This is a genomic window from Rhodococcus sp. T9N, assembly GCF_024436645.1.
In the GTDB taxonomy this organism is placed as follows: Bacteria; Actinomycetota; Actinomycetes; order Mycobacteriales; family Mycobacteriaceae; genus Rhodococcus_F; species Rhodococcus_F qingshengii.
Genome location: NZ_JAMSKS010000005.1, coordinates 1 through 113,786, shown reverse-complemented (window position 1 = coordinate 113,786; position 113,786 = coordinate 1). Strand labels below are relative to the sequence as shown.

Genomic DNA, 113,786 nt, shown 5'->3' with positions numbered 1-113,786 from the left:
AGGTCCGCCGTGCGTGAGGTCCTCGCGTGACGGGCACCCTCAGGCCGTAATCAGATCCATCCGAAGGTACTCGGTGATGCGGAGCAGCCTCGGGGGTTGGGACACGTCTGAGGAAAGTGCTTGAAATGCTTCGTCTTTCGCGACGAGGCGTGGGGTGCCGAGTCTCACCTCCGTCTCGTCGACCGACAGTCGAGCGCTTCCCGCTTCCAGGACGTTCTGCACCCAGTCCGAGCCTGATCCGTACACCAGAATGAAGACGTAGCCACCCTCGACCGGATAGGCGTCGAGGGGCGTCCGGTAGGTCGTGCCGGATGTGCGTCCGACGTGAGTCAGTACCGGCCATTTACCGCTCGAAATTGCACGCGGGTTGAACACTCGCTTGTTGACATGTCCCCACCATCTCGGCATCGGCATTGCGATCTCCCTTCGCGAGCGCCTTACGAACGTAAGGCTGGCTTACACCTGTAAGGGTGACTTACGTATGTAAGGTTGTCAACGTATTCGTTCCTCGGAGGGGAGTCTGTGTGTCACGGCAACCGCGACAGTCGCTGAACAGGACTCGCGTAATCGAGGGTGCGATCCGCGTTGCCGACGCGGGTGGTGTCGAGGCCGTCACGATGCGACGGGTGGCCCAGGAGCTGGGCATCGAGGCGATGTCGCTCTACCACCACGTGCCCAACAAAGATGCGATTCTCGACGGCCTCGTAGATGCGGTCTTCGAGGCGATCGACCTGCCCGACAGTGAGTGTGCGGATTGGCGAGATGCAATCCGTGGACGCGCCTTTTCCGCTCGCGCAGTCCTGTCGCAGCACCGTTGGGCTCTCGGTCTGCTGGATTCGCGACGCAGCCCTGGCTCGGCGACCCTGCGTCATCTCGACGCTGTGCTCGGAGTGCTCCGGAAGGCCGGGTTCACACTCCCGATGGCCGCCCACGGAGCCTCGCTGATCGACAGCTACATCGGCGGATATGTTCTCCAGGAGGCGAATCTGCCGATCAGCGGGCCCGTCGACGTCGAAGAAGTTGCGAGTGACATCCTCGAGCGCCTTCCGGCTGAAGAGTTGCCCTTCCTTCACGAGATGATCGTCGATCACGGTCTGAGTCCGGCTTACGACCACACGAGTGAGTTCGCCTACGGTCTCGATCTCATCCTCGATGCGCTCGAGGCGCGTCGCGCATCGGCGGCACCGGTCCTCGAATAGCGACGATTCGTGTCCAGTTGCTCACCCTTACTGGGGTGACGCAAGGTTGTGTGCACGCGGGTGAGCTGCAGTGTCCCTATTGACGGGTGGCTGTATATACAGGACTATACATTCATCAAAAGTGACCCAAGGCACATTGCGTAGATGATGTGATGCACGCCCGCGGTGGCCGAGTCCTTCGATCGATGGAGTTCTGATGACTGAACGTCTTCCTGGAGAAGACCGGACGGAAGACGACAATGTCCTGCTCGACGGGAAAGGGTTGTCGGTTCACCGGGTGAACGAAATCGCGCGAGAGCCGGCCGTGATTCGACCTGCCGACGCGGCTCTCGAGCTCACACGGCGGTCATGGGAGACCGCGGTTAGGGTTTCCTCCCGTCAAGCGGTGTACGGGCGCACTACCGGGGTAGGCGGGAATCGCGAAACATCCGTCTCCGACGGTGTGCAGCAGGATCTGAGGCTTCTGAGAAGTCACGCAACGGGATCGGGCCCCAGGCTCCCTGACCGGTTGGTGCGCGCCGCGATCGTCATCCGCACCAACCAGATCCTCAACGGCGGCTCAGGTATGCATCCCGACATCATCGACGGTCTGGTTGCTGCTGTTGCTTCACAGAACCTGCCGACAGTGCACGCACGCGGTGCGATCGGAACGGGCGACCTGAGTGCGTTCTCCGAAATCGCCATGGGGCTGATCGGCGAGAGCCCGCTTCGCGACGGACGCACCGGAATCGGTTGGACTCCGCACCACGGTGATGCACTTCCGTTCATTTCCACCAATGCGATGACGGTGGCGATCGCCGGCGACACCAGTATCGAAGTCGCGGGGTGGCTTCAGCACTGCTTGGTTGTCAGTGTTCTTTCCGTGCTTGCGTCGCGTAGTTCTGTCGAACCGTTTGCTGCACAAGTACAGTCGGCAAGAATGCACTTCGGTCAAGCGGAAGTCGCAGAGCGGGTTCGCGATCTGCTGGCACCACACGACATCACACCCGTGAGAGTTCAGGACTCGTTCGGGTTTCGCGCCCTACCGCAAATCTTGGGTGCCACCTGGCAAGCGGTGCATCGACTGCAGAACACGCTGAGTATCGAGATGAATTCGTCTTCGGAGAATCCGCTGGTGTCGGTCGAAGACGACATGGTGTTCCACAACGGAAATTTCCACGCAATGCCAATAGCCCTTGCAGTCGACGAGGCGAAGTTGGCGGTCGCCAGTGCTGCCCTGCTCTCGCAATGTCGGCTCGCCAACCTCTCCGACCCCGCAGTCACCGGCCTTCGTGCGTTCCTTGCAGACGGTCCCGACGGCAGCAGCGGAACCATGCTTCTCGAATACACGACTTCTGCTGCCATTGCCGAGATCCGCTCGTCGGCGGCACCGGGGTCGTTGGGCCACACGGTAATTTCGCGCGGCACCGAGGATCACGCAAGTTTCGCATCCCAAGCTGCAACTCAATTGGCGGACATTCTTGCCCAATCTCGATTGGTGCTGGCGTGTGAACTGATCTCGGCAGTTCGCGCACTCTCGCAACAACAGCGTGAGCTGGATCCGGCGACCGAGCTCGGCGCGTACCTCGCGCGTGCGCGTTTGGTGCTGGACACGAGGACCGAAGACCGGCCACTCAGTGCAGATCTGAGTGCCGCCGTGAACTTTCTTTCTCAACCGCTCGACCAGTAAGCAGGTGGACCGAATCACAAGTAGGTGTGTGCTCGAACGGAACTCGACCATTTCTCCTGGGTGCGTCCGGACTCAGGTCGACACGAAAGTAGTTCGTAGATGATCAAATTCGACAAGGTCACCAAGGCGTATCCAGACGGAACCATTGCCGTCGATGCTCTCGATCTGGAGTGCCCGACGGGAAAGATCACCGCGTTGGTGGGTCCTTCCGGCTGCGGCAAGACGACCTCACTCCGCATGATCAACAGGCTGATCGAACCGACGTCAGGCACGATTTCGCTCGACGGCGAGTCCACGGCGGGAATGGATCCGGCCCTTCTGCGTCGACGCATCGGGTACGTGATCCAGCACGCGGGTCTCTTTCCCCATCGCACCATCGTCGACAACATAGCGACCATGCCTCGATTGCTCGGTGCGAGTAAAAAGGAATCTCGCACTCGCGCTATGGAATTGCTCGAAACGGTTGGTCTGACGACCAACTTCGCCGACCGCTATCCGTGGCAGCTCTCCGGAGGGCAGCAGCAACGAGTCGGTGTTGCGCGAGCATTGGCTGCGGATCCGTCATTCATGCTGATGGACGAACCGTTCAGCGCCGTTGATCCGGTTGTTCGCGGCCAGCTGCAAGACGAGTTTCTCCGTCTGCAGAAGGAAATCGGAAAAACGATCATCATCGTCACCCACGACATCGACGAAGCGCTGAAACTCGGGGATCAAGTGGTGGTTCTGCGTACCGGCGGCATTCTTGCGCAGGCGGCGACGCCCCTCGAATTGCTGACTCAACCTGCCGACGAATTTGTTGCCGACTTCGTCGGACGTGACCGTGGGTACCGATCGTTGGGGTTCACGACATTGGACGGCGACCTACCGACGGTGTCAGAACCCGTTGCGCATCTGGGCGATTCCGCTGCGGCGGCCCGCGCACTCACCGGCGATACGTGGCTGTTGGTAGTGGATCCCGCGAACAAGCCGCTCGGATGGGTGAGGCCGGACGCGCTCACGGATTGTATCCGCCCGGATGACTTGAATCTCAGTGGAACACTTGCTGATTCCACCGGGACGATGCGCGCTCTGCTGGATGCGGCGCTGTCAGCGCCGAGCAAGCGGGGCGTTGTCGTGGACGACGCCGGACGCCTGGTGGGAACCGTCACTGCGCATGCTGCAGTGGAAGCCATCGAGGCTGCCGATCTGGCTGACGCGGGGAGGGCGCTCCGATGAACTTCGAATGGCTCGGACGTCAGTCCGACCGGATCATGGACTTGGTGGGATGGCATGTTCTGCTGTCGTTGATTCCCTTGGTGATCGGCTTGGTGGTCGCGTTGCCGATCGGCTGGGTCGCCTATCGCAGTCGTCGGTTGCATCCCTACGTGGTGGGGACGGCCGGATTGCTCTACACGATCCCTTCGCTCGCGCTCTTCGTGCTCCTGCCTCCAATTCTGGGTACCAAGATTCTGGATCCGATGAACATCATCGTGGCGCTCACCGTGTACACCGTTGCTCTGCTCGTGCGGGTAGTGGCCGACGCGCTCGATTCGGTTCCGCCGGAGACGGTTCTGGCAGCGACGGCGATGGGTTACCGGCCGTATCAGACGCTGTTGAAAGTACAGTTGCCAGTAGGAGTTCCGGTGATCTGTGCAGGTTTGCGCGTCGCAGTCGTCTCGAACGTCAGTCTTGTCTCACTCGGCGCACTCCTGGGTATTCCGCAGATAGGTTCCTTGTTCACCCAGGGATTTCAGTTGCGTTTCTACACGCCCATCATCGCGGGTATCGCTCTGTGTCTGGTGCTGGCGTTGATCCTTGATCTCCTCATCATGTTGGCGAATCGGCTGTTGACGCCGTGGACCCCGAAAGTGACTACATCATGATCAGCTTCCTTCTCGACGGATCCCACTGGACCGGGCCGGACGGCATCCCCACCCTTCTCGTTCAGCATTTGATGTACACATTCGCCGCGCTGGCGGTGGCTGCGGTTATCGCGATCCCGCTCGGTCTCTACATCGGACATACGGGCCGTGGCTCCGTTGTTGTTGCTGGACTGGCCAACTCGCTACGAGCGCTGCCGACCATCGGTCTGCTGATCCTACTGGTTCTCATCATCGCGCCGTCATTCCCGAACAAACTCGCGTATCTGATCCCCAGCCTCATCGTCCTGGTGCTTCTCGCGATCCCTCCCATTCTCACCAACACGTACGCCGGAGTTCGAGCGGTCGATCAGGCTGCAGTCGACGCCGCGCGGGGGATGGGATTTCGGTCGATGCGGATCTTGACCGAGGTCGAGATTCCATGTGCCCTACCACTCATGTTGTCCGGCATCAGAAGTGCCGTGCTTCAGATCGTCTCCACTGCGACTGTCGCCGCTTACATTTCTTTGGGCGGACTCGGCCGGTTGTTGATCGACGGAAAAGCTCAGAGCGATTACGGCCAGATGGCGGCCGGAGCCGTACTGGTATCGCTGATTGCCCTGGTTTTCGATCTCGGAATCGGAGCACTGACTGCGCGGGTCGTTTCGCCTGGCCTGACCAGGCGCGATCGGAAGAAGAAGACCGAGAAGACCGCCGCCCCCTCACAGCGCACCGCTGTGCCTGAGCCCGCACCGATCTGAGGACGTTCGACATGAAGAAGGTATTGATCGCCGCGTTGGTCGGCGTAACAGCGGTTGCGTTGTCCAGCTGCGGAATCGGCAAGGACCCCTTGGCTACGGACGGCGGCGGTAGCGCTGAGGGCGCCATCGTGATCGGTTCCGCCGATTTTCCCGAGAGCCAACTGATTGCGACCATTTACGCCGAAGCGCTTCGTGCCAACGGTATCGACGTTACCGAGAAGTTGAACATCGGTAGCCGAGAACTCTATGTACCGGCACTGCGCGACGGTTCCATCGATCTGATCCCCGAGTATTCCGGCGCCTTGTTGCAATATCTGGACAGCAAGACAACGGCGACGGCTTCAGATGAAGTATCCGCTGAAATCGATGCGAAATTGCCCAAGGGTCTGGTGGCTCTCGAGCCCTCGCCCGCAGAGGACAAGGATGTACTTGCCGTCAAACAGGAGACGGCGGAAAAGTATTCGCTGGAGACCGTCGAGGATCTGGTGCAGCATGCCGACGAGTTGACTCTCGGCGGACCGCCGGAATGGAAGACGCGCGAAAACGGCGTCGCCGGCTTGAAGACCAAATACGGCCTGACATTCCGGGAGTTCCTGGCACTCGATGCAGGTGGACCCCTCACGCTCAATGCGCTTCTGAGCGGGCAGATACAGGTTGCCGATGTCTTCAGTACCGATCCTGCGATGCGCTCGGAGAACTTGGTTGCACTCGAGGATACGAAGCACCTCTTCCTCGCGGAGAACATCACACCGATCATCAACGAGTTGAAGGCTCGCGATGACGTCCGCTCAGTGCTCGCGGGGGTTTCGGCGGCGCTGACCACCGAAGATCTCATCGAGATGAACCAGCGCGTTGCCGATCTCGACGACATGAGTGACATCGCTCAGGACTGGTTGCAGGAGAACTCCCTGGTGCCATGATCGAAGGCCGGGGTGGCGTCCTTGTCGTCGGCCGAACAGACGATATCGATTCGACCCCGCTCGGGGTAGCGTCGCGAAGTCAGGCATGCCTCGACCTCGCGGCGAGCCGTTCCGACCAAGGATGCCGACATGCCGAGAAGCCGACCGCGCACACCCATTGGACGAGTTCGGAACGGCGCAGCCACTACAACCACGGTTGTAGTGGCCGGCGTGTGTCTGGCATCAGGCTGGAACGCCCATGCAGTTTCCGAGTTGCGCTGTAGTTCCGTTCACGACGCCTGGTGGCACCGGACGGGCAATTCTCACCAGCGAGGGCGTCACCGTCATCGAATCACCGCCGGGAACGCTGACTGACCGCGGCGTCGGTGACGGCTCACCGTGGCTCAAATCGAATCGGCCTACGGCAACGATCATTCGACACGGACGATTCAGACTGAGTCAGGCCAATCGATCTTCGTCACCACCGGTGATCCGGGGCAAGTCGGTAATGGCGACCCCGGAGGGTTGATCGGCTTTTCGATTCACGACGGTACGGTCGGGCCTCCTGTGATCGGTGGTGTCCCCGGCTTCGAGTACTGCTCGGGCAATTCGTCGACTTCGACTTCACGATTGCCGACGGCATCCACATCCGAGGGGTGCGGAACGATCACGTACCCCGAGACAGGCGTTGTCGCCGCCATCGGCAATCTGCAAGGCGGCATCACTTGTGAGGTGGCAAAGGACATAGTTTGGAGTGCTCGAACAGAACTCGTGGAATCAGTTTTCAGGCAGTCCCGTAGATCTACTGGAGGCGCGCCGAGGCTAGCGCTGAACCGGCACGTGCTTCGTGACTATCCGGTGGATCAGACGAGCAGCCGTTCGGGCAGTGCGATTGTCGACGTCGAGGCTCGGGTTCAGTTCGGCGACATCGAGAACCGCGAGCTTTCCGCTGGACGTGACTCGGTCACATACGTATTGGATGGTTTCCAGGCTGACACCGTAGGCCGCAGGTGCGCTGACGCCCGGCGCCACAGCTGCAGGCAGGACATCGAGGTCGATGGTCAGGTAGACCAGATCGACGTCGTCGAGGAAGTCTGCGAGGAACTGATCCACGACGCCTCGGCCGATCGCTCCGCATTCTTCGTCGAGCAGATAGCGAACACCGAGGCGGTGAGCCGTGTCGAACAGTGCCGTGGTGTTGCTCGGTTGGCTGATTCCGATCACGCTGTACTGATGCGAGGTGCCTGCCGCGGCTTCGTCCTCGGCGATCTGACGAAAGGGTGTGCCGGAGCTGGGTATCGGATCGCCCCGCAGGTCGAAGTGCGCATCCAAGTTGAGGATTCCGAGTTTGGCTCCAGCGGTTCGCAACTCGGAGCCCGCGACGCCGAGATACGTGCCGTAGGCGATTTCGTGTCCTCCCCCGAGAACCACGGGGAAGTGTCCCGAATCAAGCGCAGCGCTGACGGCGTTCCCGAGTGCGGCTTGACCGGCCTCGAGTTCTTCACCCGACACGGCAACGGTTCCGGCGTCCTGAATCTGCAGTGGTTCGGCCAGCGCCATGGAAGCCAACCCGGCTCGCAACGCGTCCGGGCCATCCGCGGCGCCGCGGCGGCCCTTGTTGCGGCGGACTCCTTCGTCGCTGGAGAATCCGATCAGAACACAGTCGCCGGGAGCTGTTTCGGCTGAATACGGTTGCACGGCATGATGCCACCGCAGATGCTCGGCAGTGGTGCCGTCGGAGCGCCCGGTCCACGGCTTGGGTTCGATGTCGACTGCGATCTGATGAGCCACGACGGCCTCCCGGTGAGTGTATTTCAGTAGCTTGTGGCGAGTGCGCCGTTTTTCCAGACCTCGCGCACCAGAGGGACGCCCGGGCGGTAGGCGAGGTGGAGGTACGACGGTGCATCGAGCGCGATGGCGTCGGCACGTGTTCCGAGAGAAAGGGTTCCGACGTCGGTGCGCTGCAGCGCCCGGGCGCCTCCTGCAGTGGCTGCCCAGACTGCCTCGGCGGGTGTCATGTGCATGTCTCGCACCGCAATTGCTATGCAGAACGGGAGGCTGGTGGTGTAGCAGGTGCCGGGATTGCAGTCGGCGCCGAGAGCTACGGTGACGCCGGCGTCCAGCAGTGCGCGGGCGTCGGGGTACTTGTTGCGGGTGGAGAAGTCGGCACCCGGCAACAGTGTTGCGACGGTGGAACTCTGAGCCAGGGCGTCGATGTCCTCGGCGGTGACGTAGGTGACGTGATCGACGGATGCGGCTCCCATCTCGACGGCGAGTTGAACTCCTGGCCCTTCGCCGAGTTGATTGCCGTGGACGCGGGGGATCAGTCCAGCGGCGACGCCTGCGCTCAGGACTGCATGTGCCTGTTCGCGGTTGAACGCGCCTCGCTCGCAGAAGACATCGATCCACTTCGCGTGTGGCGCACAGGCAGGGATCATCTCGTCGCACGCCATGGCGACGTAGTCATCGACGCGACCGGCATATTCGGGTGGTGGAACGTGGGCGGCCAGCAGTGTGACCTCGTCGGTGAACTGTCCGGCGATCAGTGCGCTGCGTAGTTCGCTCTCGGTGTTCTGCCCGTATCCGGTCTTGCATTCGACGGTTGTGCTGCCCGAGCGCAGGGATTCGTCGAGTAGGCGTCGAACATTGGCCTGCAATTGTTCGTCGGTGGCCGAGCGCGTCGCTTCGATGGTGTTGCGAATGCCGCCGGCGGCGTACTTCTCGCCCGCCATGCGAGCTGCGAATTCCTCGGCCCGCTCGCCACCGAACACCAGGTGCGAGTGACTCTCCACGAAACCGGGGAGCAGGGCCCGACCGCCGATATCCTGACCGATATCGGCAGCCGGGGCGTCGGCGGAATCACCGACCCAAGCAACAACGCCGTCGTCGAAAACGATTGCCGCGTCGTGTCGTACGCCGAGCTTGCCCTCACCCAGAGTCGGGTCATTGGTGACGAGGGTTCCGATGTTGGTCAGAACAGTGGTTCGAGAACCATTCGTGGTCAATGTAATTCCTAACTCAGGGTGAGGTGGTGAAGCTGTTTCAGTTCTCGGTCATCGGGATTCGGACGCCGCGGGTGGCTGCCGTGTCGATGGCGTGGTCGTATCCTGCATCCGCATGCCGGATGACGCCCATCCCGGGATCGTTGGTGAGAACTGCTTCGAGCTTCTTGGCTGCGAGTTCGGTGCCGTCGGCGATGCACACCTGTCCCGCGTGGATGGAGCGTCCCATACCGACGCCGCCGCCTTGGTGGAGTGAAACCCACGAAGCGCCGGACGCGGTGTTGACCAGGGCGTTGAGCAGCGGCCAGTCGGCGATCGCGTCGGACCCGTCGATCATCGATTCGGTTTCGCGGTACGGCGAGGCGACTGATCCGGAGTCGAGGTGATCGCGGCCGATGGCGATCGGTGCGGAGAGCTCGCCCGAGGCCACCATCTCGTTGAACTTGAGGCCGGCGAGGTGGCGCTCACCGTATCCGAGCCAGCAGATGCGAGCCGGAAGGCCTTCGAAGGCAACCTTTTCGCCGGCCATGGTGATCCAGCGGCGCAGGTGCTCGTTCTCGGGGAAGAGTTCGAGGATGGCCTTGTCGGTGGCCTCGATGTCCTTGGGATCACCCGAGAGCGCCGCCCAGCGGAAGGGGCCGAGGCCTTCTTCGAAGAGCGGACGGATGTAGGCGGGAACGAATCCGGGGAAGTCGAATGCACGGTCGTAGCCGGCCTTGCGGGCCTCGTCGCGGATGGAGTTGCCGTAGTCGAATACCTCGGCGCCGGCGTCCATGAATCCGACCATGGCCTTGACGTGTGCGGCCATCGCGTTGCGGGAATCTTCGGTGAACTTCTGCGGATCCTTCTCCGACATGGTCTTCATGTCGCCGAAGTCGATGCCGATCGGCAGGTAGGCGAGGGGATCGTGCGCCGAGGTCTGGTCGGTCACGATGTCGATGGGGGCCTTCATCTCCAGCAGCGCCGGGAAGATCTCTGCCGCATTGCCTTCGAGGCCGATGGAGAGCGGCTTCTTGGCATCGCGTGCCGCGGTCGCCAGTTCGAGCGCGTGCTCGATGCTGTCTGCCTTGGTGTCGAGGTACTTGTGGGCGATACGACGGTCGATGCGGGTGATGTCGCAGTCGACGCAGATCGCGACGCCGTCGTTCATAGTGACGGCGAGAGGCTGAGCGCCGCCCATGCCGCCGAGACCCGCAGTGAGGGTGATCGTTCCGGCGAGTGAGCCGTTGTAGCGCTTCTTCGCGATGGCGCCGAAGGTCTCGTACGTACCCTGCAGGATTCCCTGGGTGCCGATGTAAATCCAGGAGCCTGCGGTCATCTGGCCGTACATGGTCAGGCCGAGGTCTTCGAGACGGCGGAACTCTTCCCAGTTCGCCCAGTCACCGACCAGGTTGGAGTTGGCGATCAGCACTCGCGGTGCCCACTCGTTGGTGCGGAAGACACCGACCGGCTTGCCGGACTGCACCAGCATGGTCTCGTCGTTCTTCAGCGTCTTCAGCGTGGCGACCATGGCGTCGAAGGCAGCCCAACTACGCGCTGCGCGACCGGTTCCGCCGTAGACGACGAGGCTGTCCGGGTGCTCGGCAACATCGGGGTCGAGGTTGTTCATGAGCATGCGCAGGGCACCCTCCTGCTGCCAACCGAGCGTCGTGAGCTCGGGGCCGCGGGGAGCACGGACGGGGCGCGGCTCGTGGCCGGGGGTGCTGATTTCCATTGTGTTCTCCTAGCTTGCTGAAGTTCGAAAGACGTTGGGGGATCAGACGCGAGAGTCGGTCATCGCGGTGTGATCGGGGTAGATCATCGACGAAGGGGGATTGCTCGTGCGCTTGGCGAGTGGGTAATAGATCAGCCCGGTGAACACGATGCCGACCAGCCACGAGATGTCGGCGCCGCCGAGCATGTCCGTGACGGGGCCGGTGTACATCTTCTGGGCGAGGAACGGGATCTGGGCGAGAACGCCGGCGGCGTAGCAAGCCAATGCGGTGAAGTTCCATGCTCCGTATCGACCGTTGACGTCGTACAGCGCCGGAATGTCGATGCGTTCCTTGGAGATCAGGTAGTAGTCGATCAGATTGATCGCACTCCACGGCGTGAACACCATCAGCAACACCAGGACGAAGTTCTTGAAGTTGTCCAGGAAGTCGGCGCTGGCGGCGATGGCGATCAAGACCGAGACCGCAGTGAAACCGAGGATGTAGAGGGTGCGCGCGGTGCTCGAGATTCGCGACTGTCCGTTGAAGGCGGTGACGGTGGTCAGGATCGACATGAATCCGCCGTAGGCGTTGAGCACGTTCACCGTCAGCTTGCCGACCAGGATGACGAAGTAGATCAGGAAGGCGATGGCAGCGGGTCCGGCCAGATCTCCCATGAAGCCGACCTGGTTACCCAGGAACGCGTCGCCGGCGCAGGCCGCGACGAGAGCGCCGAAGGTCATGGACCACTGCGATCCGATGACACTACCGAGGAACGTCGACCAGAACGTGGTGCTCTCGGAAGTGCTGCGCGGCAGGTAACGCGAGTAGTCGGCGACGTACGGGCCGAAGGTGAGCTGCCAACCGGCACCCAGCGAGATCGCGAGCAGGAAGGTGACTATGTCGAAGCCCTTGATGCCGACGTACGAGGCGACGTCGTACTCGAGGAACAGTCGAACGGCCAGGTAGGAGAATCCGACGATGCCCACGACGGTGGCGATCCTGCCGACGATGTGGATCAGCTTGTAGCCGGTGACCGCGACGAATGCGGTGAGGAGACCGAAGACGACGATGCCGACGGTGGGGCTGTTGATGTGCAGGATCTTGTTGACGGCCTGTCCGGCCAACACGGTGCCGGTGGCAGCGAAGCCGAGGTACATCAGGATGACGAGAACAAGCGGTACGACTGCTCCCTTGACGCCGAACTGGGCGCGACTCGAGATCATCTGGGGGAGACCCATACGCGGGCCCTGTGCGGAGTGAAGCGCCATGACAGCGCCACCGAAGATGTTGCCGATCAGAAGTCCGACGATCGCCCAGATGGCGTCCGCGCCGAATACGACGGCGAGAGCGCCGTCGACGATTGCAGTGATCTGCATGTTGGCGCCGAACCAGAGAGTGAACTGGCTGCGCGGGGTGCCGTGTCGTTCTGCATCCGGGACGACGTCGATAGTGCGTCGTTCCGGAGTGAGGATGACCTCGGCCGGTCCATCGTGAGTCATAGGCCTGTCTTTCTGCTGCGAGCCCGTCGAGCGACGGAATCGACGTCGGGGTATTGCCCACCTTCTTCGTGCTTGGTGCTTTGCGCCTTGTGCTTTGTGCGCTGGGTCACTGTCACTGCGGATAAATGTATATGCCTGTATATACAGGCGTCAATACCCGGGACCCGTTTTCGCGTAAATGCTGTGTAACACCGCGCGAGAAATCAGAAACCCTTACCCGGGTTGAGGATTCCGAGCGGGTCGAAGGCAGCCTTGATCGATCGGTGCAGTTGCATGCTGTCCTCGCCGAGCTCGAGAGAGAGCCAGCGACGCTTCAGAACGCCGACGCCGTGCTCTCCGGTCAGAGTTCCGCCGAGTTCGAGAGCACGCCGGAAGACCTCGTCCGCGGCGGTCCACACGGCTTCGGGGACCGAGCCGTCGGCAGTGCGGTCGAAGACGAAGGTCGGATGGACGTTGCCGTCACCAGCATGCGCGACGGTCATGATCTTGACCATGTGCTCGGCGGCGGCTCGGTCGATACTCTCGAGCATGTCGGGCAGTTTCGACCGCGGGACCCCGACGTCTTCCACGAGACATTGCCCGAGTCGTTCGGAAGCCGGATAGGCGAGTCGGCGAATCTCGAGTAGCTGTGCGGCTTCTGCCGCGTCCTGCGAGACGGCGACAAAATCTGCGCCCGCCCTCTCGAAGTGTTTCTGCATCGCCGCGGCTGCTGCGTCGGCATCGACCCCGTCGGCCTGTGCGATCAGCATCGCGGCGGTGTTGTCTTCCAACCCGATTCGTTTCCAGTCGTCGACGGCGCGCAGCGTTGCTCGATCGATCAGCTCCAGCAGGCTCGGTCCGATCCCGTCGCGAACGACCGCGGTAACTGCGTCCGCTGCGGAGCGGAGAGAATCGAAACTGCCGACGACGGTGACCGGTGCTCTCTTGGGCTTGGGCTGCAACTTCAGCGTGGCACTCGTGACGACTCCGAGTGTTCCCTCCGAACCGACGAGAAGACTGGTCAAGTCGTATCCCGCAACACCTTTGACGGTCCTTCGGCCTGTCCGCACGATCCGACCGTCGGCGAGCACAACCTCGAGACCCAGGACTGAATCGCGGGTGACGCCGTACTTCACGCAACGCAGTCCACCGGCGTTGGTGGCGATGTTTCCGCCGATCGTGGAGATCTCGAAACTGCTCGGATCAGGGGCGTACATCAGCCCGTACTCGTCTGCTGCTCGACTGATGTCGGCGTTGATCACCCCGGCTTCCACGACAGCGAGTTGATCGTCCGGATTGACCTCGAGAATCGAGCGCATGCGAGTGGTCGAGATGACCAGGCAGCCCTCGACGGCTGCCCCGCCGCCCGCCAAACCGGTTCCCGCACCGCGGGTTACCACCGGGACACGGTGAGCAGTAGCCCATTTCAGCGCCTCGGAAATGTCGGCCGCAGTTTCGGCGAGCATGACGGCTGCCGGATGGCCGGGTTCGGCGAGATGGGCCTCGTCACGGCGGTACGAGTCCATTACCGCAGGGTCGGTGATCAGGCGACTCGAACCGATCGACCGAGCAAGTTCGTGGACGGACATTCTTTTCTCCAGTCGGTCAAAGGTTGTATGCGAGTGCATCCACAGCGGAGATCACGGCGTCTTCTGCTGCCCGCTCACCTACGGTCACCCGCACTCCCTCGCCGGGGAACATCCGGACCGAGACACCCTGCGCGACGCAGGCCGCTTCGAGTGCAGAAGCTCTCTTGCCGAGAGGGATCCACACGAAGTTGGCACCGCTCGGGACCGTCTCGACGCCGCGCAGAGCCAATTGCTCACGTAGGTGAGAACGACCCTCGGTCACCGTTTCGACTATCGAATCGGTGTGTGCCGGATCGGTCAGGGCCGCGCAGGCCGCGGCCTCGGCAACGGCGCTGAGCCCGAAGGGCGGTGCAGCGCTGCGAAGATCCGCTGCGATCGCCGAGTTGGTGACGGCATAGCCGGCACGAAGTCCGGCCAATCCGTAAGCCTTGGAGAAGGTTCGGAAGACGACGATGTTGGGAAAGGCTCGAAGCAGGTCGACGCCGTCGACGTCGCTGGTCGCGAACTCCCGGTAGGCCTCGTCCAGGAGGATGAGGACGTCGCTCGGGATTGCACGGGCGAACGCGACGAACTCGGCGGTCGAGAACTCGCTACCGGTCGGATTGTTGGGGTTGCAGACGAGTACCGCGCGGGTTTGCGGGGTCACCGCCGCCGCCATTGCACTCAGATCGTGCCGATGTTCGGAATCGAGTGCGACGGGGACACCGCTCGCCCCGGCGATTCCGATCAGTATCGGGTACGCCTCGTAGCTGCGCCACGGGTAGACGACCTCGGTGCCCGGACCCGTGTACGCAGTCAATACCTGCTGGAGCAGTGCCAACGAACCGGCGCCGACCAATACCTGGTCGTCGCCGACGCCCAGGCGGCCGCTCAACCGAGCGATCAGCGTGTCGCCGAACAGCGACGGATACAAGTGCGAGTGTGAGGCCGCGAGATTGACGGCCTCGAGAATGGCCGCCGAGGGTGCAACCGTCGACTCGTTGCTCGACGCCCGCCACCGAACCTGCTCGAGGCCGGCGGCTTTGGAGTATCGAGGAAGCGCTTCGATTTCGGGTCGGGGGCGAGGCCTCAGCGCACCGGGCGCGCTCATGCCAGGGCGCCGATCGCGTTCTCCGCGGCCGCAACAAGTGCACCCGATGCCGCCAAGTCCACCGCGGCCTCGATCTCGGGGGACAGGAAGCGATCGGTACCCGGCCCCTGCACCTTCTCGCGCAGGGTCCGAAGGACGGCTCCGGTGGCGGGGGAGGGCTCGAGTGGGGAGCGCAAATCGATTCCTCGTGCTGCAGTCAGTATCTCGATCGCGAGAACTCGGGTGAGACCGTCGATGGACCGGCGGAGCTTGCGTGCACCCGACCATCCCATGGAGACGTGATCTTCCTGCATGGCCGAGGAGGGAATCGAATCGACACTGGCCGGGCTCGCGAGTCGCTTGAGTTCGGACACGATGGCAGCTTGTGTGTACTGCGCGATCATCAGTCCGCTGTCGACACCGGGGTCGTCGGCGAGGAAGGGGGTCAGACCGTGATTGCGTGCTACGTCGAGGAAGCGGTCGGTTCGGCGTTCGCTGATCCCCGCGACATCCGCGGTCACGATGGCGAGAAAGTCCAAGACGTAGGCCACGGGAGCTCCGTGGAAGTTACCGTTCGACCGAACCCTTCCGTCGAGAGTGACGACGGGATTGTCGACAGCACTGGCCAATTCGCGCCCGGCAACCAGTCGGGCGTGATCGACGGTGTCGCGTGCGCCGCCGGCAACCTGCGGTGCGCACCGCAGTGAGTACGCGTCCTGAACTCTGGTGCAGTCAGGGCCCGCATGGCTGGCGACGATCGGGGAGTCGGCAAGCAAGCGCACCATGTTCGAGGCGGCCGCGCCCTGTCCGGGGTGGGGGCGAAGCGCCTGAAGATCGGCGGCGAACACTTGATCGGTGCCGAGCAAGCCCTCGACGCTCATAGCGGCAGCGATGTCGGCCAACTTGAGCAGATGATCGAGATCGGTGATCGCAAGGGCCAGTTGACCGAGCATCCCGTCGGTACCGTTGATCAGTGCGAGGCCTTCCTTCTCGGCCAGAACCACCGGTTCGAGACCATGGGCAGCCAATGCCGTTGCCGCATCGGTGAGTTCACCGTCGGCGGTGCGGACGAAACCTTCACCGATGATTGCCATCGCCACATGCGCCAGTGGTGCCAGATCTCCCGAGCATCCGAGGCTGCCGTATTCGTGCACCACCGGGGTGATGCCTGCGGTGAGTAGGTCGGCGTACGCCTGTGCGACTACAGGGCGCACTCCGGTCCGCCCGGTGGCGAGCGTCGACAGACGCAGAAGCATCAAGGCCCGGATCACTTCGCGTTCGACTTCCGGTCCCGAACCTGCCGCATGTGAGCGGATCAGGCTGCGCTGCAACTGTGTCCGCAGATGCGCCGGAATGTGCCGGGTGGCAAGTGCGCCGAATCCGGTGGAAACTCCGTAGACCGGTGTGGGGTCTGCGGCCAGGGCTTCGATGCGTGCACGACTTTCGGCGATCGCGGCCAGTGATTCCGCGGTCAATGCAACGCCGTATCCGTTGCGCGCGACGTCGACGACGTCGGCGATGGTGACAGCGCCGATTCCGACCTCGATGGTTCGGGTGGCTGTCTGGGTGGCAGGGGTGGCGTTCATGGGACTCCAATGATGATGCGTGGCTATCTAATAAAGTCTTGTATACGAGACTCTAGTCTTGAATATGAGACGAAAACAAGGCCCGCAAAGTACGGAACGGAGAAATTGGCTACATGTCTGCGGTCGGGGTCTCCACCATTCGATCTCCGAGATCGGCGGAGAACTCGGCGCTGACGGCGCGCACTCGGTCGGCGATCAGGGCACTCTCCTCGGCCGATTTGGTGCCGGAGAGGAAGGTGACGCCGAGAGCTGCGACCGGACGACCGTCCCGTGTGATCACGGGGCTGGCGATGCAGTTGATCCCGGATGTCGTCGCATTCTCTTCGACCGCATATCCGCTCTCACGTGCTGCGGCGAGCAGTTCTCGCAGTTCGGCGAGCGTCGACGGACCCGTTCCGGTCCGCGTCGGCCAGGTGTACCCCTCGTAGAGCGCGCTGATCTGTTCCGCATCCAGACGGCTCAGAATCGCCCGCCCGACTGCGGTGAGATGCGCCGGAAGGCGGGTCCCGATCTCGGTCACCAACCGAACGCCGGGCTTCAGAGGTTCACGTTTGTCGAGGTAGATGACGTCAGAACCCTGAAGTACCGCCAGATGGGAGGTCTCGTCGGTCGACTGAGTGAGTGCCAGCATGAATCGTTGGCCCTCACGGTGAAGTGGGCCGGACCGCATGTACGACGCACCGACTTCGAACGCCGAGACACCCAGGGTCCAGGCGCGTTGATCAGCCCAGTACGAGACGAACCGTCGATCCCGCATGACATTGAGGAGGTGATGCGTCGTACTCTTCGGCAGCTCGAGGGCGCTGGAGATTTCTGCCGTCGCCAGCGGCACACCCCGGCGGGCCAGGAGATCGAGCACGTCGAGCACGCGCTCAGCAGATTTCACGCGGCTCGTCGTCATGTGGGGTGTGTCCTTACGGGTAGGGCTGAGGTGGGAGCGGGGACCCACATTGTCTCGGATACGAGACTGAATCGCCAAGTGCTCGGGGTGGTCAGGGAGTCTGGTTGCCGAGTTCCGCGGACAACCGGGCGCAGTGCTCCACCAAGACGCGGCCGTGGCTGGCGCAGACCTCGTCCGTCAGACGGAAGGTCGGGCCCACGACGCTGAGCGCTCCGGCTATCTGACCGACCGCGTTGTAGATCGGCGCGGCAACTCCGGTCGAGTGATCCTCGATGGTGTCGTGCGCAATGGCGTACCCGCTCTCGCCTACCTTGCCGCTCAACGCTGCGCCGACGGCGGTGCCGTCCAGGGGAACGCTCTGGCCCACCCACCCCATGTGGCGGATCGCGTGCGTGCCCTCGATCTGATCGAGATACAGCGCAGTGTCTTTCGGTCCCTTCGTCGACAGGTAGGTCGACTCTCTCGTGGTTTCGGCGATGGCCTTCATCGCGGGCCGCGCTCTCGGCAACAGTTGATTGTCACCGAGTGCGCGAGCCCCGATCTGTAGTAGCCGCGGGCCGACGCGATAGACGTTGTCCTCGCCGCGGACGACGAACTCGGTTTGTTCGAGGCTTCTGATCAGGCGAAGCGCGGTACTGGTTGCCAGATCGGTTGCCTTGGCGGCGTCGCCGAGCGTCAACCCGCCGTGCTCGACGATCGCACCGAGAAGTTCGAACGTGCGATTCGCGCTGCGGGTCACGTCGCCGGGGGCCATGTCCTACTCCAAGTGCCGAGGGATGTCTGCGCTGAATCTATCGCGAGCCCGGCAGTACCTCACCGTGGTGCTCGTCCAGCAGGGGACTGCGGCGGACATCGGGGCGTCGGCTATCACCGAACACGACGGGTTGTCGTACGTAGGAGATTTTTCCTGCTACCGGGTGCTCGAACGATTCGACGACTCCGCGATACTCGGCCTGCGCGGAGGTGAGTGCCTGCTGGACGTCCCAGATTTCCGAGCCGGCGAGGCCCGCGTCGCCGAGAATACCGACCACGTCGGTGACGGTCTTTCCGGCAGCCCAGTTTTCGATCTCCTTGCGCAGTGCCGGTTCGTTCTCGGTCCGGGCGGTGTCGTCGGCAAATCGGGGATCTGCGATCAGGTCGACGCGATTCATCGTCTGCGCCAGCTTCTCGAAACCCGACTGGCTCGCAACTGCGAGGACGAAGAGTCCGTCGTCGGCCTTGTAGGTGTCGAACGGTGTTGACACCGGATGACGGTTGCCGACGCGTGGGGGAGTGAGCCCGGTGGATTGCAGTTGGCTGTGTGCTGTCGGCAGCATGGCGAGCATGCTGTCGAACATCGCGACGTCAAGGTGCTGCCCGAGTCCGCTCGCCCGTGCACTCAGCAGGGCGGTACTGATTCCCCAGGCGGCGAACAGCCCGGCGACCAGGTCTCCGAACGACTCACCCAACCGTGTCGGCCCGGATTCCTCCGAACCGGTGATGCTCATGATTCCCGAAAGAGCCTGGACTACAAGGTCGTAGGCGGCGGCTCCGGACATGGGCCCGTCCTGTCCGAAACCGGAGATGGACGCGTACACGATGCGCGGATTGCGAGCCCGCGCAGCCTCGTAGTCGATTCCCAGGCGCTTGGTGACGCCGGGGCGAAAGTTTTCGACGACGACGTCGGCGGTCTCGATGAGCGTCAGCAGCGCCTCACGGTCCTCGTCGTTCTTGAGGTTGAGTGCCACCGAACGCTTGCCACGATTGAGCACGTTGAAGTAGATGCTCTCGCCGTCGCGGAACGGGCCGAGGTGCCGAGAGTCTTCACCGTGTTCGGATTCGATCTTGACGACGTCCGCACCGGCGTCGGAAAGCAGTGCGGTGCAGTAGGGTCCGGCAAGGACGCGCGAGAGGTCGATGACCCGGATGCCGTCGAGTGGGGGAAGTGCAGTCATGTCCGCGCCTTTCAGAACTCGGTGGAACGCGGCGACGGAGCATTGCCGGCAATGGTGAGCAACTGGATCTGCGAGGTGCCCTCGAAGATGCGGAGAATGCGGCAATCGCGGTACAGGCGTTCGATTTCCGATTCGCGCATGAAACCTGCGCCACCGTGGATCTGTACGGTTTGATCGACGATCGAGAAGCAGGCTTCGGTGGCGACGTACTTCGAAATCGATGCGGCGCGGCGGATGTCCTGACCGGCGTCCTTGACGTCGGCGGCCCAGTCTGCGGTGACGCGTGATGCGACAAGTTGCGCGTCGCAGCCACCGAGGAGTAGCTGGATTGCCTGGAAGTCGAAGATCGGCGTGCCGAACTGCTTTCGCTCCGTTGCGTACTCGCGTCCCAGTTCCCAAGCGCGCAGAGCGATGCCGTTTGCCATTGCCGCTACGTCGATGCGTGCTCGGTTCAGGGCGGTCAAGGCAATGTTGCCGCCGCGACCTTCGGTGCCGATCACGGAGTCGAGCGGCAGAACGACGTCGTCGAGGTAGACGGTGTACGTCGGGGCCGAACGAATTCCCATCTTGTCCTGCGGCTCCGAGTAGCTGATTCCCGGAGTTCCCTTGGGGACGACGAAGGCGGTGATGCCTCGGAATCCTGCGCTCGGGTCCGTCTTGGCGAAGAGCACGACCAGGTCGGCTTCCTTTGCGTTGGAGATGTACGTCTTCGATCCGGAGAGATGCCAGCCGTCGTCCTCGCGTCGGGCGACGGTACGCATCGAGGCGATGTCGGAGCCGGCATCGGGTTCTGTGAGTGCAAAGCCGGCCAGTAGTTCGCCCGACGCGAGCTGGGGCAACCAGCGATGCTTCTGCTCTTCGGAGCCGCCGACGAGAATCGGCTCGAGGCCCAGGTAGTGGGCGGTGTAGATCGATGCCAGCGCGGCGTCGGTGCGTGCAACTTCTTCGATGGCGACCAGTTGGGTTCGTGTCGACAGACCCAGGCCGCCGAATTCCTCGGGCACGGAAATGCCCATGAGGTCCTGCTGCCCGAGGCGCTTGACCAGCTGCGCCGGGAACTCCTTGGACTCGTCGCGTGCGGCTGCTCCTGGGTGGATCTCGGCGTTGGCGAAGGCTCGGACAGTGCTGCGGAACTCTGCGAGATCGACGCTGTCGGTGTCGGGCGCGGTCTGGGTAGTCACGGGGGCTCCTTCGAGGCGGAATAGTTACGAATTTCATCTAATGAAATCTAATTGCCACTAGTTGGCATGGACTGACTATGGCCGAGGGTGGCGAATTTGTCCAGGGGTGAATTTGTTGTGTCGCGGCTCACGTTCTGCAATGATCAACTTGTCTAAGCCTGTATAGACAAGTTGATTGCGGATCGAACCCACTACAAGTCGGAAGCAGCGTGGCTTTCGACGGAAGGTGCTGACATGAGCCTCGTTTCAGTCGACACGACACCGGACTCCGAGAATGTGAGGAGGGTGTCCAGTACGTATTTCGAGGGCTTGTCGGCGGATCGATACGCTGCGCTCGCCGAAGACCGCAAGCTGGCGATTGTCGCCGCGCACATGGACCTTTCGCGTCGACGAGGACACAACTCGTCGATCTCGCGACTCGCGCCGGCCGGGGAGTTAGGGGATGGCCCCGCGATTCAATACGTCGGCGACGACATGCCGCAGCTCGTCGAAGCGGTCTTGGCGACACTTGCCCGTGCCCGCGTGGAACCTGAATTCGTGGTGCACCCCGTGCTTCGCACAGCCGTACAACCGGCGCACAGCACCGAAGACGCCCGGGCCGGGGAGCGCACCGAATCATGGATCCACATAGGACTACCCGCACACTGTTCGGACGCGCAGGCGCAGGTGATCGCGGACGACGTCGCCGGAATTCTCGACCGTATCGCGCGTGCCTTCCGCGATTCCGTGCCCCTGCGGGACCTCGTCGACGAGGCGCGCGAGCAACTGGACTCGAACGGCTACGCCGAAGAAGCTGACTTTCTCCGGTGGTGCAGCGCCGGAAACTTCAGTGTCATCGGTGGTGCGCGAACTGTCGACAGTGACGAGCCGTACGCCATCGGCGTGCTCCCCGATCCAACCGGCTCTTCGGATTCGAAAGCGGCGCCCCTCGCGATTGCAGTGGTGTACCTCCGGCAAGGGTTCGGTGGATCCGAATACGCCACCGAGATCGACGTGTCCGTCGGCGACCGTGCGTACCGATTCGTCGGGTTCTTCACCGCGACCGGTATCGTCGCCGACGTCAGGCTAACCCCGCTCGTGCGAGGACGCGTCGCAGACATCTTCGAGGCCTCAGGATCCACCGTCGATTCGTTTGTCGGACAATCGATGCTGGCAGTGATTCAGTCGATTCCGGTCACAGTGCTCCTGGCGGCCGAGCCGGCCCGAATCGCGGACGCGCTGGACGAACTCACTTCCGTGGACGGCCGCACATCGATCCATCTGTTCTTGCAACCGGTGGGAAGTTCCCCGGCGACAGGGCGAGATCAAGAGTTGTCGGCTTTGCTCTTCGTTCCGCGCGAGAAATTCAGTACGACGATCAGAACAACGGCCGAGTCGGTACTCGCCGACGCACTCGGTGCCCACAATATCGAGTTCTCCAGTCGAGTCTCGGAATCCCCCTTGGCCGTCGTACATTTCACGGCCACAGTCGGCGGCGGCGCGAACTTCGCGTCGGCGCGACAAGCACGGGAGATTCGGGACCTCGTCGTCGACGCGTGCCTGACGTGGGACGAACGATTCGTTCTGGATGCTTCGCACTACGACGAGCGGCGCAGGCGTGCTCGGTTCGCCGAGCGAGTTCCGGTGGCATACAAGCAGGATTTCGACGCTGTCCGAGCCGCCGAGGACATGGCGGTGTTCGAGGGCCTCGCGCCCGGAGAAGTAAGTCCACGGTTGGCCCGATCTGTCGACGGACCGGGTACTCACCGTCTCGGGCTGTACGTCTCGGGTGATCCGCTCTCTCTGGGCGAGGTGCTGCCCGTATTGCAGAGCCTGGGCGTCGAAGTGGTCGACGAACGTCCGTACGAGATCGCACCGGTGGGAACCGAACAGTCCAGGATCTACGAGTTCACGCTCTACTACCCGAGTGCTCCGGTCGAAGGCTTCGACAACTTTGCTGCGCGATTCGGGGCGACGTTTGCCGCGGTTCGAAACGGTGACGCCGAGCCGGACTCGTTCAACGAATTGGTCGCGATCGCGGGACTCGGCTGGAAACAGGTAGTGGTGCTGCGGGCGTACGCGGAGTTCTTGCAGCAAGCGGGATTTCCTTACAGCACCGGTCGCGTCGCCGAGGTACTTGCCGATCATCCCGAGATCGCCGGCAGATTGTGCGAATTGTTCGAGAGCCGTTTCGATCCTGACGTCGTCGACGGAGATCGAGGTGCACGTGCAGCAGCGGACGTGGAAACGGCCGTGGCGCAGGTGCAAGGACTCGACGCCGATCGGATCCTGCGCGCGTTGTCCGAACTGGTCCGTAACACGTTGCGTACCAACTATTTCGTGTATCCCACTGAATCGCTCGGCGCGCTCTCGTTGAAGTTCGATTCGGAGAAGCTGTCCGTATTGCCTTTCCCTCGACCGAAGTTCGAGATATTCGTGTACTCACCCGATGTAGCAGGTGTGCACCTTCGTTTCGGTACGGTGGCTCGCGGCGGCTTGCGCTGGTCGGATCGGAAAGAGGACTTTCGCACCGAGGTACTGGGATTGGTGAAGGCGCAGGCAGTCAAGAACGCAGTCATCGTGCCTGTCGGAGCGAAGGGCGGATTTGTCGTCAAACGCCCACCGGTTCCAGGGCTGGGCGCAGACGCAGACCGAGAAGCTGCGTTGGCGGCCGGGATCGATTGCTACCGATCCTTCATTCGCGGACTACTCGATCTGACCGACAACGTCGACAAGCAGAGCGGGGCCGTTGTCGCGGCGCGGCGGGTCGTTCGCCACGACGGAGACGACACGTATCTTGTTGTCGCCGCGGACAAGGGAACTGCGAAGTTCTCCGACATCGCGAACGAGGTTGCCGCGGAGTACGGATTCTGGCTCGGCGACGCCTTCGCGTCCGGCGGGTCGGTCGGCTACGACCACAAAGCCATGGGTATCACGGCGAAGGGCGCCTGGGAAAGTGTCAAGCGGCACTTCCGTGAGCTCGGCGTCGATACCCAGCACGATGACTTCACCGCGGTGGGGATCGGAGACATGAGTGGCGACGTCTTCGGCAACGGTATGTTGTGCAGCAAGCACATTCGCCTGATCGCGGCGTTCGATCATCGGCACGTGTTCGTCGATCCGAACCCGTCGCCTGAGCGCTCGTACGACGAGCGATCACGTCTCTTTGCGCTCCCCCGATCCTCGTGGGCCGACTACGACCCGACCTTGATCAGTGCCGGCGGCGGAGTGTGGGAACGCTCGGCGAAGCGCGTTCCGATCAGTGACGAGATACGAGAGGCGCTGGGCCTGGAGGACGACGTCACCGAACTGACTCCACCGCAACTGGTTCGGGCGATTTTGCGGTCCCCGGCAGATCTGTTGTGGAACGGCGGCATCGGAACGTACGTCAAGGCCTCCGGTGAGTCCGACCTCGAAGTCGGCGACAAGAGCAACGACGCCGTTCGGGTGAACGGCAACGAAGTGCGTGCCCGAGTGATCGGTGAAGGAGGCAATCTCGGCCTCACCCAGGCCGGACGGATCGAATACGCACGCGGCGGTGGACGGATCAACACAGACGCCCTCGACAATTCGGCCGGAGTCGATTGTTCCGACCACGAGGTGAACATCAAAATCCTTCTCGACTCCCTGATCAGCTCAGGCGTCGTCACGGACTCACGTCGTGACGCACTACTCGAATCGCTGACCGACCAGGTCGCAGAACTCGTTCTCGCAGACAACCGTTCGCAGAACGAACTGATGGGTACCACGCGGGCGGATGCGGGGGCGATGATCGGTGTGCACGGCAGAGTGATTTCCAACCTCGAATCGCGCGGGATCGTCGACCGTGTCATCGAAGGGTTTCCGACCAAGAAGCAGTTCGCCGCGGCCGAGAAGTCGGGAACGGGGCTGACGTCGCCGGAACTCGCCACACTGATGGCCCACGTCAAGCTCGATCTGAAATCCACGCTGTTGGCGGGAAGCTCGATCGACAACCAGATCTACCGCCAGGTGCTGGCGAACTATTTTCCGGAGGGCGTTCGAGTTGCAGGGGGTGACGCCCTCGACCGGCACCCACTTCGTCGCGAGATCGTCGCGACAGTGCTGACGAACAACGCCATCGATCGAGGCGGCATCACCTATGCCTATCGGCTCGGTGAAGAAGTCGGCGCTGATCCGGAAGACGCAGTACGTGCCTTCACTGTGGTCTCCGAGGTGTTCGGACTGTGGAGGTTGTGGCACGACATCAGCGAAGCCTCGGTCTCGACCGCAGTGTCCGACGAGTTGATCCTGCTCACCAGGCGACTGCTCGACCGGGCGTCACGGTGGATGCTGACACGTCGTCCGCAACCGCTGGCCGTCGGGGCCGAGATCAGCAGATTCGGTGATCGCATCGCGGAGGCGTCGGCAGAGCTCGATGGCTGGCTGGTAGGCGCAGATCAGCGGAACCTGGCTGCGCGAACGGTCCTCATCACGGACAAAGGCGCGCCGGAGAACCTGGTCAGGCGAGTGGAGATATTGCTCGATCAGTTCGGACTGCTCGACGTGGTGGAGATCGCGGACCTTGCCGATCGGACGATCTCGGAGACCGGCGAACTCTATTTCCGGCTCGGTGAGCATGTTGGGCTCGTCCCGATGCTCAATCGAGTGTCGGCATTGAGCAAGGACGGAAAATGGAACGCGTTGGCGAGGTTGTCGTTGCGGGACGAGTTGTACTCGACGGTGCGGGCCCTGACCCTCGACGTCTTGGCCGACGCGGAAGCGGGTGACACGACAGCGGAAAAACTCTCGAGGTGGGAAGAAAGGAATGCGTCGAGAATCGAGAGGTCCACTCTCGCGCTCGCAGAGATCGAGGCATCCGGGCAACACGATCTTGCTGCGCTTTCGGTTGCGACGAGCCAATTGCGGCGCATGGTGGGTTAGGTCCGGCGCGGACGCTCTCGGATGGATCGGAAAGGTGCACGAGGCGGATAGACTTCGGAGGCCGAACGGGAGAACCGACTCGGTGGTTTTCGACGAACGGGTGGTGGCGATGGCGATTGCCGAAGTGGACGCAGAACTCGCCGTGCTGTTCAACGAGGCAGGCGGCGAGTCCGCCCCTGCCTACGAACGGGTCAAGAACCTCGTGGTCTCGCAGATCAACTCGGGTCGGTGGACCGAAGGCGATCAGCTGCCTTCGGAGAATCAACTGGTCAGTGCGCTGGGGTTGTCACGAATGACGATCAATCGAGCGCTTCGCGAACTCACCAGCGACGGTCTGATCGTGCGGATGATGGGGGTCGGTACTTTTGTCGCCGCCACGAAGACCGCGTCCCCGCTGTTCGAAGTCAAGAACATCGCCGACGAGATTCAGCGCCGCGGCCACCGTCATCGAACCGAGGTCGTCTTCGTTCGTGAGGAAGAAACCGACCACGGGCAGACGTTCCTTCGTGAATCGGTGGGCAAACGGGTGTTCCATTCGCTGATGGTGCACTTCGAGGACGAAACTCCGATTCAGGTGGAAGACCGATTCGTGAATCCGAACGAGGCGCCAGACTATCTGCGCCAGGACTTCACCGCGATCACCCCCAACAACTACTTGAGTGACGTTGCGCCTCTGGTTCGCGGCGAGCATGTCGTGGAAGCGGTGTTGGGTAGCCCGGACGAATGCGAGCTGTTACGCATCGATCGCGGGGAACCGTGCCTGCTGATTCGCCGCCGCACCTGGTCGGCTAACGGATTGGTCAGCGCGGCGCGCTTGATCCATCCGGGTTCACGCAATCGCTTGGAAGGAACCTTCGAGCGCTGATCGTTTCGAATGGCGAATCCTGAACACACGCTCGTCCGATTGCACCATTTTCGGGGTCGACTTCGGTGCAATCGACCAGGACGTGACTGCGAGCACACTGAGATCATGGGTGGACGGTTATTGCTTCCGCAACCTCACTTCCCGACGAGTGAGACCTGAGCGGATCCCAGCAACGCCGTCTACGCCGCTCGCTTCCATGATCGAAGGAGTTCGACCTGTGACCGACTTGCCCAAGGACCTACTTGTCGCCCCGAAGTGGCAGGAACGCCTCGACGAACTGGCAGCCAAGCATTCGGTACCGGGCGCGCAGGTCGGTGTGATCGCGCTGGGCGAAGACGGCGCAGCGGACATCCGTGTCATCACCACCGGAGTGACGAGCCTGAACACGCGCGTCGACGTCGACGCAGACACCCTGTTCCAGTACGGATCCGCGAGCAAGATCTGGACGACGACGCTGATCATGCAGCTCGTCGACGAGGGCAAGCTGACGCTGGACACCCTGGTGGTGGAGGTGCTTCCGGAGTTCACGATCGCGGATCCTTCCAACACGAAGGAAATCACGATCCGCCAGTTGCTTACGCACACAAGCGGTATCGACGGAGACCTGTTCAACGACACCGGTGACGGTGACGACTGCGTCGAGAAGTACGTAGACGAACTCGCGACCGCGATCAGCGTCACCGAGCCCGGCGGGCATCTGAGTTACAGCAACGCGGGTTTTGCCGTTGCCGGCCGCATCGTCGAGGTCCTTCGTGAGATGACGTGGGACGAGGCGTTGGTCGAATATCTCTGGAAGCCACTCGGATTGACGCACATCATCACCAAGGCCAAGGACGCGCCGCTGTTCCGCACGGCCGTCGGCCACGTGGCCAACCCGGATCGGACGTCGCCGGACAAGGTGATTCCGACCAAGCAGTGGCTGCTTCCGCGCGGTATCGGTCCGGCCGGGATCATCACCGGATCGGTCAGCTCGCTCCTGACCTTCGGTGCTGCACACATGCGTGACGGACTCGCATTGACGGGTGAACGCATTCTGTCCGAAGAATCCGCGCGCCTGATGCGCACTCCGCAATTCGACCTGACCGCGGTCTCGAGCGTCGATCAGGCCTGGGGTCTCGGCTGGATCCTGTCCGACTGGGGTGGCGTGACGTCCGCGCAGCACGGTGGTGCGACGATCGGCCAGATCACTCGTTTTCACACCTTCCCCGAGCTCGGTCTCGCCATGGCCGTGGTGACCAACTCGCGTGGCGGCGGCGCCCTGGCCCACGACATCGAGAAGGAGATCGCCCAGGAGCTCGATCTCGTTCTGCCGGAGCCGAAGTCCGAGCCGAATGCGGAAGACATAGACCTGTCGCACATTCTCGGAACCTATGAATCGACAACCGTGCGAATCGAACTCACGCGCGGCGAGGACGGCGGATTCCAGGTGCAGAACTTCGCCAAGGTCGAGATCGACGGCGAGCCGCCGGCTCCGCCCACCAAGGTCGTACCTCTGTCCGCCTCCCGGTTCTTGATCAGTAACGAGAGCGCTTCGGGTGAGATGGCTCATCTCACGATCGATGGCGAGCAATATCTCTACATGACAAGGCTTTTCAAGAAGATTTCCGACTAGTCGCGGCGAGATGATTCTCTCCGCTGAATGAAATCTCGGGCAGGTCGAAGGCGATGAGGGCCCTCGACCTGCCCGCACTACTTTTCGAGGAAAACTCATGATGAAACCTCTCGCTCCTTTTCCGGACGTGAATCACCCCGCGGCACTGGATGCTTACGGCCTTGCGCCGGTCATCGACGGTCACAACGATCTGGCCTGGACGGCTCGCGAAACTGCCGCATACTCGGTGGAGAATCTCGAGAAGGATTCCATCTTCCAAACCGACATCGACAAACTCGGTCGCGGCGGCGTCGGTGCGCAGTTCTGGTCGGTCTACACCCCGTGTGACCGGACGGAGCCAGAGGCGGTTCAGTACACACTCGAACAGATCGACTACGTGTACCGGATGATCGAGCGATATCCGGATACTTTCGAATTCGCGCGTACAGGTGACGACGTGCGTCGCATCTGGAGCGAGGGCAAGGTCGCGTCCTTGTTGGGCGCGGAGGGCGGTCACAGCATCGGCAGCTCGCTCGGTGTCCTGAGAATGATGGCGCGCCTTGGTCTTCGGTACATGACGCTGACGCACAACGACAACACCGGGTGGGCGGACTCCGCGACGGACACTCGAGTACACGGCGGGCTGACCGACTTCGGTCGCGAGATCGTGCGCGAAATGAATCGGCTCGGCGTACTCGTCGACCTGTCGCACGTCTCGGTGGAAACGATGAGAGATGCCATCGAGACGTCGTCGGCGCCGGTGATTTTCAGCCATTCGTCGTGCTCTCAGCTATGCGGTCACCCCCGTAATGTTCCCGACGACGTCATGCGACTGCTCGCGGACAACGGCGGGGTCATCATGATCGCCTTTGTACCCATGTTCCTTTCTGCCGAGTACAACGAATGGTTCAAAGGCGGGCGAGTCGGCCCACGACCGGCGATGACAGTGGACCATCTCGCCGACCACGTCGAGCATGCCCGAGACGTCGCGGGCATCGACCACATCGGTTTGGGCAGTGACTACGATGGGTTCGACGACTTTCCGGACGGTATGCAGGACGTATCCGGTTTCGCGGTGTTGATAGACCGTCTGGCGGAACGCGGTTGGTCCGCGGAGGACTTGGCAAAGCTGATGGGCAACAACGTGTTGCGTGTGCTCGACGAGACCAGTGCGGCCTCGATGTCGAGCCTTTCCTAGCCGTATCGACGCCCGAGAAGATGAGGATGAGAATGAAGAAGATTCGTACCGTTGCACTGAAGCTGGTTGCTTCGGTGTCCGTAGTTCTGGTTGTGCTGGTATCGATAGCGCTCGTATTCAATGTCGGCTCCAGCAAAGCGAGCGTTCCGGCCGGGGAGACGGGCAACCAGTTCGTGTCCGTCGACGGAAAGAACATGAGCTACTCGATCCGCGGCAACGGCGATCAGACCATAGTGCTGTTACCCGGGTTCGGAACGTCCGCACCGATTCTCGACTTCACACCGCTTGTCAACGAGCTCGCACCTGACTACCGCGTCGTCACGATCGAGCCCTTCGGTTACGGCTACAGTGACGGAACGGACAAGGACCGCACGACTGCGAACATCGTCGAAGAGATTCATACGGCAGTACAGTCGCTGGGAATTGACGAATACATCCTCATGGGGCACTCGATCACTGGTCTCTATGCGCTGGACTACACCGCGAAGTACCGTGACGAGGTCACCGCATTCGTGGGTATCGACAGCAGTGTTCCAGGGCAGCCGAACATGGATACCAAATTCCCGATCGACGCACTCCGAGTTGGAAGGCAATTGGGCTTGGCGGAATTGCTGTCCAAGGTCGTCGGTGGTGAAGCCTCGGACGAGTACCTCGATCCCGCCGCAAAGGACGAGATGCGACAGTTGACTGCGAAGAACAACTTCAGCGATACCTATCTCAACGAGATGGATCATCTTTCGAGTAACTTTGCTGAAGCAATCGGCAAGACGTTCCCAGCCGATCTTCCGATTCTGTTGTTCGCCGTGAACAATTCAGAAGTTCAGGGCTGGACAGAGCTGCACGAGGGGCAGGCAGCCTCCGTCGATCACGGAGAGGTGATCTTGCTGGACGGAGACCACTACCTGCACCACACCAGGTCGAAGGAGATCGCCGAGAACCTCGGAAGGTTCTTGGGTGAGCTGAACTGAATCCGGGAGGACGTTAAAGTTGGAGGCGGGGCCATCGAGTCGAGATGGTCCCGCTTCTTTCTTCTCCACTGATCGTTCGGAGGCATTGTGGCGCAGACCTGGTCACGCGAAGAACTGGTGAGCGAGCTGGACTCGGCGTATTCGAAACTCGAAGCGTTACTCGACGGCGTCGCCGAGGCCGATGCGTTCGACGCCGTTGCCGTCGACGCGTGGACGGTGCACGACGTACTCGCTGTGCGTGTCTGGTGGGCAGAGGCCGTCGCAGAGTGGATAGGTGCCGGGCTGCGAGACGAGGCTCCGCAGACGCCGGCGGCGGGTTACAAGTGGACGCAAACACCCGCACTGAACCAGTCGGTTGTCGACGCGAGCATCGACATTCCGGCTCAGGAGCTTCGTGACCGCTTGGGAGTGCGCAACTACATCGAGACCCTTGACGACGATCAACTGCTGTCGGTCGGGGTTTTCTCGTGGACCCGGACGTGGCCGGTCTCGAGGTGGATCGCCGTCAACACGATCACCCAATACGCGTCGTTGTCGAAAATGATTCGGCGAGTGCTGAAGTCGAACAATCAGCCCTGAAGTCGATGCATCCGCCATACGTCCGGTCTGTCGGGGAGCGAGGTCTGGCCGACGATCGTGAAACCGAACCGTTGGTACAGCGGTAGATTTCGTTCGGTCGACGTATCGAGCCAGCAATTCTGTTCGGTTCGATCCAGTTCCGCCAAAGCATGTTTCAGTAGCGCAGAACCCAATCCGGTTCCGCGTGAGCGCGGCGTCGTACCGATCGTTGCCAACGACCACGCGTTGTCGGGGACGGGAAGCGCAGACAGTTGTTCGTCAGCCTGAAGAACGCGCTCGAACCGATCTCCGTGCAGTTCGACGATCTTCTCGACGGTCGTTTCATCAGGCTCTGGAGTGTCCGGCGGCAGGACTGCGATGACGCCGTTGCCGGAATCGTCGATGTAGGAACGCCCGAACGGTAGTGCCAGGTGTTCGAGGTAGATCCGTTGCAGAGTCGCGACGCGTTCCACGTGGGAGTCTTCGGCGACGCACCAGTTCGTCCAGGGGTAGTCGGCAAACGCCTCGCCGAGAACCTCGGCGGCACGGTCGAGGTCGTCGATGGACAGCGGTCGAACAGAATTCTGCATAGTGCCACTTCAGCACAGGGAGGTCTTCCGTCGCCACTCGATTTCGGCGGTGTAGCAGGTGCGCGGGTCGTGGTCACGTACTTGTGAGTTCATTCAAGAAAGTTGGACGAGGCTGTCGATCCTGCGTTGACTGGTAGTGATCGGGCAATCGCCGAGCTGTCAACTCCGGGCACGTGAGATCCGGGTATGGCGATTCTCCGCGAAAGGAACAGATATGAACAGGCTCGAAGGCAAGAATGTAGTGATCACAGGCGCCGCCAGTGGAATCGGGCGTGCAGCAGCACAACTCATGGCGGCAGAGGGCGCCAAGGTGTTGGTCGCCGACCTCGATCCTGCGCGTGCAGAGGAATCGGCGGTGGCGATTCGCGAGACGGGTGGCAATGCAGTGGGTTTCGGCGTCGATGTCATGAACGAGGACTCTCTGGCAGCGATGATCGAAAAGGCGGTCGCCGAATTCGGCGGCATCAACGTCCTGTGTAATCACGTGGGCGGTAGTAACCCGCGCAAGGATCTCGACCTGCTCCGGATGGACTTGGACGAGTGGGATCGCGTGATGTCGCTCAACGTCCGCAGCACTGTCGTCGCTTCACGACTTGCCATTCCGCACATGAACAGTGCCGGTGGAGGATCGATCGTCAACACGGCCTCGGTAGGTGGATTGATCGGGGATTCCCTGCAGTCTGCCTACGGATCCGCCAAAGCGGCAGTCATTCGTCTGACGCAGTACATCGCAGTCCAGTACGGAGCAAACGGTGTTCGGTGCAATGCCGTAGCGCCGGGCGCGATCATGACACCCGCTCTCGTGGACAACATCCCCGCTGATGTCATCGACGGCATGAAGCAGGCAAACGCCCTGCCTTACCTCGGCGAACCCGAAGACATCGCGCATGCCATGGTCTACCTGGCTTCGGACGAATCTCGCTACATGACGGGGCAGACCCTGGTGGTCGACGGCGGACTCACCAGCAAGAGTCCGCTCGCGACCGGCCGTTCGTCGATGTTGAGCTGAATCAGCTCCGCCAACCGCTGGGGCCGGCGCCCAGAACCTCGATGGATCCCTGACTGGCGTGTGAATGCTTGGTGCGGTGCGTCATTCGCCACTTTCCGTCGATCCGCGCCCATGAGTCGTGGTAGTCGCCGAGGGTGAAGAAGTTCAGGTGAGCCTTGCTCCCGGTGCCCACATGCATGTCGCTGACATAGGAGCGGCTGGTGGCGAGATCGCCGACCACCTCGACCAGCACGTTACCGATCAGATGTTGGGTGGGACCGCACTCGTCGAGGAACGAGCGGATGGACGCCACTACCTCGGCGGGTCCGCGCAGAGTTCCGGTGCCCAATTCTGCCGTAGCGTCCGGCGTCATGATCCGGTGGAGTTCATCCCACGCTCGCGCATCCATGGCTCGGGCGAACTCGAAGATGGAGCGGGTGATCTCGCGTTCGTCGAGAAGAGTGGTGATGTCGATGCTCATGCTGTGCGCCTTTCTTAACGTCGGGGGGTTAATAAAGGCGCACAGCAGATGTCAGCGGTTGAGCAGCTTGCGCATCGCTTCGGCAGCGCCCTTGACCATCTTGTCTCGGGGGAAGCCACTGCGCTTCTTGGCGCCTTCGTAGTTTCCTGCAGCCACCCAGATCGGGCCGTCGGCAAGGTGTTCGAGACCTTCACGTGCAACATCTTCGGGCTCTGCGACGTTCATGCCCGGGATGTCGAAGTTCAGTCCCGCGCGAATCATAGCGGGTGTGCGAGTGACACCGAGAATGAACTCGACGACGTGAACGCCGTACGGCTGGAGTTCGAGCCACAGGCTTTCGGCGAAGATGCGCCCGAATGCCTTGGACGCCGCGTAGATGCTCTGGTGCTCGGAGCCCATGAATCCGGCCAGCGAACCGAGCAGCATGATGCCGCCGCGTCCGCGATCCTTCATCAATCCGCCGAAGTGGTGCGAGAGTTCGAGCTGCTTGTTGATGTTCAGCTCGATGACTCCGGCAAATCCCGTCAGATCACCGGTCACGAACTCGTGGCCGTAGCTGTTGGCGCCGGCGTTGAAGATGAGCAGGCCGACCTCGACGTCGTCGGTGACCGCCTTGATCTGATCGAGCGCGTCCGGAACGAGCAGATCCAATGCGAGAGTGCGTACTTCGACGCCGTTGGCGCGTGCCTTGGCCGCGGTCTCCTCGAGCGGGCCCGGCTTGCGGGCGATGAGAACGAGGTTGATGCCGATCTTGCTGAGCTCGTCGGCGAACCCTGCGCCGACACCTTCTGAACCGCCGGCGATGACTGCCCACGGGCCGTAGTACTGAGGATCGATCATTACTACCTTCTTCGAAAGATGTTGGCTTGACTAGTGAAACGGAGTCGGTACGGGTTCGCTGTCGTCGACGATCGGCTGAGGCACCGGCTCGTCGTTGAGGATCTCGAGTTCGCCCGCTGTTGCAGCGTTCACGATGGACGCGATCAAGGCGCCGCACTGCTTGCGAGGGGCACCGGGTCGTCCCTCTCGCTGCCCGAATTCACGGTCGTCGGCGATTTCGAGGCACTGGGCGCGGGCCTGGTCACTCCACTGAACGGTGGTGTGTTCCCAACTGTTCTTCTGGACCAGGACCTGAGCCTTGCACTCAGCGCACTGAAGAGGCTGCATCTTCGTCTGCCTTCTTTGCAGCGAGGTTGTCTTCGACTTCCTTCTGCCAGGCTGCGACGGGTCGCGCGGTGTCGAGTTCGAATTCGAAGCGCTCGGTCATCTCGGGAGCGATGTCCGCGACATCGACGTAGAACTGTTCGTACCAGCGACGGAGCTGGTAGACCGGGCCGTCTTCTTCGCACAGGAGCGGGTTCTCGATGCGAGTCTTGTTCTTCCAGATCTCGACGTCCTGCTCGAAGCCCTTGGCGATGAACGTGCCGAAGTTCGCGGCCATCGCGTCGGCGGCTTCACCCTGGAAGCGATCCGACTTCTTGACGATGATGCCGTACTGGAGCACGAACTTGTCCGCACTGACCGGGTAGTGGCAGTTGATGAGCACAGAGTCGACGTTGTAGTCCTCGTACTCGTAGGTCAGGTCGTCGACCATGAAGGAGGGGCCGAAGTACGTCGCAACCGAGTTGCTGCCGACCATCTTCGGGGTGCCAGCTGCGTGGGGACGCATGTCCGAGCGAGCGACGCCGCGCATGTACTGCGTTGCGGCGTGGCCTTCGAAGACGTTCTTGAAGTACGTCGGGAAGGAGTAGTGCACGTAGAAGAAGTGCGCCATGTCGACGATGTTGTCGACGATTTCGCGGCAGTTGGTGTCGACGGTCGTGGTGTACCAGACCCAGTCGCTCCACTCGTCGCTGAGCGCGCCTTCGATGCGGGGGATAGCCACGTCGTCGGTCGGCGGGTTGCCCTCGGGGTCGTGCCAGACGAAGAGCATGCCGTCCTGGTCGAGGGTTTGCCAGGCGCGCGTCTTGGCCAGCGGGGGGACGCGGCGTGCGTACGGAATTTTCTGGCACTTGCCGTTGCCGCCCCAGCGCCAATCGTGGAACGGACAGGCAATGGCGTCGCCCTTGATGGTGCCCTGGCTCAAGTCGCCACCCATGTGACGGCAGTACGCGTCGAGGATCTTGACGTTGCCTTCACTGTCGGCGAAGACGACCAGTTTGGTGCCGAACGCCTCGATGGAGTGCGGCTGGCCGTCCTTGAAGGACTCCGTGAGTCCAATGCAGTGCCATCCACGCGCAAAGCGTGTAGGCGCGGTTCCAGCTTGGATCTCGCGAACCTCGTCGTTGTCGGACTGAGTGATCGTCACGATGAGTCCCGTCCTTTCCAGGGGCAGTGTCGACGCCCGACGCTAGGGGAGCGTGAATTGCCTCTGGGGTCTCGTCTCACTGGCCGGGACCAGCGGCGAGCGCGAGGATCCGGCGGCTGATCCCGGCCTCCGGGACTTCCGATCACCGGAACGCGTGACCGACATATCGTGACGGGGCAGCCGTTATGTCTATCTGCCGATCCGCTCCCTCACGGTTCGGTGCGAGGAGTGTCTCCCATGGTCAACAAGGTCCTGAGTTCAGTCCGTGATCTGCTTCCGAAGATCGCGGCCCGCGCTCAGAAGGTCGACGATTCGCGCAAGATCTCCGAACGGACCATCCGGGAGCTGTCCGAAGCCGGCGTCTTCTCCATGCTGGCGCCGAAAAGATACGGAGGTGCCGAGAGCGACCCGGTTCAGTTCTACGAAGTGGTCAGGGCCATCTCGGCTGCCTGCGGCTCGACCGGTTGGGTCGCGTCGGTGGTGGGGGTGCACCCGTGGCATCTTGCACTTTTCGACGACCGAGCGCAGGCCGACGTGTGGGGAGAGGATCAGACGACGCTCATTTCGTCCGCCTATGCGCCGGTCGGTCGACTGACGGCGGTGGACGGAGGCTACGAGCTATCGGGCCAGTGGGGTTTCTCCTCCGGTTGCGACCACGCGAGTTGGGCGTTGCTGGGAGCGATGGTGGTCGGCATGGATGGTCGTCCCGTCGATTTCATGACGGTGTTGGTGCCGCGCACCGATTACGAAATCCGTGACGTGTGGGATGTCGTGGGGATGCGCGGCACCGCGAGCAACGAGATCGTGGTCGACAAGGCCTTCGTTCCCGAGCACCGATTGAAGCGCAACTACGAGACCGCACAACTGCGTGGTCCTGGCCAAGCGGTCAATCCTGGCCCGCTGTACAAACTTCCGTTCGGGAGCATCTTCACCTCGACGGTTGCCGCTCCGTGTGTGGGCATCGTCGCCGGTTGTTACGAGGGGTACCTGGACGTGATGCGTGAGCGCGTCCGTCTGAGTTTGGGTGGTGGACGGTTCAGTGAGGATCAGTTCGCTCAGGTCGCCGTCGCACGTGCGTCGTCGGAGATCGATGCTGCGATTCTGCAGATGGATCGCAATATCCGGGAGATGTACGAACTTGCTGTGGCCGGTCAGGAGCTCCCACTCTCGATGAGGCTGCGTGCGCGTCGTGATCAGGTTCGTGCGACGGAACGCTCGGTGGAAGCGATCGACATGCTTTTCAAGACGGCAGGCGGGAACTCCCTCTCTCGCGGAAACCCGATCGAGCGTGCGTGGCGTGACGTTCATGCGGGCAGCGTTCACGTTGCCAACGAACCCGAGCGCGCGTTGGCGCTCTACGGCCGGGCGGCGTTCGGACTGCCGGTGGAGGACAACCTGATCTGACGGGTTGGCGCGTCACCGGGTGGGGTATTTGCCTTTGGATGAGGGAAGTACCGGCTCTGACCATCGGCTCGATCGTCGACATGGCGGGTGTCGCGCGCGCGAAGGTGATGCCGGCCGGCCGAACCGGTGTCTTCGAGAAAGCCGGTGCGGGAGTCTCACCGAGCTGGAACGTCTTCTGTAGCGACGATCGGATTGCCTTCACCGATTCCTTTTCCGTCGTGGGTGATCTCCGGTTGCGTATCGACCGCTCCGACCTCCGTGATCTCGGCGGGGGCGTGTCGTGGGCGCCGGCGACGTTGCACGAGCAAGACGGTGCGACGGCTGCCGTGTGTACTCGGTCCGCACTCACTGCCGTCGTGGCGCGGCTTGCCGCCGACGGACTGGAAGCTCGGGTGGGTCACGAGATCGAGTTCACTCTTTTCGGTGATGCGTGCAACGGAGCGTGGTCGGCGTACGGGTTAGGTGCAGTCCTGCTCCGCGAGGACTTCCTCAAGGACCTTCTGCGCAATGCCGAACGCGCACAACTTCATATCGAGCAAGTGCATGCAGAGTACGGACCGGATCAATTCGAGATCTCCATCGCTCCGGCAACTCCTGTTCAGGCTGCCGACCTGGTGATACTGGCCCGGATCTTGATCAGCCGCACTGCCAGAGCCCACGGATTGGCGGCCTCGTTTTCACCGATACCTACGGTCGGAGGTGCAGGGAACGGTGCACACCAGCACTTTTCGTTGAACTCAGGTGGGCGGCCCGTCTTCTCCGGTGGCGGGCAGGAGTACGGGATGACCGACAAAGGATCGTCAGCTTTGGGTGGAATCCTCTCTCACCTCGCGGAATTCACGGCCGTCTTTGCGTCCTCACCGCTCTCCGGGGTCAGGCTGCGACCGGACAATTGGTCGGGGGCCTACGTCTGTTGGGGGCTCGAGAACCGGGAAGCGGCACTGAGGTTCTGCGCAGAGTCACCGTCGAATCCACACGGCGCCAACGCCGAAGTGAAAATCGTCGATCCATCGGCCAACCCGTATCTGGCGACCGCTGCGATACTTGGCCTTTCGCATATCGGTATCGGCAATGCCTCGCCATTGCCGCCGGAAATTGTGGTGAACCCGTCGACTCTCACGGAGGCGGAACGTGATGAGCGCGGGGTGACCCGAGTCCCCACCGATCTGCGCGAGATAGTGCAGAAGTTCAACTCCTCCTCGGTGGCGAAGGAAATCTTCGGGGAGTCGATCATCGAAGCGATGGTGTCAGTGAAGGGAGTTGAGCGCGAGACTTTCTCCCAGATGGACGAGGCGACAACCGTCGAGCGGCTTCGATATACCTGGAGCTGAAAGGGTTGACGCGCAAGATGTCGAGTCCTATGTTTAAGCTATTCCTTAATTAAGGAGTTGCTTACATGGACGAGCGAAGTGGCCGACTCGATGCAGTGTTCAGCGCATTGGCCGACCCGACGAGGCGTGAAATGCTCTCTCGCCTCACTGATGGTTCGATGACCGTCGGTGAGTTGGCCGAGCCGTTCGAAATGAGTCGACCCGCCATCTCTCAGCATTTGAAGGTGCTCGAGCGAGCCGGTCTCATCGAACGAACCGCCACCGCGCAATGGCGCACGTGCACCCTTCGCGCAGAGGGTCTCGACGACGCCAGCGCCTGGGTCGACGAACACCGGCGAGGCTGGAACGAACGCTTCGACCTCCTCGACGAGCGTCTACGTGAGCTGAAGCAACGTCGACCGAAGAAGGAGAAGGACAATGAGTGACCAGAACGTCGATGCCACTGCAGAATTCACCATCACCCGGATCTTCGATGCGCCGCGCGACCTTGTCTGGCAGGCGTGGACCGACCCCGACGAGGCGGCGCGCTGGTGGCATCCGAAGGGTGTCAGCAGTCCTCGGGAGTACGTCACGATCGACCCCCGGGTTGGCGGAACGTACCGCTACCTGATGATCAACGACGAGAACGGAGCCGAGTACCCCACCGGCGGAACCTATCTCGAGGTCGACGAGCCGAAGAGGCTGGTCTTCACCTGGGGAAATCCGAGTGATCCGGTGGATGCCGCACCTCGGATAACGGTCACGCTCGCAGAACGGGGTGACAAAACCGAGATGACCTTCCACCTGGTAGGAATTCCGGGATTCAAGGGTGACGGGAATGTGTACGACGGATGGGAATCCGCTTTCGACGTGTTGGACGAAGTTCGCGCCGGCGACTAGTCGGGAATCGGACACCGCGACAGCGGTGCCGGTGATTGAATGGGGCTGATAGACCATTCGTCACCGACGCAGGAGAGCCTGATGGCACCAGAAGTTGCGGTAGTTCTCGAGGGATACACCTACTTCGAATGCCCGCGCTGGCACGAGAACCGGATCTGGGTATCGGACTTCTACACCTACCAGGTGATTTCGGCCTGCGAGGACGGGACAGACATACGCGTCGAGGCGGAGGTTCCAGGGCAGCCGTCCGGGCTGGGGTGGCTTCCGGACGGCAGATTACTGGTCGTCTCCATGCGGGACCAGAAGATTCTGCGGCGAGAATCCGATGGCGAGTTGGTGGTGCACGCAGACTTGTCCGGGTACGTCAGTGCCAACGTCAACGACATGCTGGTCGACGCACAGGGACGAGCGTACGTGGGCAACTTCGGGTTCGATCTGATGAACCTGGCCCCCGTCGAGACGGCAGATCTCCTCCGCGTCGACCCGGACGGATCGGTGCACGTCGTCGCGCGAGATCTCCACTTCCCCAACGGAATGGCTCTGACGTCGACCGGAGATCTGCTCGTGGACGAAACGCTGGGAAATCGAATCAGTGCGTTTGCCGTCCAGGCCGACGGCTCTCTGGGTGAACGCCGCGACTGGGCGTCGTTCGGGCCGGTGCCTGGTGGACCCGAGATGGAGACCACCCTCGCTCAGATCGTCGTTGCGGCGGACGGGTGTTGTATCGACGGAGACGATTCGATGTGGGTGGCCGATGCCCTCGGAAGCCGTGTTCTTCATGTGGGCGCCAGCGGGGAGATAGTCGACGAAATTGCCTTCGACAGCGGTGTCTTCGCTTGCGGACTCGGCGGTTCCGACGGTCGTACCCTGTTCGTTTGTGCCGCCCCGGATTTCAACGAACACGCTCGCAAGGTGGCTACCGAAGGAAAGCTGCTGTCGATTCGCCTGGAGCCTTTGAGCTGATATGGAATTGGTGACCTCGCTACCTGCCGACACTCCGCTGCGGCAGGTAGCTCAGCACGTCCGACGCATCGAGAACCTTGGTTTCGACACGGTGCACATCTCCGAAACCATTCGTGATCCGTTTGCGGTGGCGGCCCTGGCCGTCGAGCACAGCAGTACTCTCACTGTCCGGACGTCGATGGTTGTCGCGTTTGCGCGCAGTCCCATGGTGACGGCTTTGGCTGCCTGGGATCTTGCGGGTTTCTCGGGTGGGCGATTTCAACTGGGGCTTGCGACGCAGGTGCGTGGGAACATCGTCGGGCGGTACTCGATGCCGTGGACGGATCCTGTTGCGCAACTGCGTGATTACGTCAGCGCTGTACGCGAGATCTTCCGAGTTTTTCAGGAGGGCGGTGAACTCGACCATGCCGGAACGCACTACACCTTCGACCGGCTGCAGCCCTACTTCAATCCGGGGCCGCTCGATGTTCCGGCTCCGGAGATCTGGACCGGGGGAGTGAACTCGCGCATGTGCTCACTGGCGGGAGCCGTCGCCGACGGTTTTGTTTCTCACCCCACCAGCTCCCATCCGAAGGTGCTCGCGGAGAGGATCATTCCATCGTTGACGGCAGGAGGAAGGAAGCCGCGACTGATTGCCGTTCCGAAGATGATCACCGGCAAAGATCCTGCCGCGATACTTGCTCAACGAGAAGCGGTGCGCAGTGAACTTGCCTTTCTCTACTCCACTCCGGCGTACCGAGTCGCGCTGGAGGTCCTCGGATTATCCGAGGTCGGGGAAGAACTGACAGTGATGGCGCGGGCAGGTGATTGGGCTCGACTACCTGCCGTCCTCACCGACGATGTTCTCGACAGGCTGGTCACGCAATGCACCTACGCCGAACTCCCCGAGGTGCTGAGTTCGAAATACGCGAGTCTCTGCGACGGCATTGCACTGGCGGTGCCGGCGAATCCCGCCGACGACCGCGTCTTCGCAGCGATGTGTGAGGAGATTCGAGCCGCCGCAGCGTCTGCCCCGTGACGTCCAGTCGGCGCGAACTACACTCTCGACATGGGGCGCGTCTACGAAGGCATCGATGAAAAGCTCACCACGTGGTTGCAGGCTCAACCGCTGTTCGTCGTTGCCACCGCACCGTTGTCTGCTGACGGGTTGGTCAATTGCTCACCCAAAGGGGGAGTCGGATCGTTTGTGGTGCTGACATCCAACCGGGTGGCGTACCTCGACCTCACCGGCAGCGGTGTGGAAACCATCGCGCACGTGCGCGAGAACTCCCGAATAACACTGATGTTCATGGCGTTTGACGGACCACCGAAGATCGTACGACTGCACGGTCACGGACACGTTCTGCTTGCAGGGTCGGAACCGTTCAACGAGCTTGTCGGTAGGTTCCCTGAGCACCCGGGGCTGCGGTCGATCGTCGTGGTCGATCTGACGCGCATTTCGGATTCGTGCGGATACGCAGTACCGCTGATGGACTACCAATCCGATCGTGACGTGCTCGACCGCGTAGCGGAGAAGAGGGGGCCGGAGCGGCTCATCGCCTATCGCGCCGAGAAGAACGCGAAGAGTGTGGACGGGTTGCCCGGTATCGACCTGGAGTGATACAAAATCGCGTCGCCGTGCGAAAGAGTGTGGGGCAGGTGATTCTGACATTGCCTGCCCCACGTCCTCGTTGTGCTGGTTACTTCGCCATGTCCTGGGCTGCTCGGTACGAGAAGACCATGGCCGTGCCGAGCGGAACGCCAGGACCGGGGTAGAAGCGGCCGCTCAGTGACGCGCTCGTATTGCCGGCGGCGTACAGGCCGTCGATGGCGCTGCCGTCGGCACGCAGGACTCGACCGTTGACGTCGGTGACCAATCCGCCCTTGGTGCCGAGGTCACTGAGGACGATGCGGGCCGCGTAGAACGGACCGTTCTCGATCGCCGTCAGTGCCGCATTCGCGCCGCCGTTGGGTGGGCAGAAGAATGCGTCGTACGGGTCTTCGCCGCGATGGAACTCTTCGTCGACTCCCAGCTTTGCGGCGTCGTTGAACTTTTCGACAGTGCTGCGCAATGCGTCGGCCGGCAGTCCGGTCTTGGCGGCGAGTTCTTCGAGAGTGTCGGCGGCGACCCAGGTTCCGGCCTCGAGGTGCTTGGCGGGCGCCGTGTTCGGGATGCAGATGGCAGGTAGTCCGCCACCCTCGCGCGAGTCGAAGATCATGAACGACGGCACTGCAGAACCGTTGTCGTCGTGCGCATCCATGGCCCGGCCGAACTGGTCGTACGGGAGAGACTCGTTGAGGTAACGCTCGCCCGCGTTGTCGACGACGAGTCCGCCGCGAACGCCGACCATGAATGCGGCGCTGCCGTCCGGCTGCTCGACGCCGGGGCAGAACCACGCCTGATCGAGCAAAGCGGTTGCGCCACCGACAGCAATTCCGGCGGAGATCGCGTCACCGGTGTTGGCGCCGAAGGGACCCATACTCCAGATCGCTTTGCCGGGGGTGCCGGCCTGCTCACGCATCTCGGCGTTGCCTTCGATGCCGCCCGCTGCCATCAGCACACCGCGGTTCGCCTTGATTCGCTGGGTTTCGCCGCCGGATTCGACCTCGGCGCCGACAACCCGACCGCCTTCCACGATCAGGGAGGTGAGGATGGATTCGGTACGAAGTTCTGCGTTACCGGTGCTCTGGACTGCGGCCAGCAGTCGGCCGATCAGTGCGCGCCCACCGATCATCGGGCCGGGAGCATGATCCTGACCGGTGCGGTCTTGGTCGAGTTCCGGACGCACCTTGCCGGCGAGGTCACCGATGTCGGCAGGATCGAGATCGAGAGGGTTGATGGAGCGTCCCGTGTCCATCCGGCCTTCGGCCTTGTAGTAGTCGGGGAACGCACGGAACTCGAATTCGATGTGCGGGTTCTGCTCGAGTAGTGCGACGACATCGGGAGCGGTCTCGACATAGGCATCCTGGCGCTCGGACTCGGCGTCGCCGAGCAATGCGCGCAGATAGGTGCGTGCGTTCTCCGTCGAGTCGGGGAGTCCCGCACGTTCCTGTACTTGGGTTCCCGGCAGCCAGATGGATGCGCCCGAGTACGCGGAAGTTCCGCCGAAGCGATCGGTTTTCTCGAGGACGATCGTCGTCAATCCTCGAGCTGCCGCGGTGTATGCGCCGGTCAGCGCGCCGCCGCCGGAGCCGACTACCAACACGTCGCACTCGGTGGTCCAGTCCTGCATCATTGCGTCCTAACTCCAAGAGGGTGGGGTGTCCACGGAATACCGCACGGGGAGAGAAGGCCATGCCAGGTCCCACTGAGCGGGCAATATGCCGAGATGGGTGGTCGAGATGAGAGAATTGGCGAGGTCGTTCGCGACCGGGACACAGAATCGATGATGGGGGCGACGTTGCCGAGAATTGCCGAGGTCAGGGACGCTGCAGAGCCCAGTTCGGACGAGCAGCGGGCGCGCCATGTGCGGATGCTGGAAGCGGCAGCCGAATTGGGGACCGAGAAGGAACTCTCACGGGTACAGATGCACGAGGTCGCCAAGCGGGCGGGCGTGGCCATCGGCACTCTTTATCGCTATTTCCCCTCGAAGACGCACCTCTTCGTCGCTGTGATGGTCGAGCAGATCGACCAGATCGGTGCCAGCTTTGTCAGGCATCAGGTTCAGTCGGACAATCCGCAGGATGCGGTGTACGAGGTATTGGTTCGCGCGACTCGCGGGTTACTGCGTCGGCCGGCTCTCTCGACTGCGATGCTGCAGTCGTCCAGTACCGCCAACGTCGCGACGGTGCCGGACGTGGGAAAGATCGATCGCGGCTTCCGGCAGATCATCCTCGACGCGGCCGGGATCGAGAACCCCACCGAGGAAGACAACACCGGGTTGCGTCTGCTGATGCAGCTGTGGTTCGGGGTCATCCAATCGTGCCTCAACGGTCGAATCTCCATCCCCGATGCGGAGTACGACATCCGCAAGGGATGCGACCTGCTTCTGGTGAATCTCTCACGGCACTGACGTGACTTCGCCCCTCTCTGGGGTGGGTTCGTCATGTTCGCAAAATTGAAATCAATTCTATTTTCGAATCCGCATCGGTTGGGAGTTGATGTCAATCCGGACATTGCCCTGACATCATTAATAGAATAAATTACAGAAAAATAGACGGTGAGCCAGCTCGCCGACCGAAAACTCCACGAAGGAGCGAACATCATGGGTCATGCAGTCATCGTCGAGGCCGCTCGGACACCGATCGGCCGTCGTCGCGGCGCCCTGGCGGGACTGCACCCCGCCGAGATTCTGGGAGCAGCGCAGCTCGGCGTTCTCGAACGGGCAGGCGTCGCACCGGAAGACATCGGACAGATCATCGGCGGCTGTGTCACCCAGGCAGGTGAGCAGTCCAACAACGTCACGCGGCAGGCGTGGCTGCACGCCGGATTGCCGTACAGCACCGCGGCAACCACTATCGATTGCGCCTGTGGATCCGCCCAGCAGGCAGTGCATTTGATTTCCGGCCTGATTTCGTCTGGTCAGATCTCGGCCGGTATCGGCTGCGGCGTCGAGGCTATGAGCCGTGTGTTCCTGGGTCAGGCAAACGCACCGGGAACGGGAAACCCGTACCCGGACGACTGGACCATCGACATGGGTGACCAGTTCACCTCCGCGCAGCGAATTGCCGAGAAGCGTGGGATCACGCGCGCCGACGTCGACGCGTTCGGTCTGGAATCGCAGCGCCGCGCAGCTCAGGCTTGGGCAGAAGGACGCTTCGACCGCGAGATCGTGCCCGTCAAGGCTCCCGTGGTGGACAAGGAAGGCGTGCCTACCGGTGAGATCGCCACTGTCACTCGCGACGGGGGACTGCGTGAGACGACGGCAGAAGCGCTGGCTGGGCTCAAGCCGGTCATCGAAGGCCATATCCACACCGCCGGCAACTCGTCGCAGATCAGTGATGGCGCGGCTGCGGTACTGCTGATGAGCGAAGAGCGCGCACAGGAACTGGGATTGAAGCCCCGCGCGCGGATCGTCGCGTCCGGCATGGTCGGATCCGATCCCTTCTATCACCTGGACGGGCCGATCGAGTCCACCCAGATGGTGCTCGACAAGGCCAAAATGACCTTGGACGACATCGATCTCGTCGAAATCAACGAAGCCTTTGCCTCGGTCGTGCTCTCCTGGGCGCAGGTTCACGGCGCAGACCTGTCCAAGGTCAACGTCAACGGTGGTGCGATCGCGCTCGGACATCCCGTCGGTTCCACGGGCGCTCGTCTGATCACCACTGCGCTGCACGAACTCGAGCGCTCGAACAAGTCGACGGCTCTGGTCACGATGTGCGCCGGTGGCGCTCTCTCGACCGCCACCATTATCGAACGCATCTGACCCGTACTGACACTGTCGAATTGACGAGGTAGACATGACTATTGGATTGAGTGAAGAAGATCGTGACCTCCGCGACTCCGTACGGGGCTGGGCGGCGCGTCACGCAACACCCACCGTCGTCCGTGAAGCCGTCGAGGCGAAGGTCGAAACTCGCCCCCAACTCTGGAACGGGCTTGCCGAGCAGGGGCTTCTCGGACTACACGTAGCCGAGGAATTCGGCGGCGCAGGATACGGATTGGTCGAACTCGCCATCGTCGTCGAGGAACTTGGACGCTCGATGGTTCCCGGACCATTCCTGCCGACGGTAGTGGTCAGCGCTGTTCTCAGCGATGCCGGAGAAACGGACAGACTGCCGACGCTCGTGGATGGCAGCACGCTCGGAGCTGTTGCACTGCAGCCGGGTTCGCTGAAGATCACCCGCGACGGCGACAACACCACCCTCAGCGGAACGTCCAGCCAGATTCTCGGCGGCCATGTCGCTGACCTGTTCCTCCTCGCGACGGACAGCGGATTCGTTCTGCTCGGACGTGACCGCCTCGAGGTCACGGACTTGGCCAGCTACGACGTCGTGCGTCGTAACTCCGAGGTCACCGTCGACGGTTTGGTGCTCACCGATTCCGAGATCCTCACCATCGATACCCAGCGTGTACTCGACATTGCCGCAACACTGTTCGCGGCCGAGGCATCAGGCTTGGCCGACTGGGCAGTCACGACGTCGGCCGACTACGCGAAGGTGCGTCAGCAGTTCGGTCGCCCGATCGGCCAGTTCCAGGGTGTCAAGCACAAGGCTGCACGTATGCTCGCGCTTGCCGAACAGGCACGCGTCTGCGCTTGGGACGCTGCGCGTGCGCTGACTCCCGCCAACGGCGTCGGTGCCGAGGAGGCTTCTCTCGCAGCAGCCGTCGCCGGAGCCACGGCCCTCGAGGCTGGCTTCTCCGTCACGCGTGACTGCATCCAGGTGCTCGGCGGAATCGGCTACACGTGGGAGCACGACGCGCACCTGTACCTGCGCCGCGCGCAGTCCCTGCGAATTCTGCTGGGTTCCACGGCATCCTGGCGTCGTCGCGTTGCCGAGCTGACCATTGCCGGCACCCGTCGCGTGCTCAGCATCGAGTTGCCGCCCGAGGCCGAGGCGGTCCGCGCCGACGTTCGCGCCGAGCTCGGTCCTGCGCTCGAACTCGAAGGTGCCGCGCAGAAGACGTACCTCGCGGAAAAGGGCTACACCGCACCGCACTTCACGGCTCCGTGGGGCAAGTCCGCCGACGCCGTCAGCCAGCTGGTCATCGCCGAAGAACTGCGCGCTGCGAAGATCAAGCCGCACGACATGATCATCGGCAACTGGGTCATCCCGACGCTCATCGCGCACGGCAACGAAGAGCAGCTCGCCAAGTTCGTCCCGCCGTCACTGCGCGGCGACATCGTCTGGTGTCAGCTCTTCTCCGAGCCCGGCGCAGGTTCCGACCTCGCCGCACTGAGTACAAAGGCCACCAAGGTCGACGGTGGCTGGAAGTTGCAGGGCCAGAAGGTGTGGACGTCGATGGCACGCGACGCGCACTGGGGAATCTGCCTCGCGCGCACCGACGCCGACGCACCCAAGCACAAGGGCCTGTCCTACTTCCTCATCGACATCAAGAACAGTGGCCTCGACATTCGTCCGCTGCGCGAGATCACCGGTGAAGCACTGTTCAACGAAGTCTTCTTCGACGACGTCTTCGTTCCCGACGAGTGCCTGGTCGGCGCGCCAGGCGACGGCTGGAAGCTCGCTCGCACCACGCTGGCCAACGAGCGTGTCTCGCTGTCCAACGACTCGTCGCTCGGATCGGGTGGCGAGGCTCTTCTGAGCCTGGTCGACGGACTGCCCGGTGGCATCGACGACGAGCAGCTGACCGTGCTCGGAAAGGTGCTGTGCGACGCGCAATCCGGTGGTCTGCTCGGTCTGCGCACCACGCTGCGCTCGCTCACCGGCGCGCAGCCGGGTGCCGAATCCTCGGTGGCGAAGCTGATCGGTGTCGAGCACATCCAGCAGGTCTGGGACGTGGCAATGGAGTGGGCCGGACCGAGTTCACTTCTGGGCGAACAGCATCGGATGTCTGCAACCCAGATGTTCTTGAACTCGCAGTGCATGTCCATCGCGGGTGGTACAACCAATGTTCAGCTCAACATCATCGGTGAGCGAATCCTGGGTCTGCCTCGCGACCCTGAACCGGGAAAGTGACCTGCACATGAGCAATCGCACCTTCGTCATCGGCGTCGGCATGACCAAGTTCGAGAAGATCGAGACCCGCGACTGGGAATACCCGGACATGGTGACCGAAGCCGTCTCGAATGCCCTGACCGATGCCGGGATCGGCTACGGCCAGATTCAGCGTGCTGCGGTCGGTTACGTGTTCAACGCGTCGACAGCAGGACAGCGAGCTCTCTACGAGACCGGTCTGACCGGCATTCCGATCTTCAACGTCAACAACAACTGCGCGACCGGCTCGACGGCGCTGATGATGGCGCGCGAGTGGGTCCAGGCCGGACAAGCCGAGTGCGCCTTGGCCGTCGGCTTCGAGAAGATGACCAAAACGGCGTTGACCGGTAACGGTGAGATGCCCAAGGTCACGACCTTGGACTCTCAGCTGAAGATCATGGTCGAGGATTACGGGTTCGCCCGATCGCCGATGACAGCTCAGCTGTTCGGTAACGCTGCCGTCGAGCACATGAAGAAGTACGGCACCACGGTCGAGCAGATCGCAGCGGTGGCGGTCAAGAATCACAAGCATTCGGTGAACAATCCGTACGCACAGTTCCGTGACGAGTACACCCTCGAACAGGTACTCGGCGACAAGATGATTCACGAGCCGCTGACACGTTCGCAGTGCTCGCCGACCTCGGACGGCGCCGGAGCCGCGATCGTCGTGAGCGAGAAGTTCGTGCGTGAGCACGGCCTCGAAGACCGGGCGATCGAAATCGTCGCACAGGCGTTGACCACTGACACCGAGGCAGCGTTCGCCGAGAAGTCGATGATCGACGTGGTCGGCGCGCCGATGACGGCAGCTGCGGCAGAGCAGGTCTTTGCGCAGGCCGGGATCACCATCGATGACGTCGACGTCATCGAACTGCACGACTGCTTCGCGATCAACGAGATCATCACCTACGAGGGCCTGGGGATGTGCGCGGTCGGAGAAGGCGGAAAGCTCGTCGAATCCGGCGCGACCACGTACGGCGGCCAGTGGGTCGTCAACCCGTCGGGTGGTTTGATCTCGAAGGGACACCCGCTGGGCGCGACGGGCTTGGCGCAGTGCGCCGAACTCACGTGGCAGCTCCGCGGGACCGCGGATGCGCGGCAGGTCGAAGGCGCTCGTATTGGCTTGCAACACAACCTCGGACTGGGCGGCGCGTGCGTCGTGACGGTCTACCGAGCCGGAACTTTGGAGAACTGATGGCTATCGATCTCGAGGTGGCGTTGGCCGCCGAACCGACTGTGCGCGAGGCGTCGTGGACCGATCGCGACGTCATGCTCTACCAATTGGGACTCGGGGCAGGGGTGAATGCTCTCGATCCCGCTGAACTGACCTGGGTGTACGAAAAGGGGCTGAAGGTACTCCCGACGTTTGCAATGGTTGCAGGCCAGGGAGTTTCGGCGGGTGTACTGCCCGCACCGTCGATGAGTATGCCGGGAATCGACATCGATCTGCGAAAGATCCTGCACGGTGGGCAGTCGCTGGCACTTCACGCGCCCATCCCGTCGACGGGTGCTGCCCGTATTTCTTCTCGGGTCGCCGATGTCTGGGACAAGGGAAAGGCAGCTGTGATCGTTCTCGAGACGGCGGCCGAGGACCTGGACGGGAATCCGTTATGGACCACCGGAATGCAGATCTGGGCGCGCGGCGAAGGTGGATTCGGCGGCAACACCGGGCCCGAAGTTGTTGCCGGGGTGCCTGATCGAGCGCCCGACAAGGTACTGACGTCGAGCACGAGTCCCTCACAGGCGCTGGTGTACCGACTCAGTGGAGACATGAACCCGCTGCACGCTGATCCCTCCTTCGCGAAGATGGCGGGCTTCGATGCACCGATTCTGCACGGCCTCGCGTCGTACGGCATCGTCTGCAAGGCCGTGGTAGACGGGATTCTCGACGGAGATCCGACGCGGGTGAAGAACTACTCGGTGCGGTTTGCAGGTTCGCTCTTCCCCGGCGAATCCATCACCACCTCGGTATGGCAGGACGGCAACACACTGACGTTGGCGGCGACGTGCCCCGAACGCGAGAACTCCCCGGTTCTCACGCACGCAACAATGGAGATCAACTGATGGACCTCGGTTCGCACCCCACAGCAGCGACACATCCGGGCGGCACGATTCTGACGTCGCCGCCGCAGGACGCCCCGGTCGACCGGGCCACGGCAGCAGCGCGTCGCGTTGTCGACGCGATGCTGCGCACCGACCGCGGAAACGCCAATCTGGACCGGGTTGCGGAGGAGCTCAACAGCATTGCCGAGCATCTCGAACAGCACTCACCCGAGGTGGCCGAGCGGTTGATCGACATGTGGAACGGTGAGGGCGTGACTCGTCACGACCCCGTGACCGGCCCCGAGAACGCCATTGCGCCGCCGCTCGTTCTGGAAGGGCTCGCTGACGGGTCGGTGCAGGGAGTGGTCACGTTGACGCTGCCGTACCAGGGCCCTCCCGGCCATGTGCACGGCGGTGTTTCGGCGCTGCTGCTCGATCACGTTCTCGGCGTCGCGAACGCCTGGGGTGGAACTTCCGGCATGACAGCACAATTGAGCACTCGGTACCATCGCCCGACTCCGCTGTTCGAGCCACTCACGATCAGCGGCAAATTCCTGTCCAAGGACGGCCGCAAGATTCACACCGTCGGTGAGATCAAAACTGCGGACGGCGAATTGTGTGTGTCGGTAGAGGGACTGTTCATCGACAAGACCGTGCCGCGCCCCAGGTAGGGGCTTCGCCCCCGTGCGCCTTTTTGGTAGTGGGAACTACCAAAAAGGCGCACAGGGGTTCTGACGAAGGAGGGCCCAGTGGGCAAGCTCGACGGACGTGTAGCAGTGGTCACCGGTGCCGGTATGGGCATCGGGCGTGGAGTGGCGGGCGCGTTCGCGCGTGAAGGCGCGTCGGTGTTGGTTGCCGAGATCGACGAGGCAGCGGGCCTCGAAACCACCCAGTGGTTGCGGGACGAATGGGGCGCGGAGGCGGAATTCGTCCGGACCGACGTCACTGACAAAGCTCAGGTTGTTGCCATGGTCGACAAGTCCGTCGAGCGGTTCGGACGCCTCGACATCCTGGTCAACAATGCTTGGCGGACTTTCGGTTTCGCTCGGCTCGAGAAGATGACCGACGAGCAATTGCGCGGCGGTTTCGACATGGCAGTGATGGCGGCATTCTGGGCGATGCAGGCTGCCCTGCCGGAACTGGAGCGTCACGGCACGGGCCGCGTGATCAACATGTGCAGCCTCAACGGCGTGAATGCTCACATGTACTCGGTGCAGTACAACGCGGCGAAGGAAGCATTGCGAACCCTGACTCGCACTGCTGCCCGCGAGTGGGCTCCCAAGCAGGTGAACTGCAACGTCATCTGTCCCGGTGCGCAGAGTGCGGCGTACAAGCGTGTCGCCGAAGCCAATCCGGAGAACGTGGCAGTGATGGCCGCACAGAACCCGATGGGGCGGATCGGCGATCCCCTCGACGACATCGGCCCCGTTGCGGCCTTCCTGGCAAGTGACGACAGCCGTTACGTCACCGGCAACACCCTCTTCGTCGACGGTGGTGGGCACATCAACGGCGTGCAGTGGGCGCCGACCGTCGACTGATCGACGGCGACGCAGCCGGTGTATCCGGCGTCTATTTGGCCGTGAACCCGGCGTCGACCGGCAGCGCGATACCTGTGACGTATCGAGCCTGATCCGAAACCAGCCAGGCTATCGCGTTGCTGACGTCGGCAGCTTCGATCAACTCGACGTTCAAGAGGTTGCCCACGTCGGCTCCGCTCGATGTCGGGGAGTCCGCAAACAGCTTCGCGACCGCGTCGTTGACGACCATCGGTGTATTCGCGCCAGTCGGGTGCACGGAGTTGACACGAATATTGTGGGGAGCAAGCCAGTGCGACCACGTGCGCCCAAGCCCCACGATGGCGTGTTTACTCGCGCAGTAGCCGTCGGATCCGCCGGTGCCGTCACCTCCACGACCGACAAGTCCCAGAGTTGATCCGGTAAGGACTATTGCGCCACCTGTACCTTGTTCGATCATCGCGGGCGCTGCGGCCTGGACGGTATTCCAGACGCCGAATAGGTTGACCTCCATCTGGTCGCGGAAGGCGCGAGCATCGTCGATATCCGGGGACATCATGCCGATACCGGCGTTGGCCAGGACGATGTCGACGCTGCCCAGCTCCGCAATTCCTTCGGATACCGCAGTTCGCAGTGCGGACAGATCGCGAACATCCACTTCTCGCGCGACGATACTTCGTCCCAGGTTCTCGACCGCTGCTGTTGTCTGCCGCAAATCGTCGGCGGTTCCCATCGGGTAGGCCACCGATTCGATCTGACGGCAGATGTCGAGCGCAATGATGTTCGCGCCCTCCTGCGCCAATCGCACGGCGTGGCTCCTGCCCTGACCTCGGGCGGCCCCGGTGATCAGTGCGGTTTTGCCTTCCAACTGTCCGGGCATGCGTGCTCCGTCCGTCGTGAATCATGATTACTCGGTCATGAGTACTGACCCGAGGGGACGGCGAAATTCGTCGCCGGCGACGTAGTCTGAGTTCAGTTACAGCGGGAACTCGCTTCGGAAGAGAAGAGGCTCGGGATGTCCGATTGGGTGAAGAAGGTCGAAGCTGAAGCCAAAGGGCTCCTCGCCGAGGCGGAAGAAGAGCTGACCGTCCTCGAAGGTGTCGACACCATAGATCCGCTTGCCGACGACGATCCGGCACCAGAAGACGGCACCAAGCCGACGTCAGACTGACCCTGCGACCCGTCGGCGCGCCTCGACACCGCTCGGTATCTCAGAACGGTGGCGGGTCGTCCCCGTAGTCGATGGGTTCTCGGCGGGCTCGCGGTGATTTCCGCCGCTTATATTGAACGTGCTCCTCTGCTCGTTTCTGTATCCGTCGGCGCTGGCGATTGCGTTCACTCTGGATACGGGCAGCTTTGTTCTCCGCCTGGGTCCGCCGATTTCGACCGCCCTGGGGCGGTGTCGGTTCGTGCGATCCAGCCATCAATCCTGCGGGTCGCGTTCGGTAACAATGCCCGGTCGGCGACGTCAGCGACATGGTCCGATCCACGTTCGACGTGAACCGCCACCGGTCGGAATGCTTGAGGCGATGATGGTTGCGGCAGAACGCACTCATATTCGACGCGACCGTTTTACCGCCGCATTCGGGGTCGCCGTGATGGAACGGTTCATTGTGGTCCAGATCGGAATTCCAGGCCGGGACATCACAATGCAGCCATTGGCAGCTGCCCGCGATGATCCGTAACCAGGTATCGAGAACGGCGCCCGGTCGGTAGACGCGCGCCGAAGCAGGCACCGGCTCTGCGACGTCATCAGCAGGTGCTCGGACGTTTCGAATTACGGCGTCACGGGCGATATCGCGAGCATGCTCAGCGCTGATCACCCCGTACCCGTCGAGGTGGGCGGGCTCGCCGCCACCGTGCAGAGTGGAATCAGTCATCACGACGTGAACCACGGGCCGACGAACGACAACACCACCGCTACGATCCTGCGGGCAATCATCTCGGCCACAGTTGCACGGCAAGAATTGTGATCCGTTGGTCAACTCGAAGAGCGCGTCGGCTCGTCGCTGCTCGTACGTTCGTGAGTCGTTTCGGCATACCGACACTGCCAACTCGCGTAGTCGGCCGTCGAATGCCCGAGCCTGCTCTGCCGGAACGCTTCCCAAGATCTTTGCCATCCCGTCCTCGGCAGCGCTGACTCCGACGAACCGATCGGTGAGAGCACGGCGTCGGCGTTCTCGCATACCTTCCGGGTCCACCATCGCCACGATCCGATCGATCGCCGCTGTCAGTCGTCTTCCCGTCAAGCCCGTTCCGCCTGCTACTGGTGGGGCGAGAACCTGCTCGAGCAGTAGTCGTTCCACCTCGTCGATCAATTCGTCTTTCACGTTCGCGGTCGCGGAATCGATCAAACCAACTCGGTACAGATCCAACTCGCCACGCGCCATCGCCGCTCGAGTGCGATGCAGACGAGTCTTTAGCGAGAACCCCAACCCGATCAGCTTGCCGGCAGCCGCGCGACCCATCGTCAGTGACGCACCGACTTCCGATTCAGCCAACTCGTGTGCGGTCGACGACCACGCACCACTGGCGACATGCTCCGAGCTTCGCCGCGAAAAGAACTCGGCAATCACAGCGAGCTTGCGTTCGACCAGCATCGCCTCGCATGCATGCAGATCGGTCATGAGATCAACCAGCGCACAATCAGTTTCGGTACCGGTCAGCTGTGCTGAGATACCGAAGAGCTCTGTTGTCGGGTTGAACATGCACCCATTATATTCGAATGTGTGTTCGATGCGAACTGAATTCTCAAATCAGTCGGAATAGTCCGAATCGGCCGAAATGCTTATTGTGCTTGCGTTTTGGATCCTGTTCATTCGAAACTCGAACGTGATTGTCGTGCCACTGTGTAAGTATCGGCTTGTGGCAGACAACGCGGTGAAACTCAGTGAACAGTCGCTTGTGCTCTTCATGGACTATGGACAGTTTTACATATACGGCGACGATGACGGTTTCGGGAGGGAAACGGACCTGCTCGAACTCGCGATGGCTTCGCGCCCTGCGTACAGTGACGGCACAGTTGTGATTGTCCTGAGCCCGCACCAGAACAACTTCAACATGCATACAACGGTCGAAGTCTGGTCCTCCCGACCCACATCCGATCGCGAGAAATGGCAGCAGGTCAGTGAGTCGTTTCTGACGGTTGGTCCGCAGGGGTCAATCAGCTTTGATTCACCTCCGGGTGGGGAGTTCATTGTCTGTGATGTACCCGAGGGGTCATATCTGGTCGAGATTGCCGGCCGCGGTTTTGTAAACTACGGCTGGCCCGGATCGACGGAACCCGGAGATGTTTGGCGGGTGCGTATGTGGCCTGCAGGTGGTGACGAGGTGCGGCCATCGCTGCAGTGGGACATGCCGGGATATGGCGTTCCTGTGGACGAACCGATACCTGAACCGATTCCTCGTCCACAACGGGACATCGAGTCGAAATGGATAACGATTTACGGCGAGAACGGCGAGCCGTCCAGGGTTGTGCAAATCAGTGACCTCCGCGCCGAAGCTGCTGAACGAGAGCGGCAGGAGTGGGGAGGAGATCCGATGCCTGAACTCGAACGATTCCAGTCCGGCAAAGAACTAGCTCGTATGGACCGACCACTTGCCGAAGCGGTCGTCCGCATGAACGTCGCGACTCTTCGTCAACTTGCGTTTTGGGCCGCTGTGCAGGCGTATGAGCATGCGGGATTAGCCGACAGGGATTGGGTTCGTCCGGCCCTCAACGCTATGCATGTGGGACAACAACTTCCGGAACCCTTCGGAAATCGCACAACGGCATTCGAGCACCTACACGAGGAGGAATTCGGTGCGGGGACCGACAATGTGGAGTTGGAAGTCAAGATCGAGATAGTGGGCCATTCGCCGCAACCGGAGTCCAATCCGTTCGATCACGGGAATATTCATGTCCCGTCCTACGCTCTCAATGCGATTTTCGACGCGATCGAATCGGACCCGTTGACCGCAGCGGTCAATGCATTGGGAACGGCAGCAGTCACGTTCGGGAAGGATATCCGCATGTTGTTCGCGAGAGCGCGAGTTGAATTCGACCTCGAAGACTGAACCCCAAGTTATTCAAGGGACCTTCGTAGTGCGGTGAGCGGATCCGAGGCATCTCGACGCCCACGCGGACCAGGCCCTTCGGGGTTGACGAAGCGGCCCTCGTCCGAGCGAGTCCACTCGCGTACGGCCCATCTCTCCTTGATCGCCCAACGGCCGTCGCGTCGCTCCATGTGGTCGATGAACCGCGCACCACTGGTGAAGTTGATCATTCCGATGTCTTCGGGCCCGCCCCAGTGTGTGGACATCGAATATGCCTCGCTGATCGCGTGGTCGCCGTGCAGTTCGACCAGGTGGTTGCCGATGTGGTGCATCGTGCCGCCGATCGCGGAGAGTTTTGTTGTGGCCCAGGCGATGTACTCGTCGATGGTGCCGTCGAATCCGGTGTGATGGTCGATCGCGTCCGGGTGGTAGGCGCTGCGGACGAGATCGAAGTCGAGGCGATCGATGCCGCGGCAGTACGTCAGAACCACCTCACGAATTGCCTGCTTGTCGATGAGATCCTGCAGTGCCCGGTCCATGTCATGCCTCCTTGATGCTGGTCATCCAGTCGAGTAGTTCTGGTAGTTCTTCGGCAGCGCAATCGAATACGGCAGGTCGAAAAACGACGACGGACGCGCCGCGGGCGAACCAGTCCCGGGTCTTGTCTGCGGTTGCCGAGAGGTCGACGGACCCGTTGTCGCGTCGAACCGGCGCCGCAGACACTTGCACGCGCGCCGACTCCGGGTCACGTTGGTGGGCTTCGAACGTGTTGCACAACAGTGCAACACTGTCGGTGAACGTTCCCAGATCGGTCGGGTTCACGGTCCAGCCGTCGGCGACGCGTGCGATGCGGTCGAAGTTCCGCCGGCTTGGTCCGAAACCGAAGAGCACTGGTATTCGGGATTGGATCGGCAGCGGGAGGCTGTGGTAATTCTCGAAAGCGAAGTCGCGTCCCTTGAAGGTGGCCGGTGCATTGGTCCACAGTTCGCGGCAGGCTGCGACGGTCTCTTCCATGCGCCCGAATCGCGCGTCGAAAGGCATGTTGGTGGCGGTGTATTCGGCTTCTTGCCAACCGACGCCGAAACCCATGACGGTTCGACCTTCGGACAATGAGTCGAGAGTGGCAACCTGTTTGGCGAGCAGAGCGGCTGGGCGAACAGTGGCGATCAGAACCGATACTCCGAGGCGAGCGCGTTCGGTCACTGCGGCGATCGAGGAAAGAAGTGAAATCGGTTCGTACCAAGGGTGATCCAACGGGAACAAGAAGTTGTGTTCGGCTGCCCGCTGAGCGTGAGCGTCGGCATTGAACCCGAGATGATCGCCGGTGCAGATCAGATCGATCCCGGCACGGTCAGCACGCGCGGCGAAGTCCAGAACCGGGCGAATCTTGCCGTCGAACAGGGCCTCGAGGCCCAAGATGTTGACGCCGATTTCCACAGTCGTCGTTCCTCTACAGTGCCCGCTTGGCATGGGCGGACATCTCGCCCATGTTGTCCAGACAGAAGAGTCTCGAGCTGAACTGCCACGACCCGTCGACGCAGGTGAAGCGATCGAAGTAGCGGCCCGCCAGAATAGGTTGCAGGGCAAGATCTTCGGTACCTTGGATGACCGTGACGTACGAGAGTGCCGTCGCTGATTCACCGTCGACCGCGATTCGCGTGTTGGTCAGCAGATGTTTGGTTCGCGGAACCGGCGGATCACCGTACATTCGAATGAAGCCGCTGCAGGCTGCGAACACTGCGTCGGCGTCGGACGAAATGAGCGTGGTGGCAACCCCGTCCGGCCCGCACTGCCCGTAGTCGGACGAAGCGAACAATGCAGCGACTTCACGCAATCGGCCCTGATCGATCAGATGCGTGTACTCGCAGAGCAGGTCACGGATCGCCGACTCGGCGACGATCCGTGACAGCTCCGCGGTCATACGGTGATCTCGCGCCGAACCATCTTGCCGGTTGCATTGCGAGGCAGCAGATCGCTGGTGATGCGCCACTTCGACGGCACCTTGAAATAGGACAGTCGCTCGGCAGCGTAATCACGCAGCTCCGCCTCCGTTGTGGCGGCTCCGGGACGCAGGACAACCACGGCGGACACTTCCTGGCCGAGGTCGGGGTGCGGCATGCCGATGACAGCGCACTCGATCACGTCGGGGTGTTCGTCGAGCGTCTGCTCGATCTCGGTGGGGTAGACGTTCTCGCCGCCACGCAGGATCAGGTCGGAACGACGACCGGTGAGACGGAGACGCCCGTTTTCGATGACGCCGAAATCGCCGGTGCGGAGCCAGCGTCCGGGGGCAATTGCCGACTCGGTCGCCTCGTCGTTCTCCCAGTATCCGAGCATGACGAAGGGGCTGCGTACGCACACTTCACCTTCGATGCCGTCCGGCAGCCATTCGCCGAAGGGATCGCGAATCTCCATCGAGACGGTGATGATCGGACGCCCGAGAGTGCCTGGGAACTCTTCGAGTTCGGCGCCGACGGCGACCGCAATGGCGGTGCTGCATTCGGTGAGGCCGTAGCTGTCGACCAGAGCATTGCGTGCGAACGGCACCTGCTCCTTGAGGCGTTCCTTGAACGCGGGCGACGACGGCGCGGATGCCAGCGAGAATGCAGTCAGCGAAGAGACGTCGTACTTGGCGATGTTGCCGTGCTCGAGTAGCCGCGATGCCATCGTGGGGACAGCACCCCAGTTGGTGACACGCTCGCGTTCGACCAACCCGAGCACCTTGTCGACGTCGAAGCCGCCCTCGGTCAGGATGACGGCACTGCCCGTCGCGAGACGGGGAACCACCAGATTGTGAAGGCTGGCGATGTGGAAGAGCGGGGAGGTGAGTAGATAACGCAGTGGGCTCGGCTTGGAAGCGTCGTACTCACGGCCGGTGAATGCGGCGCCGATCGCGTCGCTGTACTTGTGGTAGTCGACGACGGCCATCACGTTGCGGTGCGAATGGAGTGCGCCCTTGGGGCGGCCGCTGGTACCACTGGTGAACAGGATGACGGCGGGGTCGTCCTCGTCGATGTCGGTGCTCGGCACGTCGGAGCCTGCATACTCCGCGATGAGCGCGGGCAGATCCTCTTCCATGGTGAGGACCGCGATGTCTGCCGGCAGTTCGGGGAGGGCGGCGCCGCGCTTGGCATCCACGACCAGAACCTTCGGACGTGAGAGCTCGATCCCGTGAGTGACCTCGCGCGGAACCCACCAACCGTTGAGACCGACTGCGATCGCGCCGAGCGCCTGCGTCGCGAAGAACGTCATGACCCATTCGGGAGTGTTGGCAGCGAGGATACCCACACGGTCGCCCTTGCGGACTCCGTACTTGTCCCGCAGAGCAGTTGCCAGCGCGGCAACGGAATCGGCATGCTCGGTGAACGAGATTCGACGATCGCTGGTGACGAGATAGTCGCCGTCGCCCCAGGCGCGAGATGCCGAGATGAGTTCACCGATGGCGTGACCGCGGTTCTTCATCACAGGCATGACGGTGCCGAGAACCTCTTCTTCGACGATCTCGAATGGCCCACCTGGACCGGTGAGGCGTGAGACCGCCTGGTCCAGAAGCAACTGCGGATCTGCGGGGGCAGTCATGGAATGGCCTTTCGTATTGTGGCGCTTTTCACGTCACAAAATCTCACGAGAAAATCATATCTGTGGCGGCGGTTACCACTGAGCGAGACTGGGACGGTTCCGGCTCTGAGGCGTCGATACGTTCGAGTCGTATCGCAGTTGGAGTAATCGACATTCCGATATCGACTAGGACACAGGACACGATGACGAACACCGCCACCGAAGCATCTTCGAATGCAGCTCTTGCAGCTCCTCAGCGCGAGGACGTCGCGCAGATGTTGATCGACCGTCTCGGTGATCAGCACCTGGGCCTGCGGACGCGGACGCAGGACTGGAGCTGGGACGAGGTGGTGCGCGAGAGCGCAGCGCGCGGCTCGCTGGCGAAGTCGCTTCGCGCGCCCGGACCGTTTCACATCGGAGTACTTCTCGAGAACGATCCGGAGTTCCTGTTCTGGCTCGGCGGCGCGGCCCTGACCGGGGCCACGATCGTCGGCATCAATCCGACCAGGCGTGGAGCTGAACTCGAGGCTGAGGTCCGGTACGTCGACTGCCAGCTGATCGTCACCGACAAAGCAGGCTACGAGAAGCTTGCCGGCCTGGACCTCGGGCTGACCGAAGATCGTTTCGTCCTCGTCGACGACGCGTCGTACCCGGACAAGATTGCAGCACATCACGTCGAGTCGCCTCAGATCGACCTCGGTGTCGACGCGTCGACGCTGTTCTTGCTTCTCTTCACCTCGGGCACTACCGGAATGTCCAAGGCAGTGCGGTGCAGCCAGGGGCGTCTGACGCGGTTGGCCTACGCGAACTGCGCCAAGTACGACATCGACCGCGACGACGTCTGCTACTGCTGCATGCCGCTCTTCCACGGCAACGCGTTGATGGCTCTGTGGGCGCCGGCCCTTTCGCAGGGAGCTACGGTCTGCCTCGTTCGTAAGTTCACGGCCTCGGGATTCATGCCGGACGTTCGGTTCTACGGCGCAACATATTTCACCTACGTCGGTAAGGCCTTGGGGTATCTCATGGCGACGCCGGAACTGCCCGACGACATCGAGAACACCCTCACCCACGGCTTCGGGACCGAGGCGTCGCCGGGGGACAAGGCAGAGTTCATCCGTCGTTTCGGTGCACAACTTTTCGAGGGATACGGTTCGAGTGAAGGTGCCGGTTCAGTAGTGCTCGATCCGAACCAACCTGCCGGAGCGCTGGGCCGTCCCGCGAGCGAGAACATCGTCATCGTCGATCCCGATACGCGCGAAGAGCGACCCCGCGCAATTCTCGACGAGCACGGTCACGTGCTGAACCCCGACGAATCCATCGGCGAGATGGTCGACAAGGCCGGATCGAAGAAGTTCGAGGGGTACTACAAGAACGAAGACGCGATCGCCGAGAAGATTCGCCACGGTTGGTACTGGACAGGCGATCTCGGCTACGTCGACGAGGCCGGCTTCATCTACTTCGCGGGACGCAAGGGCGACTGGATCCGGGTCGACGGTGAGAACACCTCGGCTTTGATGATCGAGCACATCCTGCGTCGGCACCCCAAGGTGATTGCCACGGGTGTCTTCGCGGTACCGGATCCGCGTTCGGGTGATCAGGTCATGGCTGCGATCGAGGTCGCCGATCTCGCCGATTTCGATCCGGTCGAGTTCGCCGACTACCTTGCCGCGCAGGCGGATCTGGGTACCAAGGCAGCGCCACGATTTGTTCGCGTTTCGACCGACCTGCCCGTCACGGGCTCCAACAAGGTACTCAAACGTGAACTTCAAGCCGATCGCTGGCGGACCGACGAACCAGTGTTCCACTGGGTGGGCCGAGGCACTCCCGAATACACGTTGATGACCGAAGCTGACGTGGTGAACCTGGAGAAGGAGTTCGAGACTCACGGCCGCACGCGGTTCCTGTGAGTGGAGTTGCGCTGGTGACCGGCGCTTCCCGGGGGATCGGCCGAGAGTGCGCGCTGGCATTCGCGCGCGCCGGATTCGACGTTGCAATCACTGCTCGCACCGTTCGTGAAGGAGAGGGGCGGGCAGCCCCGCGAACGAGGCAAGGCGAGCAAGTGATTCCGGTGCCCGGCAGCCTGGAGACGACGGTTGCCGAGATCGAGTCCTTCGGTGTGCGCGCATTGGCCGTTCCGATGAACCTGCTCGATCTGGCATCCGTCCGCGGCGCCGGTGAACGGGTGCTGGCCGAGTGGGGACGTGTCGACGTGCTGGTGAACAACGCCTATGCGCAGACTGTCGGAAACATGGACCGGGTGCTCGACATCGAGATCGACGACGCTCAGGCGATGGCGATCGGGAATTATCTGCACCAACTCGCTCTGGTCCAGGTGATACTCCCGTCGATGATCAAGAGCGGCAACGGCGTAGTGGTCAATCTGGCATCGGGCTCGGCGACCATGGATCCGCCTGCGCCTCCCGGCGAGGGTGGTTGGGGTCTGTCGTACGCCGCGTCGAAGGCGTCGTTCGGACGTATTGCCGGAGCGATCAACTCCGAGTACCGAGACGCCGGAATCAAAGCGTTCAACCTGAGTCCGGGATTTGTCATCACGGAATCAGGGAAAGCCCGTGGTGGCGCGGACGCAATCGTGGACGCCGGATTTGCGGCCACACCGGCATCCGTACCCGCTGCAGCGGCGGTGTGGCTTGCAACAGATCCCGATGCGGACCGGTACCTCGGTCGCGTCGTGGATGGTCCGAAATTGATGGCGACACTGGAGGAAACGGTATGAAGCTCGGCGTGGTCGTTCCGGTCGAACTGGGTCGAAGCGGAGACCCTGATTGGATTCTGCAATTCGCCCGTGCGGCCGAGTCGCTGGGTTTCGACGAGATCTCGGCAGTGGAGCACTCGGTGGTCATCGCCGACACCGAGAGCGAGTACCCCTATTCTCCGACCGGAAAATCGCATCTTCCCGATGACTGCGACATCCCGGATCCGCTCGAACTGCTTTCGTTCGTGGCGGGTGCCACAACCACTTTGGGCTTGTCCACTGGAGTTCTGGTGCTGCCCAATCACAATCCGGTAGTGCTCGCCAAACGATTGGCGACGCTCGATCGCCTTTCCGGTGGGCGATTGCGCATCTGCCTCGGCCTGGGGTGGATGAAGGAAGAGATCGAGGCGTGCGGCGGTGACTTCGAGCGCCGCGGCAAGGTAGCCGATGAGGCCATCGCGGTGATGCGTTCACTCTGGGCGGGCAAGGAAGCAGTCGATTTCGACGGCGATTACTTCTCGTTCAAGGGTGCGTACAGCTGGCCGAAGCCGCACCGCGAATCCGGAGTTCCGCTCTACATCGGTGGACACAGTCTCGCTGCTGCTCGGCGAGCAGGCCGGTTGGGTGACGGTTTCCAGCCGCTGGGACTGGCCGGTGAAGATCTCGACAAGGCTGTAGCGGCGATGAAAGCGGCTGCGGTGAAGGCAGATCGAGATCCTGCCGACGTATCGCTGGTACTCGGTGCGACACTGCCCAGGCTCGACGAAGCGAAACTCGACTGGGCACGCGGGTTGGGAGCCGATCGAATCGTGTTGTCCGCGAGTCGTCGTGGCACGTCGCTGGAACTGATCATCGACGAAATGGCCGAATGCTCGAAGCGGCTGGGGATGAGTAACTAGGAGTGCGGGCGTGACCGGCAGCCATCGGAGCGGCTGCCGGTCATTGCTGTAGTTATTGCTTGGTCAGCAATTTGCTCCGGAGCTTTGCGATCGTGTCGGCGTCAAGTTTCAGCACGTCCTGCGAAAACTTCTCCCACCCACCGAACTGGTCGCGAATCTTGTCGAGTACTGGCTGAATCTGGCTGGGACGCTGCTCCATCAACGGTTTCAACAGATCGACATCGATTCCTTTCGAAGACAGAAACGTGTAGGTCTGTTCGTTCTTGGCTTTGTTGTAGGTGTTCGACAGGACGAAGTCGTCGACGATGGTCTTGTCAGGAACACCCAGAATGCCGAGAAGTAGAGCTGTCATCAGTCCAGTGCGGTCTTTGCCTGCCGTGCAGTGGTAAGCGACTGCGGACTCGGAATCGGCGATGGTCCGTAGGGCTTGGGAATACCCAGTCATTCCGTCAGGCTTGGACAGTTGGTCGACGGCGCCGGTGTCGCTGATCCGGACGGCTTCACCGCCCCCGAGCACCTGCTCCACGATTGCAGGGTCACCAGATTTCAGGGCACTCGTAATCGCTGTGGCAAGAGCCTGAGTGCCGGCATCCAGGACTGCCGTGTTGACCACTTTCACGTTCGCGGGAACCTTGTCTGCTCCGTCCTTTGCGATCTCGCTGTCACCTCGGAAATCGACAACGGTCCGGATGCCTGCGTTCTCGATCGTTTGTTGATCGTCAGCAGTCAGATCGCTCAAGCGGTCGCCACGAAAAACCAGGCCCCACTTGACTGATCGGCCGTCGGCTGTCTCGTATCCGCCGACATCACGCACGTTGGCTGCGCCCTGCAGCGTCACGTGGCGGGTTGACGCGATGGTGGAAGTGCCGTCCTCGTCTATGACCTCGAAGTACCAGCGTGACAGTGGGTCGAGGCCGTCGACCTCAGTGGAGAAGCCGTCGACCGTGCCAATTTCCTTTCCTTCTGCGGCTGGGTTTTTCGGGTCGGTGGCGGCGAATACACGCACCTTTTCCGAGCCGCCGTGTTCCCAGACCAGTGAGTAGTGTCCGGCGGACGCTGATGTCACGTCGAGGTCGGTCGGCGTTTTCGCCGACTCGGCCTTGCTGCATGCGCCGAGTACGAGCATGAGTCCTGCCGCCGACAGCGCAAGAACTCGAGTTTTGCAAGTAGCCATGGGTCCTCCGAATCCAATTGGAAATCGGAGGCTACGCACCAGTGATCACTGTGTCGTGACCGTGTTGTGCAGAGCGGGAAAACTGCAGGCTGGAGTGCTTGTCGCCGATGATGATCAGGGATGGGCCAGCCCGTTCAGGAGCATCGCGCCGACAAAGATGGCACTGCTTGCGCGGGCGCTGCAGGACGGGTTGATCGCAATCGACGAACTCTGATCGAAGCGCGAGCGATCGGGTGCGTCGATCCGGGAGTCAGTCGAGGGCGGTGGCGTCGGTTGTCGGCGTCTTGGTGCCGGGAGTCGCTTCGATGTCGAGAACGACCTGGCTGTCGGTGGCTTCTTCGGGGAAGACGTACCGACGCATGGCCCACCAGCGGAAGGCCGTCGCCAGCAGGGTCCCGATGATCGATCCGCTGATGAAGTCCGCGAAGTTTTCCATCAACACCGACACCTCGGGTTGACGCAGATGGAACACGTACCGGGAGGTCCAGAGTGGTACCTGGTTGATGGCCAAACCGATACCCGCGACGATGAAGAACAGAGCGGCCTCGTGATGGCGCTGTCGACCACCGCGCTGCGCAAACGACCATTCGCGGTTGAGGACGTAGGACAGAACCGTCGCGATCAGGACCGCAAGGATGTTGGCCGTCACCGGGTGCTGAGGCAGAACCGTCCACTTGATGCCGAAGAACAGCACCGTGGTGACGATGAAGGCGATGCCGCCGACCACCAGGAACTTGAGCATTTCTGCGTGCGGCAGGACGCGCACGAGAACCCGCTCAGGAAGCCTATTGACCATCTTTTCGACAAACGCCATTGTTCGAGGCTAACCCTGAATACGACCGAGGGCACAAATCGTCGATGCCCGTGTCGGCAAGATCATCAGAATCCGTACCCGAGAATTGCGGGCTTCTGCGCGTTGAAAGCGAAGTCGAAATTCAGGATCTCCTGCGGATCGGACGCGTGGAGTCGGTGCGCCGCCGCGAAGGTCTTGGCCTGGTGCTCGCCCAGGTACAAGCTGCTCAGGACATCAGAGGGCATCGTGATCGCAGGCACCGCGTCAGTGGCCGTACAGGTGGCCTTGCCGCCCTTGACCTGAAGTGCGAAGGTTCCGCCGGCCTTCAGGAACGGATCTTCGACCTTGACGACTGTGTCCAGGTCAGCAGCATATTCACGAGCCTCGAGAGCCGCGGGAACGTCCATGATGCGCAGCCACAGTCGATCGGAGCGCGTCGTCGTCCGGGCAAGACGGTAGTCCGTCAGCATCAGCCGGAGAGGATCGGCAGGATGCTGGCGTGTCTCGATCCGGGTGACGAGGTCAAGGCCGCAGATCGTGCGCCACAGCGCCGCGTGCGCATCTTCGGTGATCGTCACGAACTCGTCGATCCGGGCGATGCTGTCGCGGCCCTCGCTCGTGTGCCGATAAGCGATGTATCCGTCCGCGTGTGTCAGAAAGAACAGTCCGGAGGCGCCGTCACGATCCTCCGACGGGTCGGCGAACATGTGGTCCCAGAGCGGTTGCGGACGGACCTGAGCGCCGGGTGTCTGCAGCCGCCAGCGGTCGTAGATCTCGGGAAGAAGCGTCGAGGCAGCTTTGATGTCGACGATGGACACGCCACCGTTGTCGGGCACCTCGGGGCGGAATCGTGCGAAGCGGCGATCGAGGGTGATGCCTTCGCTGAAGGTGGCCGGGCCGTATCCGAAGCGGTTGTAGATGCCGGCCTCGCTGGCCGTCAGGGCGGCAAGCGGTGCTCCGGTCGACTCGATGTGGGCATGAAGCGCAGTGAACATCGAGCGTAGGACGCCACGACGACGGTGAGTCGGGGCGACGGATACCCAGGTGATTCCGCGCGTGGGGAGTTGGCGTCCGCCGGGCACGGTGAATTCCATGTCGATTTCGATGGCCACGCCGACGGGTAGGTCACCGTCGACGGCGAGGATGATGTCCTCGGGCTTGTAGAGCGCCTTCGTCAGTTCGCTGACCGCGGGAGACGGGTGAAAACCGAACCCCACCGAGTCGAGTAGTTGGAGAGCCGGCCAGTCACTCTCGGTAGCGGTGCGGATGGTGATCTTGTTTTCGGGGCTCACGTGTATCGACTCTGGCATAGATTGCGTGAAGACGCACATGAATATCGGGGCTGACGTTTCCGCACCGGCTCCCAGGGGTACCGCCCGACGGACCAGTCCTGCGGCACGGAGAAAACCGATACGGAGAAACACTGTGGCGATCACCGACATCAAGGAATATGCCCATCTGACCGAGGAAGACGTCGAGGCACTCGGGCGCGAGCTGGATGCCATTCGGCTCGACATCGAGGAGAAGCGCGGCGCGCACGACGCTCGATACATCCAGCGGACGATCGCGTTTCAGCGCTCTCTGATGGTGGCCGGCCGCATCGTCTTGTTCGCCAGCAAGAAGAAGCCTGCCTGGATTCTGGGGACTGCGCTCCTGGGGGTCGGCAAGATCATCGAGAACATGGAACTCGGCCACAACATAATCCACGGCCAGTGGGACTGGATGAACGATCCCGAGATTCACTCGAGCAACTGGGAGTGGGACAACACCTGCCCGTCCTCGGGATGGAAGCACTCGCACAACTTCACCCATCACAAGTTCACCAACATCGTCGGACTGGACAACGACGTGGGCTACGGAATCATGCGCGTCACGCGCGATCAAAAGTGGCACGCCGACTACCTCTTTCAACCGATCACGAATTTTGTGCTCGCGACCCTCTTCGAGTGGGGAGTGGCACTGCATCACCTCGAAACGGACAAACTCCGCAAGGGTGAGGTGAAGTGGTCCGAGAAATCGGAGATGGCCAAGGACGTCGGTAAGAAGATCGCGCGTCAGGTGGCGAAGGATTACATCCTGTTCCCCGCCCTGACCGGCCCCGCGTGGAAGACCACGTTGACGGCGAACGTCGTTGCGAACCTCATCCGAAACTACTGGAGTTACGCCGTCATCTTCTGCGGGCACTTTCCCGACGGTGCCGAGAAGTTCACGCTCGAGGAATTCGAGAACGAATCGCGCGCTCAGTGGTACCTACGACAGATGCTGGGCTCTGCCAACTTTCATGCCGGTCCCGTCATGGCCTTCATGAGCGGCAACCTCTGCTACCAGATCGAGCATCACTGCTTCCCGGATCTGCCGAGCAATCGGTACTCGGAAATCGCGGTGCCGTTGCGCGACCTGTGTGACAAGTACGACCTCCCGTACACGACCGGGCCGCTGTGGAAGCAGTACGGATTGACTCTGCGCACCATCTGGAAGTTGTCGCTGCCCAACAGGTTTCTCTCGGCTTCCCAGGACGACGCTCCGGAGACGCACTCGGAGTTGAAGTTCCGCATCCGAGGCGGAATCAAGGAAGTGTTCGGCGTCGATCCGCAGACGGGTAAGCGGCGCGGACTGCGAACAGCGATCGCGATGGTCTCGAGCTGATCAGTTACCGCTTGTGCGCCATTGAACGAACCACGAGATCGCCGGTCGACTGGATTGCCTGCACCAGCACGATCAAGATCACGACTGCGACGAACAGCACCGGTGTGTTGAATCGTTGGTAGCCGTACTTGATTGCGAAGTCGCCGAGTCCACCGGCGCCGATGGCACCTGCCATGGCCGAGAAGCCGATCAGCATCACCGCCGTCAGGGTTGCTCCTGCTACCAATCCCGGTACGGATTCGGGCAGTAGCACCTTGGTGATGATGTCTTTGTCGGTGGCGCCCATGGACCGCGCTGCCTCGACGCGTCCGGAATCGACTTCACGCAAGGCGTTCTCGACGACGCGCGCAAAGAAGGGCACCGAACCGATGGTCAGCGGGACGATCGCTGCCGTGGCGCCGAGCGCTGTTCCGACGATCGCCCTCGTTGCCGGGATGAGGAGCACCAACAAGATGACGAACGGCAGCGAACGGCCGATGTTCACCACGGTGCCCAGAACCGAATTGAGGACGCGGTTGGGACGGATTCCGTCGGGCGCGCTCGCGTGCAACAGAACACCGAGAGCGATTCCGATGATCACGGTGAGCACGAACGAGACACCGACCATGTAGAGCGTGTCGAGTAGGGCTTCCCATGCTTCGCCCAGGGAATCCTGCCAGGACGTCTTGTTCATGAGAACGTCACCTTCACTCCGCGCTGCGAAAGATGTTCTTCGACAGACTTTCTTGTCTCTTCGTTGCTGACGAGTCCCGTGTGTGAGGCGAACTCCACGCGAAGGCGACCGACCTGATGGGATCCGATGTCCTCGATACCGCCGGAGATCACGGTGACGTCGACGTCGAGATCTCGTGAGAGTTGGGAAATCACGGGTGAGGTGGACAGTGAATCGACAAAGGTGAGGAGCGCCGGAATTCCGGTCGTGGACGTTCGTACCGTTCCGGTCGGCAGTAGCGCCTCTCCGAGGGGTGAGTCCGGGTCTGCGACCAGTTCGGTGAGCGTTCCCTCGTCGACGATGCGGCCCTGATCGATCAGCGCAGCGCGATGGCAGATCCGTCGAACCACGTTGAGCTCGTGGGTGATCAGAACAATGGTCACACCGAGTCGTCGATTGAGATCGGCGAGCAGGTCGAGGATCGAATCGGTTGTGTCCGAGTCGAGGGCGCTGGTGGCCTCGTCGCACAGGAGGACGTCGGGTGAAGCCGCCAAGGCTCTCGCGATGCCGACGCGTTGTTTCTGGCCGCCGGACAGTTGCGAGGGGAAGGCGTCACGTCGGTCTTCCAAGCCCACCAACTCGATCAGCTCGTCGACGCGGGCACGTCGATCTGCCCGCGAGTATCCCGCCACTTCGAGAGGGAAGGCGATGTTGGCGGCGACCGAACGGGAATGCAGCAGGTTGAAATGCTGGAACACGACACCGATCCGCTTGCGTGTGTCGCGCAGTTGCGCTGGGCTCAACGCGGTCAGATCGGTGTCGCCCAACAGAATCCGGCCACTGGTCGGGCGTTCGAGCAGGTTGAGGCAGCGCAGCAAAGTCGACTTGCCGGCGCCGCTCTTGCCGATGATGCCGAAGATTTCGCCGTCTTCGATTTTCAGGGATACGGAATCGAGTGCATGCAGAACTTGTGTGCCGCTGCGGTATTCCTTGGAGACCGATTCGATCGAGAAGACCATGACGGGTCTCGATCAGGTAGCGCTGGCCGGAATGACCGAGCCCTGATAGGTCTGCTCGATGAACGTCGCGACGTCGGCGGACGTCAATGCCTCGGCCAACTTCTGTACTCGCGCATCGTTTTCGAGCGAGGTGCGTACGGTCAGGACATTGGCGTACGGGTTGCCCTCGGCCTTCTCGAGCACCAGGGCGTCCTTGGCCGGGTTGAGGCCACCTTCGATTGCGTAGTTGCCGTTGATGATTGCGAGATCGACATTTCCGTCGTCGAGCGTCCGCGGCAGCTGCGGGGGATCGACCTGGGTGAACGTGAGTCCCTTGGGGTTGTCGATGATGTTCTTCTCGCTGATCTGCGTGATGTCGGTGCCGGGGGCGCCCAACTGCTGATCGAGCTTGATCAAACCGGCCTGCTGCAGCAGGTACAGCCCACGGGCGAAGTTCGTCACGTTGTTGGATAAAGCGACCGTTGCGCCCTGGCGCAGGTCGGCCACGTTGGTGACCTTCTTGGAATATGCACCGAGGGGCTCGACGTGGACCTTCGCCACGGCGACCAGGTCGTCGACACCCTTTTCCTTCGACCACGATTCCTGGTACGGCACGTGCTGGAAGAAGTTGGCGTCGGTGTCTCCGGCTTCGAGCACCTCGTTGGCGTCGAGATCGCCGGTGATCTCGCTGACCTCGATCTTGGTGTCACCGAGCAGGCCCTTTTCTTCGACGAACTTCAGGATCTCGGCGTGCGGAACCGAAGAAGCGACGATGCGAAGAGGTGCGTTCTCGTCGGAGGAGTTGTCGCTCGAGCACGCGGCTACGGTTCCGACTGCGACGGCGGCCACTGCGAAGGCAGCGAGGAATCTTCTGGTGCGCGAGCGTGACATGTGAATCTCCAAGACATAGCCGAACGCACGCCGAGATGGCGTGACAGTTGCTGAACGCTAGCCCGGTAAACCTCCCGTGAGGAGATACAGAATCACCGCGATTTTTTCATGTACCTATTGTCCGAGCAGGATGACCGGAACGTCCTCGGCAAAATCGACTACCAGTTCGCGACGCGAGAACAGCCAGGTGCCGTCGATCTTTTCGAAGCTGTCCTGGTAACGAATCTCGATCCGGTTGTCCCGGTGGCCCTCGCCCCGCGGATAGATGTGGTGAGCGGAGCAGTAAGCCTCACCGTGTGCGGTGGTGGGGCCGTCGAGGTCGAGGATCTGCTGCTCGACGATGTGCCGGGTCGAGTGCAGATGTGAGACGGCATCGACCACCGAACTGCTGACGACGGAGTTCCCACGTATCTCCGTCGGCGCACCCGTTCCGTTCAGTGCCGGCGGCAAGACGAATGCCACGTCGTCAGTGAAGAGAGCCGCAAGTGCAGTGGTGTTTCGGCGGTCGACGGCCTGTGCGTACCTGGCGGCCAAGTCGGTGAGAGCGACGCGATCCGAGGAGTCCATGCGCATATCTCACCCTATGTGACGCCGCTCATGTTTCGGCTTCCCGCTCATCGAGACACTCACAGCGCCCACCTGGGCATCTGGTTAGCGTCCAGGCCAAGAGTTGCCAGCCATGAATGCCATAGGAGAAACAGCGATGGATCTGAGGGAATCGCCCGAGCAGCAGGAGCTCCGCAAGGAGTTGCGCGCGTACTTCGCGGCGCTGCTGCCGGAAGAGAAGCGTCGCGCGGCCGGCGAGCAAGGTGTGGGTGGCGAGTACTTCCGCGAGATCGTGAAGTTGCTGGGCAAGGACGGTTGGCTCGGTATCGGCTGGCCCAAGGAATTCGGTGGACAGGGACGCTCCATCGAAGAGCAGTTCGTGTTCTTCGACGAGGTTCAGCGCGCAGGTCTGCCGTTTCCCTTCGTGACGGTCAATACCGTCGGACCGACGTTGATGAAGTACGGCACCGAAGAACAGAAGGAACGTTTCCTGCCCGGCATCCTGGCCGGCGACATCGTCTTCGCAATCGGGTACACCGAGCCGGAGGCCGGAACGGACTTGGCTTCGCTCAAGACCCGCGCAGTCCTCGACGGTGACGAGTGGGTCGTCGACGGCAACAAGATCTTCACCAGTGGCGCCAACACTGCCGACTACGTGTGGCTGGCCTGCCGCACCGACGCGGATGCCCCCAAGCACAAGGGAATCTCGATCCTGATCGTCCCCACCGAGGATGCAGGCTTCGAGTGGTCACCGATCAACACCGTCGGCGGTTTGATGGTGACGTCCACGTACTACTCCGGCATTCGAGTTCCGTCGAAGGACGTTGTCGGCGAGGTCAACGGCGGCTGGCAGCTCATCACGGCTCAGCTCAACCACGAGCGAATCGGCCTGGCGGCCATCGGTGGTCGCACGTACGGTCTGTGGAACCTGGTCCTGGACTGGGCCAAGGAAAACGGTGCCATCGACATCCCGTGGGTGCAACAGGACTTCGCTCGCACACACGCCAAGCTCGAGGCCATGCGACTGCTGAACTGGAAGATGACGGCAGCCGTCGCACAGGACACGCTCTCCGGAGCCGACGCCGGTGCCACCAAGACGTACGGGACCGAAACTCACGTCGACGTCTACCGCACCCTGCTCGGAATTCTCGGCTCCGCCGGTCGCATCCGCCCCGAGTCTCCGGGCGCTCTGCTTGCCGGTCAGATCGAGCAGATCTCGCGTCAGGGTGTCGTGAACACCTTCGGCGGCGGCGTCAACGAAGTTCTGCGTGACATGGTCGGCACCATCGGCTTGGGACTCGTTCGCGAAAAGAGGGTCAAGTGAGCGACATTTCGGCGCAACTCGACGCTTTTGTCGGCCAGACGCTTGTTCCCACCACCTGGGGGCCAGACGAGGTCAACATCCCCATGATCCGGCATTGGGCCGAGACCATGGGCGATACCAACCCCGTCTACCTCGACGACGACGCCGCCCGCGCCACCGGACGCGACGGCGTCGTCGCTCCCGCTCAGATGCTCCAGGTCTGGATCATGCGGACCTTTACCGACAAGATGGCGGGCAACGACCCGTCGCAGGTGTGGACCGATCTGATCGCCACCCTCGACGCAGCCGGCTACAGCTCTGTCGTGGCCACCGATTCCGATCAGGAGTTCTTCGCCGAACTGCGCCCAGGCGATCGCGTTAACTACACCGAGGTCATCGAGTCGATTTCGCCGGAGAAGAAGACCGGCCTCGGTGTCGGACACTTCGTCACGACGCTCAAGACCTACCGCAACGGTGACGATCAGGTTGTCGGCACCCAGCGGTGGCGGACGCTGCGGTTCAAACCTCAGGAATCTGCTGCGCCCGAAGCTCCTCGTGCACTGCGTCCGCGTCCGGCTCTCAACGCGGACAACGCTTTCTGGTTCGAAGCAGCCAAGGAGCACCGTCTGGTGATCCAGCGCTGCACGTCCTGCAAGACGCTGCGTCATCCCACCGGCCCGATGTGCGGGGAGTGCCGGTCACTCGAGTGGGACACGATCAACGCGTCGGGTCGTGGCGCGGTGTACAGCTTCGTGGTCAATCACCACCCCAAGATCGACGCGTTCGACTACCCGCTCATCGTTGCGGTAATCGAACTCGAAGAGGGAACCCGATTGATCGCCAACATGGTGGGTATCGCGCCCGAAGATGTCGTGGTCGACATGCCCGTGGAACTTGACTGGATCGACGCCGACCCGGATCTGACGCTTCCCGCGTTCCGGCCGGCCGTACGCGAGGAGCACTGATGGACTTCAATTTCAGCGAAGAGCAGGAAGCAATTCGCGCACTGGCCGACGAGGTCTTCACCAGCAAGGCAACGATCGAGCGCACCAAGGAGATCGAACTCTCCGCTGAGCGCGTCGACCGTGAACTGTGGCGCGAACTCGCGAGCACCGGCCTGCTCGGTATCGCCCTGCCGGAGGAGTTCGGCGGCGGTGGCCTCGGCTTGTCCGAGCTGTACGCACTGCTCGAACAGCAGGGACGTCACGTTGCGGCCGTGCCGATCTGGGAAACGACCCTTGCAGCATTGGCTGTCAACGAATTCGGCTCTGATTCCCTTCGCGCCGAACTCCTTCCGGGAGTTGCCGACGGCAGTCGATTCCTGACCGTCGGTCTCGAAGAGTTCGGTCCGTACACGGGCGGCGACCCACTGACCACGGCTGAGCAGGACGCCGACGGCAACTGGACTCTGACGGGTGAGAAGGCAGTAGTGCCGATGACTCACGTCGCGAACCTTGCTCTCGTTTCGGCAACCGCTTCCACTGGTACGGCACTGCTGCTGGTCGACCTGAGTGCCGAGGGAGTGACGCTCGAACAGACGCAGTCCACCAGTTGGGAGATCTGTGCCAACGTCACCTTTGCCGGTGCCCCCGCGCAGCTGATCGGTGCGGCTGACGGCACCACGGTTCCGTGGCTGATCGACCGCGTTCAGCTGGCATTGGCCGCAATCCAATGGGGCGTCGGGTCGGGTGCAGTCGCGCAGGCCGTCACGTACCTGAACGGCCGCAAGCAGTTCGGCCGTCCGCTGGCGACCTTCCAGGCCGTCAATCATCAACTCGCTGACTGCTACATCGATCTCGAAGCGATGCGCGTGACACTGTGGCAGGCCGCCTGGCGCATCTCCGAGGGACTGGATCTCGGCACCTCGGTACTGGTCGCCAAGTGGTGGGCTACCGACGGCGGACAGCGCGTCGTGCATCGCACCACGCATGTTCACGGCGGCATGGGCGTCGACACCGACTACCCGGTTCACCGTCACCTGTTGTGGGGCAAGCAGATTGCTGCCACCCTCGGTGGTTCCAGCTCCGATCTGGCGCGTCTGGGTGCGCAGCTCGCATCCGGTGTGGAGGTGCTCGCATGACCGTACTTGCCGGTCGCAGTTACGCAGACGTCGTTGTCGGAGAGGCATTGCCCGAGTTGGCGATCCCGCTGACCCGCACGTTGATCGTCGCCACGGCAATCGCCACTCGCGATTTTCAGGACGTGCACCACGATCCGAGCCTGGCCCAGGAGCGTGGCTCGAAGGATGTCTTCATGAACATCCTCACGAGCAACGGTCTTGTCGGTCGATACGTCACGGACTGGGCCGGATCTGCATCGACCCTGCGCCGCATCGCCATTCGTCTCGGGGCGCCCAACTACCCGGGTGACACCATGACGATGACCGGTGAGGTCGTGTCCAAGGAAGACGGAGTGGTCGTGGTCAAGGTGCAGGGTGCAAACAGCCTCGGCAACCATGCATCCGGCACCGTCGCAGTCGCTTTCAAGGAAGAGGAGAGGCCCTGATGGCGATCAGCCCACTCTCGGGAGCCGCCGCCATCGTCGGCATCGGATCCACCGAGTTCTCCAAGAACTCCGGCCGCACCGAACTGCAGTTGGCGTGTGAGGCCATCGTCGCGGCACTCGCTGACGCCGGTATCGATCCGTCCGAGGTCGACGGTCTGTCCACCTACACGTCGGAGACGAACGGCGAAGCGATCGTGGCTCGCAACTGCGGCCTCGGTGAGCTCAAGTTCTTCTCGCGCATTCACTACGGCGGCGGCGCTGCGTGTGCCACCGTGCAGCAGGCGGCCATGGCAGTTGCGACGGGTGTTGCCGACGTCGTGATTTGTTACCGCGCCTTCAACGAGCGCTCCGGTGTGCGCTACGGCCTAGGGCAGCACGATCGACCGATGGACAGCACGGCGGACCGCGCCGCGTATGCGTGGATGACTCCGCAGGGATTGTCGACTCCCGCTCAGTGGGTCGCCATGTTCGCCCGCCGCTACATGCACCAGTACGGTGCGACGAGTGAGGACTTCGGACGAGTTGCAGTGGTGGCGCGCAAGCATGCCGCCAACAACCCGGCCGCTTGGTTCTACGAGCGTCCGATCACGCTCGAGGACCATCAGAACTCGCGCTGGATCGCCGAGCCGCTGCACCTGCTCGACTGCTGCCAGGAAACCGACGGCGGCCAGGCATTGGTCATCGTCTCTGCCGAGCGCGCAAAGGATCTGGCCAACAAGCCCGTCGTCATCAAGGGCGCCGCTCAGGGCAGTAGCAAGGATCAGCACATGATGACCAGCTACTACCGGCCCGACATCTCCGGTATCCCGGAGATGGGCCTGGTTGCTCGTCAGCTGTACGGCCAGAGCGGCCTGACACCGGACGACATCAACGCCGCGATCCTGTACGACCACTTCACTCCGTTGGTGCTTCCCCAGCTCGAAGAACTGGGCTTCTGCAAGCCAGGCCAAGCCAAGGACTTCATCCGCGAAGGCAATCTCGAGATCGGTGGGCGCCTGCCGTCCAACACTCACGGTGGTCAGGTCGGCGAGGCGTACCTGCACGGTGTCAACGGAATTGCCGAAGGTGTGCGACTGGTGCGAGGCACGTCGACCAACCAGCCCGAGGGCGTCGAAAACGTATTGGTCACAGCCGGAACAGCAGTACCCACCAGCGGTCTCGTTCTCGGCGCTGTTTGAGAGAGGAAAAGACAGTGACAACTTCGGAAGCTGCGAAGACCGCCGGCGATTGGCGTGGAGCCGATCTCGGGACCCGCACCGTGTCGTACACCGAGCGCGACGCGATCCTGTACGCACTTGCCGTGGGCGCCAAGGCGACCGAGCTGGACCTCGTCTTCGAGGATCAGCTTCGGGTACTGCCGACCTTTGCTCTGACGCTGGCGCAGTGGGCTCCCGACGCTCTGGGTTCGGCGGGCGCCTTCGACACCTCGACGGCGTTGCACGGCTCGCAAGAGCTGAAAGTGCTTGCTCCGCTTCCGCGTAGCGGTGACGTGACCTTGAAGGCTTCGGTCGGCGAGGTGTGGGACAAGGGCGCAGCGGCCGTGTTCGAAGTGAAGGTGGAGTGCGAATACTTCGTCGCGACCTGGTCACTTTTTGCCCCCGGTGCCGGTGGATTCGGCGGAGAACGTGGACCCTCACGTCCGGCGGAGCCGACCGGCGAGCCTTCGTTGACCGGTGTGCTGACCACAGCGGAGAACCAAACGGCGATGTACCGGCTCCTGGGCGACAAGCACCACATCCACATCGATCCCCAGGCTGCGGCGCGGATCAACCAGCCGCGTCCGATCATGCACGGCCTGTGCACGTTGGCCGCCAGCACACTCGAGCTTGCTCGGGTCGCCGGAGTGCATCCGGCTGATCTTGTCAGTCTCGAAGGTCGATTCGCTGCGGCGATCCATCCGGGTGAGGCGCCGTCCATCGTTGCGTGGGGAACTCCCGACGACCTGGCCTTCCAGGTCACCAAGGGTGATCAGGTAGCGATTTCCGGTGCACGAGTGAGCTTCTCCGCTCGCTAGTCCCTCCAGACTCAACTGCGGGGTGCTTGACCCCTCGTCGCGCCCCGCAGTTGTTCACACGAAGAAGCAGCCCCCGAGCGAATCCGCTCAGGGGCTGCTTCGTATTTGTTTCAATCCTGGTGGGTCGCCATGTAGCGAGCCGGGTACTCACCGCCGCCGTGAACGGCGATGTCGGCGCCGTTCACGTACGAGGAGAGCGGGCTCGCCAGGAACAGGCAGGAGTTGGCGATATCGGCCGGCACGGCCATGCGCTCCATCGGAATGGTCCTGGTGACCGCAACGCCGCCGTCGGCGCCGTAGACCTCGGCGGCAGCCTCGGTACGGATCAGGCCGGTGGTGATGTGGTTGATCCGGACCTTCGGCGCCCATTCGAGGGCCAATGCCTTGGTCAGAACGAGGAGGCCTGCCTTGGCTGCGCTGTACGCCGCGGTTCCGGGCTGCGGGTCGATCGCCGAGACACTGCCGATGTTGATGATGGCACCGCCGTCGTCCTGAGTCTGCATCACTGCATTTGCGGCCTGGGCAACGTTGAAGGGTGCCAACAGGTTCAGGGCCACGATCTTCTCGACGAAGCGGGGTGACACCGTCGCAGCATCGGCATCGGGGGAGCCGCCGGCGTTGTTGACCAGGACGTCCAGACGGCCGAAGCGCTCGACGGCATCCTGGACGAGGGCTGCGGCGTCGGCGGGATCGCGGACGTCAGTGGCGCGAAAGGCTGCGCTACGGCCGTCGGCGGTGGGTAGGTTTTCGGGCTCGTTACGGCCACAGACCAGCACGTTCGCACCCGCGGCGAGGAAGGTTTCGGCGATGACGTAGCCGATGCCTTTGGTGCCGCCGGTGACGATCACCGAGCGTCCGCTGAAATCGACGGGGTTGGGCAGTGTCACGGTGGAGCCTTCCTGGTGCGGTGCCGAGCTGAATTGCCGCCCAATGTGATTGACGCGACGTGGTCGCACACCTTAGGGTCAAGCAAGTGCTTGGTTGTTTTGTAGGTCGAGTGTAGACGACAAACGGCGGCAGTCACCAGAATCGACCGGTCCCTCCCGCAAAGGGACCTCTGCGTCGACAGACATTGGAGTAGTCACATGGGCAAGCTCGAAGGCAAAGTTGCACTCATCACGGGTGCGGGTCAGGGAATCGGGCAGGGGATTGCCCTGGCCTTGGCCAAAGAGGGCGCCGTGATCGCCGTTGCCGGCCGCACCGAATCCAAGTTGCACACCACGTGCGGACTACTGGCTGACATCGGTGCGCGCGGTGAGGCGGTGGTCTGCGACGTCAGCAAGAAGGACGACATCACCGACGCCGTGGACCGTACCGTCGAACTGTTCGGCGGAATCGACATCCTGGTCAACAACGCCAACGACTGCAAGCCCGGCCCACTCTTGAGCGTGCTCGACGAAGACTTCGAGCGTTCCTTCGCGACGGGGCCGCTCGCCACCCTGCGCATGATGCAGGCGTCGTACCCCCACATGAACAGTCGTGGCGGTGGCGTCATCATCAACATGGTCACCTCGGCGGCGGTGCGCTGGGATGCCAGTAACTACGGCGCTTACGGTTCCATCAAAGAAGGCATGCGCTCGTTGACCCGCGCTGCGGCCTGTGAATGGGGCAAGGACAACATTCGCGTTCTCAATGTTGCCCCGCACGCCAAGACTCCCGCGTTGCAGTGGTGGATGGACAAGAATCCCGAAGAGGCAGCGGCATTTGTCGCAGGTATTCCGCTGGGACGCGTCGGAGACCCTGAGACCGACATCGGTCGTGCCGTCGTCTTCCTCGTCAGCGAAGACGCCGGGTACCTCACGGGTGCCACGATCCCGCTCGACGGCGGCCAGTCGCGCTGGGGCTGACCGCCATCGACCCGATCAGGTCATCACGGCGCCGCCGTCGACGGCAATCGTCTGGCCGGTGACGTTGCGAGCCTTGTCACTGAGTAAGAAGGCGACCATCTCGGCGATGTCTCCGGGCGTCTGAGCTCGACCCATCGGAACCATCTGTGCGACAAAAGAATCGAAGACGTCAGCATCGGAAACATCTGTGAGCGAGGGATCGCGTCGACGCAGTTCCTTGATGGTTCGAAGCCACATGTCGGTGAGGATCAGGCCGGGCATGACCGTATTCGAGCGAAGTCCTCGAGTCGCACCGATCCGGGCGACGCTGTGACTCATCTCGATCACGGCGGCCTTCGACGGTCCGTAGTGCGCGAGCATGTCACCGCCCAAGCGGGCACCGATCGACGCGATGTTGACGATCGCTGCCGGACCCTCGGTTCTGCTCACGAATTCGCGGCACATCAGGAAGCTGCCCTTGGTGTTCACCGCAAAGGTGTTGTCCCACTGGTCTTCGGTGATCTCGAGGAACGGAGTGAAGACGCCGATTCCGGCGCCGTTGACGAGTGCAGTCGGGCTTCCGGCCGATGCAGCCACGTCGAAGGCGTTCTTGACGTCACCTTCACGTCGAACATCGCATCGTGCCGTGTGGACTGCTACGCCAAGGCTTTCCAGGCGTGCTGCGGTGTCGGCGAGTGCGGCCTCTTCGATGTCGAGGAGAAGCAGGGTGCCGAAGTCCTCCGCAAGGCGCTCGGCAATAGCGGCGCCCAACCCGGCAGCTGCGCCGGTGACAATGGCTACGGGCGCGCTCACGGCAGGTGCGTTTCGAGCAGTGGGGCAAGCAGTTCGGCTGCGCGCGCCGCCGTGATGACTTCGCTCGGGTCCACCTTGGTCACGACTTTCGAAGCAGAATCTTCGTAGACATGCTCACCGATGAGTCGCCCCTGCTCGTCGTACGGCCAGACAAATGCCAAGGTCCGACGCACGAGATACCAACCGTCGGGGTCGATGTCCGACGACTGTTCGGGGGCTGCGGGGGTGGATCCACCCGATTCGTGCACCGCGCCGAACACCCCGTCTCCCAGAATCGATCCTGGGACGAATTGACTGAAGAGAGTCTCACCCGAGAATCCGCTGTCGGAGACCGCGAAGTCGGACTGTCCGGTCCACATGACAAGGGTGTCCGTCTCGGCGAGTGACTGGTAGAAGTTGGTGACGGCGTCCATGCCGTCGAGGACAATCGACTGCCCGTCTTCGAACAACCGGTAGACGGGTTCTTCGACGGTCATGTCGGGCGAGAGGATTTCCTTGTAACGACCGGAGACCTCGAGCAATGCGTGGCGCCGGTAGTTTCGGAGGATCTTCTGGTGCCGCGGATTGTCGATGGTTTCCAATTGCTTTTCGACGCCATCCATCATGTGGACGAATTCGTGCTCGTACTTGCTCATCACATCTCCTGGTTTCGCGGATTCGGCGGGCTGTCCGGATCTGCGACAACTGTGACCTGACGTGGCATTCGCTGTACATGTAGAACTTCGTTCGACAATTGCCGGTTTGCTTAACTCCGCTGTTCAGATACCGTGATGGTCATCACTTTGCTGGCGAACGGCGGCCTAAGACAACCGAATGGACGGTAATGAAAAAGGCGAGAAGAGGTGAAGATCTGAATCTGCGGTTGGTGTCCTCGTTGCTCGTCGTCGTGGCGGAAGGGCACTTCGGACGAGCGGCAGACCGGTTGTTCGTCACGGCGCCTGCTCTCAGTCAGCAGATTCGTCGACTCGAGGAGCAGGTGGGAGTCGAGTTGGTTGATCGCAGTTCGCACCCGGTGGTGCTCACCGCCGCGGGTGAGGTGTTCGTCGCGGATGCACGGCCCGCTCTCGAGTTCGCCGTCCGCGCGATGAACGGGCTCGACGCACTCGAGCGTCGGCGGGCCAGGCGGTTGCGGATCGGATTCATCAACGGGGCGGCCGGAAGTTTGGGACGTGCGGTGATCGATTCGTTGCATGCGGAGGTGGAGCTGGTCCAATTGGACTGGTCCCAACAGGTTTCCGCGGTGGCGAGCGCGACCGTCGACGCGGCCTTCGTGCGACCGCCACTGCCGGTGCTCGACGGTGTGGTGCTCGAACGGATAGGCGTCGAACCGCGGGTGTTGGCTCTGCCTCGAGGGCACCGACTGGCGGGTCGCGCGAGCATCGAGATTTCTGAAATAGATGGGACTGTGCAGGTTTCGAGTGACGGCGCACCACCCGAATGGGTGAAATGGTGGTCGGTGGACCCGCGCCCGAGTGGTGTACCCGTCCGGTACGGTCCCTCTGTCCGCACGATGGACGAAGCGCTCGAGGTTGTCGCCAACGGTCGGGCGGTGGTGATAACGGCAGCAACCATTGCCGAGTACTACACCCGCTCGGATATCAGTTTCGTGCGCATTTCCGACATCGAGCAGTGTTCGATCGATCTGTGTACCCGCGAGGGCGACAGCAGTCCGGCAGTGATCGAGCTACGCAAAGCTGTTTCAGCCCTCGGTACCGCCAGGTGATTGCCGTGTCCTGATGTGATGCGCATGTACTCGGATGAAATACGCATGTACTCGGATGAAATACGCATTCTTGCCGTCTTCGTTTTAGTCAGCTAGACTAAAACCATGAAAACGATCAGCACGGCACTTGAAATCGTCGAGGCAGCAAGAGTTTCGGCCGATGTGTTCGGGGGAAACTCCAGCGATCTCGACACCCGTCGCGCTGCGAAGCGTCGTTTTCATCGGCTCGCCTCCGCCATTCATCCGGACCGGGCGAAGCCCGAAGATCGGGTGCGATACTCGGCCGCAACATCTCGGTTGAACGAGCTATACCGCAGTTGGACAGCGGAGTTCGAGCCGGCAGATTCTTGACCCGTTTATGTCGGCGAGCGGGGCGAGTACATGTTGGGTGGACTGGTAGCGCGCGGCTCGGTCGCTAACCTGTACCGGTCCGATGCCCGTGTCGTACTCAAGATTCCGCGAAACCCTCGGGCGAACTCGATGATCGAGGCCGAACGGAATGTGCTGACGGACATCGAGAATTCGTGCGAAGCCGGTTGGGCAGTCTCGTACTTCCCGCGATTGATCGATCGAATCACCCATGTGGGCAGCGGCACGAGACGTCAGATCGATGTGCTGGACGATCTGACCGAAGGTTTTGTGAGTCTCGCCGACGTCCGTGAGGCGTATCCGGGTGGCCTCGATCCACGGGACTGGGCGTGGATGCACCGACGGCTACTTCGGGCTCTGGCAGTAGCGCATGCGACTGGTTGGGTGCACACCGCGATTACCGCGGAGAACGTGCTGATCGAGCCTGATCGGCACGGGGTGGTGCTGGTCGGCTGGTCCTTTGGCACCCGTACGGGCAGCCGCCCGGTGGCGACGATCGGTTCCGATCGTGATTCGTACCCACCGGAACTCGGCGAAGGAGCGTCTCCGGCCTGGGACGTCTACATGGCTCATCATTTGATGCTCCGAATGCTGGGCGAGCAGACCCACGAACGGATGAAGGCGTTTGCCGACGGCTGCATGCAGGACAACCCGAGATTGCGTCCCGACGCGGTCGACCTACTGGGTGAGTTCGACGAACTCCTCGATCTTCTCTATGGCCAGCGGACATTTCGTCCGTTCGCCGTTCCATCCACGAAAGGACAGTGATTGTCATGGGCTACGGATACTGGGACGACAACACCTATTTGGCGGGCAAGACTTTTCGTGCCGCACGCGGTGTCGACGATTTCGGTTACACCGATTCGCTTCGGTCGCGTCCGCGAAGCAGTTGGAAAGCGGACCCGACCCTCGACCCCTTCGGCGTCGACAAGCGTGAATGCCGGGACTCGGCCGGGCACCCCGATTCTCTCCCGATAGCAGTGCTTTTCGATGTCACCGGCTCGATGGGCGCTGTTCCTCGAATCATGCAGGACAAGCTCGGAAAGCTGCACGGGCTGCTGCAACGCAAGGGATACGCGGATGATCCGCAGATTCTGTTCGGTGGTATCGGCGACGCCGATTCCGATCAGGTGCCACTACAAGTCGGCCAGTTCGAGTCGGGTAACGCGATGGACGAGCAGCTTCGGACGATCTTCCTCGAGGGCAACGGTGGCGGACAGAAGTCGGAAAGCTATGAATTGGCAGCATATTTCATGGCGCGCCACACCAGTACGGATGCCTGGGAGAAGCGCGGAAGGAAAGGCTACCTCTTCATCATCGGCGACGAGCTGAACAAGCCGCGGCTCTCGGCTCGTCACATCCGTTCGGTGATCGGCGACAAGGTACGTCAGGACGTATCGGTCTCGTCGATCTACCGTGAACTCGAAGAAAGATGGAATGTCTACTTCGTTCTGCCAGATCAGTCGTCGTACTTCAACGATCCGGAAATCGCGGATCACTGGAAGAAGTTGCTCGGTGAACGCTTCGTCAAACTCGACGACCCCGCTGCGGTGTGCGAACTGATCGCGCTGACGGTCGGAATCGGCGAGGACCGCATCGACCTGCGTGACGGACTGGCGGATCTCCGCGACATCGGTTCAAGAGCTGAAGCCGAGACCGTCGGCAAGGCTCTCGCTCTAATTCCAGGGCGCAGCACCGCGACGGTGGCCGGGTTGCCCCACGATCTCGGAACCGATACGGACGATGTTGATTTCGCATAGAAGGAGAGCATGATGGAGCCGTTCGAAGACCGCGATATCATCGTCGTAGACCTCGGGTTCGGAGATGCGGGGAAGGGAGCAACCGTCGATTGGCTTTGCTCCGACCAAGCCGATTTGGGTGTGGCCGCAGTGGTCCGGTTCAACGGTGGGGCACAGGCAGCGCACAACGTGACGGTCGGCGAGCGCCACCACACGTTTTCGCAGTTCGGTTCGGGAACGCTGTCCGGCGTCCCGACGTTTCTCTCGAGATTCGTGTTGGTCGAGCCCATCGCGCTCGCCCGGGAGGCGCGTGCTCTGGAAGCGCTCGGAGTTCGAAATCCGTTCGATTTGATACGGATCGACGCGCGCGCATTGTTGACGACGCCGATTCACGTGGCCGCCAACAGGGCTCGTGAGGATGCTCGCGGCGGTAACCGACACGGCTCGTGTGGCAAGGGGATCGGTGAGACCGCGGCGTATGCGCTCGAAGTAGCGAATGCGCCTACGGTGGGAGACTGCCGGCGACCTGACTCCTTGCGTCGTAAGTTGTCGGCGTTGGCCACATTCTACGGACCGTTGATCGCGGAGAGTCGCCACGGTTTTCCGCCGATCGACGACATGGTCGACATGTACGCGGAATTCGGTGCCGTCGTGGACATCGCCGACCCGGATGCGCTGGGCGCGTTGGGCGCCGGTGGTCGTCTGGTATTCGAGGGGGCACAAGGTGTCCTTCTCGACGAGTGGCGGGGGTTTCACCCACACACCACATGGTCGACGGTCGAGCCGTCCAACGCGCGAGCGATGATCGACGAGTTGGGCCGGGACAGTTACGTACTCGGCGTCACTCGCACGTACATGACACGACACGGAGCTGGGCCCTTCCCGACGGAGGATCCGGAGCTGGCGAAGGTGTTGCCCGAGCTGCACAACGGGACGGGTGAGTATCAAGGCGGATTCCGGATGGGCCACCTCGACGAGTTGTTGTTGCACTACGCAATCGAGGTGAGCGGTGGCGTCGACGGTTTGGCGCTTACTCATCTCGACGCGATGGATCGCGCGCGGGCTGCAGGCGTCCCGATCCACGGGGTGCACGCGTACGAAGGATTGCCGTTCGTTCCGGTCGGAGAGTGGAAGGATCTCGATCACCAGCAGGCGCTGACAGATTCCCTGAAAGCCGTAGGGGTCGTGCCGAAGGAACTTCCGGCCGACCCGGAGGATTTCGCCCGGTATCTGAGCGAGGAAATGGGTGCGCCGGTAGTGCTGACCGCGAACGGTGCCGACCGGGTCGATCGTCAGATGCGATGCCCAGTGCCTGCATGATGGACGGTGTGGACCAGTCACTTGTCTCGATCGATGTCATCGCGCTCCGGTTCGGCAATCCGGAACCCGGGATGTTGCGATTTGCCGTCACTCCGCGGCAAGCGGAGCCGTACACCGGGCAGTTGGCGCTGCCCGGTGTACTGCTGGGCGCCGGTGAGCGGTTGCAGGACGCCGCCAGGCGAGCCGTGACCACCAAGCTCGGAATTCCCGACGAGAAGATCCTCGTCAGCGGTCAATTGACCGTGTTCGACGAACCCAATCGCGACCCCCGCGGTCCGACGCTCTCGGTGACCATGTGGGCAGTGATCTCGTCGGACGAGGTGCCGGGTTCGGCCGAATGGGTGAGCTGGGACAACCCGGGGGACCTTGCGTTCGACCACAATCGGATAGTCGCCGATACCCGCCCGATCCTTGCTGACACCCTGTTGTGGCGAGATCAGGCATTCACGCGGGCACTACTGGGTCCGTCGTTTCCGGCGTCGTACGCGCTGGCCGTGGCGGAGGAGCTTTCCGGTGTGCGTCCGGACCCGGGCAATTTGAACCGGACGCTCAAAGCGTTGCCAGGGCTGGAACGTACGGACGAACGAGTCCGGGTCAGTGCCACCGGGCGACCCGCGGTGGTCTGGGCGTGGACCGAAAACAGCTGACCTACCTCAGAAGTTGCCCCGCGCGGCCTGCTCACGCTCGATCGCTTCGAACAGGGCTTTGAAGTTTCCCAACCCGAATCCCAGTGAGCCGTGGCGTTCGATGATCTCGAAGAACACGGTGGGACGATCTCCGATCGGCTTGGTGAAGATCTGAAGAAGATAGCCGTCCTCGTCACGGTCGACGAGGATGCCTCGCTTCTGCAATTCCTCGATCGGAACTCGAACCTCTCCGATACGCGCGCGCAGTTCTGGATCCTCGTAATACGAAGCCGGAGTGGAGAGAAACTCGATTCCTTCGTCGGCCAGAGCGTCGACTGCTCTGAGGATGTCGTTGGTCGCAAGTGCGAGATGCTGAGCGCCGGGACCTTGGTAGAACTCGAGGTACTCGTCGATCTGTGACCGCTTCTTCGCGATGGCAGGTTCGTTGAGTGGGAACTTGACTCGGTGATTGCCGCTCGAGACGACCTTGCTCATCAGCGCGGAGTAGTCGGTGGCTATGTCGCCGCCCACGAACTCGGCCATGTTGGTGAATCCCATGACGCGGTTGTAGAAGTCGACCCACTGGTCCATCTTGCCGAGTTCGACATTGCCGACGACGTGGTCGAGGGCCTGGAAGATTCGCTTGGGCGCGCCGTCACGCTTGCGGTACGACGACGTTCGTTCGACGTATCCGGGAAGGTAAGGGCCGGTGTAGCGGGAACGGTCGACGAGGGTGTGCCGAGTCTCGCCGTACGTCGCGATGCTGGCCAGGCGAACGGTGCCGTGCTCGTCGGTGACGTCGTGCGGTTCGCTCAACACTGTCGCGCCTTGGGTGATGGCGTGTGCGATGCACTTGTCCACGTCAGGGACGCTGAGCGCGATGTCGCGGATACCGTCGCCGTGACGGCTGTGATGTTCGATCAGCGGACTTGCCGGATCCACAGCACCTTTGACGACAAACCGCACGGCCCCGCTTTTGAGTACAAACGCGTGGTGGTCGCGGTTTCCCGTCGACGGGCCTGAATAGGCCACCAATTCCATGCCGAACGCAGACTGGAAGAAATGTGAAGTCTGCGTGGCATTTCCGACGATCCATTCGAGGCCGTCCCAACCGCTCACGGGGAAGGGATCGTGATCGCTGTCGTACTCGACCAAGCCGACCAACTGGCGCAATTGCTCCAGATCCAGGCCGGCCAACTGTTCGTCGTCGGTGAGAGTCTGTTCGACGGTCATGGTGAGTCCCCTCTGAGTGCGATGTACACAGCGCGGTGCTCGAGTCATGTTCGGCACTGCCGGTACAAACAGATAAGTCCTTCAGAGGTTGGGTAGTCAACGGAGGTAGTTGAAAGTAGACACAGCGCCGGAATGCGAAGATGGTGGCACTGTTTTGTGGGCAATTTGCATAGTTGAACGACGAGTGGAGCAGACGTGAATCTCGACGCAGTGGATCTGGCTCTGTTGGACGCGATGAACAAGCACCCGAGAGCCGGTGCGTTGGAGCTTTCGCGTCAGGTCAAGGTTGCGCGGGCGACAGTGCAGGCGAGATTGAAAAGGATGGAAGATGCAGGAGTCATCGCCGGGTATGCTCCGCACATCAACTTGGCTGCAGCGGGTTTCGGAGTACAGGCATTCGTGACTTTGCAGATCGCTCAGGGGGCGCTCGACACCGTCACAGCGGAACTCGAGGCGATCCCCGGTGTGCTCGAAGCCTTTGCCACCACCGGCTCCGGCGACGTGCTGTGCCGGATTGCCGCTGCGTCGCACGAGGATTTGCAAGCGACGCTGCTCGAACTGAATCGGTCGGGGATAGCCACCCGGTCGACCAGCGTCATGGTTCTCTCGGTTGTGGTGCCGCTCCGGTCGATGCCCCTCCTGCAGACTCTGCAGTCGGAGCAGACAACCAAGGCCCCGGCGTACCGACGAGGCGGTCAGTCTCGCTGACGACCCGGAGCCCAGAATCCCAGAACGATCGCGGATACCCACATGATCGCAGCGAGCGTGAGTGCTCCTTGATCCATGCCTTTGATGAAGGCTTCACGGGCGAATTCGGCCAACTGGGCACCCTGCGGCCCGGCTGCTTCGGCGACGTGGAGAGCGGCGGCCAGAGAACCGGATACCGGCTCCTTGGCCGGTTCGGGTAGCAAGTCGACCGCGGGCTGGACGTGATTTCCGTAGCCGGCGGCGAGGATACTTCCCGCCAGTGCAACGCCGATGGCGGAGCCGATCTCACGGGTTGCGTCGTTGACTGCTGAGGCAACCCCCTGTTTGGAGTCCGGTGCGTTGGAGACGATGGCAGCAGTGGCGGGGGTTGTCGACAAACCCAATCCAATAGCGGCCACTACCAAGGGAACACAGACTTCGGCATAGGTCGAACAGGCGTCCAAGCGCGTCAGGAGTGCAATTCCGGTTCCGAGGAAGGCGACTCCGGTTGCGGTGAGGGCGCGTAGACCGATACGCGGAATCAGCAGGGGCGCAACCACGGACAGGGCCATTACCGGCACGGCGATCGGCATGAGGGCGAGTGCCGATTGCAGGGGGGAGTAGTCGAGCACCAGTTGCAGATACTGCACGATCAGAAAGAACAGGCCGAAGGTCGCCAGAAATTGCAGGGTCAGCGACGCCGCGCCGCTGCCGAATGCGCGATTGGCAAACAGTCTGACGTCCAGAAGTGGATGGCGAGTGCGTAATTCGACCCAGCTGAAGACTGCCGTCATGGCAATTCCGCCGATCAGCAACGCGAGAACCACCGGATCGAGCCAACCGCGGGCGGGTGCCTCGATCATGCCCAGGACGAACAGTCCGATCGAGCCGGCGATCAGCGATGTACCGGGTAGATCGAGTGGAGTTGCCTCCGTGTCCTTTGACGTCACGATCGTGAACGACACCACGAGGATCAGGACCGAGACGACGGCCAGGCTGACGAATATCGAATGCCACGACCATTTTTCGAGGAGTAGCCCGGAGACGACGAGTCCGGCGATTGCACCGGATCCTGCGACGCCGGACCAGACTCCGACGGCGCGGGCACGCTGCGCCGGCGGGAAACCTGCAGTGAGTAGAGACAGCGTCGCCGGCATGACAAACGCGGCGCCGACGCCGGAGATCACGCGGGAGACGATGATCCACGACGGTTCGTCCGCGAAGACCGGAATCGACGAGCCGGCAGCAAGAACGAGTAGTCCGAACATGAGCAGTTCTCGTCGACCGTATCGATCGCCGAGTGCGCCCGCCGGCAACAAGAGACAAGCCAGCGTGAGCGTATACCCGTCCACGATCCACGTGAGCTGGCTCTGTGTTGCACCGGTATCGCGGGCCAAGTCGGGAAGGGCCGTGTTGAGCGCGGCCATCGCTGCGACGACCAGCGCGACGGCGCAGCACGCGACCGTCAGCATCCAGATCTGTCGGATGGTCCACGTGGACTGTTCGAGCGTCGTATCGCTACTCACGAAACCTCCCGATAGAAACAAGACCATCAGTATCGTTACAAGAACAGCAGTTCCACAACCCCCAAGTGGGTATAACTGAGGTTGTGACGGCGGGAATCGACAAGCAGGAAATCGACAAGCAGATCAGCGACGAGGATCCGCGTAAACAGCGTTCCAGGTCCAGGTTGCTCGACGCAGCGACCACGCTGCTGGCAGAAGGCGGCGTCGACGCCGTGACGATCGATGCCGTCACCAAGTTGGCCAACGTCGCGCGTGCGACGCTGTATCGCCATTTCGACAGCGGCACGGAGTTACTCGCCGCGGCATTTGCACGTCTACTGCCGCCGGTGCCGGAGATGTCCGGGGAAGGTGACCTCCGCGCGCAGTTGCTCGAGTTGTTGACCAGTCAGGCCAAGGCCATCGAAAGCGCACCGATCCAGGTGACGGCGATGTGCTGGCTCGGCTTGGGGCCGGAACTGAAGGGTTATTCGAGCGTCGATGCCCTGTCCGCGGACAAGCCCGAATTGCGATCGCTGCGCCAGACGGTCTTCGAGCAGTACCGACACGCGTTCGATCGGATCCTGCGCTCGCCGGACGCGATCGACGCGTTGGGGGAGTACGACTACGACGTCGCACTTGCTCAGTTGGTCGGACCTTTGGTGCTCACCAAGCTGGCCACGCTGACGCCTCTCGGGGAGGCTGCGTGTGAGCAGATCGTGGACGACTTTCTGGCTGCACGCGGAGTGTCGAGCTGAGAGCTCACGGCTCCAGATTGCGGCGTAGCACGTACTGCTCGAGCCTGTCGATGCCGCGCACTCGTCGCGGACGAAGGTGTCGCAGTTTGAAATTGGCGTCCGAGCCGAGCTGGGTGGCCAGCTCGGAGTCGATCAGCACAGTGCCGGGACGAGCAGAGCTGGTGAGACGCGCGGCCTTGTTGACCACCGAACCGTAGAGATCTCCGAAGCGAACCAACGTCGGCCCCATGGCCAGACCCACCCGAAGCTGCGGATCGTCGTGATCGGCGAGGACCGCCTGCTGGATCTGCAAAGCGATCTCGGCGGCGTGGTGGGGACTTTCAGCGGCAAACATGACCTCGTCACCGACGGTCTTGACCACCCAGCCGTAGTTGCGACCGATGATTTCGGTGGACGCGGACTCGAACCGCTCGAGCAGATCGTTGAGTTCGGCGGAGTCGAGGCCGCGGGTCAGCGAGGTGTACCCGACGATGTCGGCGAAACCCACGACCAGAACACGACTCGCTACTTCTTCGCCCGGGTTTCCGACGTTGCGTCCCGTCGAGGACGCGACGTGGCGCTTCCAGACGTACGTCTGCAGAGATTCGACAGCGGGAATGATCTCGGCGCCGAGGCGCAGAACGATCTTCCGGATCGCTTCGGGCTCGTGATCTGCCGAGTCGGCGAGCTGGTCGATGATGTGTGTGCTGATCAGCGAGACCTGCCACTCAGCCAACCTCGACATCGACTGCCCCAGTGAACGGGCGGCAGCCACCTCACTGCTCTGCGAGATGACTCCTCGATTGACCATGTCGATGATCGTCTTGAGGGCGTTGGCGTCTTGCTGGGTGAACATGACGGCGTCGGGATCCTCGTCGACGGCAAAGCCCATCGCGACCCACAAACGATCGGCACGCTCGCGTGTCACACCGGCGAATTCCGCGATCTGCGATTGCGTGAAGCAGCGCGGTCCGCCGAGGAGGGACTCCTCGATGTCGGCTTGAATCCGGCTGAGCAGATGAGCATCGACGTCGACCGGATCAGCGGTGTGAGGTTCGGCAACGTGAGATTCAGCAGGGGCGGGTTCGGTGACCTCGTCGATCCACTCTGACTCCGAACTGCTCACCGTGCTCCTTATTGCCGCAACGAATTTCTGTCCACCATCTTCCACGCGGTGCCCCGAGAACAGTACTGAATTGGCCGAACCGTCTACGGATCCTCGGGCTCAGGCGGGCGGTGAGAGTCAACACGTCGGTGGCTTGTGCAAGAGTTGCCCCGAGAAAAGCACTGTCGATACCGAAATGCACGAGATACTTCTGAAAGGACCTGCGCATGCCACCCCGTAGACGTTCCGGCGCTGCCGCATCAACGCCGGATCACCTCACTGCGGACAATCTGGCAGCGCTCGCCACGGCTGTCGCCGAAGGCAAGCGCGCCACCGTCTATCTGCGCGAGGCGACTCCCAGCCTGGGGATCGAAGCCGGTACCTCGGCGAAAGTCGTGTCGGTGGACGGCAACACCGTGATGATCCGCCCCAAAGGCGTCAACGACGAATTGCCTTTCGAGGCAGAGGAATTGCGCATCAACCGCGTCTCCGCGGCACCGGCCAAACCGGCGCCACGGCCCAAACCAGTTGTGGAGTCCGAGCCCCTGATGGAGCCACTCGTAGAGCCTGTTCGACCGAAGCCGCGTGCGCAGCCTGCACCCGCTCCGGTACCGACTACCACTGCTGCCCCTGCCGCGACACCTCGTCCGGCCGTCAAGCGTGCGAAGAAACTGCCGGCCGGTATCAGCGTCACCATCCATGCCGGCGCGGACAACGACTGGAGCGTGACGGTCACACAGGGCGCCAAGCGTCCGGGCAAAGCAGTTCCGGTCGCACCCGATGCGGTCGAGCGAGCTGTCCGCGAGTTGGGTGAGCCCACCGCAATCGAGGCTGTCGAGTCCATCATCGTCGCTGCACGGGACATGGCTGCAGCGCGAGTCGACGAGTTGAGTCGTCAGCTCGAGGAGGCACGCAAGATGCTCGAGGCGCTCGGAGCTACCGACTAGAAACGCTGCGTAGGTCCGCACTTTCCGGGGTATGCGTTTTTTGCAGCGGGGAGATTACCGGCGGAGAGATTGTGATGTTGCAGCGAATTGTTTCGGCTCTGGCAGCGTTGGTCTTGGCACTCGGACTCGGGTTCATCGTCAGCAGCAACGCTGTTGCTGCACCCACGCCCATGGGTGGTGGTTCGGGCATCATCATCGACAATCAACTGGTCTGTACGTTGACCACTATCGGTCACGACAACGGCGGCAGACTCGTGGGTATCACCGCAGGTCACTGCGGTGGTCCTGGATCGTTCGTGATCCCGGAAAGCAACGAGGACGCAGGCGTGGTCGGCACGTTCGTCGAGTCGAACCCGGACCTGGACTACGGGGTCATCCAGTTCGATCCGGGCAAGGTCACACCAGTTCGAACGGTGGGCGCGGCAACCATCACCTCGATCGGCGCTCCGGCCAGCTTCCCGGCTACAGCCTGCAAGGAAGGCCGTACGACGGGCACGACCTGCGGCGTCGTCTGGGGAGACCTGAGCGCCGACGCATCCACCTGGACTCAGATCTGCGTCGACCACGGTGATTCGGGAGCCCCGGTCACGGTCGGGACGACGCTGGTCGCGATGGTCAACGCCTACCTCTGGGTGCCGTGCCTGGGGCCGGAACTCGGCACCAACATGACCTCCATCGTGGACACGATCAATGCCCACGGAGGCGTCGGCGCCGGGTACCGGCCCATCTAGCGGCGAGCTGGGATCAGCCGCACACTGCTCCACCCGAGGCTGATCCCACGAGCTTGGAGTACTTGGCCAACACACCACGTGTGTAGCGAGGCGGCAACGGCTCCCAGCCCTTCTTGCGGGCTTCCAATTCGGAGTCGTCGACCAACAATTCGAGTTGTCCGGTACCCACGTCGAGTCGGATCTGATCGCCGTCGCGAACGAACGCGATGGGACCGCCGTCGACGGCCTCGGGCGCAACGTGTCCGACACACAGGCCGGTGGTGCCACCAGAGAATCGTCCGTCCGTCAGCAGCAGGACGTCCTTGCCGAGACCCGCGCCCTTGATCGCGCCCGTGATGGCCAGCATCTCGCGCATCCCGGGACCACCCTTCGGGCCCTCGTAGCGGATGACGACAACGTCACCGCCGGTGATGGTGCCGTCCTCGAGAGCATCCATCGCGGCGCGCTCGCGTTCGAAAACCCGTGCAGTGCCGACGAATACATCAGACTCGAATCCTGCCGACTTGACCACCGCGCCGCCGGGCGCGAGTGACCCCTTCAAGATCGTGATGCCTCCGGTCGGGTGAATGGGCTTGTTCATCGCCCGCAGGACCTTGCCGTCCGGATCGGGCGGGGTGATGTGCGCGAGATTCTCCGCCACGGTCTTACCGGTGACGGTCAGGCAATCTCCGTGCATGAGTCCCGCGTCGAGCAATGCCTTCATTATCACGGGGACGCCGCCGATACGGTCGACGTCCGTCATGACGTGCTTTCCGAAAGGCTTGACGTCGGCGAGGTGCGGGACCTTCGCGCCGACGCGAGCGAAGTCGTCGAGCGTCAGCGGGACGTACGCTTCGTGCGCGATCGCGAGGAGATGGAGCACCGCATTGGTGGATCCGCCGAATGCCATGACTACTGCAATGGCGTTCTCGAACGCTTCCTTGGTGAGGATGTCCCTCGCGGTGATACCTCGACGCAGGAGTTCGACAACGGCTTTGCCGCTCTCGCGGGCGAAGCCGTCGCGGCGACGATCCGGTGCGGGCGGTGAAGCGCTGCCGGGCAGCGACATTCCCATGGCCTCGGCGGCGCTGGCCATCGTGTTTGCCGTGTACATGCCGCCGCACGCGCCTTCGCCCGGGCAGATCGCCCGTTCGATGGTGTCGACGTCGGCGCGGCTCATCAGCCCACGCGAGCAGGCGCCAACCGCCTCGAACGCGTCGATGACGGTGACTTCCCGCTCACTGCCGTCGGAAAGTTTGGCGACGCCGGGGAGGGTGGAGCCGGCGTAGAGGAACACGCTGGCGAGGTCGAGGCGGGCCGCCGCCATCATCATGCCGGGCAACGACTTGTCGCAGCCGGCGAGAAGGACCGATCCGTCGAGACGCTCGGCCTGCATGACGGTCTCGACGCTGTCCGCGATCACTTCACGGGAGACGAGGGAGAAGTGCATGCCCTCGTGCCCCATCGAAATGCCGTCGGAGACGGAGATAGTGCCGAATTCGAGAGGGAACCCGCCGGCTTCCCGTACGCCCTCCTTGACGGCCTTGGCCAGGCGATCGAGGGACAGGTTGCATGGCGTGATTTCGTTCCAGGACGAGGCGACGCCGATCTGCGACTTGACCCAGTCGTCGTCGCCCATTCCTACTGCACGCAACATGCCGCGCGCTGCGGTCTTTTCGAGTCCGTCGGTGACGTCACGACTTCTGGGCTTGATGTCGGGTTCGGTCATTTTCCAAGCATAGGCGTCAGCGGGGTGTGTTTCCGGCAGACGAGCGACTCGACTTGCCGACAAACGCCGTCCGTCGTGAATAGACTCGTCGCATCGCAGTTGGGGCTGAGTGTGCAGGTGATTGACGTACAGGGGGATTCACGTGGAGTCGGAACTGACTTCGGCTTTCGGATTTGCAGTTCTGGCCGCCTTCTTGACCGGTAGTGGTGTCTTCCTGGTCGTTCTGACGGTTCTGCACGAGATTGCCCGGTGGAAGGGCCGCTTCGTATCGGTGTGGGTGACTTTCTTTGCCGCTCTGCTGATACTGCCCATCCTGTTCGGCGCGTTGATCGCAGGCTATTCCGCGTTCTCCGAGGTCGACGGGTCCGAGGCTCTGCTTCCGCCGGCGTTCTGGATCCTGATCGCGGCCGGGGGTGCACTCGGCGGTTACATCGGAGTCAAGGTCGGTGTGGTTCGAGGCTCGGCCCTCGATTACCGGTTGTAAGCGGGATCGACTCGATCAAACTTCCAGAGAAGCGCAGGCGAAGCCTGGGTGAACATCCCGAAGCTCTCTTGAACGCCCGTTCAGGTGCGGGTTCACTCCTAGCGTGCACACGAATGCCTTCGATCGAATATCCAGACGTGGCCTGCTGCAGGGATCGGCGGCCCTCGCCGGCGCAGTAGGTCTCGGTGTCGCTTCGGCGAGCCACGCCGGTGCCGAGGTTCCGGGTGGCAGCCCGGGCTTCGCGCACGGCGTGGCATCCGGTGACCCGTTGCCGGATGCGGTGATCATCTGGACCCGCATCACCCCGACGGCAGACGCGACGCCCGGTTCCGGCGTCGGGCCGGCGGTGACTCTCAACTGGCAGGTCGCGACCGATGAGGGGTTCGCGAGCGTCGTTGCGTCCGGAAGTGTTGCTGCTTCGGCGGATTCCGATCACACCGCGAAGGTCGACGTCACCGGACTCGATTCGTCGACGACGTACTGGTACCGATTCACTGCGGGTTCGGCTGTTTCTCCGGTGGGCCGCACCCGTACGGCTCCGTCGAACTCGGCAGATCTCGATCGTCTCCGCTTCGGCGTGGTGTCCTGCTCCAACTGGGAGGCGGGGTATTTCGGTGCCTATCGTCACCTCGCATTCCGCGAAGACCTCGACGCGATCATCCACCTCGGTGACTACATCTACGAGTACGGGCAGGGGGAGTACGGCGCGAGAAACGGATCCGTTCGCCTTCACGAGCCGGCCCACGAGATCATTTCGCTGGCCGACTACCGAATTCGGCACGCGCAGTACAAGACAGACCCGGATCTGGCAGCTCTGCACCTGAAGCTCCCGTTCATCACCACGTGGGACGATCACGAATCGGCCGACAACGCGTACCGGGACGGCGCCGAAAACCACACTCCCGGTGTCGAAGGTGACTGGGCAGATCGAAAGGCCAACTCGGCCAAGGCATATTTCGAGTGGATGCCCGTCCGCCCGTCGGGTAGTGGTTCGAGCGTTCAGCTGTATCGTCGGTTCCGCTTCGGGAATCTGGCCGAGATCTCGATGCTCGATCTGCGTACTTACCGCGACGAGCAACCGACCATGAAGCAGGTCGACGATCCGTCGCGCACCATTACCGGACGCGCACAGATGGATTGGTTGACCAACGGAATCGTCACCTCCCCGACGCAGTGGAAGGTCGTCGGCAATCCGGTCATGATCACGCCCTGCGTGTTCCCGCCGCTGGAACCGGCGACCACCGCGGCGTTGACCGAACTGGTGGGTGTGCCGCAGGCCGGTGTCCCGTACAACACGGATCAGTGGGACGGGTACACCGCCGACCGCACCAGGCTTTTCGACGCGATCACCTCGAACGGTGTGGACAACACCGTCTTCATCACCGGTGACATCCACACGTCGTGGGCCTGCGACCTACCGACCAACGCCGCCAACTATCCGGGTGGGCCGACCGTCGGCGCCGAGTTCGTCGTCCCGTCGGTGACGTCGCCCAATATCGACGACATGCTGAAAGTGCCACCGCGCACGGTAACCGTTGCGGCAGAAGAAGCATTCAAGGCCGTGAACCGACACGTGCGGTACGTCGAACTGGATTCGCACGGCTACGGCGTATTCGAAATCGCCCGCGAAGGTACTCAGATGGACTGGTACTACGTCGACGATCTCACCAATCCGCAGAGCAATGCGCACTACGCCGTGAGCTACCGTCTTCCGGCAGGCGCGGGCAGTAGAGTCTCACCCACCTCGGCCGCCCTCGATCAGGCCTCGTACCGACCAGGAGTCGACCAGTGAGTATCGAAGTTTCGCGTCGTAGCGTTCTGATCGGTGGAAGTGTTGTCGCCGGAACGGCATTGCTCGGAACGCCCGCTCGCGCGAGTGTTCCCACCAGCGCCGGAATCCCAGACCTGGACGTGCATGTCATAGTCGTCGACGGCATGCGGCCGGACGAGCTGCGATCGGAGCTCACCCCGACGCTGACCGGGCTTGCGGCCGGCGGTATCCACTACCCGGACGCCAGCGCCATCACGATCGCAGAGACGCTGCCGAACCACACGGCGATGATGACGGGAGTGCTGCCGGCGCGTTCGGGCGTACCCGCCAACTCCGTCTACGATCCGGCCATCGACAAGAAGCGTGACCTCGATCGGCCTTCCGACCTGCAGGCATCGACGGTTCTGGATCGGGTACGCACCGAACTCGGATTGACCACTGCGAGTGTGCTGTCGAAGCGCTACCTTCACGGGCTGTTCGGTGACCGCGCCTCACTGGTGTGGGATCCGCAGCCGCTCGTTCCCGGTACCGAGCATGCGCCGGACAACTTCACGATCGACGCCTTGATCCGTATCGTCGGCGGGAACTCGCCGCGGCTCTCGTTCACCAACCTCGGTGACGTCGATCGGGTCGGGCACCTGGATCTGTCCGGTCCGTCCGTCCGGATCGCTCGCACGGCTGCACTTCAGAACACCGACAACCAGGTTCGCCGCTTCGTCGACTTCCTTCATGACACGGGGCGCTGGAATCGGAGCATTCTGATCGTGTTGGCCGACCACTCGATGGACTGGTCGGAGCCCGCGCGGCTCATCGGCTTGGATCGACCGCTGAACGCGGACCCGTTGCTGGCAGGCAAGATTCGAATCGCCCAGAACGGTGGCGCAGACCTGATCTACTTCGTCGGACCCGATGGCGAACGGGCGGAAGCCGTCAGCCGGATTCAGCAGATCGTGGATGGTGTGGACGGCGTCGAATCCAGCCACCTCCCCGCCGAATTCGATCTCGGCACCAATGCCGGTGACGTCGTTGCGTTTTGCGCTCAGGGCTGGCGGTTCAGTGATCCGACTCCACTGTCCAACCCGATTCCCGGCAACCACGGCCATTTCGTGACACTGCCCATCCCGTTCTTCCTCAGCGGCGGGCATCCCGCTCTCGACGGTGGACGGAAGATCGACACGCAGGCTCGCACGATCGACGTCGCACCGACGGTTGCGGCTCTGCTCGGCCTCGGTGCACCTGCCGGCGGCTGGGACGGCGTCGCCCGCACGACGGGTGTGTCGCTGAACGTCTAACGAGGATCGCGACCGGTCAGGGCAATCAGCTTGTCCTGCAACGACGCATCGTCCGGGAGGTCGACGGGATCGGAGAAGAGTCCGCTCTCGGCGAGCATGTCGCGCTGCCCGTCGAGGTCGGACCAGACGGCCTCGACGAGGTCTGGATCGAGTCGCTCGTCTGCTCCGACCGCTCGCGCGAGGTCCCAGGTGTGGATCGTGACGTCCGAGGTCTGCTGGCGCAGATAGGGTTCCACCTTCACCGTGCCGTACGAGAGGTGAACGTGGGCACTGAGGTCCGTCGATTTCCACGCTTTGATTGCGGCATCGGAGTACTTCTGCCATTCGGTCCACAGGTCGTCCCCGACGGGAACGATGTCCGGTGTCGCCTCGCCGACCGTCAGTCCGGCCAGGAGCGGCGGTACCCACTGCTGCTCCTCGATGACGTGGCGGACGAGGTGTTCGACGTGCCAGTCGGAGTCGGGCGTGGGTGCGTTCCAGTCCTCGACCGCAGCGAGTCGTGAACCGAATTCGCGGTGGGCGGTGAGTACGAGTTCGAGCCAATCGAATGCCATCACTCGAGGGTAACCCGATCAGCGTGACGTTAATCGGTGCGTGAGGCTTCGATTCGGTGAAGACTGTCGGGGTTGTCGCTCAGTCGAATCGAGGAGTTTTCATGACCGTCCCCACCGTCACTCTGGCCGAAGGTCTCACTGTCAGCGCCCAGGGATACGGCGCGATGTCCGTCGCCCCGGTCTACGGCCCGGTGGATCCGGCCGAGGCGCTCGCCACGCTGCACCATGCGGTGGACATCGGGATCACATTCATCGACACCGCGAACGTGTACGGCGAGGGATCGAGTGAGCGGGCGGTGGGAGAGCTTCTCAAAGACCGCCGGGAGGAAGTGCAGTTGGCGACCAAGTTCGGTCTGGTCGGCAACATCGCCAACGGTCAGCGCGGGATCAACGGAGACCCGGCTTACGTGCCGCGGGCACTCGACGAGTCTCTGGGACGACTCGGCGTCGATCATGTCGACCTCTACTACTTGCACCGGGTCGACCCGAACGTGCCGATCGAAGACACCGTCGGCGCGATCGCGGAGCAGGTGAAGGCGGGCAAGGTCCGCAACATCGGACTGTCCGAGGCGACCGGTGACGAACTGCGTCGTGCGTACGGGGTACATCCGATCGCGGCGATCCAGTCGGAATGGAGCATCTGGAGCCGTGACGTCGAGAACAAGGTAGTACCCACCGCGGCGGAACTCGGAGTCGGGTTCGTGCCCTTTTCACCTGTGGGCCGAGGCTTCTTGGCGGGATCGTTCGATGCGGCGACGCTCAGTGACAACGACCTACGCCGACGCTTCCCCCGCTTCTCGGACTCCGCACTTCCCGCCAATCAGAAGGTTCTCGACGTGGTCCGCGCCGTCGGTGAGGAGCTCGGCGCGACGCCTGCACAGGTTTCCCTGGCATGGCTCGATGCCAAGGGCCGCCAGTACGGGTTGCCTTCCGTTTCGATTCCCGGCACTCGGTTCGCTGCACGAGTCACCGAAAACGCCGGAGCGTTGGACATCGTTTTGAGCGAAGACCAGATCGCTCGCCTCGACTCCCTCGCCGCGATCACCGAAGGCTTCCGTTCGGCCGATCTGAATTGGGTGTCTCAGGGCCGCGAATAATCATGTCCTGAGCCTTGCGAAAGACAGGAGTAACATACAGACCCGATGAAAAAAGTGTGGTTGGTCTGGGGTGTCGGTGTTTTTGCCTACGTGATCGCCGTGCTTCACCGCACTTCGTTCGGCGTCTCGGGTCTGTCTGCTGCTGATCGGTTCTCGATCTCGCCCAGCGTTCTGTCGAGCTTCGTCGTGCTGCAGATCGTCGTGTACGCCGGCATGCAGATTCCGGCGGGAGTCCTCCTCGACCGCTACGGTTCGCGGATCATGATCGCAGTCGGTGCGTTCATCATGATGTCCGCGCAGTTGGCTCTCGCCTTCACCGAATCGCTGCCCGTCGCGATCGGTGCACGTATTGCCGTCGGTGCCGGGGATGCACTCACCTTCATCTCGGTGTTGCGGTTGGTACCGCAGTGGTTCCCGCCCCGGCAGGTGCCGTTGGTCTCGCAGTTCACGGGCATCCTCGGTCAGCTGGGCCAGGTGATGTCTGCGCTTCCGTTCATGTTGCTGTTGTCCGGACCGGGCTGGACTTTTGCCTACGGCAGCGCTGCCGCTGTCGGACTGTTGGCGTTTGCGCTGGCGTTGAGTGTCATCCGCGATGCGCCTCCCGGTGCCGACGTGGTCGCCGTGCCGGCCGGCGCCAAGGAGATCGGGCGACAGATCAAGACGGTGTGGATGCGGCCCGGCACCCGACTCGGGTTCTTCAGCCACATGGGGACTCAGTTCTCGATCACGACGTTCGCGCTGCTGTGGGGTGTGCCGTACCTGAAATCGGCTCAAGGCCTCGACTCCACGACGGTCGGCTCGCTGCTGACGCTGTCAGTCATCTCGGCAATCGTGGCCGGCCCGATCCTCGGTATTCTCACCGGTCGCTATCCCATGCGTCGATCGTGGTTGGTTCTCACCATCATGGTGGCCAGCGCGCTCATGTGGACGATCGTGCTTTCACGAAGCGAACCGTCTCCGCTCTGGTTGTTGACGATCCTGGTGGTCGTCATCTCGGTGGGTGGGCCGGGTTCGGTGATCGGCTTCGACTACGCGCGCACATCCAATCCGAGTTCGGCGATGGGCACCGCCCAGGGCATGGTCAACATCGGGGGATTCCTCGCTTCCCTCATCGTGATTCAAGTGATGGGCGTCATCCTCGGGCACATGGGCGGGTACACGTTCGACGGATTCCGTGTCGCCTGGATGGTGCAATATCCGGTTTGGATTCTCGGTATCGTCGGTGTGCTCGTCACCCGAGGCAAAGCCCGGCGAGCCCTCGCAGCAGAAGGCGTACACGTACGGCCGATTCGCGAAGTCATTCGCCGCAACAAATAACTCGATCGCATCGGGTAATTCATCCCCTGCGGGTGAGGTTCCCAAGCGTCCGAGCCACCAGGCTTGATGGATGAACGACGCAATGAACATCGGACCGGTCGAGCTCGTGGTGCTGGCATTCCCAGGTTCAACTGTGGATCCTGAAGCTGTCGCCGCGCTGCAGAACGTGGTGGAACGAGGTTTTGTCACTCTGCTCGACCTCGTGTACATCGCCAAGGACGCGGACGGACAGGTGTCGCAGATCGATGTCGACGAAGATCTCACCGACATCGGACTGGCGATTCTGTCCATCGAAGCCAAGGCATTGATCAGTGACGAGGACCTGGACGTGGTCCGTGAGTCACTCGAACCAGGAACGTCCGCCGCAGTCATCGTCTACGAGCAGACGTGGGCGCGTGAGCTCGCGTCGACGGTTCGCGGTGGCGGCGGCGACGTAGTCCTTCACGTTCAGATACCGCGCGAGGTAGTCGTCGCAGCGGTCGAAGCAGCATTTCAGTAGCGACAATTACCCAAGGAGTTCGGCATGGTTTTTCGAGGTGGACGCAGAGGGCGGCCGGGGTTGCTCGGCACGGTGGCGCGCACGGCGGTAGTGGCTGGAACCGCAAAGGCGACGTCCAACGCCATGGATCGACGGAGTCAACGAAAGGCCAGCGAGCAGCAGCAGGAATATCAGCAGGAGTACCAGCAGCAACAGCCGCCGCCGCAGCAGCAGGTCGCCCCCGTGCAGTCCGTTCCCCCTTCAGGCGCGGACGATCTGGTCTCCAAGCTGCAGGAGTTGGGACAGCTTCATCAGTCCGGCGTGTTGACCGATGCCGAGTTCGCGGCGGCAAAGGCGCAGTTGCTGAGCTAGCCCTGCTGTTCTCTTCAATTGCGGCAATGCGCATTGCCGCAATTCGGCGTGAAAGGCTGACTTATGATCGACCCACGTGCGGCATCGGCCGCAATCGAAGCCGCGAACGCCCGAGTCGCCGAGACTCTACCGTTCTCCGACGACGCCGACTTCACCGAGGCGAAGCGGGGTTTCGTCGCCGCAATCGATCCGGGGCTGGTTTCCAATTCGGACGGAAAAGTCCTGTGGAACAACGATTCCTACGCGTTCCTTGACGAGGACTGCCCGCCAACGGTCAATCCGAGCTTGTGGCGTCAGTCGAAGTTGGTCGCCAAGCAGGGACTCTTTGCGGTGACGGATTCGATCTATCAGATTCGCGGACTTGATCTGTCGAACATGACGTTGATCGAGGGAGATACCGGAATCATCGTCATCGATCCACTGATCTCCCGGGAAACCGCTGCCGCTGGTCTCGCGTTGTATCGGGAGCATCGTGGTGATCGACCGGTTGTCGCGGTGATCTACACGCATTCGCACATCGACCACTTCGGCGGGGTCAAAGGAGTGACCACCGACGACGACGTCGCCGCCGGGCGATGCGTGATCGTCGCACCCACCGGGCTCGTGGAGCACGCGGTCGAGGAAAACGTCTATGCGGGAACGGCAATGGCTCGACGCGCGGCCTACATGTACGGGGCGGCCTTACCCCGAGGTCCCCGAGGTAGCGTCGGAGCCGGGTTGGGGCAGACCACCTCAACCGGCACACCGACGCTCATTTCGCCGACGGTGTCGATCTCGAAGACAGGTCACACGGAGACGATCGACGGCGTTCGGATCGAATTCCAGATGACGCCCGGAACCGAGGCCCCGTCCGAGATGAACTTCTACTTCCCGGATTTGCGCGCACTGTGTATGGCGGAGAACGCAACTCATACTCTCCACAACCTGCTCACGCTTCGCGGTGCCCTGGTACGGGATCCTCATGTCTGGTCTGCGTACCTGACGGAATCGATCAATCGTTACGCCTCACGATCCGACGTTCTGTTTGCGTCCCACCACTGGCCGACGTGGGGGACCGAACGGCTCACCGAGTTCCTGTCATTGCAGCGCGACCTCTACGGGTACCTTCACGATCAGACACTTCGTCGAATCAATCAGGGGTGGACCGGTCTCGAGATCGCCGAATCGATCGAGCTGCCACCTGCATTGGCGCAAGCGTGGCACACGCACGGGTACTACGGTTCCGTCAGTCACAACGTCAAAGCCATCTACCAGCGATACATGGGTTGGTTCGACGGTAACCCTGCGCATCTGTGGGAGCATCCACCCGTCGAATCGGCCAAGCGTCACGTGGAGTTCATGGGCGGATCAGCAGAAGTGTTACGGAAAGCTCGGGAATCGTACGAGCGCGGCGACTTTCGCTGGGTTGCGCAGGTGGTGAACTACGTGGTCTTCGCTGAACCGGACAACGTCGAGGCCAAGAATCTGCAGGCCGATACCTTCGAGCAACTCGGGTACGGCGCCGAGAACGGCACATGGCGGAACTTCTACCTCACCGGTGCATACGAACTGCGCAACGGCTCAGTGGGGACGCCCACGGTTGCCGCGGCGCCCGACATCACCGCAGCGCTGTCGGTAAGTCAAGTCTTCGATGCAGTATCGCTGCGCGTGGACGGAGTGCGCGCAGCGGGCTCGCACATCGTCGTCGATTGGAACATCACTGACGAAAACATCGTTCACCGAACGGAACTCAGCAACGGAGTTCTGATCCATTTCGACGTGGAAGGTGGGTCTGCAGATGCTGGGTCTGTGGATGCGATGTTCAGTTTGAGTCGGCGCGACTTACTCGGTGTGCTGCTCGGTGGTGTGGACTTGGGTGCCGAGATTGCGAATGGAACCATCTCGGTTTCCGGCGACCCGGCGAAGCTCGCAGAACTTGCCGGGTACCTCGACGAGCCGGATCCGAACTTTGCGATAGTCACTCCGACCTAGCGCTGTATCAGTCGTGAACGAGCCTGTACTTCAATAGGTCTCGAGCCACCCACCTGTTTGAAGTTGTCCGGTTTGTCTCTGGTTATCGAAAGTATGTTCGATTAAGCTTTGAGTATGGACAGTCGGGGAGCGTGGCAGCTGGACGGTGAGGGCCTCAAGAGTGAGGTTCTGGCTCTGGTGCGCGTCCGGCACGAGCTGCAATCGCGGATGGTGTTGCTGATCGTGGAGATGTTTTCCCGTGAGGTTCTCGGCGGGAAGGGTTTTCGGGCGATCGCGCAGTGGTTGCACGGGTCGACGAATCTGGAGATCGGTGAGTGCAGTCTGCTGGTCGGGTTGGCGCGGTTGTTGATGCTCGAACCCGTTGTGGGCGATGCATTCCATCGCGGTGACGTGGATGCGTTGAAGGCGCGGCAGGTTGCGTCGTTTTGTCAGCATCCGCCGAAGAACATGACGCCGGCGGATGTGGACAAGGCTCGCGGGATCCTGCTTGGCCTGGCGTCGCAGAACATCGCCGATTGTGATGCGGTGCGAGCAGCGATCCGCCGAATCGAGAAGCAGTACGGCAAGCGCGAAGACGGGGTTCCGGTGGGTGAGGATTCGGAGCGTAACGAGTTCTACGCGTCGAAGGGCCTATACGGGCGGGTGACCGTGAAGGGTGATCTGGATGCTGTGAACGGGGCCCGTCTGATCACGTTGCTGTCGAGCCTGTCTGCGCCGACACCGGAGAAAGACGGCGTCAAGGACATCCGCACGCCTGCGCTGCGGCGCGCGGACGGGTTCTGCGAACTACTGCGGCGGTACGAGCGGGCGGGGTTGGGTCCGATCGAAGGCGGAGTGAAACCGCACATCACGGTCACCGCCAGCGCAAAAGACATGACAGACCTCAAGGCGTTGAAAGACCTCCTGCCGTCCACCGAGGAGTTGGGTTTCGCGTGGGCGGATTGGGTGGGCCCCATCAGTATCGATACCGCGCGGATGTTGGCGTGCGACTGCACCGTGACGCGGATTTTGTTGGACGAGAATGGTGTTCCGCTCGACTGCGGCAAGGAAGCGAGAACGGCGACGGTTCCGCAGCGGCGGGCGTTGGCGGTTCGTGATGGTGGTTGCGCGTTTCCGGGGTGCGGGACACCGTCGGGGTGGTGCGATGCCCATCATATTGTTCACTGGAACGATGGTGGCCCAACGGATCTCGACAACCTGATCTTGTTGTGCGGCCATCACCACCGGACACTGCACCACACCGAATGGCGGGTGGAGATCGGACCGGATCGGAAAACGGTGTTCTATCCACCGATGTCGATCGATCTGTATCAACAGCCGATCGGCGGGAACAGCCCACCCACAGCGGCGTGAACCGCGACAACTGAAGACGTGAGCACCGGGGCACAACCATGCCCCGGTGCTTGCTCAATCCAGTATTTACTCAAGACAACGTGATGTCGGCAATCAGGCCGTGGTGATCGGATCCCTCGATCTCGATCCGTTCCAAGGATGTCGCCACGGCGCCTTTCGTGATGATGTGGTCGATACCGACCACCGCCGGATACCGCTTGTCGGTCGGATAGGTCGGGATCAGGCCGGAACCCAATTGGTCGGCGGCGCTGGTATATCCGTTCGTGAGAAGATTCCGGAACTGTTTGTTCGAGTACGACGCGTTGAAGTCGCCGCTCACTATCACGTTGTCCCGCCCGGCGACTTTGTCCATGTAAGACCCAAGCCTTCGCTGCTCGTCCGCCCACACCGAAGCCGGTGAGATGTACGCCGGTGCCGGATGCACGGCGAACAATGTGACTGGCTGCGCCAAGCCGACATTCAGTTCTGCGGACAGCGTTTCGGGTGAGAATCCGTCGAGGCTACGCGGATTGGAGAGTGGAAAGCGACTGTAGATTCCGGCCCCGCCACCGCCGTCGGTGTACGGGACGAGGAATTGGTGGCTCAGAACCTCGTCAAGCCCGGCGGCTTCGAGCGCGTCGGCTTCCTGGTACGTCAACTCCTGGACCGTCACCACGTCGACGTTGCGCTCGCGGACCATCGCCACAAGCGACTCCGGATCCGCTGCACCGACCATCAAGTTGGCCTGCATGATTCGAATCGATGGACCGTTCGCAGACGTCGACTCCCCAGTTCCGCCGATGTACAGCGGGCTCACAGACCATCCGAACAACCCAAGGACGAGGATCGAGGCGGCGCACACGATCCACTGACGCCCGATACCCGAGACGACGGCACCGATCAGCGGAGCAATCATCAACAAGGGCGCCACTGACGCCAGAACGATCACGATGTTGTGATCGACGTCCAACTGAGTTGCGATCAAGGCAACCAAACCAGTCACGATGCCGGCCACACCGGCCACGGCCGAAAGGCGGCGAAGAACCAGTCGACGAGGGGTCACGGCATCGGGTTGCATGACGTCCATGGAAGCAGAAGAGCGTCGTAGCTCCGGGAAACTGCAGGTGGAGTCGGTGTGCCCTACTGTTTGCGCCCTATTGTTGCGGATACGGAAGATGGCTGCTGCTGTTCTCACTGACGGAGATCGAGCGGCCGAGTTGGGGGAAGGCGCGTTGAGAGCACGCTGGCCTGTCACAGACTTTGCACCCCGCGCCGATCGGCACGATGGTCGCGGGGTCGTCCGTCTGAATTCCGTGTGAGTAGACCATGCGATCGGCGTAGCCGATGTCGCAACCGAGTCCGACGGCGAAGTTGCGCTCGGGTGCGAGGTACCCGAGTCCGCCGCTGTGGGTAGTGCGCGCCACCCAGAGGTATGTCCGGCCGTCGGGCATCTTCGCGACCTGAGTGAGGATGCGACCTGGGCTCGCGAATGCCTCGTGGATGACCCACAGCGGGCAACTGCCGCCGACTCTGGAGAAGTGAAAGGCGGTAGCAGACTGACGCTTCGAGATGTTTCCGGCGCGATCGGTTCGGACGAAGAAGAAGGGGATGCCGCGTTGGCCATGACGCTGGAGAGTGGACAACCGGTGGCAGACGGTCTCGAAGCCGACCTCGAACTTGAGGCTGAGCAGATCGATGTCGTACCGCAAGGCCTCAGCGGATTGCAGGAATTGGGTGTACGGGAGTAGCAGTGCGCCGGCAAAGTAGTGTGCGAGTCCGACGCGGGCCAGCGCTGCGGACTCGGCGCTCAATGATTCATCCTCGGCGACAAGGGAATCGATCACGTCGGCCTGCGTGAAGAAGGCCAACTGCATTGCGATCTGGAACGCGCGTTGTCCTGCCGACAGACGACGGGCGAGTGTGAGGACCGACTTGTTCGGATCGTAGTAACGCTTGGGGCCGAGCTTGTCGGGTTCGTCGGTACGGATCGTCACGGTGACGCCGTGCTGATCGCGAAGTAGTCGTGCCAGTTGCAAATCCACTGCGCCCACGGACAATCCGTTGTCCAGGAACATCTGTTCGGCAGCGTCGTCCAGAACGGCGATGTGATTCTTTCGGTCGTAGAAGAAGTCCCGAACTTCCTCGTAGGGCATCGGTACGAGTGACACATCGGATGCTGGTTCGCCGGACAACTGCGTCGAGAACTGGTCCAACTGCTCTGTCGCGGCGTGAAGGCGGCGGTGCAACATCACGAGGGTGCGTCCGACCGCCGGCATGCGGGCCACCAATTCGTCCACCTCGGCCAGAGATACGTCTCCAGATTCCGAAGTTTCGGCCAAGGCGTGATGAACGTCCGCAACCAGGCGTGCGTCGGAATCGGAGGCGAAGAATTGCACGTCGAGATCGAACTCGGCGTTGAGCTTGAGAAGGACGGGCACCGTCAGCGGTCGTTGATCGTTCTCCAGTTGATTGACATAGCTGGGGGAGAGTTCGAGTGCCTTCGCCAGTGCGGACTGTGACAGGTTTCGTTCCTCCCGCAGCCGTCGCAGCCGCGCTCCCGCGTACATCTTCTTCATCGAATCTCCTCGGTGCCGATCGCGTTCACCCTACCGAGAAGCTATTGGCAACATTCGCAACATTGCAGCATTGTCATTGCACAAATAGGCAATTGCGAGGGCCTATCCCGAGGTGAATGAGCTGCGTAGCGTGCAAATAGATACCGAAGAACGTGAGAAGAGGACCGATGAAGACGCATCTCGTACGCACTCACCGCTCTGCCGAAGAGTTCCCCAAGGAAGACCACCTCGCGTGGAAGATCGCGGAAGTTGCGACGGATTCCGTCGACGTCACCGACGCCACATCCGACATGATCGTCAACCGGATCATCGACAACGCGGCAGTTGCCGCAGCTTCCCTGGTGCGCCGTCCCGTGGTGAATGCGCGGGCGCAAGCACAGTCGCATCCGTATACGCCGGGCTCCACCGTGTTCGGTATCCCCGGTACGTTCTCGCCTGAATGGGCCGCCTGGGCCAACGGTGTCGCGGTTCGTGAACTCGATTTCCACGACACGTTCCTCGCCGCCGAGTACTCGCACCCCGGAGACAACATCCCGCCGATCCTCGCCGTCGCTCAGCACACCAGCCGTGACGGTCGAGACCTGATTCGTGGTCTGGCGACCGGCTACGAGATCCAGATCGACCTGGTTCGGGCTATCTGCCTGCACGAGCACAAGATCGACCACGTCGCACACCTCGGCCCCTCGGCTGCGGCAGGTATCGGAACTTTGCTGGGCCTGGGCACCGAGACGGTCTACCAGGCAATCGGCCAGGCGCTGCACCTCACGACGGCGACACGTCAGTCCCGCAAGGGCGAGATATCCAGTTGGAAGGCGTACGCGCCTGCGCTGGCAGGCAAGGTTGCCGTAGAGGCGGTCGACCGCGCGATGCGCGGTGAGGGCGCACCGTCACCGATCTGGGAAGGCGAAGACGGCGTCATCGCCTGGCTACTCGGTGGCCCGGACAAGGAGTACCACGTTCCGCTGCCCGGTTCGGGTGAGGCGAAGCGCGCCATCCTCGACTCGTACACCAAAGAACACTCCGCGGAGTACCAGAGCCAGGCGCCGATCGACCTCGCTCGCCGAATGCGTTCTCGTGTCGGTGATCTCGACCAGATCGCGTCGATCGTCCTGCATACCAGTCACCACACCCACGTCGTCATCGGCACCGGTTCCGGCGATCCGCAGAAGTTCGACCCGACCGCCTCGCGTGAAACCCTCGACCACTCGGTGATGTACATCTTTGCCGTTGCGCTTCAGGACGGTACGTGGCACCACGAACATTCCTACGCGTCCGAGCGTGCACAGCGCGCGGACACGATCGAGCTGTGGAACAAGATCTCCACGCGCGAAGATCCCGAATGGACACGCCGTTACCACTCGACGGATCCGGACGAGAAGGCTTTCGGTGCTCGCGCCGAGATCACCTTGAAGAGCGGCGAAGTCATCGTCGACGAGCTTGCGGTGGCCGATGCGCACCCGCTCGGCGCACGTCCGTTCGCTCGCAATCAGTACGTCGCGAAATTCCGCACCCTCGCCGAGGGCGTCATCGAGCCGAGCGAACAGGACCGCTTCCTCGATGCGGCTCAGCGCACCGCCGAATTGAAGGCAGGCGAACTCGATCAGCTGACCTTCACCGTTTCCGAAGACGTTCTCGCTCGGGCTCCCAAGGTCGCCAAGGGACTTTTCTGATGTCGGGCCTCATCGCAGCAGCGACGTCTGCAGCCGACAAGCGGATTGCCTTCCGGGCGGGGCTGACGTCCGGAAAGATTCAACGACTCCCGGGTGCGATCAATCCGCTGACAGCCAAGCTCATTCAGGAAATCGGGTTCGAGGGCGTCTACGTTTCGGGTGGTGCGTATTCGGCCGGATTGGCTCTTCCCGACATCGGGCTGACCACGTTGACCGAGGTCGCCGGCCACAGCAAGCAGATCGCGCGGGTCACCGACCTCCCGACGCTGATCGATGCCGACACCGGTTTCGGTGAACCCATGAGTGCTGCCCGCACGGTCACGATCTTCGAGGACGACGGTATAGCCGGTCTGCACCTCGAGGATCAGATCAACCCCAAGCGCTGTGGGCACCTCGACGGCAAAGCAATTGTGCCCACCGAAGACATGGTTCGCCGTGTTCATGCTGCAGTGTCGGCGCGTCGTGACCCGAACTTCGTCATCTGCGCGCGCACCGATGCTGCCGGAATCGACGGTATCGACGCGGCGATCGAGCGAGCAAAGGCCTATGTGGATGCCGGTGCCGATCTGATCTTCACCGAAGCTCTTGCCACCGAGGCCGACTTCGAGAAGTTCCGCGCAGCGGTCGACACTCCGCTCCTCGCCAACATGACCGAGTTCGGGAAGTCGAATCTCATTTCGGCGAAGACGTTGGAAGAGATCGGTTTCAACGCCGTCATCTACCCCGTGACCACCCTTCGGCTGGCGATGTTCGCTATCGAAAAGGGTCTGCGCGAGATTTTTGCGGAGGGCACGCAAGAAGGACTGCTCGGCGAAATGCAGCATCGCAGCAGGTTGTACGAGATTCTCGAGTACGAGCGCTACAACGAATTCGACAGTGGCATTTTCAATTTCAGCTTGGAGGGGAGTAGGACATGACCGAACAGATTCCGACGATCTACAAGGGCTTGGCCGGAGTTGTCGTCGATACGACGGCTATCTCCAAGGTAGTGCCCGAGACGAATTCTTTGACGTATCGCGGTTACGCAGTGCAGGACCTTGCCGCGAACTGCAGCTTCGAAGAAGTTGCGCACCTGCTCTGGTACGGCGAACTGCCGACTCCCGAGCAGCTCGAATTACTCTGCCTGCGTGAGCGTGCGGCCCGTCGTGCCGACCGCTCACTGCTCTCGCTTCTGACCAAGATGCCGGACAACTGCCACCCCATGGATGTTGTCCGCACGGCGATCAGCTACCTCGGCGCCGAGGATCCGGCGGAGGACGACAACTCGGAGAAGGCCAATCTGGCCAAGGCGCTGCGGATGACAGCTGTGCTGCCGACCATCGTCGCAGCCGATTTCCGCCGCCGGCGCGGTCAGGATCCCATCGCGCCGCAGTCGGACCTGGGTTTCGCCGAAAACTTCTTGAACATGTGCTTCGGTGCTGTTCCGGAGCCGGCGATCGTGAAGGCCTTCGAGGTCTCGCTGATCCTGTACGCGGAGCACTCCTTCAACGCCTCGACGTTCGCCGCTCGTGTTGTGACGTCCACACTTTCGGACATCTACAGCGCAGTGACCGCTGCTATCGGCACACTCAAGGGCCCGTTGCACGGCGGTGCAAACGAAGCTGTCATGCACGACATGCTCGAGATCGACGACCCCGACCGCGCAGAAGCCTGGATGTCGGAGAAGTTGGCTGTCAAGGAGAAGGTCATGGGCTTCGGGCACCGCGTCTACAAGAACGGTGATTCGCGTGTTCCGACCATGAAGCAGGCCCTCCTCGACGTCGCGGCAGCGACCGACGGCGAGAAGTGGGTGCAGATGTACGAGATCCTCGAGAAGACAATGGTCAGTGCCACCGGAATCAAGCCGAATCTCGATTTCCCTACGGGCCCTGCATATTTTCTCATGGGCTTCGACGTCGAGATGTTCACGCCGATCTTCGTGATGAGCCGCATCACCGGATGGACGGCGCACATCATCGAGCAAGGGCAGTCGAATGCACTGATCCGGCCGCTGAGCCAGTATTCGGGCGTGCCACAGCGCACAGTCGTGGCATGACGGTGGCATGACGCCCCTTTGATACTGCGTCGGCGAGGTTCGGTTCTGGCATCACCGTCTCCTGGCCTCGTCGACGCTTCTCCGTTCGCACTATCTGCAACTTTGCATCGAGAATTCGCAAAGATATTCAAGTGCAATGTGTTTCGACTTTTCTCTACCGGAAATAACGTGAGTGTCATGACTGAAACGCACGAAGAAATCTTGATCATCCGTCGTGGCGAGACCCTCGACGTCGTGTTCAACCGGCCGGAAAAGCGCAACGCATTGACCCCGCAGATGTACGACGCCATTGCCGGAGCCTGCCGGCGCGCCGACTCCGACCGCGAGATTCGGTTAGTCACTCTCCGAGGTGCTGGGGGAGAGGCGTTCTCGGCGGGCTCCGACATTGGCCACTTTCAAACCTTCTCGAGCTTTCACGACGGGCTCGACTACGAAAGCCGGTTCGTCGGCGTACTGACCGAACTCGAGAAAGTGAGGGTTCCCACCCTCGCGGTCATCGACGGTGTGTGCGCGGGAGCAGGGCTGTTGCTGTCGGCAGCGTGCGATGTGCGGATCGCGACGCAGGGGTCACGCTTCTGCCTACCGATCGCGCGCACACTCGGAAACTCGTTGTCGATCCATTCCGTGGCTTTGCTGGCGGACAGGATCGGCAGTTCGCGTCTGATGTCGTTGATCGCTCGGGCCGGGGTGATGTCGAGTGACGAGGCTCTGCGGAGCGGCTTCCTCAGCGACTGTGCAACAGAGTCCGAGTTCGCGACCCTGACTGCCCAGGTATCTCGCGATCTACTTGCCGCCGCCCCGATGACCGTCTGGACTATTCGCGAGTCCCTGCGACGCATCAGAACCCGAGTGATTGCCGACAACGATGATCTGATGAGCATGATCTACAGCAGTGACGACTTCAAAGCCGGCGTCGACGGTTTCCTTCGCGGGGAACGACCGGTGTGGGCCGGCGTGTAGTTCGGCGGTAGAACCACAGGCTTGCGTTGGAGCGCGCTCTAAACCCTAGCGTTGCCGACCATGACAACAAAGACCTGGATCATCACCGGAGTTTCTCAGGGTTTCGGCCGTGAACTCGCACTGTCTGCACTTCGATCGGGGGACGCGGTAGTCGCTGCAGTTCGTCGTCCCGAGTCCGTTGCAGATATTGCGTCGGCGAATCCGGATCGGTTCTCGGCGGTGATGTTCGACGTCAGAGACACCGCAGCGGCACCGGGCGTCGTCGAATATGCGCTCGAGCGTTTCGGTCGCATCGACGTGCTGGTCAACAATGCCGGTCGTGGGATGGTCGGCGCGGCGGAGATGGTGGACGATTCGACCTTGCGGGATCTCATGGAACTGCACCTGATCGGACCCGCCGCGTTGGTGCGCGCCGTCCTCCCGTCGATGCGAGTGCAGGGCAGCGGGACGATCGTGCAGATGAGCAGTCAAGGCGGCCGTATGTCGTTTCCCGGTGTCGGGGCGTACTCGGCGTCGAAGTTCGCTCTCGAGGGTTGGTCGGAGGCTCTCGCCGGTGAGGTCGCGCAGTTCGGCGTTCGGGTGATGATCGTCGAGCCCAGCCGATTCCGTACGGCATTCAACACGCCTGGCGTTCTGAGCTTCGCCGAATCATCATCGGAATACCGTGATTTGCTGGATCCCGTTCTGCGGGACATGGCGGCCGTAGACGGTGTTCAGGAGGGTGATCCGGAGAAGGCAGCAGAGATCATCACCTCGCTTGTGCACAGCGAGAAAGTGCCACTTCGTCTGCCACTCGGAAAGGAAGCCGTGGAGCGTGTCTCCGCGTCGTATCGGAAGAATCTCGCCGAGGTATGCGTCTGGGCCGACCTGGCTCGCAGTGCCGACTTCGCGGATGCTGCCGGACCCGTCCGTCCGTTCTAGGCTGAGAAACATGGCTACCGAAGACTTGATGCGTAAGGCACTCGAGGCACTTGGGGAAGTGGACGGGCCCATGTCGATCGAGGTGATTCACCGACTCGTCGATGCAGGAGACGTTCAGGAGCCGATGTCGATCGCCGAAGTTGCGGACCTGCTGGATGCCTCGGCACATACGCTGCGCTACTACGAGAAGATCGGTCTGGTCGAGGTCGATCGTGACTCGAGCGGACATCGTGTGTACGGTCCGGAATCTGTTCGGAGGCTGGTGTTTCTGACCCGCATGCGTATTTCAGGTATGGCGATTCGCGACCTGCAGCACTACGTCGAACTGGTCGACGCCGGTGAAGGGACAATTCCGGAGAGGCTCGACATGCTGCTCGAGCACCGGGACACCGTTCGTCGGCAGATCAAGGAGCTCACGTTGTCTTTGGCTGCGACGGAGTACAAGATTGCGACGTACGGCGGGCGGACCGGAGAGCAGGAGTGATCCGTTCAGTGGATGTGAGTGGCTGTTTTCGTGACTCGCCCTCTTCTGATTCCGATCGAGACGAACGCGCCAATCAGGGAGACGATGGCGCCCACCCACATCGTCGTCTGCAGCCCATACATGAATGCAGTCTCTGTCGCTGATCGCAGTGTGAGGGAAAGAGCCGGGTCAATTTCTGTCACGACTGGTGTGGTGCCCTGGGCGACGGCGCGAACCGCATCTTCCGAGACTCGATCGACTATGAAGTCGGGAATGACGTTGCCCAGTAGTGTTTCGTGGAACTTTGCTGCGGATGCCGCTGCCATCACGGCTCCGAGCACTGAAGTTCCGAGGATACCGCCAACTTGAAGTGAGGTCTGATGGACGCCCGCGGCAGGTCCGGCGTCTGCGACGTTCGCATTCCCTAGGATCGCTTGGACTGACGCAGTCATCACAAACCCGATTCCCAGGCCCAGTACCACAAACGGAATGGCCAGAGAAAGGTAGCTTCCGTGTGGTTCGATGGTGGTGAACAGTAGGAATCCCACTGCGCTGAGCAACATTCCCATAAACAAGGGCGGACGTGCGCCGTACCGTTTGATGATCCAACCGCAACTGCTCGAAGCGATTACATTCGCGATACTCATCGGGAGGATGTGGAGTCCAGCGGCCATGGGGGAGTCACCGTTGATCTGTTGCAAGAACAAGAGAATGAAGAACAGTGAGCCGACAAGCGCAAAGAAGGAGATGATTGTCAGGATGACTCCGAGTGTGATTGACCGGTCAGCGAATAGCCGAAGCGGCACCAAAGGATCCGATGCGCGTCGCTCCGCTTCTACGAAGGCCAAACCAGTGACGGTTCCACCGACCAGCCACCCGATGACATGCCAATCAGTCCAACCACTTTCGGGGGCTTTAATAAGTCCATAGGTTATGGCGAGGAGTGAACTCGTCAGCAAGATCGAACCCAGGACGTCGAACTTTACAGTCCGTACGACCCTGCCCTTGGGGAGCAGAAACAATCCTGTAGCGAGGGAAATCGCCGCAACGGGGACGTTGATCAAGAAGGCCCATCGCCAGCTGGTGTGCTCGATCAGCAATCCGCCGATCAGGGGGCCGGCGGCGGATGAAGCGCCGATCAGCGATGCGAAGACCGCAAGCGCCTTCGGAAGTGCTGCCTCGGAGAAGAGGGACCGAAGCAATGCCAGAGCGTTGGTGACGATCAGTGCGCCGAAAATTCCCTGGCCGAGTCTCGAGAAGATCACCATTTCTACACTGTGCGCCAAGGCAATTCCCGCTGATGCCAGCCCGAAACCGACGATCCCTGAAAGGAACACAGATCGTCGTCCGAAGCGATCGCCCAACCTTCCCGCGAGAACGAGCGTTGCCGCCATCGCGAGCAGATAAATGTTGGTAATCCATTGCAAACCAGAGAGACTCGCGCCTAGATCGACGACAAGAACCGGATTGGCCACTGCCGTTATCGTGCCGTCGAGCGAAACGATGAGAACGCCGAGTGCGATCGCAGTCATGGCGACCCAGGGATTGGAGTCTCGAGGTGGATCGGTGACTGGGAGTGCGTGGATTTCAGTACTGCCAGTAGATGTCACTGAGGTCTACTACTTTCTGATCGATCGGAGTTCTTCAGAGGTTGATCATGTGGCCGGCGAGGCCGTGGATCGCTTCCTGCAGTGCCTCACTGAGCGTGGGGTGGGTGTGGACGTTGCGTGCCAACTCGTTGACCGTGAGGTCCCACTTCT

At 62.0% G+C, this 113,786-nt stretch carries 111 protein-coding genes (1 of these 111 running past the window's edge); 68 read left to right on the top strand and 43 right to left on the bottom strand.

The window, feature by feature from the left end; genetic code table 11:
* Positions 1-30: the 3' portion of a TetR/AcrR family transcriptional regulator gene (locus M1L53_RS10960; RefSeq protein WP_007732757.1), read on the top strand. 522 nt of this gene lie to the left of the window's left edge; only the last 30 of its 552 coding nucleotides appear in the window; its start codon lies off the left edge, out of view; its stop codon occupies positions 28-30.
* 9 nt (positions 31-39) lie between these two features.
* On the opposite strand, the gene M1L53_RS10955 is transcribed toward M1L53_RS10960, so the two are convergent.
* Positions 40-414: a nitroreductase family deazaflavin-dependent oxidoreductase gene (locus M1L53_RS10955; RefSeq protein ID WP_054187474.1), complete on the bottom strand. Its 375-nt coding sequence runs from the start codon at positions 412-414 to the stop codon at positions 40-42.
* A gap of 110 nt (positions 415-524) precedes the next feature.
* On the opposite strand from M1L53_RS10955, the gene M1L53_RS10950 reads away from it, so the two are divergent.
* From M1L53_RS10950 to M1L53_RS10920, 7 genes are all read left to right on the top strand, one after another.
* Positions 525-1,199 carry a TetR/AcrR family transcriptional regulator gene (locus tag M1L53_RS10950; RefSeq protein ID WP_054187473.1) on the top strand — a complete coding sequence of 225 codons (675 nt, stop codon included), beginning with the start codon at positions 525-527 and terminating at the stop codon, positions 1,197-1,199.
* 196 nt (positions 1,200-1,395) lie between these two features.
* A complete protein-coding gene (locus M1L53_RS10945; protein ID WP_003940419.1) occupies positions 1,396-2,868 on the top strand; it encodes an aromatic amino acid ammonia-lyase in 1,473 nt (490 codons plus the stop codon).
* A 99-nt stretch (positions 2,869-2,967) separates the two neighbouring features.
* On the top strand, positions 2,968-4,083 hold the full coding sequence (locus M1L53_RS10940) for an ABC transporter ATP-binding protein (protein WP_003940114.1): 1,116 nt from the start codon (positions 2,968-2,970) through the stop codon (positions 4,081-4,083).
* Positions 4,080-4,730 (top strand): ABC transporter permease, encoded by a 651-nt coding sequence (locus M1L53_RS10935; RefSeq protein WP_003940005.1) that lies wholly within the window; start codon positions 4,080-4,082, stop codon positions 4,728-4,730. The genes M1L53_RS10940 and M1L53_RS10935 overlap by 4 nt, the downstream gene beginning before the upstream one ends.
* A complete protein-coding gene (locus M1L53_RS10930) occupies positions 4,727-5,467 on the top strand; it encodes an ABC transporter permease (protein WP_030536962.1) in 741 nt (246 codons plus the stop codon). The genes M1L53_RS10935 and M1L53_RS10930 overlap by 4 nt, the downstream gene beginning before the upstream one ends.
* Before the next feature lie 11 nt (positions 5,468-5,478).
* The gene (locus M1L53_RS10925) at positions 5,479-6,387 is read left to right on the top strand and encodes an ABC transporter substrate-binding protein (RefSeq protein ID WP_030536963.1); all 909 of its coding nucleotides are present in this window, start codon (positions 5,479-5,481) and stop codon (positions 6,385-6,387) included.
* Positions 6,388-6,625: 238 nt separating this feature from the next.
* Positions 6,626-6,895 carry a hypothetical protein gene (locus tag M1L53_RS10920; RefSeq protein ID WP_030536965.1) on the top strand — a complete coding sequence of 90 codons (270 nt, stop codon included), beginning with the start codon at positions 6,626-6,628 and terminating at the stop codon, positions 6,893-6,895.
* Between the two features lie 13 nt (positions 6,896-6,908).
* Here the strand turns inward: M1L53_RS10920 and M1L53_RS10915 are convergent, their stop codons facing one another.
* The 12 genes from M1L53_RS10915 to M1L53_RS10860 all read right to left on the bottom strand — a co-directional run bounded on the left by M1L53_RS10915 (position 6,909) and on the right by M1L53_RS10860 (position 20,800).
* Positions 6,909-7,067 carry a hypothetical protein gene (locus M1L53_RS10915; RefSeq protein ID WP_155277930.1) on the bottom strand — a complete coding sequence of 53 codons (159 nt, stop codon included), beginning with the start codon at positions 7,065-7,067 and terminating at the stop codon, positions 6,909-6,911.
* Between the two features lie 121 nt (positions 7,068-7,188).
* Positions 7,189-8,157 carry a formimidoylglutamase gene (gene hutG, locus M1L53_RS10910; RefSeq protein WP_042926100.1) on the bottom strand — a complete coding sequence of 323 codons (969 nt, stop codon included), beginning with the start codon at positions 8,155-8,157 and terminating at the stop codon, positions 7,189-7,191.
* Positions 8,158-8,180: 23 nt separating this feature from the next.
* A complete protein-coding gene (hutI, locus tag M1L53_RS10905; protein WP_054187472.1) occupies positions 8,181-9,371 on the bottom strand; it encodes an imidazolonepropionase in 1,191 nt (396 codons plus the stop codon).
* Positions 9,372-9,408: 37 nt separating this feature from the next.
* Complete coding sequence (gene hutU, locus M1L53_RS10900; RefSeq protein ID WP_007732742.1) at positions 9,409-11,082, bottom strand: urocanate hydratase; 1,674 nt, start codon at positions 11,080-11,082, stop codon at positions 9,409-9,411.
* Between the two features lie 42 nt (positions 11,083-11,124).
* A complete protein-coding gene (locus M1L53_RS10895) occupies positions 11,125-12,561 on the bottom strand; it encodes a cytosine permease (RefSeq protein ID WP_054187471.1) in 1,437 nt (478 codons plus the stop codon).
* A gap of 203 nt (positions 12,562-12,764) precedes the next feature.
* Positions 12,765-14,129: an FAD-binding oxidoreductase gene (locus M1L53_RS10890; RefSeq protein WP_054187470.1), complete on the bottom strand. Its 1,365-nt coding sequence runs from the start codon at positions 14,127-14,129 to the stop codon at positions 12,765-12,767.
* Between the two features lie 16 nt (positions 14,130-14,145).
* Positions 14,146-15,219, bottom strand: a complete 1,074-nt coding sequence (locus M1L53_RS10885; RefSeq protein ID WP_054187469.1) for a histidinol-phosphate transaminase — start codon at positions 15,217-15,219, stop codon at positions 14,146-14,148.
* A complete protein-coding gene (hutH, locus tag M1L53_RS10880; RefSeq protein ID WP_054187468.1) occupies positions 15,216-16,784 on the bottom strand; it encodes a histidine ammonia-lyase in 1,569 nt (522 codons plus the stop codon). The genes M1L53_RS10885 and hutH overlap by 4 nt, the downstream gene beginning before the upstream one ends.
* A 109-nt stretch (positions 16,785-16,893) precedes the next feature.
* The gene (locus M1L53_RS10875; RefSeq protein WP_054187467.1) at positions 16,894-17,685 is read right to left on the bottom strand and encodes an IclR family transcriptional regulator; all 792 of its coding nucleotides are present in this window, start codon (positions 17,683-17,685) and stop codon (positions 16,894-16,896) included.
* Positions 17,686-17,776: 91 nt separating this feature from the next.
* Positions 17,777-18,439 (bottom strand): IclR family transcriptional regulator, encoded by a 663-nt coding sequence (locus M1L53_RS10870; RefSeq protein ID WP_030536970.1) that lies wholly within the window; start codon positions 18,437-18,439, stop codon positions 17,777-17,779.
* A 37-nt stretch (positions 18,440-18,476) separates the two neighbouring features.
* The gene (locus tag M1L53_RS10865) at positions 18,477-19,619 is read right to left on the bottom strand and encodes a CaiB/BaiF CoA-transferase family protein (RefSeq protein ID WP_054187466.1); all 1,143 of its coding nucleotides are present in this window, start codon (positions 19,617-19,619) and stop codon (positions 18,477-18,479) included.
* A gap of 11 nt (positions 19,620-19,630) precedes the next feature.
* Positions 19,631-20,800 (bottom strand): acyl-CoA dehydrogenase family protein, encoded by a 1,170-nt coding sequence (locus M1L53_RS10860; protein ID WP_007732726.1) that lies wholly within the window; start codon positions 20,798-20,800, stop codon positions 19,631-19,633.
* A 234-nt stretch (positions 20,801-21,034) separates the two neighbouring features.
* Here M1L53_RS10860 and M1L53_RS10855 point away from each other — a divergent pair, with 234 nt between their 5' ends.
* From M1L53_RS10855 to M1L53_RS10830, 6 genes are all read left to right on the top strand, one after another.
* Positions 21,035-25,681, top strand: coding sequence for an NAD-glutamate dehydrogenase domain-containing protein (locus tag M1L53_RS10855; protein ID WP_232319022.1), 4,647 nt, complete (start codon positions 21,035-21,037; stop codon positions 25,679-25,681).
* 109 nt (positions 25,682-25,790) lie between these two features.
* The gene (gene hutC / locus M1L53_RS10850; protein ID WP_024487384.1) at positions 25,791-26,546 is read left to right on the top strand and encodes a histidine utilization repressor; all 756 of its coding nucleotides are present in this window, start codon (positions 25,791-25,793) and stop codon (positions 26,544-26,546) included.
* A gap of 217 nt (positions 26,547-26,763) precedes the next feature.
* A complete protein-coding gene (locus M1L53_RS10845; RefSeq protein WP_003940270.1) occupies positions 26,764-28,158 on the top strand; it encodes a serine hydrolase in 1,395 nt (464 codons plus the stop codon).
* Positions 28,159-28,255: 97 nt separating this feature from the next.
* Positions 28,256-29,335, top strand: a complete 1,080-nt coding sequence (locus tag M1L53_RS10840; protein ID WP_007732718.1) for a dipeptidase — start codon at positions 28,256-28,258, stop codon at positions 29,333-29,335.
* 32 nt (positions 29,336-29,367) lie between these two features.
* Positions 29,368-30,303 (top strand): alpha/beta fold hydrolase, encoded by a 936-nt coding sequence (locus tag M1L53_RS10835; protein WP_007732711.1) that lies wholly within the window; start codon positions 29,368-29,370, stop codon positions 30,301-30,303.
* 87 nt (positions 30,304-30,390) lie between these two features.
* The gene (locus M1L53_RS10830; RefSeq protein WP_054187464.1) at positions 30,391-30,882 is read left to right on the top strand and encodes a ClbS/DfsB family four-helix bundle protein; all 492 of its coding nucleotides are present in this window, start codon (positions 30,391-30,393) and stop codon (positions 30,880-30,882) included.
* Here the strand turns inward: M1L53_RS10830 and M1L53_RS10825 are convergent.
* Positions 30,873-31,451: an N-acetyltransferase gene (locus M1L53_RS10825; protein ID WP_054187463.1), complete on the bottom strand. Its 579-nt coding sequence runs from the start codon at positions 31,449-31,451 to the stop codon at positions 30,873-30,875. The two genes, M1L53_RS10830 and M1L53_RS10825, sit on opposite strands and share 10 nt — an antisense overlap.
* A 214-nt stretch (positions 31,452-31,665) precedes the next feature.
* Between M1L53_RS10825 and M1L53_RS10820 the strand changes: the two genes are divergently transcribed.
* Positions 31,666-32,460 (top strand): SDR family NAD(P)-dependent oxidoreductase, encoded by a 795-nt coding sequence (locus M1L53_RS10820; RefSeq protein WP_054187462.1) that lies wholly within the window; start codon positions 31,666-31,668, stop codon positions 32,458-32,460.
* A gap of 1 nt (position 32,461) precedes the next feature.
* Here the strand turns inward: M1L53_RS10820 and M1L53_RS10815 are convergent, their stop codons facing one another.
* From M1L53_RS10815 to M1L53_RS10800, 4 genes are read right to left on the bottom strand one after another with little or no spacing between them, the layout of a single operon-like run.
* The gene (locus tag M1L53_RS10815) at positions 32,462-32,920 is read right to left on the bottom strand and encodes a nuclear transport factor 2 family protein (RefSeq protein WP_054187461.1); all 459 of its coding nucleotides are present in this window, start codon (positions 32,918-32,920) and stop codon (positions 32,462-32,464) included.
* Positions 32,921-32,971: 51 nt separating this feature from the next.
* Positions 32,972-33,760, bottom strand: a complete 789-nt coding sequence (locus tag M1L53_RS10810; RefSeq protein ID WP_020909164.1) for an SDR family oxidoreductase — start codon at positions 33,758-33,760, stop codon at positions 32,972-32,974.
* 30 nt (positions 33,761-33,790) lie between these two features.
* The gene (locus M1L53_RS10805) at positions 33,791-34,087 is read right to left on the bottom strand and encodes a hypothetical protein (protein ID WP_003940353.1); all 297 of its coding nucleotides are present in this window, start codon (positions 34,085-34,087) and stop codon (positions 33,791-33,793) included.
* Positions 34,065-35,228: a Rieske 2Fe-2S domain-containing protein gene (locus M1L53_RS10800; RefSeq protein WP_003940257.1), complete on the bottom strand. Its 1,164-nt coding sequence runs from the start codon at positions 35,226-35,228 to the stop codon at positions 34,065-34,067. The genes M1L53_RS10805 and M1L53_RS10800 overlap by 23 nt, the downstream gene beginning before the upstream one ends.
* Before the next feature lie 237 nt (positions 35,229-35,465).
* Here M1L53_RS10800 and hsaA point away from each other — a divergent pair, with 237 nt between their 5' ends.
* The 7 genes from hsaA to M1L53_RS10765 all read left to right on the top strand — a co-directional run bounded on the left by hsaA (position 35,466) and on the right by M1L53_RS10765 (position 41,405).
* Positions 35,466-36,632: a 3-hydroxy-9,10-secoandrosta-1,3,5(10)-triene-9,17-dione monooxygenase oxygenase subunit gene (gene hsaA, locus M1L53_RS10795; RefSeq protein WP_042448427.1), complete on the top strand. Its 1,167-nt coding sequence runs from the start codon at positions 35,466-35,468 to the stop codon at positions 36,630-36,632.
* A 38-nt stretch (positions 36,633-36,670) separates the two neighbouring features.
* Complete coding sequence (locus tag M1L53_RS10790; RefSeq protein ID WP_054187460.1) at positions 36,671-37,963, top strand: glutamine synthetase family protein; 1,293 nt, start codon at positions 36,671-36,673, stop codon at positions 37,961-37,963.
* 65 nt (positions 37,964-38,028) lie between these two features.
* Positions 38,029-38,388 (top strand): helix-turn-helix transcriptional regulator, encoded by a 360-nt coding sequence (locus tag M1L53_RS10785; RefSeq protein ID WP_003940373.1) that lies wholly within the window; start codon positions 38,029-38,031, stop codon positions 38,386-38,388.
* Positions 38,381-38,842, top strand: coding sequence for an SRPBCC domain-containing protein (locus M1L53_RS10780; protein ID WP_050656857.1), 462 nt, complete (start codon positions 38,381-38,383; stop codon positions 38,840-38,842). The genes M1L53_RS10785 and M1L53_RS10780 overlap by 8 nt, the downstream gene beginning before the upstream one ends.
* 81 nt (positions 38,843-38,923) lie before the next feature.
* Positions 38,924-39,805, top strand: a complete 882-nt coding sequence (locus tag M1L53_RS10775) for an SMP-30/gluconolactonase/LRE family protein (protein WP_030536983.1) — start codon at positions 38,924-38,926, stop codon at positions 39,803-39,805.
* A 1-nt stretch (position 39,806) separates the two neighbouring features.
* The gene (locus tag M1L53_RS10770; protein WP_050656598.1) at positions 39,807-40,823 is read left to right on the top strand and encodes a TIGR03617 family F420-dependent LLM class oxidoreductase; all 1,017 of its coding nucleotides are present in this window, start codon (positions 39,807-39,809) and stop codon (positions 40,821-40,823) included.
* Between the two features lie 30 nt (positions 40,824-40,853).
* Complete coding sequence (locus M1L53_RS10765; protein ID WP_007732686.1) at positions 40,854-41,405, top strand: pyridoxamine 5'-phosphate oxidase family protein; 552 nt, start codon at positions 40,854-40,856, stop codon at positions 41,403-41,405.
* A 79-nt stretch (positions 41,406-41,484) separates the two neighbouring features.
* Here the strand turns inward: M1L53_RS10765 and M1L53_RS10760 are convergent, their stop codons facing one another.
* A complete protein-coding gene (locus M1L53_RS10760; RefSeq protein WP_054187480.1) occupies positions 41,485-43,017 on the bottom strand; it encodes an FAD-dependent oxidoreductase in 1,533 nt (510 codons plus the stop codon).
* A gap of 153 nt (positions 43,018-43,170) precedes the next feature.
* On the opposite strand from M1L53_RS10760, the gene M1L53_RS10755 reads away from it, so the two are divergent.
* From M1L53_RS10755 to M1L53_RS10725, 7 genes are all read left to right on the top strand, one after another.
* A complete protein-coding gene (locus M1L53_RS10755; RefSeq protein ID WP_030536987.1) occupies positions 43,171-43,797 on the top strand; it encodes a TetR family transcriptional regulator in 627 nt (208 codons plus the stop codon).
* Positions 43,798-43,989: 192 nt separating this feature from the next.
* Complete coding sequence (locus M1L53_RS10750) at positions 43,990-45,153, top strand: steroid 3-ketoacyl-CoA thiolase (protein ID WP_007732681.1); 1,164 nt, start codon at positions 43,990-43,992, stop codon at positions 45,151-45,153.
* A gap of 34 nt (positions 45,154-45,187) precedes the next feature.
* Positions 45,188-47,368 (top strand): acyl-CoA dehydrogenase, encoded by a 2,181-nt coding sequence (locus M1L53_RS10745; protein ID WP_050656596.1) that lies wholly within the window; start codon positions 45,188-45,190, stop codon positions 47,366-47,368.
* A gap of 7 nt (positions 47,369-47,375) precedes the next feature.
* On the top strand, positions 47,376-48,578 hold the full coding sequence (locus M1L53_RS10740) for a lipid-transfer protein (RefSeq protein WP_003940027.1): 1,203 nt from the start codon (positions 47,376-47,378) through the stop codon (positions 48,576-48,578).
* A complete protein-coding gene (locus M1L53_RS10735) occupies positions 48,578-49,447 on the top strand; it encodes a MaoC/PaaZ C-terminal domain-containing protein (RefSeq protein WP_007732676.1) in 870 nt (289 codons plus the stop codon). Before M1L53_RS10740 ends, M1L53_RS10735 begins: the two co-directional genes overlap by 1 nt.
* The gene (locus M1L53_RS10730) at positions 49,447-50,097 is read left to right on the top strand and encodes a PaaI family thioesterase (protein WP_003940283.1); all 651 of its coding nucleotides are present in this window, start codon (positions 49,447-49,449) and stop codon (positions 50,095-50,097) included. The genes M1L53_RS10735 and M1L53_RS10730 overlap by 1 nt, the downstream gene beginning before the upstream one ends.
* A 78-nt stretch (positions 50,098-50,175) precedes the next feature.
* On the top strand, positions 50,176-50,964 hold the full coding sequence (locus M1L53_RS10725; RefSeq protein WP_007732675.1) for an SDR family NAD(P)-dependent oxidoreductase: 789 nt from the start codon (positions 50,176-50,178) through the stop codon (positions 50,962-50,964).
* A gap of 31 nt (positions 50,965-50,995) precedes the next feature.
* Here M1L53_RS10725 and M1L53_RS10720 read toward each other — a convergent pair whose 3' ends face one another.
* Positions 50,996-51,820, bottom strand: a complete 825-nt coding sequence (locus M1L53_RS10720) for a mycofactocin-coupled SDR family oxidoreductase (protein WP_003940537.1) — start codon at positions 51,818-51,820, stop codon at positions 50,996-50,998.
* Positions 51,821-51,955: 135 nt separating this feature from the next.
* Between M1L53_RS10720 and M1L53_RS10715 the strand changes: the two genes are divergently transcribed.
* Positions 51,956-52,111, top strand: a complete 156-nt coding sequence (locus M1L53_RS10715; protein WP_003940615.1) for a hypothetical protein — start codon at positions 51,956-51,958, stop codon at positions 52,109-52,111.
* A gap of 40 nt (positions 52,112-52,151) precedes the next feature.
* Here M1L53_RS10715 and M1L53_RS10710 read toward each other — a convergent pair whose 3' ends face one another.
* Positions 52,152-53,648: a DUF222 domain-containing protein gene (locus tag M1L53_RS10710; protein ID WP_054187459.1), complete on the bottom strand. Its 1,497-nt coding sequence runs from the start codon at positions 53,646-53,648 to the stop codon at positions 52,152-52,154.
* Positions 53,649-54,480: 832 nt separating this feature from the next.
* Between M1L53_RS10710 and M1L53_RS10705 the strand changes: the two genes are divergently transcribed.
* Positions 54,481-54,996 carry a hypothetical protein gene (locus M1L53_RS10705; protein ID WP_232319021.1) on the top strand — a complete coding sequence of 172 codons (516 nt, stop codon included), beginning with the start codon at positions 54,481-54,483 and terminating at the stop codon, positions 54,994-54,996.
* Positions 54,997-55,004: 8 nt separating this feature from the next.
* Here the strand turns inward: M1L53_RS10705 and M1L53_RS10700 are convergent, their stop codons facing one another.
* Genes M1L53_RS10700 through M1L53_RS10685 form a run of 4 tightly spaced genes read right to left on the bottom strand, consistent with a single transcriptional unit; the run spans position 55,005 to position 58,554 of the window.
* Positions 55,005-55,514 (bottom strand): nuclear transport factor 2 family protein, encoded by a 510-nt coding sequence (locus M1L53_RS10700; protein ID WP_054187458.1) that lies wholly within the window; start codon positions 55,512-55,514, stop codon positions 55,005-55,007.
* Position 55,515: 1 nt separating this feature from the next.
* Positions 55,516-56,412: a TIGR03619 family F420-dependent LLM class oxidoreductase gene (locus M1L53_RS10695; protein ID WP_054187457.1), complete on the bottom strand. Its 897-nt coding sequence runs from the start codon at positions 56,410-56,412 to the stop codon at positions 55,516-55,518.
* 13 nt (positions 56,413-56,425) lie between these two features.
* Positions 56,426-56,896 carry a nuclear transport factor 2 family protein gene (locus tag M1L53_RS10690; protein ID WP_030536992.1) on the bottom strand — a complete coding sequence of 157 codons (471 nt, stop codon included), beginning with the start codon at positions 56,894-56,896 and terminating at the stop codon, positions 56,426-56,428.
* A complete protein-coding gene (locus M1L53_RS10685; protein WP_054187456.1) occupies positions 56,893-58,554 on the bottom strand; it encodes a class I adenylate-forming enzyme family protein in 1,662 nt (553 codons plus the stop codon). The genes M1L53_RS10690 and M1L53_RS10685 overlap by 4 nt, the downstream gene beginning before the upstream one ends.
* Before the next feature lie 254 nt (positions 58,555-58,808).
* On the opposite strand from M1L53_RS10685, the gene M1L53_RS10680 reads away from it, so the two are divergent.
* Genes M1L53_RS10680 through M1L53_RS10670 form a run of 3 tightly spaced genes read left to right on the top strand, consistent with a single transcriptional unit; the run spans position 58,809 to position 62,145 of the window.
* On the top strand, positions 58,809-60,440 hold the full coding sequence (locus M1L53_RS10680; RefSeq protein WP_371684398.1) for an AMP-binding protein: 1,632 nt from the start codon (positions 58,809-58,811) through the stop codon (positions 60,438-60,440).
* Entirely contained in the window at positions 60,437-61,267 is an 831-nt protein-coding gene (locus M1L53_RS10675; RefSeq protein ID WP_054187455.1) for an SDR family NAD(P)-dependent oxidoreductase, read from the top strand. Before M1L53_RS10680 ends, M1L53_RS10675 begins: the two co-directional genes overlap by 4 nt.
* Entirely contained in the window at positions 61,264-62,145 is an 882-nt protein-coding gene (locus tag M1L53_RS10670) for an LLM class F420-dependent oxidoreductase (protein WP_054187454.1), read from the top strand. Before M1L53_RS10675 ends, M1L53_RS10670 begins: the two co-directional genes overlap by 4 nt.
* 52 nt (positions 62,146-62,197) lie before the next feature.
* On the opposite strand, the gene M1L53_RS10665 is transcribed toward M1L53_RS10670, so the two are convergent.
* The gene (locus M1L53_RS10665) at positions 62,198-63,319 is read right to left on the bottom strand and encodes a tyrosine-protein phosphatase (RefSeq protein ID WP_082845730.1); all 1,122 of its coding nucleotides are present in this window, start codon (positions 63,317-63,319) and stop codon (positions 62,198-62,200) included.
* A 55-nt stretch (positions 63,320-63,374) separates the two neighbouring features.
* Between M1L53_RS10665 and M1L53_RS10660 the strand changes: the two genes are divergently transcribed.
* Positions 63,375-63,533 carry a hypothetical protein gene (locus M1L53_RS10660; protein ID WP_223304510.1) on the top strand — a complete coding sequence of 53 codons (159 nt, stop codon included), beginning with the start codon at positions 63,375-63,377 and terminating at the stop codon, positions 63,531-63,533.
* Between the two features lie 36 nt (positions 63,534-63,569).
* On the opposite strand, the gene M1L53_RS10655 is transcribed toward M1L53_RS10660, so the two are convergent.
* A complete protein-coding gene (locus M1L53_RS10655) occupies positions 63,570-64,133 on the bottom strand; it encodes a GtrA family protein (RefSeq protein WP_003939753.1) in 564 nt (187 codons plus the stop codon).
* Positions 64,134-64,198: 65 nt separating this feature from the next.
* A complete protein-coding gene (locus M1L53_RS10650; protein ID WP_030536997.1) occupies positions 64,199-65,404 on the bottom strand; it encodes an enhanced intracellular survival protein Eis in 1,206 nt (401 codons plus the stop codon).
* Positions 65,405-65,537: 133 nt separating this feature from the next.
* Here M1L53_RS10650 and M1L53_RS10645 point away from each other — a divergent pair, with 133 nt between their 5' ends.
* Positions 65,538-66,758: a fatty acid desaturase gene (locus M1L53_RS10645; RefSeq protein WP_007732653.1), complete on the top strand. Its 1,221-nt coding sequence runs from the start codon at positions 65,538-65,540 to the stop codon at positions 66,756-66,758.
* A gap of 4 nt (positions 66,759-66,762) precedes the next feature.
* On the opposite strand, the gene M1L53_RS10640 is transcribed toward M1L53_RS10645, so the two are convergent.
* The 4 genes from M1L53_RS10640 to M1L53_RS10625 form a co-directional block, all read right to left on the bottom strand.
* Positions 66,763-67,431, bottom strand: a complete 669-nt coding sequence (locus M1L53_RS10640; RefSeq protein WP_007732650.1) for a methionine ABC transporter permease — start codon at positions 67,429-67,431, stop codon at positions 66,763-66,765.
* Entirely contained in the window at positions 67,428-68,429 is a 1,002-nt protein-coding gene (locus tag M1L53_RS10635; RefSeq protein ID WP_007732648.1) for a methionine ABC transporter ATP-binding protein, read from the bottom strand. The genes M1L53_RS10640 and M1L53_RS10635 overlap by 4 nt, the downstream gene beginning before the upstream one ends.
* Before the next feature lie 12 nt (positions 68,430-68,441).
* Positions 68,442-69,299: a MetQ/NlpA family ABC transporter substrate-binding protein gene (locus M1L53_RS10630; RefSeq protein WP_003940478.1), complete on the bottom strand. Its 858-nt coding sequence runs from the start codon at positions 69,297-69,299 to the stop codon at positions 68,442-68,444.
* Positions 69,300-69,413: 114 nt separating this feature from the next.
* Positions 69,414-69,872, bottom strand: coding sequence for a nuclear transport factor 2 family protein (locus tag M1L53_RS10625; protein WP_030537000.1), 459 nt, complete (start codon positions 69,870-69,872; stop codon positions 69,414-69,416).
* A 130-nt stretch (positions 69,873-70,002) separates the two neighbouring features.
* Here M1L53_RS10625 and M1L53_RS10620 point away from each other — a divergent pair, with 130 nt between their 5' ends.
* Genes M1L53_RS10620 through M1L53_RS10595 form a run of 6 tightly spaced genes read left to right on the top strand, consistent with a single transcriptional unit; the run spans position 70,003 to position 75,667 of the window.
* Complete coding sequence (locus M1L53_RS10620) at positions 70,003-71,169, top strand: acyl-CoA dehydrogenase family protein (protein ID WP_054187452.1); 1,167 nt, start codon at positions 70,003-70,005, stop codon at positions 71,167-71,169.
* Positions 71,166-72,113 (top strand): bifunctional MaoC family dehydratase N-terminal/OB-fold nucleic acid binding domain-containing protein, encoded by a 948-nt coding sequence (locus M1L53_RS10615; protein WP_054187451.1) that lies wholly within the window; start codon positions 71,166-71,168, stop codon positions 72,111-72,113. The genes M1L53_RS10620 and M1L53_RS10615 overlap by 4 nt, the downstream gene beginning before the upstream one ends.
* Positions 72,113-73,228: an acyl-CoA dehydrogenase family protein gene (locus M1L53_RS10610; RefSeq protein WP_030537002.1), complete on the top strand. Its 1,116-nt coding sequence runs from the start codon at positions 72,113-72,115 to the stop codon at positions 73,226-73,228. Before M1L53_RS10615 ends, M1L53_RS10610 begins: the two co-directional genes overlap by 1 nt.
* The gene (locus M1L53_RS10605) at positions 73,225-73,653 is read left to right on the top strand and encodes a MaoC family dehydratase (RefSeq protein ID WP_003940399.1); all 429 of its coding nucleotides are present in this window, start codon (positions 73,225-73,227) and stop codon (positions 73,651-73,653) included. The genes M1L53_RS10610 and M1L53_RS10605 overlap by 4 nt, the downstream gene beginning before the upstream one ends.
* The gene (locus M1L53_RS10600; protein WP_054187450.1) at positions 73,653-74,831 is read left to right on the top strand and encodes a lipid-transfer protein; all 1,179 of its coding nucleotides are present in this window, start codon (positions 73,653-73,655) and stop codon (positions 74,829-74,831) included. The genes M1L53_RS10605 and M1L53_RS10600 overlap by 1 nt, the downstream gene beginning before the upstream one ends.
* Positions 74,832-74,845: 14 nt before the next feature.
* On the top strand, positions 74,846-75,667 hold the full coding sequence (locus tag M1L53_RS10595; protein ID WP_007732645.1) for a MaoC/PaaZ C-terminal domain-containing protein: 822 nt from the start codon (positions 74,846-74,848) through the stop codon (positions 75,665-75,667).
* Between the two features lie 110 nt (positions 75,668-75,777).
* On the opposite strand, the gene M1L53_RS10590 is transcribed toward M1L53_RS10595, so the two are convergent.
* Positions 75,778-76,554: an SDR family oxidoreductase gene (locus tag M1L53_RS10590; RefSeq protein WP_054187449.1), complete on the bottom strand. Its 777-nt coding sequence runs from the start codon at positions 76,552-76,554 to the stop codon at positions 75,778-75,780.
* A 198-nt stretch (positions 76,555-76,752) separates the two neighbouring features.
* Between M1L53_RS10590 and M1L53_RS10585 the strand changes: the two genes are divergently transcribed.
* Positions 76,753-77,514 carry an SDR family NAD(P)-dependent oxidoreductase gene (locus tag M1L53_RS10585; RefSeq protein WP_007732643.1) on the top strand — a complete coding sequence of 254 codons (762 nt, stop codon included), beginning with the start codon at positions 76,753-76,755 and terminating at the stop codon, positions 77,512-77,514.
* Positions 77,515-77,529: 15 nt separating this feature from the next.
* Here M1L53_RS10585 and M1L53_RS10580 read toward each other — a convergent pair whose 3' ends face one another.
* The gene (locus tag M1L53_RS10580) at positions 77,530-78,306 is read right to left on the bottom strand and encodes an SDR family NAD(P)-dependent oxidoreductase (protein ID WP_007732641.1); all 777 of its coding nucleotides are present in this window, start codon (positions 78,304-78,306) and stop codon (positions 77,530-77,532) included.
* Positions 78,303-78,941, bottom strand: coding sequence for a hypothetical protein (locus M1L53_RS10575; protein WP_007732640.1), 639 nt, complete (start codon positions 78,939-78,941; stop codon positions 78,303-78,305). The genes M1L53_RS10580 and M1L53_RS10575 overlap by 4 nt, the downstream gene beginning before the upstream one ends.
* Before the next feature lie 188 nt (positions 78,942-79,129).
* Here M1L53_RS10575 and M1L53_RS10570 point away from each other — a divergent pair, with 188 nt between their 5' ends.
* The 6 genes from M1L53_RS10570 to M1L53_RS10545 all read left to right on the top strand — a co-directional run bounded on the left by M1L53_RS10570 (position 79,130) and on the right by M1L53_RS10545 (position 84,104).
* Positions 79,130-80,029: a LysR family transcriptional regulator gene (locus tag M1L53_RS10570; RefSeq protein WP_054187448.1), complete on the top strand. Its 900-nt coding sequence runs from the start codon at positions 79,130-79,132 to the stop codon at positions 80,027-80,029.
* 105 nt (positions 80,030-80,134) lie between these two features.
* Positions 80,135-80,380, top strand: a complete 246-nt coding sequence (locus M1L53_RS10565; RefSeq protein ID WP_261949221.1) for a hypothetical protein — start codon at positions 80,135-80,137, stop codon at positions 80,378-80,380.
* 129 nt (positions 80,381-80,509) lie between these two features.
* Positions 80,510-81,166, top strand: a complete 657-nt coding sequence (locus tag M1L53_RS10560; RefSeq protein ID WP_261949220.1) for a hypothetical protein — start codon at positions 80,510-80,512, stop codon at positions 81,164-81,166.
* A 5-nt stretch (positions 81,167-81,171) separates the two neighbouring features.
* The gene (locus M1L53_RS10555) at positions 81,172-82,158 is read left to right on the top strand and encodes a hypothetical protein (protein ID WP_030537005.1); all 987 of its coding nucleotides are present in this window, start codon (positions 81,172-81,174) and stop codon (positions 82,156-82,158) included.
* Between the two features lie 9 nt (positions 82,159-82,167).
* On the top strand, positions 82,168-83,457 hold the full coding sequence (locus M1L53_RS10550) for an adenylosuccinate synthetase (RefSeq protein ID WP_054187446.1): 1,290 nt from the start codon (positions 82,168-82,170) through the stop codon (positions 83,455-83,457).
* Positions 83,454-84,104: an NUDIX domain-containing protein gene (locus M1L53_RS10545; RefSeq protein WP_020909123.1), complete on the top strand. Its 651-nt coding sequence runs from the start codon at positions 83,454-83,456 to the stop codon at positions 84,102-84,104. The genes M1L53_RS10550 and M1L53_RS10545 overlap by 4 nt, the downstream gene beginning before the upstream one ends.
* Positions 84,105-84,110: 6 nt before the next feature.
* Here the strand turns inward: M1L53_RS10545 and hppD are convergent, their stop codons facing one another.
* Positions 84,111-85,316, bottom strand: a complete 1,206-nt coding sequence (hppD, locus tag M1L53_RS10540) for a 4-hydroxyphenylpyruvate dioxygenase (RefSeq protein WP_054187445.1) — start codon at positions 85,314-85,316, stop codon at positions 84,111-84,113.
* Between the two features lie 195 nt (positions 85,317-85,511).
* Between hppD and M1L53_RS10535 the strand changes: the two genes are divergently transcribed.
* Positions 85,512-86,024, top strand: coding sequence for an Lrp/AsnC family transcriptional regulator (locus M1L53_RS10535; protein WP_003939810.1), 513 nt, complete (start codon positions 85,512-85,514; stop codon positions 86,022-86,024).
* Here M1L53_RS10535 and M1L53_RS10530 read toward each other — a convergent pair.
* The gene (locus M1L53_RS10530) at positions 86,012-87,556 is read right to left on the bottom strand and encodes an MFS transporter (protein WP_054187444.1); all 1,545 of its coding nucleotides are present in this window, start codon (positions 87,554-87,556) and stop codon (positions 86,012-86,014) included. The two genes, M1L53_RS10535 and M1L53_RS10530, sit on opposite strands and share 13 nt — an antisense overlap.
* A gap of 56 nt (positions 87,557-87,612) precedes the next feature.
* Between M1L53_RS10530 and M1L53_RS10525 the strand changes: the two genes are divergently transcribed.
* Positions 87,613-88,263, top strand: coding sequence for a TetR/AcrR family transcriptional regulator (locus M1L53_RS10525; protein WP_054187443.1), 651 nt, complete (start codon positions 87,613-87,615; stop codon positions 88,261-88,263).
* 4 nt (positions 88,264-88,267) lie between these two features.
* Here M1L53_RS10525 and M1L53_RS10520 read toward each other — a convergent pair whose 3' ends face one another.
* Positions 88,268-89,368: an adenylate/guanylate cyclase domain-containing protein gene (locus M1L53_RS10520; RefSeq protein WP_007732623.1), complete on the bottom strand. Its 1,101-nt coding sequence runs from the start codon at positions 89,366-89,368 to the stop codon at positions 88,268-88,270.
* Between the two features lie 206 nt (positions 89,369-89,574).
* On the opposite strand from M1L53_RS10520, the gene M1L53_RS10515 reads away from it, so the two are divergent.
* Positions 89,575-90,294: a DUF6319 family protein gene (locus M1L53_RS10515; RefSeq protein WP_003940205.1), complete on the top strand. Its 720-nt coding sequence runs from the start codon at positions 89,575-89,577 to the stop codon at positions 90,292-90,294.
* Positions 90,295-90,368: 74 nt separating this feature from the next.
* Positions 90,369-91,025, top strand: coding sequence for a S1 family peptidase (locus M1L53_RS10510; RefSeq protein ID WP_007732621.1), 657 nt, complete (start codon positions 90,369-90,371; stop codon positions 91,023-91,025).
* Between the two features lie 13 nt (positions 91,026-91,038).
* Here M1L53_RS10510 and ilvD read toward each other — a convergent pair whose 3' ends face one another.
* Entirely contained in the window at positions 91,039-92,733 is a 1,695-nt protein-coding gene (gene ilvD / locus M1L53_RS10505; RefSeq protein ID WP_003940201.1) for a dihydroxy-acid dehydratase, read from the bottom strand.
* Positions 92,734-92,875: 142 nt separating this feature from the next.
* Here ilvD and M1L53_RS10500 point away from each other — a divergent pair, with 142 nt between their 5' ends.
* The 3 genes from M1L53_RS10500 (at position 92,876) to M1L53_RS10490 (ending at position 96,280) form a co-directional block, all read left to right on the top strand.
* Positions 92,876-93,217 (top strand): hypothetical protein, encoded by a 342-nt coding sequence (locus M1L53_RS10500; protein ID WP_003940142.1) that lies wholly within the window; start codon positions 92,876-92,878, stop codon positions 93,215-93,217.
* A gap of 103 nt (positions 93,218-93,320) precedes the next feature.
* Positions 93,321-95,009: an alkaline phosphatase gene (locus M1L53_RS10495; RefSeq protein ID WP_003939836.1), complete on the top strand. Its 1,689-nt coding sequence runs from the start codon at positions 93,321-93,323 to the stop codon at positions 95,007-95,009.
* Entirely contained in the window at positions 95,006-96,280 is a 1,275-nt protein-coding gene (locus M1L53_RS10490) for an alkaline phosphatase family protein (RefSeq protein WP_054187442.1), read from the top strand. The genes M1L53_RS10495 and M1L53_RS10490 overlap by 4 nt, the downstream gene beginning before the upstream one ends.
* On the opposite strand, the gene M1L53_RS10485 is transcribed toward M1L53_RS10490, so the two are convergent.
* Positions 96,277-96,834: a TIGR03086 family metal-binding protein gene (locus M1L53_RS10485; RefSeq protein ID WP_007732609.1), complete on the bottom strand. Its 558-nt coding sequence runs from the start codon at positions 96,832-96,834 to the stop codon at positions 96,277-96,279. The genes M1L53_RS10490 and M1L53_RS10485 overlap by 4 nt on opposite strands.
* A gap of 101 nt (positions 96,835-96,935) precedes the next feature.
* Here M1L53_RS10485 and M1L53_RS10480 point away from each other — a divergent pair, with 101 nt between their 5' ends.
* From M1L53_RS10480 to M1L53_RS10455, 6 genes are all read left to right on the top strand, one after another.
* Positions 96,936-97,931 carry an aldo/keto reductase gene (locus M1L53_RS10480; RefSeq protein ID WP_054187478.1) on the top strand — a complete coding sequence of 332 codons (996 nt, stop codon included), beginning with the start codon at positions 96,936-96,938 and terminating at the stop codon, positions 97,929-97,931.
* A gap of 45 nt (positions 97,932-97,976) precedes the next feature.
* Complete coding sequence (locus M1L53_RS10475; protein WP_007732605.1) at positions 97,977-99,248, top strand: nitrate/nitrite transporter; 1,272 nt, start codon at positions 97,977-97,979, stop codon at positions 99,246-99,248.
* Positions 99,249-99,318: 70 nt separating this feature from the next.
* Positions 99,319-99,747 (top strand): DUF6325 family protein, encoded by a 429-nt coding sequence (locus M1L53_RS10470; RefSeq protein WP_007732604.1) that lies wholly within the window; start codon positions 99,319-99,321, stop codon positions 99,745-99,747.
* Between the two features lie 24 nt (positions 99,748-99,771).
* Positions 99,772-100,098, top strand: coding sequence for an SHOCT domain-containing protein (locus M1L53_RS10465; RefSeq protein WP_003939954.1), 327 nt, complete (start codon positions 99,772-99,774; stop codon positions 100,096-100,098).
* A 63-nt stretch (positions 100,099-100,161) separates the two neighbouring features.
* Positions 100,162-102,069, top strand: a complete 1,908-nt coding sequence (locus M1L53_RS10460; protein ID WP_054187441.1) for an alkyl/aryl-sulfatase — start codon at positions 100,162-100,164, stop codon at positions 102,067-102,069.
* A gap of 114 nt (positions 102,070-102,183) precedes the next feature.
* Complete coding sequence (locus tag M1L53_RS10455; protein ID WP_142006252.1) at positions 102,184-103,422, top strand: HNH endonuclease signature motif containing protein; 1,239 nt, start codon at positions 102,184-102,186, stop codon at positions 103,420-103,422.
* Between the two features lie 70 nt (positions 103,423-103,492).
* On the opposite strand, the gene M1L53_RS10450 is transcribed toward M1L53_RS10455, so the two are convergent.
* Positions 103,493-104,488 carry an endonuclease/exonuclease/phosphatase family protein gene (locus tag M1L53_RS10450; RefSeq protein WP_054186495.1) on the bottom strand — a complete coding sequence of 332 codons (996 nt, stop codon included), beginning with the start codon at positions 104,486-104,488 and terminating at the stop codon, positions 103,493-103,495.
* 67 nt (positions 104,489-104,555) lie between these two features.
* Positions 104,556-105,977 carry a short-chain fatty acyl-CoA regulator family protein gene (locus M1L53_RS10445; protein ID WP_003939891.1) on the bottom strand — a complete coding sequence of 474 codons (1,422 nt, stop codon included), beginning with the start codon at positions 105,975-105,977 and terminating at the stop codon, positions 104,556-104,558.
* A gap of 167 nt (positions 105,978-106,144) precedes the next feature.
* On the opposite strand from M1L53_RS10445, the gene prpD reads away from it, so the two are divergent.
* The 6 genes from prpD (at position 106,145) to M1L53_RS10415 (ending at position 112,047) form a co-directional block, all read left to right on the top strand.
* Positions 106,145-107,647 carry a 2-methylcitrate dehydratase PrpD gene (prpD, locus tag M1L53_RS10440; RefSeq protein ID WP_047269775.1) on the top strand — a complete coding sequence of 501 codons (1,503 nt, stop codon included), beginning with the start codon at positions 106,145-106,147 and terminating at the stop codon, positions 107,645-107,647.
* The gene (gene prpB / locus M1L53_RS10435; protein ID WP_054186494.1) at positions 107,647-108,564 is read left to right on the top strand and encodes a methylisocitrate lyase; all 918 of its coding nucleotides are present in this window, start codon (positions 107,647-107,649) and stop codon (positions 108,562-108,564) included. Before prpD ends, prpB begins: the two co-directional genes overlap by 1 nt.
* Entirely contained in the window at positions 108,561-109,682 is a 1,122-nt protein-coding gene (locus M1L53_RS10430) for a bifunctional 2-methylcitrate synthase/citrate synthase (protein ID WP_003939898.1), read from the top strand. The genes prpB and M1L53_RS10430 overlap by 4 nt, the downstream gene beginning before the upstream one ends.
* A 177-nt stretch (positions 109,683-109,859) precedes the next feature.
* Positions 109,860-110,642, top strand: a complete 783-nt coding sequence (locus tag M1L53_RS10425; protein ID WP_054186493.1) for an enoyl-CoA hydratase — start codon at positions 109,860-109,862, stop codon at positions 110,640-110,642.
* 60 nt (positions 110,643-110,702) lie between these two features.
* Positions 110,703-111,563: an SDR family NAD(P)-dependent oxidoreductase gene (locus M1L53_RS10420; RefSeq protein WP_054186492.1), complete on the top strand. Its 861-nt coding sequence runs from the start codon at positions 110,703-110,705 to the stop codon at positions 111,561-111,563.
* Between the two features lie 10 nt (positions 111,564-111,573).
* On the top strand, positions 111,574-112,047 hold the full coding sequence (locus M1L53_RS10415; protein ID WP_054186491.1) for a MerR family transcriptional regulator: 474 nt from the start codon (positions 111,574-111,576) through the stop codon (positions 112,045-112,047).
* 5 nt (positions 112,048-112,052) lie between these two features.
* Here M1L53_RS10415 and M1L53_RS10410 read toward each other — a convergent pair whose 3' ends face one another.
* On the bottom strand, positions 112,053-113,558 hold the full coding sequence (locus tag M1L53_RS10410; protein ID WP_050656983.1) for an MFS transporter: 1,506 nt from the start codon (positions 113,556-113,558) through the stop codon (positions 112,053-112,055).
* Positions 113,559-113,786: the final 228 nt, after the last annotated feature.

Bases quoted from the DNA above. Each gene is read 5' to 3' on its own strand.
- M1L53_RS10780 (WP_050656857.1), top strand. From the start codon at position 38,381: ATGAGTGACCAGAACGTCGATGCCACTGCAGAATTCACCATCACCCGG.
- M1L53_RS10940 (WP_003940114.1), top strand. From the start codon at position 2,968: ATGATCAAATTCGACAAGGTCACCAAGGCGTATCCAGACGGAACCATT.
- hutH (WP_054187468.1), bottom strand. From the start codon at position 16,784: ATGAACGCCACCCCTGCCACCCAGACAGCCACCCGAACCATCGAGGTC.
- M1L53_RS10470 (WP_007732604.1), top strand. From the start codon at position 99,319: ATGAACGACGCAATGAACATCGGACCGGTCGAGCTCGTGGTGCTGGCA.
- M1L53_RS10585 (WP_007732643.1), top strand. From the start codon at position 76,753: ATGGGCAAGCTCGAAGGCAAAGTTGCACTCATCACGGGTGCGGGTCAG.
- M1L53_RS10635 (WP_007732648.1), bottom strand. From the start codon at position 68,429: ATGGTCTTCTCGATCGAATCGGTCTCCAAGGAATACCGCAGCGGCACA.
- M1L53_RS10485 (WP_007732609.1), bottom strand. From the start codon at position 96,834: ATGGCATTCGATTGGCTCGAACTCGTACTCACCGCCCACCGCGAATTC.
- M1L53_RS10825 (WP_054187463.1), bottom strand. From the start codon at position 31,451: ATGCAGAATTCTGTTCGACCGCTGTCCATCGACGACCTCGACCGTGCC.
- M1L53_RS10670 (WP_054187454.1), top strand. From the start codon at position 61,264: ATGAAGCTCGGCGTGGTCGTTCCGGTCGAACTGGGTCGAAGCGGAGAC.
- hutC (WP_024487384.1), top strand. From the start codon at position 25,791: ATGGCGATTGCCGAAGTGGACGCAGAACTCGCCGTGCTGTTCAACGAG.
- M1L53_RS10700 (WP_054187458.1), bottom strand. From the start codon at position 55,514: ATGGACCGGGCACTGCAGGATCTCATCGACAAGCAGGCAATTCGTGAG.
- M1L53_RS10560 (WP_261949220.1), top strand. From the start codon at position 80,510: ATGATCGAGGCCGAACGGAATGTGCTGACGGACATCGAGAATTCGTGC.
- M1L53_RS10510 (WP_007732621.1), top strand. From the start codon at position 90,369: ATGTTGCAGCGAATTGTTTCGGCTCTGGCAGCGTTGGTCTTGGCACTC.
- M1L53_RS10920 (WP_030536965.1), top strand. From the start codon at position 6,626: ATGCAGTTTCCGAGTTGCGCTGTAGTTCCGTTCACGACGCCTGGTGGC.
- M1L53_RS10565 (WP_261949221.1), top strand. From the start codon at position 80,135: ATGAAAACGATCAGCACGGCACTTGAAATCGTCGAGGCAGCAAGAGTT.
- prpD (WP_047269775.1), top strand. From the start codon at position 106,145: ATGAAGACGCATCTCGTACGCACTCACCGCTCTGCCGAAGAGTTCCCC.
- M1L53_RS10885 (WP_054187469.1), bottom strand. From the start codon at position 15,219: ATGAGCGCGCCCGGTGCGCTGAGGCCTCGCCCCCGACCCGAAATCGAA.
- M1L53_RS10685 (WP_054187456.1), bottom strand. From the start codon at position 58,554: ATGACTGCCCCCGCAGATCCGCAGTTGCTTCTGGACCAGGCGGTCTCA.
- M1L53_RS10760 (WP_054187480.1), bottom strand. From the start codon at position 43,017: ATGCAGGACTGGACCACCGAGTGCGACGTGTTGGTAGTCGGCTCCGGC.
- M1L53_RS10625 (WP_030537000.1), bottom strand. From the start codon at position 69,872: ATGCGCATGGACTCCTCGGATCGCGTCGCTCTCACCGACTTGGCCGCC.
- M1L53_RS10665 (WP_082845730.1), bottom strand. From the start codon at position 63,319: ATGGCTACTTGCAAAACTCGAGTTCTTGCGCTGTCGGCGGCAGGACTC.
- M1L53_RS10745 (WP_050656596.1), top strand. From the start codon at position 45,188: ATGACTATTGGATTGAGTGAAGAAGATCGTGACCTCCGCGACTCCGTA.
- M1L53_RS10735 (WP_007732676.1), top strand. From the start codon at position 48,578: ATGGCTATCGATCTCGAGGTGGCGTTGGCCGCCGAACCGACTGTGCGC.
- M1L53_RS10775 (WP_030536983.1), top strand. From the start codon at position 38,924: ATGGCACCAGAAGTTGCGGTAGTTCTCGAGGGATACACCTACTTCGAA.
- M1L53_RS10945 (WP_003940419.1), top strand. From the start codon at position 1,396: ATGACTGAACGTCTTCCTGGAGAAGACCGGACGGAAGACGACAATGTC.
- M1L53_RS10445 (WP_003939891.1), bottom strand. From the start codon at position 105,977: ATGAAGAAGATGTACGCGGGAGCGCGGCTGCGACGGCTGCGGGAGGAA.
- hsaA (WP_042448427.1), top strand. From the start codon at position 35,466: ATGGTCAACAAGGTCCTGAGTTCAGTCCGTGATCTGCTTCCGAAGATC.
- M1L53_RS10770 (WP_050656598.1), top strand. From the start codon at position 39,807: ATGGAATTGGTGACCTCGCTACCTGCCGACACTCCGCTGCGGCAGGTA.
- M1L53_RS10465 (WP_003939954.1), top strand. From the start codon at position 99,772: ATGGTTTTTCGAGGTGGACGCAGAGGGCGGCCGGGGTTGCTCGGCACG.
- M1L53_RS10750 (WP_007732681.1), top strand. From the start codon at position 43,990: ATGGGTCATGCAGTCATCGTCGAGGCCGCTCGGACACCGATCGGCCGT.
- M1L53_RS10925 (WP_030536963.1), top strand. From the start codon at position 5,479: ATGAAGAAGGTATTGATCGCCGCGTTGGTCGGCGTAACAGCGGTTGCG.
- M1L53_RS10765 (WP_007732686.1), top strand. From the start codon at position 40,854: ATGGGGCGCGTCTACGAAGGCATCGATGAAAAGCTCACCACGTGGTTG.
- M1L53_RS10720 (WP_003940537.1), bottom strand. From the start codon at position 51,820: ATGCCCGGACAGTTGGAAGGCAAAACCGCACTGATCACCGGGGCCGCC.
- M1L53_RS10475 (WP_007732605.1), top strand. From the start codon at position 97,977: ATGAAAAAAGTGTGGTTGGTCTGGGGTGTCGGTGTTTTTGCCTACGTG.
- M1L53_RS10575 (WP_007732640.1), bottom strand. From the start codon at position 78,941: ATGAGCAAGTACGAGCACGAATTCGTCCACATGATGGATGGCGTCGAA.
- M1L53_RS10555 (WP_030537005.1), top strand. From the start codon at position 81,172: ATGGGCTACGGATACTGGGACGACAACACCTATTTGGCGGGCAAGACT.
- M1L53_RS10710 (WP_054187459.1), bottom strand. From the start codon at position 53,648: ATGTTCAACCCGACAACAGAGCTCTTCGGTATCTCAGCACAGCTGACC.
- hutU (WP_007732742.1), bottom strand. From the start codon at position 11,082: ATGGAAATCAGCACCCCCGGCCACGAGCCGCGCCCCGTCCGTGCTCCC.
- M1L53_RS10600 (WP_054187450.1), top strand. From the start codon at position 73,653: ATGGCGATCAGCCCACTCTCGGGAGCCGCCGCCATCGTCGGCATCGGA.
- prpB (WP_054186494.1), top strand. From the start codon at position 107,647: ATGTCGGGCCTCATCGCAGCAGCGACGTCTGCAGCCGACAAGCGGATT.
- M1L53_RS10805 (WP_003940353.1), bottom strand. From the start codon at position 34,087: ATGCAGCCTCTTCAGTGCGCTGAGTGCAAGGCTCAGGTCCTGGTCCAG.
- M1L53_RS10730 (WP_003940283.1), top strand. From the start codon at position 49,447: ATGGACCTCGGTTCGCACCCCACAGCAGCGACACATCCGGGCGGCACG.
- M1L53_RS10450 (WP_054186495.1), bottom strand. From the start codon at position 104,488: ATGGACGTCATGCAACCCGATGCCGTGACCCCTCGTCGACTGGTTCTT.
- M1L53_RS10640 (WP_007732650.1), bottom strand. From the start codon at position 67,431: ATGAACAAGACGTCCTGGCAGGATTCCCTGGGCGAAGCATGGGAAGCC.
- M1L53_RS10835 (WP_007732711.1), top strand. From the start codon at position 29,368: ATGAAGAAGATTCGTACCGTTGCACTGAAGCTGGTTGCTTCGGTGTCC.
- M1L53_RS10630 (WP_003940478.1), bottom strand. From the start codon at position 69,299: ATGTCACGCTCGCGCACCAGAAGATTCCTCGCTGCCTTCGCAGTGGCC.
- M1L53_RS10515 (WP_003940205.1), top strand. From the start codon at position 89,575: ATGCCACCCCGTAGACGTTCCGGCGCTGCCGCATCAACGCCGGATCAC.
- M1L53_RS10620 (WP_054187452.1), top strand. From the start codon at position 70,003: ATGGATCTGAGGGAATCGCCCGAGCAGCAGGAGCTCCGCAAGGAGTTG.
- M1L53_RS10605 (WP_003940399.1), top strand. From the start codon at position 73,225: ATGACCGTACTTGCCGGTCGCAGTTACGCAGACGTCGTTGTCGGAGAG.
- M1L53_RS10935 (WP_003940005.1), top strand. From the start codon at position 4,080: ATGAACTTCGAATGGCTCGGACGTCAGTCCGACCGGATCATGGACTTG.
- M1L53_RS10875 (WP_054187467.1), bottom strand. From the start codon at position 17,685: ATGACGACGAGCCGCGTGAAATCTGCTGAGCGCGTGCTCGACGTGCTC.
- M1L53_RS10430 (WP_003939898.1), top strand. From the start codon at position 108,561: ATGACCGAACAGATTCCGACGATCTACAAGGGCTTGGCCGGAGTTGTC.
- M1L53_RS10840 (WP_007732718.1), top strand. From the start codon at position 28,256: ATGATGAAACCTCTCGCTCCTTTTCCGGACGTGAATCACCCCGCGGCA.
- ilvD (WP_003940201.1), bottom strand. From the start codon at position 92,733: ATGACCGAACCCGACATCAAGCCCAGAAGTCGTGACGTCACCGACGGA.
- M1L53_RS10955 (WP_054187474.1), bottom strand. From the start codon at position 414: ATGCCGATGCCGAGATGGTGGGGACATGTCAACAAGCGAGTGTTCAAC.
- M1L53_RS10855 (WP_232319022.1), top strand. From the start codon at position 21,035: ATGAGCCTCGTTTCAGTCGACACGACACCGGACTCCGAGAATGTGAGG.
- M1L53_RS10425 (WP_054186493.1), top strand. From the start codon at position 109,860: ATGACTGAAACGCACGAAGAAATCTTGATCATCCGTCGTGGCGAGACC.
- M1L53_RS10865 (WP_054187466.1), bottom strand. From the start codon at position 19,619: ATGACTGCACTTCCCCCACTCGACGGCATCCGGGTCATCGACCTCTCG.
- M1L53_RS10680 (WP_371684398.1), top strand. From the start codon at position 58,809: ATGTTGATCGACCGTCTCGGTGATCAGCACCTGGGCCTGCGGACGCGG.
- M1L53_RS10655 (WP_003939753.1), bottom strand. From the start codon at position 64,133: ATGGCGTTTGTCGAAAAGATGGTCAATAGGCTTCCTGAGCGGGTTCTC.
- M1L53_RS10815 (WP_054187461.1), bottom strand. From the start codon at position 32,920: ATGAGCATCGACATCACCACTCTTCTCGACGAACGCGAGATCACCCGC.
- hppD (WP_054187445.1), bottom strand. From the start codon at position 85,316: ATGACCGTCGAACAGACTCTCACCGACGACGAACAGTTGGCCGGCCTG.
- M1L53_RS10690 (WP_030536992.1), bottom strand. From the start codon at position 56,896: ATGACCGCGGAGCTGTCACGGATCGTCGCCGAGTCGGCGATCCGTGAC.
- M1L53_RS10455 (WP_142006252.1), top strand. From the start codon at position 102,184: ATGGACAGTCGGGGAGCGTGGCAGCTGGACGGTGAGGGCCTCAAGAGT.
- M1L53_RS10740 (WP_003940027.1), top strand. From the start codon at position 47,376: ATGAGCAATCGCACCTTCGTCATCGGCGTCGGCATGACCAAGTTCGAG.
- M1L53_RS10820 (WP_054187462.1), top strand. From the start codon at position 31,666: ATGAACAGGCTCGAAGGCAAGAATGTAGTGATCACAGGCGCCGCCAGT.
- M1L53_RS10705 (WP_232319021.1), top strand. From the start codon at position 54,481: ATGCCTGAACTCGAACGATTCCAGTCCGGCAAAGAACTAGCTCGTATG.
- M1L53_RS10420 (WP_054186492.1), top strand. From the start codon at position 110,703: ATGACAACAAAGACCTGGATCATCACCGGAGTTTCTCAGGGTTTCGGC.
- M1L53_RS10870 (WP_030536970.1), bottom strand. From the start codon at position 18,439: ATGGCCCCCGGCGACGTGACCCGCAGCGCGAATCGCACGTTCGAACTT.
- M1L53_RS10550 (WP_054187446.1), top strand. From the start codon at position 82,168: ATGATGGAGCCGTTCGAAGACCGCGATATCATCGTCGTAGACCTCGGG.
- M1L53_RS10410 (WP_050656983.1), bottom strand. From the start codon at position 113,558: ATGACTGCGATCGCACTCGGCGTTCTCATCGTTTCGCTCGACGGCACG.
- M1L53_RS10810 (WP_020909164.1), bottom strand. From the start codon at position 33,760: ATGATCGATCCTCAGTACTACGGCCCGTGGGCAGTCATCGCCGGCGGT.
- M1L53_RS10785 (WP_003940373.1), top strand. From the start codon at position 38,029: ATGGACGAGCGAAGTGGCCGACTCGATGCAGTGTTCAGCGCATTGGCC.
- M1L53_RS10480 (WP_054187478.1), top strand. From the start codon at position 96,936: ATGACCGTCCCCACCGTCACTCTGGCCGAAGGTCTCACTGTCAGCGCC.
- M1L53_RS10570 (WP_054187448.1), top strand. From the start codon at position 79,130: ATGAAAAAGGCGAGAAGAGGTGAAGATCTGAATCTGCGGTTGGTGTCC.
- M1L53_RS10755 (WP_030536987.1), top strand. From the start codon at position 43,171: ATGATGGGGGCGACGTTGCCGAGAATTGCCGAGGTCAGGGACGCTGCA.
- M1L53_RS10610 (WP_030537002.1), top strand. From the start codon at position 72,113: ATGGACTTCAATTTCAGCGAAGAGCAGGAAGCAATTCGCGCACTGGCC.
- M1L53_RS10790 (WP_054187460.1), top strand. From the start codon at position 36,671: ATGAGGGAAGTACCGGCTCTGACCATCGGCTCGATCGTCGACATGGCG.
- M1L53_RS10415 (WP_054186491.1), top strand. From the start codon at position 111,574: ATGGCTACCGAAGACTTGATGCGTAAGGCACTCGAGGCACTTGGGGAA.
- M1L53_RS10460 (WP_054187441.1), top strand. From the start codon at position 100,162: ATGATCGACCCACGTGCGGCATCGGCCGCAATCGAAGCCGCGAACGCC.
- M1L53_RS10530 (WP_054187444.1), bottom strand. From the start codon at position 87,556: ATGGTCTTGTTTCTATCGGGAGGTTTCGTGAGTAGCGATACGACGCTC.
- M1L53_RS10895 (WP_054187471.1), bottom strand. From the start codon at position 12,561: ATGACTCACGATGGACCGGCCGAGGTCATCCTCACTCCGGAACGACGC.
- M1L53_RS10890 (WP_054187470.1), bottom strand. From the start codon at position 14,129: ATGTCCGTCCACGAACTTGCTCGGTCGATCGGTTCGAGTCGCCTGATC.
- M1L53_RS10545 (WP_020909123.1), top strand. From the start codon at position 83,454: ATGATGGACGGTGTGGACCAGTCACTTGTCTCGATCGATGTCATCGCG.
- M1L53_RS10930 (WP_030536962.1), top strand. From the start codon at position 4,727: ATGATCAGCTTCCTTCTCGACGGATCCCACTGGACCGGGCCGGACGGC.
- M1L53_RS10915 (WP_155277930.1), bottom strand. From the start codon at position 7,067: ATGGCGGCGACAACGCCTGTCTCGGGGTACGTGATCGTTCCGCACCCC.
- M1L53_RS10715 (WP_003940615.1), top strand. From the start codon at position 51,956: ATGTCCGATTGGGTGAAGAAGGTCGAAGCTGAAGCCAAAGGGCTCCTC.